Source organism: Microbacterium sp. SORGH_AS_0888 (assembly GCF_030818905.1).
In the GTDB taxonomy this organism is placed as follows: Bacteria; Actinomycetota; Actinomycetes; order Actinomycetales; family Microbacteriaceae; genus Microbacterium.
The window spans coordinates 2,834,298-2,945,034 of record NZ_JAUTAZ010000001.1 but is presented as its reverse complement, the minus strand read 5'-3'; the positions used below and the strand labels follow the sequence as shown (position 1 = coordinate 2,945,034).

Below are 110,737 nucleotides of genomic sequence, written 5' to 3'. Positions count from 1 at the left end.
TCACGATCACGACCACGAGGAACGCGACGAAGCCCCAGCGCAGGACGTTCTGCGAGACGCGAGGCAACAGCCAGGTGCCGATCTGCGCGCCCACGACCGCGCCCGCGGCGAGGATCAGCGCGGGGATCCATGCGACCGATCCGTGGACGGCGTAGGAGATGACGCCGACCGCCGCCGTGGGCACGATCGCGGCCAGCGACGTCCCCGCCGCGAGGCGCTGGTCGAACCCGAGGGTGAGCACGAGCAGCGGCACGATGACGGTTCCGCCGCCGACGCCGAAGAGCCCCGAGAGCAGCCCGGCCAGCAGGCCGATGCCGACGCACGCGAACAGGAATCTGGGACTGCGCGTCGCGCGCGCGGGGGCTGGGGCACTCACCGGCCTGAGCCTACTCCCGGCTCGGATCCACCGGTGCGAAGCCCGCCAGTGCGCCGCGCCGGAAGAGCGCGGAGACCGCGAGCGAGCCGGCGACGGCGAGGAAGATGGGAACGAGCAGCGTGAACCCGGTGTCCGTGAACTCGATGACCAGCGCGATCGCGGTGAACGGGGCCCGCATGTTCGCCGCGAGGAAGGCCGCCGCAGCGACGATCGCGAGCGAGGTGCCGTCCGCGCCGGGCCAGATCAGCGCCCATCCGGCCGCCGCCGCCGCACCCAGGGCTGCGCCGATCGCGACCGAGGGCTGGAGCGTGCCGCCGATGGCCCCCGCCCCCAGGGACACCGTCGTGGCGACGTACTTGAGCACGGCCAGCACGAGCAGCATCCAGAACGGCTCGCTCAGGTCGAAGCCGGCGGTCGCCATCGCACGCCCGTTGCCGAGGATGAGCGGGAAGAACATGCCGACCGCTCCCACCGCGGCGAACACGAGCGGCAGCACGACGAGCAGCTTCCAGCCGGTGGGTCGGCGCGCGCTCAGTCGCTTGGTCGCGGCGACGAAGCTCGTGGCACCCAGCCCCATCACGGGCCCGATGACGAGAGCCGCGACCAGCAGCGACGCGTTGACCTCGACCGTGCCGACCTCGTAGAGCGAGTGGTCGCCGACGAGCGGCCGTGCCACGAGGGTCGCGATCGCGCTCACCGCGAGGGCCGTCACGGCCGCGGCGATGGAGAACTCGCCGAGCAGGATCTCGACCGCGAACACCGCGCCGCCCAGGGGCACGTTGTAGACCGCGGCGAGACCGGCACCGGCGGCGGAGGCGATGAGGATGCGGCGCCAGCGCGGCGTGAGCCCGAACCATCCGACGACCTTCGACGCGCCCATGGCGGAGAGCTCGCGGGGCGCGACCTCCTTGCCGATCGAGGCGCCGAGGCCGACCGAGACGACCTGCAGGACCGTGTCGACCAGCGTCTCGAAGGCCGGCATACGGCGGCCGTCGACGCCCTGCTCGACGCTCGCGATCGGCCGCCCGAACCGGCGCACGAGGTACCAGCCGACAGCCGCGATGACGCCCGCGGCCGTGACCGAGACCAACGGCAGCCACGGGGCCGACGGCGACGGCAGCCCGTCGAGGAACGGGCCTTCGCCCTCGCCCCAGACGAGGTGCTCGACCGAGTGCACGATCCAGACGAGCAGCAGCACGGCCAGTCCCGTGCCGATCCCCGCGACGAGGGTGGCGAGGGCGATCCGCAGCAGGTGCCCGACGGCGGGGTGGAGCCGGGCGCCGGTCACCGGAGCGTGCGACGGGAGCTGATCTGCCCCGTGTCGAAGCCCATCAGATGCAGACCGCCGTGGAAGCGGGCGTGCTCGATCTTGATGCAGCGATCCATCACGACCGTGAGCCCCTGCTCCTCGCCGTGGCGGGCCGCATCCTCGTTCCAGATGCCGAGCTGCACCCACACGGTCGGCGCGCCGATCGCGACCGCCTCGTCGATGACGGCGGGGATGTCGGAGGGCTTGCGGAAGACGTCGACGATGTCGGGCACCTCGGGCAGCGACGCGAGGTCGGGGTAGGCCTTCTGGCCCAGGATCTCGGTGGCGTTCGGGTTCACGAAGTACACGCGGAAGTCGCTCGACTGCTGCAGGTAGGTGCCGACGAAGTAGCTCGAGCGCGCGGGGTTCGCCGAGGCGCCGACGATCGCCACGCTGCGCGCGTTGCGAAGGATGCGCAGGCGCTCCTTGGCGCTCGGTCCCTCCCAGGTGCGCTGCGAGCGCAGCAGCTTCGCGAGCGGCGACGAGGCCGGCAGCGAGCAGGTCAGGCCGTTGACCAGGCGCGTCGTGACGAGATCGTCCGCCGCATCGGTGACATCGGTCATGTCTTCCTCCGTCCTAGGCGTTCTGGGCCGCGTCGAGGGCCTGGTCGAGGTCATACAGGATGTCGTCGACATCCTCGAGTCCGACGCTGATGCGCACGAGCCCCGGCAGCACGCCGCCGTCGATCAGCTGCTGCTCGGTGAGCTGCGCGTGGGTCGTCGAGGCGGGGTGGATGACGAGGGTCTTGGCATCGCCGATGTTCGCCAGGTGGCTGGCGAGATCGACCGACTCGATGAAGGTGCGACCGGCGGCGCGGCCGCCCGTCACGCCAAAGCTGAAGACGGCGCCGGGCCCCTCGGGGAGGTACTTCGCGGCGCGGTCGTGGTGCGGGTGCTGCGGCAGACCCGCCCAGTTGACGAACTCGACGCGCGGGTCGGCGTCGAGCCACTCGGCGACGATCCGCGCGTTCTCGACGTGCGCGCGCATGCGGAACGGCAGCGTCTCGACGCCCTGCGCGAGCAGGAACGCGGAGTGGGGCGCGAGGGCCGGGCCGATGTCTCGCAGCTGCTCGGCGCGCAGACGTGTGAGGTACGCGTACTCGCCGAAGTTGCCCGACCACTCGAGCCCGCCGTAGCTGGGCACCGGCTGGCTGAACAGCGGGAAGCGCTCGGAATGCCAGTCGAACCGGCCCGACTCCACGACAACGCCGCCGAGGGTCGTGCCGTGTCCACCGAGGAACTTGGTCGCGGAGTGCACGACGATGTCGGCGCCCCACTCGATCGGGCGGCAGAGGTAAGGGGTCGCGACGGTGGAGTCGATGATGAGGGGCACACCCGCATCCCGTGCGACCTCCGCAAGGCCCTCGATGTCGGCGATCTCGCCGGAGGGGTTGGCGATCGTCTCGGCGAAGATCGCCTTGGTGCGGTCGGTGACGGCCGCGGCGTAGTCGGCCGGATCCGCCGAGGCGACGAAGGTCGTCTCGACGCCGAAGCGCCGGAGCGTCACATCGAGCTGCGTGATGGAGCCGCCGTAGAGGTTCGCGCTGGCGACGAGGTGGTCGCCGGCCCCGGCGAGCGAGGCGAAGGTGATGAACTGCGCCGAGAGCCCGCTCGAGGTCGCGACCGCTCCCAGCCCCTGCTCGAGCGACGCGATGCGCTCCTCGAACGAGGCGATCGTGGGGTTCGCGAGGCGGCTGTAGATGTTGCCGTACTTCTGCAGCGCGAACCGGGCGGCCGCGTCATCGGTGTCGTCGAACACGAACGACGCCGACTGGTAGATCGGGAGGGCGCGAGCGCCGGTCACGGCGTCGGGGATGTTGCCGGCGTGGATCGCGCGCGTGCGGAAGCCGTATTCACGGTCTGCCATGGTGAGCTGGCCTTCGGGATCGAGAGTGGGGGCCTCCCGAGCCTACCGGGGGCGGCGGACACCGGTGTGCGGGGTGTCACGCGGAGTCACGTGTGCGGGCGCCCGCGCCCGGTGCCGGCCCGGTGCCGGCCAGGTGCCAGCCCGTACCCAACGGCGGGGATCCCGACCAACACCCCGAGAGAACACCCCACACCACGGCGTGTCGACCACGATCCCCGCACAAGCGGACGCCGCGACGACTCACCCCGGCGCCAGACCCGGGGATGTCGTCACGCCGAACTCGTGCACGAGCGCGCTCCGCGCGGCCCACCACCCGGCCAGCCCGTGCACGCCCGGCCCCGGGGCGGTGGACGCCGAGCACAGGTAGGTGCCCGCGAGCGGGGTGCGCCACGGATCCCGGCGCAGGACCGGCCGCCGGAACAGCTGAGCGAGGGTCGGCGCGCCGGCCGAGATGTCGCCGCCGGGGTAGTTGGGGTTGTGCCGTGCCACCTCGACCGCGGTGCGGGAGTGCACGGCCAGCACGGTGTCGCGGAACCCCGGCGCGAACCGCTCGATCTGGCGGGTGACGACATCCCGCGCATCGAGGTCGCTGCCGGCCGGCACGTGCGTGTAGGCCCACAGGACGTGGCGGCCCGCGGGCGCGCGGGTGTCGTCGAAGCGCGACGGCTGAGACACGAGCACGAAGGGGGCGTCGGCGTGGCGCCCCCGCGCGACGGCGTTCTCGGCCGCGGCGATCTCGGCGCGCGTGCCGCCGAGATGCAGGGTCCCTGCGGCGCGCGCCTCGGCGGCCGCCCAGGGAACGGGCTCCGAGAGCGCGAAGTCGACCTTGGCGATGCCGTTGCCGAGGCGGAAGCGGCCGAGTGCAGCGCGGTAGCCGGGCGGGCACATCGTCGCCCGCGATGCGGAGGAACGCCGCGGGCGTCGTGTCGAAGAGCCGCACGCGAGCCGGCGGCAGCTCCTCCATCGCGGTGATCTCGGCGCCGAGGACCACCTCTCCCCCGTGGGCGCGGAGGTCGGCGACCAGCGCATCCGTGATCGCCCGGCTGCCCCCGCGCGGGATCGGCCACCCCCGGGCGTGCGCATAGGCGGCGAGCACGAGACCCGCCCCGGCCGCGCCGAGGCTCGGCTGCGCGAGGATCGCGTGCGCCGCGGCACCGGTCACGAGGGCGGGCGCGGCATCGTCGCGGAACCGGGCGTTCCACAGCGGCGTGCCCTGCTCGAGGGACCGCCAGCCGAGGGATGCGGCCGTTCCCGCGCGCGGCGGCAGGCGCAACAGGGAACCGCCCGTGATCTCGGCCAGCTCCGCGGCCCGCGCGGCGAGCGGACGCATGAGGCGCACGTACGCCGCGCCGTCGCGTCCGAGCGAGTCGGCCGTGCGCGCGAGGTCGCGGTAGGCGACCGCGGCGCGAGCGCCGTCGAGCGGGTGGGCGAAGGATGCCTCGGGCACGACGAACTCGACCCGCTCGGCGAGGGCGAACTCGCGGAAGAATCGCGACTCGAAGGCCAGGGGGTGCACGGCCGAGCAGACGTCGTGGTGGAAACCCGGAAGGGTGAGCTCGGCGGTCGTGGCTCCACCGCCCGCCGTGGCCGCCCGCTCGTAGACCCGCACCGAGAGCCCGGCGCGGGCGAGGGTCACCGCGGCCGCGAGCCCGTTCGGGCCCGAGCCGACGATGACGGCGTCCAGTGCAGCCATGCCGCCACGCTACCCCGGGCCCGCACGCGGAACCCCCGATCACCAGTGATCGGCACGGCCGTTCGGCGTTCCCCCTGCGGGGGCGCTGTCGACGACCGAGGTCGTGACGGCGGTGAAGCCCGTCGGCGTGCCCTCGGGGAGCCCGAACGTGTCGCCGAGCGCCACCTGCCGTTCCCCGATGAGCGCACCCGTCGAGGGATCGATGATGATGTCCTGCCGCGTGTCGTCGACCGTCTCGACCCGGCCGATCGCGACGCCCGTCCGCCCGTCGAGGTTCGCCGTCTGCTCGGTGATCTCGACGCCGGGGATCCCGGCCGCCGCGCGATAGAGCGCCGCGCGCAGGTCGGCGGGAACGGTCCCCGATCGAAGGATGTCGGCGATCCAGACGAGGGCCTCGCCGTCGGGCGAGCGGCCGGCGCCGCGCGTCGTGTCGTAGATGTGGTTCAGCAGCTGCTGCGGATCCCTCGGGAGCGCCGCGTAGTCGGGCCGCGAGGAGTTGCCATAGAACGCACCGCCGGGGGCGCGCAGGATATCCGGGCCCGTTCCGAACTCGGCGATGCTCTGCTCGTAGCGCTTCTGCGCGACCTCGGCGGCCTCCGGGCTGAACGTCTCGTAGGGCTCGGTGTTCCCCCGCACCCATACCCAGTCGAGGGAACGGTCGGCGGGGACGTACAACTGGTTGCGCTCGATCGTCAGGTACGCGATCACCGGCTGCCCATCGACGTCCGTGTCGCTGCGGAAGCCGACGTATCGGTACACGGCGGTCGTGTCGATCTTGAGGTACTGGCCGGGCCGAAGGACGGGATCGGCGGAGGTGATGGCGGCGAGCGCTGCCTTGTCGAGCACGGCCGCCGCCGCGGCATCCGCCCCGCCCCGCCAGCCGGCGACGCCCAGCACGTTCGTCGCGACGAGCGTGACGGTCAACGCCGCCGCCGCGGTGCCCAGTGCGCCCAAACCGAGCCACCGGGCGCGGTGTCGGTGCTTCGGCCGTGGCACCGGTCGCGTCGCGTCCGACTCGGCCTCGGCGCGTTCGAGGAGCGCAGCACGTGCCCGCCGGAGCGCGTCCGCGCTCGGCTCGGGTGCGTCAGTGCGAATCCGTTGCAGCAGGGACAACTCGTCCATGGTCTACCTCCTCGCGGGCCGAGCCCGGATCGATGGCGATGCGCAGCCTGCGGCGTGCGCGGTTGAGACGTGAGCGGACGGTGCCGACCGGGATCTCGAGGGCCGCGGCGACCCCCTGGTAGTCGAGATCTCCCCACGCGTAGAGGAGCAGGACGTCGCGATCGCCCGCGGGGAGCCGGCGCAGCGCCGAGCCGACTTTCGCAGCGAGGCGTTCGGCATCCATCCGGTCCGCGGCCCTGTCGATCTGGTCGTGCTCGACGCGACCGAGATCGGCCGCCCGCAGTCCTCGCCACGCCCGCGCCTCCAGCCGTGCGTGCTTCGCGATCAGGCGGGTGGCGATGCCGAGGAGCCAGGGCAGGGCGCTCGGGGAGTCGTCGAACGCCGCCCGTCGCTCGAAGGCGACGAGGAAGGTCTCGGACATCACGTCGTCGGCCGCTTCCGCTCCCAGCCGACGCGCGACATAGCGATGGATCGTGCGCGCGTGTCGGTCGAAGAGCTCGGCGAACGCCCCCGGTCGGTCCCGGGATCGTCGCATGATCTCGTTGTCGGTGCTCACGAAGGGTATTGCTCGTTTTCGTGGAACGGGTTCACGGTCACCTCACTGCTGGCACAATCGGCGTATGGACCGCGCCGCGAAGCCCGACCGCTTCGGCGGGTGGGCTCCGTGAGCGCGCGCCGGACGCGGCCGCCGATCGACGGCCGCGTGCTGATCGTCGGCAACGCCGACGAGGTGCTCGCAGAGCTCCGCAGAGCCGCGCAGCACGACGGCGTGCGCGTCGTGGACACCGGCGCGGCGGCGCAGGACGACGACCTGGCGACCGTGGGGATCGCGGCGGTACGCACGAAGTCCCGCTCGACCCTGGCGCTCGGCATCCGCACGCTCGACGAGGTCGCCGATCGGCTGCGACCGGATGCGGTGCGCCTCGTGATCGCGGTGCGCGCGAAGATGACGGTCACGCCCGACCGTCTCATGCGGCCGCTCGTCGCCGAGATCCTCTTCCAGCTCGCGGTGGCGACGGGCGGCCTCGAAGGCGCACGGAAGCTCCGTCGCGCCCGCGCCCGATTCGGGTCGGCTGTGCTGGACGCCGCCGGCCTGCACGTCTTCCGCATCGGTCGGATGCTGCCGCTCACCAGCGAGGACTGAGCGCGGCGCTCAGCCCAGCAGGCTCAGCGCCACCGTTCGGCGACGACCCGGGCTGTGGCGGCCGCATCCGGGCGGTGGCCGACCGACTCCGGGACCGAGACGAGCTCGGCGCCGGCGACGGTGCGTGCGAGGCGCTCGGCGGCGGAGCGGAGGAACGGGAACGTCTGCACCCCGCACAGCACGGTGACGGGCGCGCGGGGCGCCTGCATCGCCGCCGTGGGCGTCGAGAGCTCGCGTGTGAGAACCGCGTCGTACACCGTCGACTGCGCAAGCGGCACGAGCGCGTCGAACATCGGCGAGCGACGGATCTGCTCGATGACGTCCTCCGGCAATCCGACGCCCTCGCGCTGGAAGAGGACGACCGCCTCGGCCGGACGGCCCTCGTCGACCAGCCGCTGCAATCGCGCCGGGAGCTCGGGGTCGGGGTCGCCCTCACCGAAATGGAACGGCGGCTCGGAGAGGAAGAGGTGATCGAGCTCGACGCCCTCGCCCGCGGCGAAGAGCGCGAGCACGGCGCCCGAGGAGTGACCGAGCACGGCGGCACCGCCGCCCGCGGCGGCGGCGACGGCGGCGAGGTCTTCGGCCTCGCGGCGCGGATCCACGGGCGGGGTGTCGCCGCTGTCGCCGCGTGCGCGTCGGTCGTAGGTCACCGCGCGCAGACCGTTCGCGGCGAGCGACTGGGCGAGCTCGGCGGCGTCGCGCGCCGTCGAGAACGCACCGTTGACGATCACGACCGCGCGGCCCTCGCCCGTCTCGTGCACCGCGATCGGCGTGCCGTCTGCGGAGTCGATGTGCATCATGCGCTCACGCTACCCACCACCACGGACACGCACGAGACGGCGTGCGGGGCTAGTCGTCGCCCTTCCCCTTGCCGTTGTCCTTTCCGCCCCCGGGATCCTTGTCCGGTCCGGGATCCTTGTCGCCGCCCGGCCCCTTCGGGGTGTCGGGTTGGGCGGGATCCTCGGTCTCGACCGGCGCGGGCGTGGAGACCGACGGCGTCGACACGACCGGGGAGACGGCGGGGGTGGGGACGGAGGCGGAGGGCTCGGGCGTCGGCACGACGGCCGGGGTGCCGATCGTGGAGGCGCCGATCGCGATCGCCCCCGCCAGGACGATCGCGGCGACGGCGCCGCCGACGAGGACCGCGGCACGACGGGATCGGCGCCGAGCCTGCTCCTCCCCCGTGTAGCGCGCCGCGGCGGCCGCTGCGGGAAGCCCCGGCACCGGGGGCATCACGGCGGTCGGCTGGTCCGCCCGCCGTGGCGCGCTCAGGGTCTCGAGGACCGCCAGAGCGGTGGGACGACGCGACGGCTCCCGCTGCACCATCGCCGCCAGCATCTCCCGCCACAGCGGCGGCAGGGTGTCGGGGACCTCGGGGTCCTGCGCCAATCGTGCCAGGACCTGGGCGGCACCCTGCGCCGAGGGGAAGGCGCCACGACCGGTGAGCGCCTCCAGCAGCACGAGGCCGAGCGAGTAGATGTCCGAGGCAGGCTGGGGAGGGCCGCCGAGAGCCACTTCCGGGGCCAGATAGGCCGCGGTTCCGATCATGGTGCCGGGGCGCGTGATCCGCTCCGAGCCGAGCAGGTGGGCGATCCCGAAGTCGGCCAGCTTGGCACGGGAGGCGCGTCCGGGGACGGCACCGGGAGCGAGGAGGATGTTGGACGGCTTGATGTCCCGATGGACGATGCCGCCCGCGTGGACGACCGCCAGCGCCTCCGCGAGGTCGTGCGCGATGCTGGCGACCTCGTCGGACGACATCGGCCCCTCCGCGAGCCGTGCCGACAGCGACGGCCCGTCGACGTACTCCATGACGAGGTAGCGGGGTCCGGGCCCGCTCAGCCGCGCATCGTGCAGGACGACGAGCGACGGATGCGTGAGCGAGGCGAGGGCGACCGTCTCGGTGCGGACCCGTTCGCCGCCCTCCACATCCCCCTCGACCGCGTGGACGACCTTGATCGCGACGCGTCTGCCGAGCGCGAGGTCCTCGGCGACGTACACGCGGGACATGCCGCCCGTGCCGATGAGCGCCCCGATGCGATACCGCCCGTCGAGGACCGCGCCCGGCTCGACCAGAGATCCCGGATCGTCCATCCTCCCGAGGCTATCGGGTCGGACAGGGCGAGGCGAGCGACGGGGCGCCCGGCGCGGTCACGTCACGGCGGAGCCGGGCGCGGGCCCGCGCGCTCAGGATCGTCCCCGCTCGAGCAGCGCACGGAGCTCCAGCTCCTCGCGCGCCACCGCCCTGGCGACCTCGCTCAAGCGCAGCTGATGACGTCGCGCATAGCCGCGAAGGAGGTCGCGTGCCGCGTCCATGTCCACCCCGAGCGCGCGGGCGACGAATCCCTTGGCCTGTTCGATCGGCACCCGGGTGTCGAGCGCCCGCTGGAGCTGTTAGGCGGCGAGCGTGGCGGTCTGCACGGTGCGCTGCTGGAGGACGCTGATGGTCGCGACGTCGGCGAGGGCCTGCGCCGCCCGCGCATCGGGGCCGTTCAGCGCCCCCTCCGTCTCGCGGAAGAGGTTGAGCGACCCGATGACCTCGTCGCGCAGGCGCAACGGGATGGCGTGGACGCCGACGTACCCGCGCTCACGCGACGCGTGCGCGAAGCGGGGCCATCCGCGCACGAGCTCTTCCGCGCTGCCCGAGGTCACCAGCTCACCCGTCGTGACCGCGGTGACGCACGGACCCTCGCCGGCGTCGAGCTGGAGCAGACCGATGAACTCGCTGCGTTCGCTGGTGGATGCCGCCAGCTGGAGCCTGCCCTCCTTGTCGACCAGGTGGATGGCCCCGGCGGCCGCGTCGAACAGCTCCACGGAGCGATCGACCAGGGTCTGGAGCACGTCCAGCACGTCGTAGTCGGCGACGAGGTTGTCGGTCAGCGTCACGAACGTCTCGACGAGTCGCGCCTCGCGGGCATCGGTCATGCGTACTCCCTCACCTCGGGGAGAACCACCGTAACGCTCCGGCCGCCACGCCGGGAACGCAGACCGAGTTGCATCGGCGGCGACCGGCGCCTTACGCTTTCCGCAGCTGCCCCTGACCCCGGTTGCCGGAACGTCTCCTCGTTCCGTCGACAACCGGGAGGGACACATCGTGACCGCCGAGAACGCCATGGTCGGCCGCGTCCGCACAACCGTCCGCGCGACGGACCGCAGCGTCGCGGCGAGGACGTCGACATACTCCGCGCTGCTGGCTCAGGTGAAGGATGCGGGCCTGCTTCGCCGCCGGCGCGGCTTCTACTGGATGCTGTTCGCCGGCCTCGTGCTGGCGACGGCGGCGTGCGGGGTCGTCTTCGCCGTGCTCGGAGACTCCTGGCTCCAGCTGGGCGTCGCCGTCGCCCTCGGCATGCTGTTCACCCAGTTCGCGTTCCTGTCCCACGAGGCCGCGCACCGGCAGATCTTCGCGTCGCGGGCCTGGAACGACCGCGCCGCGCAGTACATCGGCACGTTCGTGGTCGGCCTCAGCTACTCGTGGTGGACGAACAAGCACAACCGGCACCACGCCAACCCGAACACGATCGGCAAGGATCCCGACATCGAGCCGGACACCGTCGTGTTCCTTCCCGAGGACGCGCAACGCGCTCGAGGCCCGGTCCGATGGATCGTCCGGCACCAGGGCTGGCTGTTCTTCCCGCTGCTGACACTGGAGGGCCTCAACCTTCACCGCCATGCCGTGGTCTCCGTCGTGCGCGGCGGTGCCGGCCGCCCGGACCCGGCCGGACGCATCCTGGAGGGCGTGCTCCTGACCGCGCGCTTCGGCATCTATCTCGGGGCCGTCTTCCTCGTCCTGCCGCTGGGGCTCGCCTGCGCGTTCCTCGGGGTGCAGCTCGCCGTGTTCGGCGTCCTGATGGGTGCCGCGTTCGCCCCGAACCACAAGGGGATGCCGACGATCTCCGCAGATGCGCACGTCGACTTCTTCTCCCGCCCAGGTGCTGACCTCGCGCAACATCCGCGGCGGCTGGTGGGTGTCGTTCCTGATGGGCGGCCTGAACCACCAGGTCGAACACCACCTCTTCCCCTCGATGCCCCGGCCGGCGCTCAGGGAGGCCCGGCAGCTCGTGCGCGCGCACTGTCAGGACCTCGACGTGCCGTATGCCGAGACCACCCTGCTCCGCTCCTACGCCATCGTCGTGCAGTACCTCAACCGGGTCGGGCTGTCGGCACGCGACCCGTTCGCGTGCCCGCTGGTCACGGACCTCCGCATCCACTGATACCCCGCCTCGAAAGGCAGTCCCATGAAGACGATCGTCGTCCTCCTCGTCCTCTGGGCGATCCTGTCCATCGTCGGCTTCGCCCTCAACGGTCTCCTCTGGCTCGGGATCATCGGCGTCGTCCTCTTCGTCGGCACCGTGGTCTACGGGGTGATCCGGAACCGAGGTCGGCGCACCCGCCTTCGCGAGTGAGTCATCGTCGCGCTCGCGAGGAGAGGCGCGCGTCAGGCCAGCCAGCGCGGATCGTCGAGGTAGCGCGCCGCCACCTCGACGGTTCCCGGCAGGTTCTCCTCCCAGAGGTCCGTGGGGAGGGCGTCGGCGCGGTGGGTCGTCGCCCAGCCCAGCATCGTGAGCCGGCGCAGCATCGAGAAGGCCACCGCGGCGTCGAGGTCCTGCGAGCTCAGCGGACAGACGCTGTCGTATCCGTCGAGCCAGCGCGCCGCCATCTCGTGCGCGACGGGCCGGTGCTCGTAGAAGGTCAGCGCCGCGGCGAAGTCGTAGAGGTAGTAGCCGTACCCGCAGTCGTCGAAGTCGATGATGACCAGCGGATGCGGTCCCTCATCGACCCGCATCACGTTCGACGGCCGGAGATCGCCGTGGATGAGGCCGAAGTGTCGAGGCGACCGCTCGACGCCGGCGTCGGCGAGCGCCGCGAACGCCCGCGCCTCCGCCCGTTCCAGCGTCGCCCGGTCGGCGGCCACGAGGTCCGCATCGCGCCAGTCGCCCCAGCGCGCCGCCGCCCCGACCAGGTCGGGGAGGTCCCACTCGAAGCGTGCGAAGGACGCGGGCGGCGCCCACTCCCGCGCGTGCGCGTGGAGGAGCCCGGTCAACCGCCCGATCTCGGTGAAGTGCACGGGATCGGCGCCGTCGTCCTCCAGCACGGTCCCCTCAACGAACGCGAACGCGACGGCGGACCAGACGGCGCCGGCGTCCTCTCGGAGGAACTGGACGAAGTCCCCGTCCGCGCCCGGCACCGGGGCGGGCGTGGGGATGGCGACCTCGGTGCGGAGGGCATCGACCCACTGCAGCTCCGCGCGGATGTGGTCCGTGCTCGCCGCGTACCCCGGCCGCCCCAGACGCACCACCATGACCGGCGCCCCCTCGGGAGTCGTGACCTTGAACGTGACGTTCTCCGACAGCACGATGAGCGACACCAGGGTGTCGTCGGGGAGGGACCAGGCCTCGGCGATACCTCGCCGCACCCACAGCGGCGCCGGTGCGCCCCGTCGGAGACTCTCGAACACGTCGAGCTGAGCAGAGATGTGCGCGGTGGACATGTCACGGAATGTATTCGCGACGCCGCCCCCGCACGCGCCGATCCCGCGATCCGTAACGCGCCATTCATCTGCGCGGGGCGACCGTAACGGCCGAGAAACAGGCTCCGCGCGCGGATCGGGCCGCGACCGGCGACGATGGTGGGGTGAGCATCTTCTCCGGCACCACGTCCACCGGCAACGCCAGCATCCTCGAGGGCAACAGTTTCAAGGCGAGCGATGCCGAATCGCTGCCGGAGCGGGCGCGCGGGCTGGTCGCGCGACGCACCTCGCGTCTGGGCGCGGCGTACCGCCTGTTCTACCGCGAGCCGGTCGAGCTGGTGCGCGGGAAAGGGGCGTACGCGTGGGACGCGGACGGCGTCGAGTACCTCGACCTCTACAACAACGTGCCCTCGCTCGGCCACGCACACCCCGCCGTCGTCGAGGCGGTGTCACGACAGCTCGCCCAGCTGAACACGCACACGCGCTATCTGCACACCGCGATCCTCGACTACGCCGACGACCTGGCGTCGACACTCCCCCGCGACGACTACCAGACGATGTTCGTGTGCACGGGCTCCGAGGCCAACGACCTCGCGCTCCGGGTCGGACGCGAGGCCACCGGCGGTCGTGCCTACATCGCCACGCGGGAGGCCTACCACGGCAACACCGCGCTCGTGACCGCGCATTCGCCGTCGCTTGCCGGCAGTGAGCCGATGGATGCCGCGCTCCGGGTGATCGACCCGCCGGACACCTACCGCCACGGCTCGGCAGAGGCGGCGGGGCAGGCGTTCTTCGCGAGCGTCCGCGACGCCGTCACCGAGATCGAGGCCTCGGGCGACGGCCTGGCCGGCATCATCCTCGACACCTCGTTCTCCTCGGACGGGGTGTTCACCGGCACGCCGGGGATGATCGCCGCCGCGATCGAGCTGGTCCAGTCCCACGGCGGCGTGTTCATCGCTGACGAGGTGCAGCCGGGCTTCGCCCGCACCGGCGAGCAGTTCTGGGGCTTCGCGCGGCACGGTCTCGTCCCCGACATCATCACGACGGGCAAGCCGATGGGCAACGGGTTCCCCGTGGCCGGCATGATCGCGCGCGTCGGCACGCTCACACCGTTCAGCTCCTCGCGACCGTACTTCAACACCTTCGGCGGGAACCCGGTGGCCATCGCGGCGGCTCAGGCGGTTCTGGACACCATCCGGCACGAGGAGCTGCAGCAGCACGCCCTCCGCACCGGCGAGCTCTTCCGCTCGGCCCTTCGCGAGCTCGCGGAGGCGCACGAGGTCGTGGGCGACGTCCGCGGCGTCGGCCTGTACACGGGCGTGGAGCTGGTCACGGACCGTTCCGGCCGCGAGCCGGCGACGGGCATCGCCCTGGAGACCATCGAGGGGCTGCGCCGCCGCGGCGTGCTGACCAGCGTCTGCGGTCCGTCCAACAACATCCTCAAGCTCCGCCCTCCGCTGGCGTTCGCGGAGACCGACATCCCGCGCGCCATCGACGCCCTGGACGGCGCACTCGCCGACGCAGCGCGACGAGAGTGAGATGACCGACGTCCCTGCGCTGTATGCGCGGCTGCTGAGCCATCTCGACGCCCTCGACTTCGAGGCGGGCGAACGGATCGGGACGGAGCGCTCGCTCGCGGAGCAGTTCGGCGTCACCCGCTCGGTCCTGCGCGCAGCCCTCGGCGTCCTCGAGTCCGAGGGTCGTGTGCGGCGCACGATCGGGCGGATGGGCGGCGTCTTCAGCTGGGACGGCAAGATCGAGCGTCACCTCAACGCCATCGAGGGCGTGCCGGACATGCTGCGTCAGCAGGGCTTCCGTTCCGCCACCGAGGTCCTCAGCGCGGAGATCGCGATCGCCACGCCGATCGAGTGCCGTGCGCTGCAGCTCGATCCCGGTGCCGCCGTCTTCCGGCTGCGGCGGCGACGGGACGCGAACGACGTTCCCCTGTCGCTGGACTCCATGACGCTGCCCATGCGACTCGTCCCGGGCTTTCCCACCGTCGGTCATGCGCAGAGCGTGTACCGGATCCTCGCCGAGAAGTACGGCATCGAGGCGGCGGAGGCCAACGAGACGATCGACGTGTCGAGCGCGACGGAGGAGCAGGCCCGGATCCTCCAGGTCGAGGCCGGAGCCCCTCTGCTGGAGATCCACCGGGTGACGTACAGCCAGCACGGGGTGCCGTTCGAGTTCGCGCACGACTTCTTCCGCTCCGACCGGACGCGCATCACCCTGCGCCGGCACGGCGCGCGCTGGAAGCGCGTCGACCGCTGAGGTCGCCGGCGTGCGTCACACGCCATTCATCTTCGCCCCGCTGATGTAACGCCGAGGAAACCGAGGCCGCTGTCGACACGACCGCTCTCTCAGGAGACTGAGACCAGCGAGATTCCGACACCGTTCTCGCCGTTCTGCTCTGACCCGACTGCGGAGGACCCATGTCTGACACTCCCCAGGTGCGCACCCACCGGGGCGCCACCTACACGCGAGCCGACTCGTCATACTTCGAGAAGCGCACACTGAAGCGGTCGGCGGGGGTGTGGGGCCTATGGGGCCTCGCGATCGCCGCCGTGATCTCCGGGGACTTCTCGGGCTGGAACCTCGGCGTCGCCTACTCCGGATTCGGCGGGATGCTGATCGCCTTCGCCGTGCTCGTCCTCATGTACTACGGCCTCACCTTCTCGATCGGCGAGATGGCGGCCGCCATGCCGCACACGGGCGGGGCCTACTCGTTCGCACGCTCCGCTCTCGGGCCCTGGGGCGGTCTGGCCACGGGCCTGGCGGAGACGATCGAGTACGTCGCGACGACCGCGGTCGTCGTGTACTTCTCGGCACAGTACGCCAGCTCCGCGGTGACCGACCTGTTCGGGCTGACGCTGCCTCCTTTCGTGTGGTGGCTCATTCTCTACGCGGTCTTCATCGCGCTGAACGCCGCCGGCGCCGCGATCTCGTTCACGTTCGCCATCGTCGTCTCGGTCATCTCGATCGGCATCATCGTCGTCTTCGGCGCGATGGCGGTGTTCTCCGGCCGGTTCGACTGGGGCTCGCTGTGGGACATCGCGCCGCAGGACGGACAGAGCGCCTTCCTCCCCTTCGGGGTCGGCTCGATCCTCATGGCGCTGCCGTTCGCGATGTGGTTCTTCCTGGGAATCGAGGAGCTGCCGCTGGCCGCGGAGGAGTCGCACAACCCGTCGCGCGACATCCCCCGTGCGGGGCTGTGGGCGCGCGGGACGCTCATCGTGACGGGCCTCATCGTGCTGTTCCTCAACACGGGCGTGCTGGGCGCCGAGGCCACGGGCGGATCGCTCGAGCCGCTGCTGGACGGCTTCCGCGCCATCGTGGGCACCCAGGCCGCCGCGCTCCTCTCGCTGCTCGCGCTCGTGGGGCTGCTCGCCTCGCTCATGGGCATCATGTTCGCCTACGGACGGAACATGTACTCGCTGTCGCGCGCCGGATACTACCCGCGGTGGCTCTCGCTCACCGGCAAGAACAAGACCCCCTGGGTGGCACTGGTGTTCGGCGCCGCCATCGGCTTCGTCGCTCTGGTCGTGGTGCAGGCGGCGGGCGGCGACGCGAGCCCCGCCGGAGCCATCGTGCTCAACATCGCGGTCTGGGGCGCGGTGACGGCGTACTTCCTGCAGATGGTGTCCTTCATCGTGCTGCGGAGGCGGTTCCCGAACGCCGCACGACCCTATAGGAGCCCGTGGGGACTGTTCGGCGCATATTCCGCAGCCCTCATCGCGGCGGTGGTCTTCTTCGGTCTGCTGCTGAACCCCGCCTATCTGCCGGCGATCGTCGCGATCATCATCGTCTACGCCGTGATCTTCGCCGCGTTCGCCCTCTACGGGCGCAACCGCCTCGTGCTGTCGCCGGAGGAGGAGTACGCGCTGACCGGCGGGCTGGATGCGAGCGAGAAGGAGGCCACGGAACCGGTCGGCTGAGGTCGGAGTGGCCGGGTCGCCAGAGATCGAGGCCGGCACGGGCTCCGCTCGCGCCGGCCTCGAGCCGTCAGCGGCGCACGTCGGGGCCGAGGCGGCGGACGAGTCGCCAGACGTTGCCGCCGGATCTCTCGACCGAGAGCTCGTCGCACGCCGCGGCGGCGATCGCGAGGCCGCGCCCCGCCTCGGCGAGCGCGTCCACCATGGTCCGCGCGCCGAGGTCGAGCTGCACGGGGGCGGCGGAGTCGCGGAGCGTCGCGCGCAGCTCGTCCCCGGCGGAGAGCTCGACCACGAGGGACACCGTCTCATCGCCACGTGGACTGTGCACGGCGATGTTGGTGGCGATCTCGATGACGGCGAGCGTGAAGAGGGCGAGGTCGTCCTCCGGGATGTCCGGCGCACCCGCCGCGAGCTCCGCCAGCGCCTCGTGCAGCCCCTCGACGAACGCGAGCGTCGCGGGGCCCGCGCGGGAGACGGTGACCTCAGACGCCACCGAACGCGCTTTCGGCGTCGGGGTAGACCTGCAGCACCCGATCGAGGTTCGTGAGGCGCAGCACCTGCCGCACCTGCTCACCTGCCGCGGCGATCCGGAGATCGCCGCCGGCGACCCGGGTCGCCTTCAGCGCACCGACGAGGGCGCCGAGCCCGGACGAGTCGATGAAGCCGACCTTCGCGAGGTCGACCACGACCGTCGTGCGGCCGGCGGCCACGAGATCGGCGATCTCGGCGCGCAGCTGCGGCGCGGCGACGGCGGTGAGCCGGCCGTCGAGCCCGAGCACCACCGCATGGTCGAGGTTGCGTCGTTCGATGTTCATCCCGCTCCTTCCTCGGCGGCGGCGTCGAGGCGCGCCACCACCATCACCGTCACGTCATCGTGCGCCGGGGTCGCGCGCGCGAGGCGCGCTGCCTCATCGAGCGCTCCCTGCACGCCGCGCTCGCGCAGGACCCGCCGCACCTGCCCCAGGGGGTCGACGGGATCGAGCACGTCGAGCAGGCCATCGCTGCACACCATGAAGACGTCCCCCGGCCGCAGCTGCGTCCGGGCGGAGGCGCGGATGCCGGCCAGTCCCATGCCGAGCGGCGTCCCCGCCGAGCGGAGGTGATCCCAGCCGCCGTCGGCGCGGAGGACGTAGCCCAGGCTGTGTCCCGCGTCGACGAATCGCACGACGCCGGTCCCCGCATCCAGCTCGCCGTGGAACGCCGTGACGAACGTGCCGAGATCGGCAGCATCCGCGTCGAGCAGGCGGTCCGCCTCGCGGACGGCCTCGAGCAGATCGCGATCGGGCAGCGTCCGCAGCGACGCGCGGAGCCCCGCGGCCAGGAGCGCCGCCCCGACGCCCTTGCCCATCACGTCGGCGAGCGTGAAACGCAGGCCCGACGCGACGGGGTACCAGTCGTAGAGGTCGCCCGAGACCTGCCCCACGGGGACGGTGACGGCGGCCACCTCGTACCCGGGCAACGCGGGCACCGCGCGCGGGCGCAGCGTGCTCTGCAGCGCGGCGGCGTCGTCCAGCTCGTTCTGACGGAGGATCTCGGACTGCACCCACCAGGCCAGATCGCGAAGCAGGTCCTCCTCTCGGTCGCCGAGCACCCGCGGCTTGGTGTCGAGCAGGCACAGCGTGCCGATGCGCTCGCCCCCTCCGGCGGTGAGGGGATGACCGGCGTAGAAGCGAAGGTGGGGGTCACCGGCGACGAACGGGTTCGTCGCCCACCGGTCGTCTTCGCTCGCGTCGGGGACGATGACCGTGCGCCCCTCCCGAACCGTGTAGTCGCAGAAGGCGTCCTCGCGCGGCGCCTCGCGACCGCCCAGGCCGATCTCGGACTTGCGCCACTGCCGGCCGCGGTCCAGAAGCGTCACGCTCACCATCGGCACATCGAACATCTCCCGCGCGATCCGGGTGACGCGGTCGATGCGCTCGTCCCGCGGGGTGTCGAGGATGCCGAGCTCCTCGATCACGCGCTGGCTGGCCGCCTCGTCGTAGGGCGCTATGGACACCGTCATCTCCCGTCCTTCCGCGTTGCCCGCCGGGCGTGGTCGGCGAGGTGTTCCGCCTCGGTGGCGGGGTCGTACCCCCGGAACGTGGCAGCCTGGAACAGCACGCTCAGAACCACCAGATCGTAGACGGCCCAGGCGATGTTGACGGCGGTGCCGACGGGCTCGGCGCCGTTGACGAGCAGACGGATGCAGCCGACGACGATCGCCACGACGAGCAGCGCCATCACCACCAGCTGCGTCTTGATGAGGTGCCACTGCGGCCCGTTCGTGCTCGGACGGGTCTTCGGGGTCACGGCGAAGCCCAGCGGGATACGCAGGACCACGTTGGTGAACGCGGTCGAGCATGCCTTGAGCCACACCGGGAACAGCGCCAGGCTGTACTGCTGGCCGCGCCAGGTGGGCGCGCCCTTGGCGGCGATGAGGAACAGCACCTGGTTGACGACCATGAACGGGATGAAGCGGGCGAAGAAGTCCCCCGCATACGCGTGGACGGGGAGGATGCCGAGCACCAGGAAGATGATGGGCGCGGCGAAGTAGACCACCGCGGCGTAGCCCGACAGGTAGCTCCACATCGTGGCGAAGTACATGAGTCGCTGCGGCAGCGACATCCCCCACTGCACGAGCGGGTTCTCGCGCAGGAAGACCTGCATCGTGCCCTGCGCCCAGCGCAGGCGCTGGGTGAGCATCGTCCCGAGGTCCTCGGGGGCGAGGCCGTCGGCGAGCAGCTCGTGGTGGTACACGCTCTTCCACCCCATCCCGTGCATCCGCATCGAGGTCGCCATGTCCTCGGTGACGGAGATGGTCGCGAGCGGCATGACCGGCTGTGCCTCGGCGGCGCGGTCCACCCCGATCGTCCGAAGCACGGCCTGCGCCGCCTCCAGCGCGTTCAAGGGGGAGAGATCCTTCGACGTCAGCACCGCGACCGCCTGCTCGACATCGAACGCGTGCTCCTCCGGCGACGTGCCCGCGCCCGAGGAGGCGGCCAGCGCGGCGAGCTCCCGCAGGTCGTCGTCGATGCCGGCGACGTCGGAGGCGACGATCGAGCGGGTGGCGGCATCCACCCGTCGGTGCAGTCGGTACGTCACCTCCCCGAGCGGCTCGTGCGCGCGCAGCCTGGCACGCGCCTCCGCGACGGCGGCGGCGACCTCATCGAGCGCGGCGGCGACGGCGGGATCGGCGGCCGCCGGGCTGGTGCGGGACCTCTCGACGACCCGCGCGGCACTGCGCAGGGCGCGGGAGACCGAGCGGTCGAGCTCGCGCACGTAGCCGACGATGCCGAGCTGCATGAGCGCCTCACGGCGCAGGATCGCGTTGGAGCCGCAGAAGAAGGCCGCGTTCCAGCCGTCCTTGCCCTGCTGGATGGGTCCGTAGAACAGCGGCGCCTGGCTGCCGAGCGGATCGCCCGTGGCGACGTTGCTGAAGACCTGAGGCGTCTGGACGAGAGCGACCGACGGGTCGTCGAAGTACCCGAGAGTGTGGTCGAGGATCTCGGGGCGAGGGATCATGTCGGCGTCGAGGATGAGGATGAACTCGCCGTCGGTGACCTGGAGCGCGTTGTTGATGTTGCCGGCCTTGGCGTGTCTGGGGCGGTCGTCCCACTCGGCGCCGCGCGAGACGTACCCGACCCCGGCGGCCTCCGCGCGCCGGCGCAGCTCCGGGCGTGCCCCGTCGTCGAGGATCCACGTGCGGTGCGGATAGCGGATGCGCCGGGCGGCGAGCGCCGTCGTCATCACGAGGTCGATGGGCTCGTTGTAGGTGGCGATGAAGACGTCGACGGCGAGGCCTTCGACCGGCGGGGGCGGTGCGGGGCGGCCGCGCGCCCGCCACATCATCATTCCGAAGAGGCAGACGTCGATGAGGCTGTAGGTCTCGGCGGCGATGAGGGGGATGGCGATCCACCAGGCGTCCCAGTTGAGCGAGAACAGCCACCGCCAGGCGATGTAGTTGACGCCCAGCAGGACCGTGAGCAGGACGACGACGCGCAGCAGGAGCAGGCGTCCCTCGCTGATGCGGGTGTCGCCGGTCGTCGCGTCGATCCGCGTGCGAGCGCTCATCGTGGCACCACCCGGAAGAGGAACCGCGTGCGCACCATGACCCACAGCAGGGCGAGCGCCCCGATGTTCGCGAGAGTGCCGACCCAGAGGTCTCCTCGGTTCAGGGCCGGGATGCTGGCGACGATCACGGCGAAGAACACGTGCATGACGAACACGTAGAGGCTCGCCTGTCCGAGCGGCACGAGGAAGCCGCCGACGACGGCGGCGATCGGCGCCCAGTACGCCGAGAGCAGCGCGTAGAGCGCGACCACCAGGAGCACGACGTTGACCAGCCGGCCGGGCGCGAGGAAGGTGCGCTCGAAGGAGGTCCCGTAGATGTCGCGGAAGGTGTTGTCGGCGACGAGGCCGAGCCGTGGGTCGCCGGGCGCCGGGGCATAGGGGTTGTTCCAGGAGAACAGCATGAGCGCGACCGTCGCCGCGACGATCGCGACGAGGGCGAGACGGCCCCCGCGCGTGGCGAACCAGGCGAGGATCTCACGTCGATGGAAGCCTCCGACCATCCCGAGGACGAAGAGCAGCTGCCACACGAGCAGGGGGAAGGAGTCCTCGAACTGCGAGGGGAGCAGCCGCACGCGCGTCGTGTATCCGACGACGTAGAGGGCCGCGCTCACCCCGAGCACCCACGGCCACCAGCGGCGTCCGAGCGCCCACAGCACGAGCGGGGAGACGAGGAGGAGGACGACGTAGAGACCCATGACGTTGAACTGCCACGGGCCCATGCGCAGCAGCAGGAAGTCGAGCACGACCTGCGGATCGACCGGGTAGTGCAGGATGCGGTCGGCCCCCGCGTAGAGGTCGTACACCCGGCCCGTGGCGCCCGCTCCCGCCGCCCCGGTCCCCTGATCCGTGAACGTGGTGACCGCCTGGTGCCGCAGGAACGGCACGAGGGAGAGGGCGTAGACCAGCACCACGACGACGAGCGCCGTGCGATACAGCTTCCACGAACGCTGTCCGGTGCGGATCACGACCTCCCCGATGCCCCCGGAGACGAGCTTCGGACGGTAGACGAGGCCGAGCACGGCGCCCGAGAGGAGGACGAAGAGCTCGGCTCCCGAGACGACGCCGAGGAGCTCCTGCGTGCCGATCTGCAGGTAGCTGACCAGCCCGAGATGGTTCACGACGACGAAGACGATCGCGAGGCCGCGCAGCAGGTCGATGCGCGCGTCGCGCGACGGCGCCCCGGTGTAGCGCAACCGCCTGGCGCCGGCCGACCCGCGCCAGGCGTAGACGATGAGCCCGGCGACGAACACGACGACGAGGGCGACGACCAGCCAGCCCGCGACGCCGCCCACACGTGTCGTGTCCGCGGACGCGCCGGACGGCTCTCGCACCGGGCCCAGCACGAGGTCCGACGCGCGCAGATCCGCCGCGAAGGCCGAGCGCACCGCATCCGACGACAGCGTCACCGACCAGTCGATGACGGTCTCGCCGACGACGCCGCGCCTGGTGACGGTGTCCTGCCAGATGACGGCCGACAGGTGTGGGATCCGCGACGAGCCGACGGCTGCCTCGATCTGGCGCCACCAGGCCGACTTGATATCCAGCGCGCTCGGGCCGGCCGCGCTGGCGCTGGAGAACGCCGCGGTCTCGATCAGCAGCGGGCGGTCGGAGGCGGCGTACGTGCCGGAGAAGTCGGGCGCACCGGAGCCGTCCGCGCCGGTGAGGCGCGCGACGAAGTCGTCGGGGCCGGGGACGACGTTGCGCGCCTCGCGCCCCGCCGTCTCGTCGAAGTAGACCGAGAGCCCGACCGCGTCGACGGAGGCGTCACCGGGGTAGTACGGGGCGTAGGGGTCGTCGGCGCCGGTGAGCAGACCGTCGCCGTCGGTGTCGGCGCCTGCCTGAGCGGATGTGGGCGGAGCCGCGGCCGCGAAGGGGTAATCGCCGCCCCAGAACGGCGACCACAGGACCGCGGCCTCCGGCATCCGGCTGTGCACGACGTCGGCGAATGCCGTGAACGCAGCCCGGTAGGCGTCGGGCCGCTGCCCCCAGGGCACCCATGTCGTGTTCATGTCGGGGGCGAAGCTGAGGTAGAGCGGGGCGCCGACCGGCTTCGCGAGATCGGACAGAGCCCTCACGAGCTCCTCCGCCTGAGCCGGTCCGAGCTCGTCGAGCGACACGGTGGGGCGCAGGGCGATGAGAGCGATGGAGCCGGCCGCCGCGGTCTGTTCGAAGAAGCCCGCCAGGTACCCGCGGTCGGCCTCCGTCAACGGGTACGGCACGTCGCGCTGGTAGATCGCGCTGGGGGCCCCGAGCCGCTCCGCATGGTCGGCGACGCTGTCGCTCCCCCACTGGATGATCGATCCGAAGTACGCACCGCCGGAGGGCACGAGATCGTTCGGCTGGCGCCCGTCGGATGCTGCGGCCGGCCGCGCGTCCAGCACGACCGCGAGCAGGGCGAGCACCGCACAGACGGCCGCGACCGCCGCGCGCCGTCCGCCCCGTGGGAGGGCGGTCTCGGCGAGACGCTGGTAGTGCACGTCGAATCTGCCTCCGTCTCCCCGCGAACATCAGGACCCTATCGATGTCCTGTGCCCGGCCTGGACGGCCTTGACAAACGCGAGGTCCGCCCTGCGTCCCGTGCCGAGCCCCACGATGGCGGCGATTCCCGGTGGACGGTCAGGCGCGGGAGGTGAACGCGGCGAGCTCCGCCCGAGTCCTGGCCCCCTGCTTTCGGAGCAGATTGGCCACGTGATACTTGACGGTGTTCGTGCTGATGCCGAGGCCCCCGGCGATCTCCCGGTTGCCGACGCCGGTCACGAGCAGCCGGAGGACGTCGCGTTCGCGCTCGGTGAGGTCGGCATCCGCGGGCGCCTCCGCCGATCGCGGCACGGGGTCGAGCGGGAGCGAGACATCCAGGATGGAACCCCACCCCGGCGTGGAGGCGACCGCCAGGGTCCCGTCGAGGGCCACGACGCGCTCGGCGATCGGGCGGATGGCGTCGTCGTGGACGTCGAGCGTCCCGGCGCCGTCGTCACGGAGCTGCATGAGCAGGTTGCGGCCGTCGCAGTCCCACTGGATGCGGACCCGACGCGCAGCGCCGGCGTCGACCAGGGCGAGCACGGCGGATCGGACGATCGCCCGCGCGCTGTGGGCGACGCCGCCGGGGAGCGCCCGGCCGGTGGCGGGCGGTTCGACGAACTGCACGTCGAGGTCGCCGAATCGCACGAGGGGACGCAGGTCGGCGCGCAGGCGGGAGAACGCGCCGCTCACGGGCTCGAGGATGGTGCTCCACCGACGATCGGTCGCGGTGCGGAGCTCGACGAGCGCGGCCGACGCGATCTCGACCGCCTCGGCGCGGGCGGCGGCGTCGGACAGCCGCGTCGATCGCAGCGCCGCGAGCAGCGACTCGAGCGTCAGCGCATGGCGATCGGCCTGCTCCGCGACGGTCCGGGCGTGCTCGGCGGCCGCCGACCGGCTGGCGGGGGTCCGAGCGTCTTCTGCCACGTCAACCGAACCTACCCGTCCTACCCGAAGGGGTGGACCTACCCGATCGGGCGGGATCGCCGCCTGGATGGGCAGCGGCGGGAGCGACCGATCCGGGGGCACGATCGTCGCTATGGCCTCCACCACCGTCGCCGACGCCCTCGGCGTGATCGGCGTCGAACTGCAGAACGTCGTCACCGCGCTCCGCGGGGTCGACCAGGAGCCGTTCGAGCGCGCGCTCGGGCTGCTGACCGAGGCGCAGCGCGTGTTCGTGCACGGCGCCGGCCGCTCCGGGCTGGCGTTGCGCTCCACGGCGATGCGGCTCATGCATCTCGGCCTCGACGTGCATGTCGTCGGCGAGGTCACCGCACCGGCGATCCGCGGCGGCGACCTGCTCCTCGTCGCGAGCGGCTCCGGCACCACGGGCGGAATCGTCCGGGCGGCTCGTACCGCGGCCGAGGTCGGGGCCCGCGTGCTGGCGGTGTCGACCACGAGCACATCGCCGCTGTCCGAGGTCGCCGACGAGACCCTCGTCGTGCCCGCGGCGACGAAGACCGACCGCTCGGGCGCGGCGTCCGCGCAGTACGCGGGAAGTCTCTTCGAGCAGGCCGTCGGAGTCCTCGGCGATGCACTGTTCCACGCGCTCTGGCAACGCAGCGGTCAGAGCGCCGACGACCTGTGGCCCCGCCACGCCAACCTCGAATGACGCGCGCCGGAAACCCGGCGACGAACCACCACCGGAAGGACACACCCATGCAGCTCCAGTTCGCCATCGACACCCTGACGACCGAGCACGCCCTCGACCTGGCGGGCAAGGCGGCACCCTACGTCGACGTGCTCGAGCTCGGCACCCCGCTCATCAAGAGCGCCGGCCTCTCGGCGATCACGGCGGTCAAGCAGGCGCATCCGGACAAGATCGTCTTCGCCGATCTGAAGACGATGGATGCCGGCGAGCTCGAGGCCGACATCGCGTTCCGGGCCGGCGCCGACCTCGTCACGGTGCTCGGGGTCGCCGGGGACAGCACGATCGCGGGCGCCGTCAAGGCCGCGAAGGCCCACGGCAAGGGCGTCGTCGTCGACCTGATCGGCGTCCCGGACAAGGCCGCCCGCGCGAAGGAGGTCACGGCGCTCGGCGTCGAGTTCGTCGAGATGCATGCCGGTCTCGACGAGCAGGCCGAAGCGGGCTTCACCTTCGAGACGCTGCTGCGCGACGGCGAAGCGTCGGGCGTCGCCTTCTCGGTCGCCGGCGGCATCACGGCTCGCACGATCCGCGCCGTGCAGGAGTCCGGAGCCCGCGTCGCGGTCGCCGGCAGCGCGATCTACAGCGCGGACGACGTGGCGGCCGCCGCTGCCGAGCTCCGCGAGGCGATCACGGAGTCGGCCGCGGTCTGATCGACATCCGGATATTTCCGGCTGCCCCTCGCGGAACGACGGGCAGCCGGAAGGATGTCGGGGCGTGATCGGTGTCAGCGAACGACGGCGAAGCCGGAGGTCCAGGACACCTGCTCGCCGACGGCGAGGGTGAGCTGGAGGAAGCCGATCGCCTCGAGCTCGCGCGCACGACTGAGGGCGCCCGCGTCGACGGCGGACACACCGCCGGCCGTGACGGCCGCGGAGAGCACGCCCTTCGCCGCGGCGTCGTCGCCCGCGATGAGCACGGTGGTCGGGACCTCGCCCACCTTCTTCGCGGCGAGGGTGGCGGCGAAGTTGGTGTTGAACGCCTTCAGGACGGAGCTCTCCGGGAGCTTGGCCTGCAGCTGGGCGGCGGCGGAGCTGTCGGCCGGCACCAGGAGCGAGTCGAAGGTCTCGAAGTTCAACGGGTTGGTGATGTCGACGACGACCTTGCCCGCGAGCTGATCGCCCGCCACGGAGACGATGTCCTCGATCGCCCCGTACGGCACCGCGAGGACGACGACGTCGGTGTCGATGGTCGCGGAGGAGAGCTGCTCGTGCCCGACGTGCACCACGTCGCTTCCGCCGGCGGCGAGGAGACCGCCGATCGCGTTGCCCATGTTTCCGGTTCCGATGATGGTGAATGTCGACATGATGTCCGCTTCCTCTCGAATCGACGAGTCCGACGACCCCTCGGTGAATTTTTGTTGCACCTGAAACCATACTCTTTTTACTTGTATCTACAAGCTCTGTAGGATGATCGTCGTGGAAGCCCTCACGCACGATGAACGCGTCGCCGTCGCGCGACTGCGCGCACTGCTGGAGCTTCTGCCGACCGCCCTGGATCGGCATCTCACCGATGCGGGCCTCACCTCGTTCGAGTTCTCACTGCTGGAGGCGCTCTTCGAGGCCGATCATCACCGGCTCCGGCTGACGGCGCTGGCCGCGCGCACGAACGCCACGCTCCCCCGCCTGTCGCGCGTCGTCACCGGACTCGAGAAGAAGGGCCTGGTCGGCAAGGCCGCGTGCGAGCAGGACGGTCGGGCGACCAACGCCGTTCTCACCGACTCGGGCGAGCGCGCCTATCTGGACAACCGGCCGCACTTCGAGAACGCCGTGCGGGAGATGATCCTCAGCGCACTCGATCCCGGCGGGGTGCAACGGCTGGCCGACATCTCCTACGCCATCCTGAGCAAGCTCGATCCCGACCGTCGGCTGGCGGTCACGACCGACGGCTCCGCCGAGGACTGCGACGCCGACCCGCGGAGATGCGCCGCCGACCCCGCGCCTCGGCGAGGGTCCTAGCTCCCGACGCGGGGGGAGAATCTCGACGTGGACACCGCATCGGCGCTGGAGCACTCGCTCCGGGAGCTGAGCGCACTGCTCGACTCCGTCGGGGAGGCGTCCTGGGCGGAGAGGTCCCCCCGCGCGGCCGACCGCATCGCCGCGGGAGGAGACCCCGAGCACGTGAGACGCGCCTTCGGCGGAATGGGCAGTCTGAACGACCTCGTGATCCACACGGCCAACGGGCACGCGATCGCCACGGACCAGATCCCTCCGGTGAACCGAAGACTCGATCAGCTTCGTGACCGGATCTACTCGTAGTCCCGCTCCGCGTGACGAGCGTCCCCGGGAGCGGGGCGACCACGGCAAGCGGATGCCTGGCCTTCATGGACTCGAAGGCTCCCGGCGGTCGTGATCTCGTCCATCACTGGGCCTCGAACCGCCCTGCCCGGGCTCACCCCCTACGCGGCGTCCGAGGGAGGGCTCGAAGCGCTGGTGCGCGGAGCGGCCTTCGGGCTTGCGTCCTGACCCCGGCCCTGGAGGAGGCGTTCGGCCCGGAAGGCGTTGCGACGGCGATCGACAGAATTCCGACCGGTTCCTCGCGTCGCCGGCAGCCGCGTTCGTCACGGGCCAGGCGCTCGTCGTGAACGCCGGACAGACGCCGGTCGAGCTCGCACAGCCGGACGATCCGAGTGGAGAGTTCGGGATCGCCAGCCTCGCGGAGCAGATGACCGGCCACGAGACGCCGCTCACGTTCATCGGAGCCGTGCGCAACGTCGTCGAGTCCCCGCACCGCGACTATGACTGGCCGACGCCGCACGCGTACTTCGGAGTCTGGGCCTCGGACAACGCCCCGATCGTCGAGGGCACCTGGGTGAGCATCCGCGACGACCCCCAACTTCGCGATCGGCATTGGTTCCCGCTCGCACGGTGACACCGAGCACGAGTCGGGGCCAGCCGACCGCCGCAACCTCGACCTGCCTCGACACCGGCGGCACGACGTGGGTCGTCGGCATCACTCTAGATATTTCGTATAGAACCGAAGTATCATGGTCGAGAGAGGAGATCGCGATGTCGGACAAGCAAGCGGTCATCGGGCACTTCGACGTGACCGGCCCGGAGCTGGACAGGTTGTCCGCGTTCTACGGCACGGTGTTCGGCTGGGATGTCACCTCGCGTGGACCCGGCTATGCACAAGTCTCGACGCCGCAGCTCAACGGCGCTCTCGCGGAGACTCCCGAGGCGTCGTTGACCATCGGCGTCATCGTCGTCGACCTCGATGAGGCGTTGGAGAAGGCCGTGCAGGCTGGCGGCTCGGTGGTGATGCCCGCGACGGACAACGGATGGGTGACCAAGGCGACGGTGCTGGATCCCGCGGGCAACGCCGTGACCCTGATCCAGAAGTAGCACGGTGGACTCCTCAACGCTCGATGAGGTCCTGCGCGCATTGGCACATCCCGATCGACGGTCGTTTCTGGCGGCCTGCCTCGATGCCGAACAGGCCGCCGGGGACCTCGCGAGCCTGTCGGACCTGGCAGTGGCCACCGTGTCCGAACACTTGAAAGTGCTTCGCAAGTCGGGGCTGCTCGTCCTGGAGCGCCGGGGGCGATTCTGGATGTATCGCACGGATGCCGCCCTCCTCGACGAAGTGGCGTCCGAGATCGCACAGGTCGGAGGGCGACATGGGTCGTGAAGCGGTCGTGCAGGCCGAGGTCGCCGGTCGTCTCGTTGATCTGAAAGCTCTGCTCGAAGCCTCAGAACTGATCCTGCGCGCACCGATCAGCCGCCGGATCCCCATCAGGGACATCACCGAGGTCGTCGTCGATGGCGACGCCCTGCGGTTGCGGTGCGGGGAGGAGCCCCTCGTGCTCCACCTGGGCGAGCGAGCAGCGCATTCCTGGGCGAAAGCAATCCTCACGCCACCTCCGACACTGCGCGACAAACTCGGCCTGTCGGATGGCGCGACGGCGATCATGGTCGGCGAGACGGACGATCCCGCCCTCCTGGCCGCGACGCAGGACTCGCTCACGAGCGACCGCCGCACCGCTGGCATGATCATCGCCTGCATCCACCGGCCGGATGACGTGGTCGACGCGCTCGCCATACTGGCTTCGGGTCCACCGGTGCCGATGTGGGCGGTCTATCCGAAGGGTAGAAACGTCGCCTTCGGTGATAGCGCGATCCGAGACGCGCTGCGCAGAGAGGGGATGCGTGACACGAAGACCTGCGCCGTGTCCGCAGTCCTGACCGCCACGCGATATCACCCCGGACGATCGTGACGGCGGACGGAGGAGCCCACCCCTTCAACACGCGCGAGAAGGGTCCGTTCGCGTGCGGGGAGCGGAACTGTCCGAGAAGGCCGGAGTTCCCTCCGAGAAGTAGATCCAGTACACCACTACTCGAATAAATCGGCGCTCCCGCCGCCACCCCCGGTGGAACTGCGGAAATTGGCTGACGCGGAAGGGGAAGTTCGCGTCACATCTCAACGAAGGACCCCGGATATCTCACTCCGGGGGCCTTCGCAGTGGATCGGAGTCGCCCCGACGGTGGCACGCCGCGAAAAACTCTCTAGGGGCGTTGGAGGAGAGAGGCGAGGCTACGACCATCCACCCGCGGTCGTCGTCTCACTGTCGCTCGCGGGGTGATTTGTGCGGACTCCCACCAGGCAGTTCAGGCAACGTGGGCGAGGAACTCCCGCAGGCGGGGGTGCTCGGGGTTGGCAAGGACTTTCCGCGCGTTGTCGTCGACGATGATGTGCCCCTTCTCGGTGAACCGCAGGCGCGTGTCGACGTCGCGGGCGAAGGCCATCTCGTGTGTGACGACGACCATGGTCATGCCGTCAGCGGCGAGCGATCGCACCACCTGGAGCACCTCTTGAAGGCCAGCTCCTTCGACATCTGCAAAACCCCCGGGCCGTAGTCCGAGGCCCTCGAAAGCTCCGTCCGATGGTGCTTGATCTCCGCGAAAACCATGGACTGAATGAGGCCGCTGATGCGAAGGAGCGCGTCGACACGCTTACCTTCGCCCGCAATGCTGTGCCCCTTGACCACCTGTTCCAGTTTCGACGTTGACCATGAAGTCAGCAGCTGCGAACCCAACCCAATCCCAAGAACCCACGGATTCTCCTCGAAGAACTTCTGCCGAACGAATTCGGCACCCTTGTTCGGCTCTACGAGGTCGTCGAAGAACGTGTTGACGTATCCTTTCCCCGCACAATCCTAAGAATGTCCGTCGAGTGCGTCGTAGTGCACCTCGGCCTTCGACGCTCCGGCTTCGAAGACGACCTCCGGCTCGAGCACTGTGTCGGCGGCGTTGCGTGTCCAGATGGCGGCGGCGGTCACTTCGAAACAGGCGTTGGGGCCGTCCAGGGGCTTGCCCTGTTCTCGGGAGAGCAGCTGCGCCAGTTCTTCCGCGTTCGCGTCGATGTCATCTGCGATGGCGTTCAGGAGCCGGGATCGCTCCGTGTGGCCGAGCGCGTTCCAGACCGGCTGGGCTTTACGTGCTGCCGCGATTGTGGCGTCGAGGTCGGCGGCGGTGTGCACCGGCGCATAGCCGATGGTCTCTCGTGTGGCGGCGTCGGGGATGGCGCGGCCTTGTGTCTCCGGGACAGATACGTTGTCCAGGATGGTGGCTGTCGTGCTCATTGTGGCCTCCTTGCTCACGCTCCGGTGCGCGGTGTGAGGTGATCCTCCAGTGGCTACTCGACCGGGGCAGCTGATCACCTCGGATTGACACCTATGTCAGATCCACTCGCGATGGTAGGCGGGCTCTTCAGCCACTTGGTGGGGTGAGGAGAGATGTGCGTGTGCGGCATGGCATCGTGCGCGCCCAGCACACCCCGGGGTTGATGACGAAACGTCAGCGCCCGCCGAAACGGGGCTTCGGCGGGCGCTGACGTCGGCGGAGCCGAGCATGGTGATGGGCGAGTGATCAGACCCGCTCAGTGGAGTAGTCGATGTTCTTCTTTGCGAGCGCTCGGACGACTCCGAGGACGAACAGGACGGGCAATCCGAGCAGCAGCCAGCTCGCCGCCGGCGCTCCTCCGGAAAGGACGTCGTAGTTGATCAGAGTGGTGTAGCCGATGTAGAGGAAGACGAGGAACGAGATCGTGGGCGCGACGAAAGTGACCAGGAGGTTTCCCTCGCTCTTGTTGCGCCGGAAGTAGACCACGATCGCAGCGGAAGTCAGGACCAGGATGGATACGAATCCGGCCGTGCCGAGCGCGCTGAACCAGTAGTACACGACGGTGAACGCGTCGGCCCCGGTGAGCAGGAACGCGGCGAGGATGATGGCAACCACGGCGGCGTTGACCAGGCTTGCGGTGGCGGGTGCCCCGCGGCGCGAGACGCGGCTGATGGAGCGGTGCAGGACGCCCGCGCGGCCGAGTGCGAACAGGTAGCGGGAGAACATGTTGTTCAGGCCGAGCATCATCGCGATGTAGCTGGTGACGACGAGGACCTGCATGGTGTTGCTCAGCCATACCCCAGCGTTGTCCGCAGCGAGGGCGAAGACGATACCGGCGGGGTCAGCGGTGGCTGCTTCCTGGACTGTGTCGACACCGATTGCGCCGGAGATCACCCAGGTGGAGAGCGAATAGAAGAGCCCGACGAACGCGATGACGGCGTACAGGGCGCGCGGGATGGTACGTCGGGGGTTGATGGCTTCTTCGCTGAACACGACGGTCGCCTCGAAGCTGGTGAAGCAGAGGAAGGCGAACAGGAAGGCGATGCCCAGCGCGGGGCTGAATATGTTCTCAGCAGTGAACCCGGCGAAGCTGAACACGCCGAGGCCGTTCTTGATGATGAGGGTTCCCAGGAGGATCGCGATGATCACCGTTTCGGCGACGATGAGGACGCCGAGCACTTTCAGGCTCGCGTCGACGCCGCGGATGGTGAGTGCGGTGACCAGGGCGAGCGTGACGAGGATCCAGAGCAGCGGCGGCAGGTCGACACCGGTGAAGGCGACCACCAGCTGCTGGGTGAATACGCCGTAGGACGCCCAGAGACCCACCTGCAGCGTGACGTAGGTGAATACGGCGATACCGGCGCCTCCGGTTGCCCATTTCTTGCCGAGACCGCGATCGATGTAGGCCACGAACCCGCCAGCGTTGGTGATCTGACGGCTCATCCGGAGGTAGCCCACCGAGAACAGGGCGATCAGTAGCGCGGCGATGACGAATACCAGGGGGGTGGCACCTCCGACCAGGGAGAACAGGATGGGACCGGCGGCGACGACCGCGGCCATGGGCGCGGCGGCGGCGATCACGAAGAACGCGATCGCAATGACGCCGAGACGGCCTCGGCGCAGTTGGTTCGTGCTGCCGCCGTCGTCGGGAGACGGGGCCGCGTCAACGGTGGGGTTGATGTCCTGAGTCATGAGCGAGCTCTCTTGTCGGTGGGTGCGGGTGATGTGGAGCCGGATTTACTGAAGAAGTTGGGCCTGGAACGCGGCTCGACGGTCGGCGGTGATGCCGAGCCCGTCTTCTATGTACGCGGTGCGGGAGCCCCACGAACGTGTGACTGCGTCCCAGGCGTGAGCGAGGTACTCCGGGCGGGCCTCGAGGAGAGGGGCGAGGACTAGGCGCGTCTCATCGTCCGTGGGTACGGGGGCGCCAGATTCATCACGGATGACGTACTGCCGGTCGGGGTGTGAGCTTTCGAGGTAGTCGGCGATGATCCGCTCCTCGGGCACGTCGAGCACAGTGAGAAGAATCGCGACGGCCCAACCGGTTCGGTCTTTCCCGGCTGAGCAATGGATGACAACGGGATGCTCGTCTGCGAGCAGCTCAGCGAAGCAGTCTCGGTAAAGCGGAACGTGGGAGGCGATCGTGCTGCCGTATAGGCGCATCATCACCTCGGCCGCGCGCGTGGCGGTGAAGGTCGGGGCAAGCTTGTCGAGTCGGCCCGAGCGCAGGGCCGACCACACGGCGTCGTCCTCGGCCACGTAGCTCGGCCCACGAAGAGCTTCGGCAGCGTCCGGGAGCTCGGCGTCCTCCAAGGCGATCTCATCGGCCCCGCGAAGGTCGATTCTTCGGACACCGCGGGTGTTCAGGGACGTGCGGTACTCGCGAGTCGTTGCGCCGAAGTGCCCGCTGCGAAAGATCCGGCCAAAGCGCAGGGTGCGCCCCTCACGGTTCTCGATGCCACCCAGATCGCGGAAGTTGCGCACCTCAGGGGGAGGCGTCACGTTGCCGTGGCGCGCGTCGGTGTCCGATTGGGAGGTCATGACGGGAAGTCAACGAGCATGTGGTTTCCAATCACCACGTCATGCGTTACAACTTTGTTAAACGGCGTGTGCAGAAACTGTACGTCGTGTTTAGTGAACTTATCGACTCCCAAATTTGCGGCCCGCGATCTAACGTCGAGCCGCCGAGCACACGCTCAGCACCGGATAAGGACGAAGGGACCACGCGCATGAACGCAGCGAACAATGGCCAGCTTCCGCTGAGGGAGCGCAACCGTCTGCGAACCCGCAACGACATCCTCGATGCGGCAGCGCACCTCCTCAGCGAGAAGGGCTACGCGGAGACCACCCTGGAGGAACTCAGTCAGCGCGCGGGATTGTCCCGCGGCACGCTGTACGCGCACTTCCCGCAAGGACGCGACGAGATCGTCCAGGAGGTCTATCTACGCATCGCAGACGGGGTGTACCTGCACGGTGTCACCCTGCGTGACGACAGCACCAACATCATCGACCGGATCACCGCCCTGGCCCGAGCCCTGGTCGAAGCCACGAGCCGACCCGACGGTCGCTTCTACGGCATCATGGGCGCCGACATCGTCCCCATCCTGTCCAGGGTCATGGGAGGGACGTCCCGCTCGTTCGAGGCCCTGATGAAGCAGGACCTCCACGAGGCCCAGGACGCCGGCCTACTGCCGCCCTCTGCGCCCGTCGACGCCGTCGCCACCGCATTGACCGGAGCCATCCGCGCCAGCGGTGCCGCGGCGGCCCTGGACCCAGCAACCGCCGAGAACCACATCGAGGCCGTGCGATACATCGCCCGCGGCCTCCTTGCCGCCGCGCCCGTCTGAGCGCGCACCCAACCCCGCTAAGGAGAAACATGTCTGAAAAGCACTTTGACGTCATCGTCGTAGGACTCGGCCCCTGGGGCTCCTCGGCATCCTGGCACCTCGCCCGTCGAGGCAAGCGCGTCCTCGGCCTCGACCGCTTCACCCCGCCGCACGGCATGGGATCGCACGGAGGCGCGACCCGCCTCGCGCGACAGTCCAGCAGCGCCGGCGTCGCCTACACGACCCTGACGGAGCAGACCTTCGATCTCTGGAACACCCTCTCCGCGCAGACCGGAACCCCGATCCTCCAGCGAACCGGCAGCATCTTCGTCGGCCAGCCCGGATCGCTGTGGTTCGACAAGACCACCGCGTCGCTGGGTGGCAGCAACTTTGAGTACGAGTTCCTCGACGCCGCCGATGCCCGTCGCCGTTTCCCCTGGATGCGCGTGGGAGAGAACGAGGTGACCGTATGGGAACCCAACGGCACCGTCGGGCTCGTGAACAACGGAATCACTGCCCTGCAGGCCGAAGCACAGCGTCTCGGAGCACTCCTGCGCACGGATGAAGCCGTCCTCGGGTGGGAGGAAACCGCGTTTGGTGTTTCTGTCACCACGACTCTCGACACCTACACCGCTGACCGTCTCATCGTCGCTGTCGGTGCGCGTGCCAATGACCTGCTCCAGCTCGACCTGCCCTACAAGGTGGCACGCCAGGTCCTGGCCAACTTCCGCAACACCGGTGAGCCGCTTCCCGCCGTCTACTTCGCCAAGCCCATCGGCTCCGTCGAAGCACCTGCGTACGGATGCACCGAACCCAATGGCGACTGGAAGTTCTCGGTCCCCGGGTCTCCGCAGTGGATCGACCCGGAGAGCCTGAACCAAGCGCTTTTGCCCGGCGACATCGAGAAGATCCAGGAGGTGCTCGCCGATCGACTGCCGAGCATCGACCTCACTCCTCTGTCCACCACCGTCTGCATGTGGTCGGAGGTGGAGGACGGGCACTGGGTCATCGGGGAGCACCCCGACTCGGACCGGGTGATCATCGGCACCGGCGACATGGGGCGCGGCTTCCGATACGCCGCCGTCGTCGGAGAAATCCTGGCCGACTATGTCGACGGCAAATCCCGTGCCGACGCGGCACTGTTCCGCCCCGGACGGTTCGCGTCCGCGACCGCCTGAAGAACCCCTGTTGGAGCTGGCGGGGTGTGGACGAGGAAGGCACTCCTCAACCACCCCGCCAGCGCCGGCGATCCACTTCCGTGACCCCCGCGACTAGCAAAGGACAGTCAAAGCCATGACTGAGATCTCCAACGTCGACATCGACGACGTCCGTACCATCCTCGCATCCTCCCCGTTCTGGTCTACCGCCGACATCACCGTTCAGCACCTGTCGGGCGGTGCCGCGCACCGGAACTTCCTCGTCACCGCCGGCGACGCGAAATGCGTGGTGAAGATCTGGAACAACTACTGGGAGTCCGTCGGAGTGCTGCCCCCGGCAGACGTCGTCCTTGCAAACACCGCAACCGCCGCCGCTCTTGGCATCGGGGCGCCCCTCATCGCCGTCTGCGCCGAGCCGCCGGGAGTCGCTCTGGAGTTCCTCCTCGGGAAAAGCCCCACACTTGCCGCCGACGATGATGCCGTCACCAAGCTCATTCCCGCCCTCCACCAGCTGCACCGCTCCGGCACCCGATTCGCCAACGACATCAACCCGTTCGAGCACGCACGCACCCTGTTCGCCGCTGCCCGCGCGCAGGGTTTCTCGCTGCCCGCGGGCATCAGCGAAGTCGAATCCGCGATGGCTGAGATCGAAGAAGCCCTCGACCTCCACAGCGAGGATTTCGTGCCGTGCCACAACGATCTGTGGGACGCGAACGTCATCACCGATCCGACGGGCAATTACCGTCTCATCGACTGGGATCTCGCCGGCAACACCGACCCCTCCTATGAAGTCGGCTTCCTCGCCGCCCAAAACTGCTTCGACCTCGAACGCACCAATCAACTGATCGCGGAGTACTTCGGGTCCAGCGACCCGCAAGTTCACGCACGCGTGCGCCTGTTCATGGCTGTCGCACATTGGTCGAACACCGCCCTCTGGGTCACCGCCCAAGGCAACCTCCGACCCGCCGACGACTTCGACTACGAGGCTGCCCTGCAAGACAGCTGGAACGGCCTGCTGCGCGAGCTCCTCGCGCCCAATTTCCGCACCCTCCTGGACACGGCCCGACACGCGCCCCGCAGAACCCACGTAGCGGCATAGTCCGGACCGACCCCTCCGCGGGCCCGCGCCCTCCGGGCTGTGAAGCTCCTCCCTACCTCGGCACCACGCAAAGGACATTGACATGACTACGCCCCCCGTCGACAGCACCCCTGACGTCCAGCCCGATACCGAACTGCTGGCACGACGTAAAGCAGTCCTCGGCCCATACTCGCCCACGTTTTACACCACCCCGCTCGAGCTGGTCTCCGGCGAGGGAGTGTGGCTCACCGACGTCGACGGCAAGACGTATCTCGACGGGTACAACAACGTGCCGCACGTCGGACACGCCAACCCTGTGGTCGCGGACGCCATGAACGAGCAGCTGCGCACCCTCAACTTGCACACGCGGTACCTCAACAACCGCGTCGTGGACTACGCGGAGAAGCTGCTCTCCACTTTCGAAGACCGCCTAGACCGCGTCTTCTTCACCAACAGCGGTTCCGAAGCCAACGAGCTCGCCCTCCGCGTCGCTCGACAGCACACCGGCAACACCGGCATCCTCATCTCGGATTTCAGCTACCACGGCAACACAACGAGCCTCGCCGAACTCACCACCGGTATCCACGTGGCAGAGCCGATCGGCGCGCACGTGCGCCCCATCCGCATCCCCGACGTCCTCGGAGCCGACACCGACGAGGGGAAGCTGCTCGACACCGCGTTGGCGGAGGTGGACGCGGCTATCGCCTCGCTCCGGGCCGCGGGGTACGGCGTTTCGGCCTTCTTGTTCGATTCCCTCTTCTCCACCGAAGGACTCGTCGTCCCCCCCGCCGGCTACGTCGAAGGCGTCGTAAATCGTGTCCACGCCGCTGGCGGGCTGGTCATCGCCGACGAAGTACAGTCCGGCTTCGGTCGTGTCGGCACGTCCATGTGGGGATACCAGATGTTCGACATCGAACCCGACCTGGTCGTCCTGGGAAAGCCGATGGGCAACGGCCAGCCCATCGGCGCCGCCATCACCACACAAGCCCTCTTGGAAGAGTTCGGCAGCCGCAACGTCTACTTCAACACCTTTGCAGGGAGCCCTGTCTCCTCGGCCGCAGGCATGGCCGTTCTGCAGGTGATGGAGGATCAAGACCTCCTCCGCAAGACTGCGGAGCTCGGTGACCACATCGCCGCACAGCTCACCCTCATCACCGCTACAAATCCACGCATCAAGAGCGTGCGCGGCCGAGGGCTCTTCTTCGGACTCGAAATCGTTCACCCAGACGATCGCCGCACGCCCGACCCCGCCTTCACTCGCGCTCTCGTCGAAGAGATGCGCGAACGCGGCATCCTCATCAGCAGGATTGGCCGCCACGACAACGTCCTGAAGATGCGTCCACCTCTCGTGTGCACTCGCGAGCACGCAGACCTTCTCATCAGCACGCTGGATGCCGCCCTTGACGCCGTCAACGAAGCCCACCTCATCGCGGCCGATGACACCAGCCACGCCACCGAACGCATCGACGTGTAGACAGCATCTCCGCATTCACCCACACCCCTTCGCTGGAACCGGATACCCAGCGGTCCTGCGCATGGAACACCCCGGTCCAGAGTGAGCGAAGCGTCGTCGCGATGCGACCTGCAGCGCTCTGGACGGGGGTGTTCCATGCCAGACGATCACCGCATCCGGTGACGCGCGGCGGCGCCCGTTACCGAGGCAAGACGTCTGCCACACCCAGCACCCTCGTCGCTGAGATCGTCGGGAAATATGAGTCCGGGGCGACGACGCCAACTCTTTGCGCTGAGTATTCAATCTCGAAGGGTGGCCTGCTCACGTTGCTCCGCGACGCGGGGGTTCAGCTCCGTCGCCAGCCGCTCAGTGATGAACAGGTCTATGAAGCTGCGGGGCTCTACATGGGCGGGGAGTCGATGACGGCCATCGCCGATCACTTTGACGTCAGCTACAACGGCATCCGCCAAGCATTCGTGCGAGCAGGAATCGAGCGTCGACCGCGCGGAGGAAGCCGACGCTGAGCGGCCCCGGTTCGTCGCCTCTCCTCGGCGCCGAGAGCGGTCAGCTTCGAGCCCACGTGATGATGCCGAGAGCGACAATGGCGACAACGAACCCCACGATGCGGCGGCGGGTGGGTCGCTCACGGTCGATCACGAAGGCCAGGGCGACAGTACTGGCCGGATACAGCGAGCTGATCACGGCGACGATCGACAGCATCCCGTTGCGGACCGCTTCGAGGTAGAGCGCGTTCGCGACGACATCCAGGATGCCGATGAGCGCGGCGAGCCAGAGAAGTCCGCGCCCCGGGCCGGGACGCGTGCGGATCGCCAAGCAGAAGCCCGTAAGGAGGGCCACGGAGACGACCCGCGCGGACAGGAGCGGCCACAATCCGGAGTCGTGGTCGGCCTGGTGCAGCCCGATGAACATCACTCCGCCCGCAAACCCCGCCAAGACTGCGACTCCGAGGATCACGCGCGGCACCGCCAGCCCGGTCGTGGTTGCACCCGAGCTGATGAGACCCACGGCGACCACCGCCAGGATGATCCCGCCGACAGCGAGAGCGCTGGGACGCTCGCCCGTGACGAAGCCGACCACGACCGGCAACGATGCAGCGGCGACGGCGGAGACCGGAGCGACGACGGCGGCGGGACCGTGTGCGAAGGCGTAGTAAAGAGTCGTCAACGCGACCGCCGCCCCAAGACCTCCGACCCCACCCCAGACAAGACTGCCGATCGAGGGCACCGGACTCCCCAGCACGAGAACGGCCGCAGCGACCAGAGCCAGGCTCACCACCTGAGCGACGAGAGTGACCAGCGCACTGGGGAGCACCCGGCTCGCCTTGCCACCACCATAGTCAGCCGCTCCGTAAAGAAGGGCACTGAGAAGGGCGAGAAGCGTAGACACGGGACCTCCTGCATCGGTTACCGGTACCCGCAATTTAGTAGTAACAGGACAGTGACTGTTACCTCATATCGTTTCTAACAGGTAACATCGCACTATGGAGCAACCCGGGAGTCGTCAGCCCGCACCCCCACCACTGGACCTCATTCAGGACCTCGCGAACAGCTTCGACCTCGAAAGCGGACGAGAAAGCCTCGTCTCGCCGAGAGACATGGACGCCTTCGCCCGCGCCCACGGGATGCACGGCACCCGCTTCTCATCCGCCGAGCTGCACGATGTCCGCCAGTTCCGGGATGCACTCCGCGAATGCTGCATCGCTCACGCCGGACACACCCCAGACCCAGCCCAGCTCTCCTTCCTGAATGACGTACTGGCGCGGGTCCCGATGAACGTCCGGGTCGCCCCGGACGCTGAGCCGACCCTCGAAGCAGCTACTCCGGGCACTCATCTCGACGCCCTCGTCGCGCGTGTTCAGGATGCGATCTACCGAGCCCAGGTCCAAGACAGCTGGACGCGCCTCAAGGCATGCGAATCCGAGACGTGCCGGTGGGTCTACTACGACAACAGCCCCAGCGGTCGGAGCCGCTGGTGCACCATGAGCGTGTGCGGCTCCCGCGCCAAGATGCGCGCATACCGAGCCCGCAAAGGCACGAGCCAAAGCGAATCGCCGCCTTAGACGACACGATGCGATCGGCGAGACATCGGGATTGTTCGAGTAAGACAGCTAACCTGTCCCCAAAGTAGCGGGAGCGGGGCTTGAACCCGCGACCTCACGATTATGAGTCGTGCGCTCTCACCAACTGAGCTACCCCGCCGCGCCACATCCACACGGCGAGATGTGGATGCTGCGAGCCCCGAGTCAGGATTGAACTGACGACCCCTTCCTTACCATGGAAGTGCTCTGCCACTGAGCTATCGGGGCGTGCTGCCCGCACGCGGGCAACCAGAAAAGAATACCAGAGCCGCGAGCGGGCGCCGAACTCGGATCGGCTCAGTCGCCGAGGCTCATCCGACCCGCGTTGGCGCGCAGCCAGGCGATCGGGTCGATCGGCGTGGTGCCTCCCTCGAGGACCTCGACGTGGGTGTGCGCACCGAACGAACGGCCCGTGTCCCCCGTGCGGCCGAGGTACTGACCGGCCACGACGGTGTCGCCGACCTTGACCTGCAGCGAGCCGTAGAGCATGTGCGCGTAGCGGGTCGAGACCAGCTTGCCGTCGATGACATGGTCGATCAGCACCGTCACGCCGTAGGCGCCGCCGCTCTCCGTGGCGATGCGCACGGTTCCCGCCGCGATGGCCTGCACATGCGCACCCTCGCCCGGGGTGAAGTCGGCCCCCTCGTGGAAGCCGCCGTCGCGCATGCCGAAGCCGTAGCTGATCGAGACACCCACCGCGAAGGGCCATTGGATCGCCGCGTTCGGGTTGTTGGTGTAGAAGTTCGAGAAGTAGGTGATGCCGTCCTGAGCGGCGATCGACGCGACGGACGCCGTGGAGTAGTCGCTGCGGTCGAGGGCGACGCTCTGCGCGTCGGCCGGGGCGACGTACGCCTGGATGTCGCCGGACGCAGCGCCACGCACATCGGAGGCGAGCCGGATCGAGCCGCCGGAGTTGGCCCCGGATGCCGCCGCCACCGCTTCGGCGGGAGTCGTCATCCCGACGGCCAGCAGACCGATGATCCCCATCGCTCCGATCGTCGCCGACGCGGCGGTCGCACGCCGGAACGACGAGCCGCGACCGAGAAGGCGCCGACGCGGAGCCTCGGGGGCGATCGGCGCCGCGACCGGCTCTTCGGCGGCGGCCGCCGCCGCCGCGACCTGCACCGGCGTCTCACCCGTGAAGGCGAACAGCTTCGCCGCCGCCTCGAACGCATCCGTCACGGCGCTGCCGTCGGCGGTCACCGCGTCGACGAACTCGGACTCGGGCACCGTGACCGGCTCGGGGTCCGCGACGGCCGCAGCGGCGGCTCCGGGAAGCGCGATCGGCGCCGTGGCGACCACCGGCGCGACGAGCGTGTCGGCCGCGATGACCGGATGTGCTTCCGTGCGCTCCGCCTCGCGTGCCGCCATCTCGCGCAGCTGACGACGGGTCAGCGGGACAGCGGGCGGCTGCACGGCAGCGGGCACGACGACATCCGCGGAATCGTGTCGTTCCGAGACCTCACTCAGAGGAGCGATACGGCGGCTACGGCGCGACGGCGCACTCGCGGCCACCATGTTCTCGGAAGTCAAAACGCAGTTCGCCTCAGTTCGTGTCGCATGGCGCGACAGATGTCACGATTCGGGTGATCCGTCGTTATCGGTCGGGCACCGATGGTAACGAATGGATAAACCCTACTCCCCCGAGGCTGAGAACGCCATCCGCGATTCTCACTCGACGATGATCTCGGTGAGTCGTGCGAACAGGTCGGGACCCGCCGCGATCGTCATCGACCGGCCCGCCGCCGCGCCGCCGATCCCGCCGACCCGACCGCCCGCCTCGGTGACCATCAATGCGCCCGCCGCCATGTCCCACGGGTGCAGCCCCCGCTCGAAGTAGCCGTCGAGCCGCCCCGCGGCGACGCCCGCCAGGTCGAGCGATGCCGCGCCGATACGACGGATGTCGCGCGCCAAGGGCATGACCTTCGTCAGCCGCGCGAGGTCGCCCGCGTGGGTCGCGGGGTCGTAGCCGAAGCCTGTCGCGAGAAGCGCGCCGGCGTCCGAGACGGGGTCGTTCACCGCCAGGCGGCGATCTCCGAGCCACGCCCCCTCGCCCTGGGCGGCTCGGAACAGATCGCCCACGGCCGGGTTGAAGACCACCCCGGCCAGCGCCGTCCACGCGGCGGGATCGGGCCGGCCCGACACGATGCCGATGCTCACGGCGTAGGCGGGGATCCCATAGGCGTAGTTGACGGTTCCGTCGATCGGGTCGACGACCCAGGTCAGACCGCTGCGCGACTCGCCGGCACCGGACTCCTCGCCGAGGAACCCGTCGTCGGGACGCTCGGCCGCGATGCGATCGCGGATGAGCGACTCGACCTCGCGGTCGGCCTCGGTCACGATGTCGGCCAGCGCGGACTTCGTGGCCGCGATCGACACCCCCTCGCGGCGCCGCCGGGCGGCGAGCTCCCCGGCCTCCCGAGCGATGTCGACGGCCAACTCCAACAGCGCGGGGGATGCGGTCACCCCACCCACGCTACGGGATCAGCGCGGCGGCAGCGGCGGGGGCGGCGGGTATCCCTGATGACCGGGCGCGCCCGCGGCCGGGTCGATGGGCGGCGGCACGGGCGCCTGCGGCACGACCGTCTCCTCGGGGGTCTGAGGGCGCGGGTGCGCGGTCGGCGCCGTCTGCTCGACGACGGGAGACTCGGCCGGCGGGTTCCACGCCGACGGCTCGGACGGGACGATGCCGGGCTGATGCTGCGGCTGCGCCGCGTAGGCGGCATCAGCCATGGGCGACGCCGTCGGCGCCGCGATCTGCACGGCCGTCGTCGCGTAGGCGGTGGGGTAGCCGGTGTAGTAGGCGTTCCAGTCGGGGTTGCCGTCCGGGAGGATCGGCAGCGGCGTCACGCCGTCCGCATACGTCGGCCAGGCACGCGACGCTTCCGGCCGCGGCTTCTTGGGCGCGAACAGGACGTTGACGAGCGGGACGAGGGCGGTCCCGAGCGCGGCCAGGATCGTCACCGCCACGACGAGACGCCAGTAGATCTCGTGGAAGCGGAGCCACTCGTTGAGCATGAGCGGCAGCACGAGCATGATCGCGAGAAGCCCGACCAGGCCGATCGTGATGTAGCCGACGACGCGGGTGAACGTCGTCGGATAGCGGTCGATCGCCTTCACGTAGAGCCGCACGTGCAGGAGCGCCAGCTGCAGCACGAGCACGATGACGAGGAAGGAGAAGAATCGCAGCGCGCCCGAGTATCCGTACGACCGCGCGGACTCCGGCATCCACGTCATGAAGGCGCCGATGAGCAGCGCGAGCACCCAGCTGGACATGCTGACCAGTGCGAACCACACGGGTCGCCGGGGGGCGAGGTGCGCCTCGAGGATCGCGACCCCGCCGAACGCCGCCAGCAGGAGGATCGTCAGGAACGCACGGCCGATGATCCCGTTCTGCGTGCCGATGATGACCCAGACGACGCTCACGAGCGCGGCGGCGATGAGCGCACCGATGGCCACCCAGATCGCGGCCCGGAAGAGCTTCGACGAGCCCAGCTCTTCGGATGTCGTCGGCGGCTGTGGTGCGGTCGTCACGTCGATCGTCCTCCCCTGCGGGGCATCTGACCCGCTCCGCCCATCCTGTCACGGGGTGCCGCGGGGGCAGAAGATCTGTCCACATCCACGCCCCGGCGTGACCCCCGCCGGGCATGCGGGCGAGCACGCCCGGCGACCACGCGACGCCGGCGAGGGGAAACGGAAAAGCCCCCGGTTAAGGGGGCTTTTCGCGGTGGTGGCAGGTGAGGGATTCGAACCCCCGAAGTCTAAGACGGCTGATTTACAGTCAGATCCCTTTGGCCGCTTGGGTAACCTGCCAAGGCGCACCCGCCCGGCTTATCCAGTCGACCGGAGGCGCGATTTTCAATGTTAGCCGCCGATCCTCGTCCATGGAAATCGGGTCAGCAGACGGCGTCCTCCGCGGCCAGGCCGCTGAGCGCGGAGGGCAGCCGCAGCAGCGCACCCTCGAACCGGCAGGTCGCGGCGGCGACCTGCATGGCGGTCGCGAGCACGGTCGTCCACTCCTCGGACGAACCGGGCATTCCCGACTGCAACGAGGCGACGGCCGACGAGAGGACCGCATCCCCGGCACCCATCGTGTCGATGACGGGCCCCGGCGCCTCCGCGATCGGCATCGACACCTCGACGCCCGGCGCGAACACGCTCGCGCCCTGTGCGCCCCGCGTGGCGAGGACGGCCGTCGCGCCCACATCGAGGAGCGCGCGGGCGAGATCGTCGAGAGGCTCGCCGTAGAGCAGCTCCGCGTCGTCGTCGCCGACCTTCACGAGGTCGCAGGAGGCCGCCGCGCGCTCGAAGCCGCGCACGAAGGCGGCGCGGTCGCGCATCATGCCCGCGCGCGGGTTCGGGTCGAGGGCGACGAGGGCGGGCGCGTGCTCGATGACCGACACGAGCTCGGCCGTCTGCTCCTCGTCGTCGAACGGGAAGCAGCTGATGACGGTGACCGCGGCGCCGGAGACGACCGACCGCTCGGCCTCGCCGAAGTGGATGCGGCGCGCCTGCGCCGCCGCGTTGAACTCGTAGACGGGCTCGCCGTCGACGCGCGTGCTGACCGCGCGGGACGAGCCGAGCGGGGACGGCGTCGCCACGAGGTCGACGCCGTAGTCGTCGAGGTAGGAGCGGATGCGATCCCCCGCCTCGTCCTCGCCGACCATGGCGATGAGCGTCGTGGGCAGCCCCAGACGCGACAGGCCGACGGCGACGTTCAGCGCCGCCCCGCCGACGAACTCGCGCACTCCGCTCTCATCACGCAGCTCGTCGATCAACGCATCGCCGATCACGACAACTCGCCCGGTCTCGGTCACTGGTCTCCCTCTGTGGTCGTCACGCGTGCGACGAAACGCTCGGCACGCGATCGTGTGCCGTCGATGCGACGGTCCACGCTGGCTCGGATCTCGCCCGGCGCCAGCGGCGCCGCAAGTCTCACATTCTCATGACAGGACAGGTCGGCGCACATGTATGTGCCGATGCCCGATCCGGATGCGTCCGGACGCTGCGCCGTGAACAGGGAGACCTGGTTCCCCGGCTGCATCGTATGACACACGTTGCACATCGCCGACCTCGCCCGACCCGACGCGTCCGCGGCCCGCAGCGCGACCCCCACGGCGCGGCCGTCGAGCTCGACGATGAGATACCCGCGCCCCCGCATGCGCGGGTCCCGCCACGCGAGGAAGTCGAGGTGGTCCCAATCGAGCAGGAGGAAGTCGTGCGGCAGGCCGATCTGGCGACGATCGTCGTCGTCGAGCCCCACGAGACAGTCCCGGATCTGCTGCTCGGTGAGGGGACGCATCCGCCAAGTCTATGAAGTCGGCGACGGGCGCGCCGGTAGACTCGGGCCATGGCAGACTCCTCGTTCGACATCGTCTCCAAGATCGACCGCCAGGAGGCCGACAACGCGCTGAACCAGGCGCGGAAAGAGGTCGAGCAGCGCTACGACTTCAAGGGCACCGGTGCCTCCATCGCCTGGAGCGGCGAGTCGATCCTCATCACCGCGAACACCGAGGAGCGCGCAGCAGCGGTCCTCGACGTGTTCCAGTCCAAACTCATCAAGCGCGGCATCTCGCTGAAGAGCCTCGACTCGGGCGAGCCGACGGCATCCGGCAAGGAGTTCCGCATCGTCTCCACCCTCAAAGAGGGCATCTCGCAGGAGAACGCGAAGAAGATCGGCAAGATCATCCGCGACGAGGGCCCTAAGTCGGTCAAGAGCCAGATCCAGGGCGATGAGCTGCGCGTGAGCTCGAAGTCCCGCGACGACCTGCAGGAGGTGCAGCGCCTGCTGAAGGCCGCCGACCTCGACGTCGACCTGCAGTTCACCAACTACCGCTAACGCAAGCCTCTGACCTGGGGTTTTCCCGGCCCAGTCCGCCCAGAGTCCGCAAGAGCCGCCACTGAGGACATGAAGTCCGCGGTGGCGGCTCTTGTCTTGTCTTCAGCGGACGGCCACAGGTGGCTGTACGTGTTGAGCGTGATCGACGGCTGAGAGTGCCCAAGCGCGCGCTGCACCGTCACAACATCGCAGCCGGCGGCGATGAGGTTGGAGGCGTACGTGTGCCGCAGCGTGTGCAACGTGACTTCTTCCGGCAACCCAACGGCCTTACGGATCCGCCGCCACTCATCCCCCGCGTTGTTGCGATGCCAAAGACGACCGAGCGGCGTCAAGAACAGCATCATGCCGGGGTCGGTCAGCCCCTGTTGCGAGACGTGTGCAGATAGGGACGCCGTGAGGTCACCCGGCACGTAGACCGTCCGCTCACTGCCGTACTTCGGGGGCACGAGCTTCGCGCCCTCGTTCGTGGCACCTTGCACCTGCCGTCGCACATCGATGGACCGCCCAAGGAAATTCACGTCGCCAACCTGAAGGCCCGCGGCCTCACCGAGCCGCAGCCCCGCGAACAGGCACACCTCGACGAACGGGCGGAACTCCCCCGCCGCCTCGAGAACCTGCACGATCTGCTCCGGGGTGAGAATCCGCATCGCGACCTCAGCCCGCCGTGCTCGCGGAGGCTTCACATTCGCGGCAGGGTTCGACGCAATGAGCTTGTCCTGCACAGCGGCACGGAAGGCCATCTGCACGTAGTTGAGCCTGGTCCGCACCGTGGTCGGCGCGAGACCACGCTTCACCTCAGCCGTGACCCACTTCTGCACATGCGCGGGCAGGATCTTCGACAACGGCGTCGACCGCCACGGCACGCTTCGCGTAGCCGTCTGCGCAGCCTCGACCGTCCCATCCACCCACGTCTGCCGAGTCGCCCACAGCTCGACCCATTCATCCCAGGTGAGCGAACCTGCACGCGGATCCACGTACTGCCCTGTCACAACGGACGCGGTGACCTCATCCAGCCATCGCTGAGCGTCGCGCTTCAGCTCGAAGTGACGTGCGTGCTCCTTGCCTTCCGCGTCACGGTACCGGGCGCGCCACTGCTTCCCGACCCCGTAACGGCTGCTGCGTTCACGCCGGCCGTCGTCGCTGCGCACATGCCAGCGATCTTCAATGTAGCTACTCGGCATCAGCCTCCCCATTCGCTAACCCGTCGAGCGTGAACCAATACCGCTTGGGCTGGGTCGTGCCCGCCAGCTCAGCGATGCGGTCCAGATCGCTCAGCGTCACCTCAGTGGGGTATGGATCGCGCTGAGGATCGGTCGCGACCTCGGCAGCCCATCTAGCGACAGCCTCCACCGGGTAGCAGTAAACCCGCATGTTCTCCAGCGACTCGGCGACTGCGGGGTCATCGGCAGTAGGCCGGGCTTCGAGTTCACGCGCGACCTCAACGCCTGAACCATAAGTGCTGAGCGAGTGCACCGTGTCGGTCATGGCTTGAGCCAGCCCGTCAGCGACCGAAGTGAGCTGGCGCACCATCTCTTCGATCCCGGAACCGCGCGTCATCTCCTCCAGCCGGCTCCCCAGCACCTCCGCCAAGACACGAGCCTCTCCAAGGCGGATCGGTCGCTGTCCCTTCTCGGTACGACTGACCGTCATCTGCGAGTAGTTGTCGAAGCCGCGCTCGGTCATCCGCCTTGCGAGCTCGCTCTGACTCATACCCCGCCGCTCGCGCAGGACGGCCATGTTTCGGGCGAAGTTGGCCTCGTCGTCGCGCTCACTCATAAGAATCATTCTTCCACATTCTCGTGGACGGTTGCACATTTTGTGGAGATGCATTACTGTGGGACTCATCAATCCTGATTGGGAGGTCACCATGACTGACACGCTCACGACCAGACCGCGCTTCTACTTCGTGGACGAGGCCGCGGCCGAGCTGCGGAGGAGCCCCGCTTCCCTGCGCTGGATGCTCCACACCGGCCAGATCAAGTCCGGCAAGATCGGCGGGCGCACCGTCATCGCCGCCTCAGAGATCGAACGCATCATCAGCGAGGCGTTCGCGGACTAGAGATGCACCGCCCCAACCGTGGCGCTGAAGCATCGCGCGACGAGTACTACCGCCTGACATACCGCGACCCCACCGGAGAGACGGCCGTGCGGAACCTCATGGGACGCACCGTGCAGATCACCTGGGAGAACGGCTTCACCCTCTACGTCAGCACCGACGACATCCAGCCGTACCTCGATCAACTCGAGTTCCGAATGTCCCGCAAGGCACACGTCTGGGGACACAAGAAAAAGACCCCTGCGCCAACAGGGGTCCAGAGCTAGAACACCGAACCGCTAAGTAAGGAGAACCAGCATGTCTATCCAAGCACACACCTCGGACATTCACCCCGAGATCGCCGCGCCGGCCTGGGCTACCGACCGTCACCTCGAAGACGACGGCCACGCCATGGTCGACCAGCACGAATACGAAGACAACAACGTCTCCGTCACCCTGAGCGTCACGCACAGCTTCACGTCCCACGGCGTACGAGCACACAAGGAGCACGCGTTCATCTCATGGGCGAACCTGTGGCCCGGTGAATGCGTTGCCGTCGAAGAGATGACCGTGTTCATCGAAGATCTCCCCGAGGTCGCGGCAGTACTCCTCCGCGCGTACGAGAGAGCGACGACGGCACGAACCGTCACCCGCGCTGCCGGCGTTGACGACCACCTCCGCACGCTGGACGAGGAGTGACCGACATGGGCACCGTCAACCACCGCATCCGGCCGGGCTACGACGTCACCCTCGCGATGATCGAAGGCACCGAAGTGCGATCACTCTGCGCCATATCATTCGTCCCCACCGTGCAGGTAGGCACTTCCGGTCTCGCGACCGATCCCACGGCACCCGACTGCCCGGAATGCCAAGACCTCTACGACATCACCCGTGAGGCCTGGGAAGCCAAGAAACGCAGGAACGCCGCCAACCGCGACCTCTACGCCGCGAAGAAGCGTTACCGCGAGCGGGTCGACGAGATCCTCAAAGCCCGCGAACACCAGGGCGAGCCAGTTCATCATTGACCCCTCCCTGTGAGGTGCCGCGTATATCGCGGCACCTCGTCCCCGCGCGCGTAGCTCAGCGGACAGAGCGCCGGGCCTTCTATCCCGGGCGTCGCCGGTTCGACTCCGGCCGCGCGCTCGCACACACAAACCCAATAAACACGGGCCGGGTTCCTCCACGGAGCCTGGCCCGTCACATACCGAATGGAGGTGACCAGTGAAGAGCACCGACGGATTCGTGATGCTGCCCAACTGGCTCATCGACGACAGCGACCTCACGCTGCACGAACTGGCGATCTACATCGTCCTGCTGCGGTTCCGTAACCCGCAGACAGGGAAGTGGACCGTCGGCATGACGACCATTGCGGATCGCGCACGAGTCTCCCGGGAGACGGTCAAGCGCACGATCCCCAAACTCGAGCAGCGCGGATTCATCAGCGTTCGCCGCGCGAAGCACGAGGGACGCAACGAGGTCAACGAGTACACCGTGGCCGTTCCGTCACGCACAGCGCCCGAAGACATGTGGGCTCGAACGGCCCGCGGACAGCGGATCCCCAAGCGGAAAAGTAGGCACTCCGAGTGCCTACCTGCGGATGCAGAAACAAATAGTAGGCACTCCGAGACACCGGGTAGGCACTCCCAGACCCCAGGGGTAGGCACTCCGAGTGCCACTAAGAAGACCACTCTTCAGAAGATCAATACATCAGATTTAACGTCCGCTTTGAAAAGCGGACCCGAGGATGTCTCTTTCGATCTTCCGGACGATTCAGCAACCGAGAAGCAGGTCACGCTTCTCCGCGACCTCGCTATCTGCATCACCTGGCACATCCCAAACGACGAGATGATCGCCCGCTGGCGAAAGCTCACGAAGAAGCAGGCGTCCGAACAGATCCGCCAGTACCTGAAGAACGTCGGCATGGCAGGCAACTGGGACGGACCCGACGAAGGCACACCACTCTTCGATGAACTCAGCCAGGCCACGAAGGACTGGTACTTCAACGGCGCGGTACCCGCGCATCTCGAATGGGATGCAGCCGCATGAGCATCGGACCCCACCGTGTCTGGCTCGAGACCTGCGGCGGGTGCATCCCGTGGACCCGAGTCGTGGAGCACCCGACCAGTCGAGAACCCATTGTTCAGGCACTCCACGAAGACACATGCGACGTGTTCCCGCGCCTTCAGCGCATCGACACACAACAGGCAGAAAGGCACCCCCGATGATCCGCTCCGTGATGCTCTGCGACCGCTGCGATGCGATCTACGTCCCCGAGGGCGCTCGGCCCGCACTCCGCCAACTCAGCCGTCTTGCACACCGCGATGGATGGAACTCGCCCGTACGACGAATCTGCGGCAACACCTCATGCGTCACCCAACGCTGGAACGGACGAACCTTCGGCGAGCGACTGATGAACATGAGCGCGTACAGCCCTGGTTCGTTGACGACAGCCATCCGTTGACGCCCACCAAGGGTGTCCACCGCCGTGGATGCCCTTTCATCGGCGGCGAGCTGTGCAACCGCGTCACGGTACTTGCTGATTCCCAGCACGTCGCAGGCGTCCTTCGCAACAAACCACGGCTCACCATCGACCATGACGGTGCGGACCCGCTGGCACTACAAATCGAACTTCCTCGGCAACCGCGACCTGCTCGCCGTGGCACACCTGCTCACCACCGACGACTGGCGGATCCGTATCGACGGGTGGCCGCACTCAGTACGTATCTCGATCATCCGAAAGGACACCGAATGAGCATCTACAACACCCTCGGATTCGAGGACCCGGAAACCGGCGCGCAGGTATTCCAGCGGGCCGCCGATGCCGCCGCGGAACGGAAACGGCACGCCGCCGCACTCATCCAAGCCGAACACGACCGCAAAGCCGCTATCCAGCAGGCCGGCGCGGACATCTTCACCCAGCTCCTCAACCAGAACGGAACGAACGAATGAGCATCTACAACACCCTCGGATTCGAGGACCCGGAAACCGGCGCGCAGGTATTCCAGCGGGCCGCCGATGCCGCCGCGGAACGGAAACGGCACGCCGCCGCACTCATCCAAGCCGAACACGACCGCAAAGCCGCTATCCAGCAGGCCGGCGCGGACATCTTCACCCAGCTCCTCAACCAGAACGGAACGAACGAATGAGCATCTACAACACCCTCGGATTCGAGGACCCGGAAACCGGCGCGCAGGTATTCCAGCGGGCCGCCGATGCCGCCGCGGAACGGAAACGGCACGCCGCCGCACTCATCCAAGCCGAACACGACCGCAAAGCCGCTATCCAGCAGGCCGGCGCGGACATCTTCACCCAGCTCCTCAACCAGAACGGAACGAACGAATGAGCATCTACAACCCCGAGACCCTCAACCACCTCAACGCCCGCGACCTGATCGACCGGGCCTACCAGGCGGCAGGACTCACCGCCCCGAACCGGGTATCGGCGTTCTCCGCCCTGCTCCGTGAAGAACCGACCGCGCACGACGTCGCCGTGAAGTACGCCACCCTCGCCGTCGACGGGGAACGCGACGCGAAGAAGCTCCTCGAGGACGCGATCCGTGACACCGCCCGCGCGACCGCTGCTGACAGTCTCCGCGACATCGTCAACCGCACCATCGACGCGATCGCGCTTGAGCGCATCGACACGCTCCGTGAGAAGGCCACGAAGGACCTCACCCGCCCGTTCAATACCGTGACGAAGCGACTCACGGACGCAGCGAAGAAGCTCGACCACAAGGACCCCCTCAACAGGGAGATCGCGTTCGACCAGGACACGACCGAGGCGTTCAAGGAGGCACAGGCCGCGCTTGCAGCCCTGGCCGCGTTCACGTTCGCTGCCCCGAACCACATCGACTACGTGAACGCGCGCGCGTCCCGCATCCTCGCCATCGTCGACGTGCCGGTCGTGGACACCCCCGCATCCGCTGTCAGGGGCGCGCTGAACGGCCCCCGCCCGGTGAAAGACGCCGACACCGGACGCCGCAACACGATCAAGTGGCTGTTGGTCGACGCTGACCGCGACATCGACCGCACCCTCATCCGCATCGCACGAGGCGAATACCAGGGGGTGACCTTCAGCCTCGCCACCCCGGAAGCCCTCGAACGGCGTACACGGTCCGCGCAGATGGCAAACAGGGTCACCATCCTCGCCGAAGAACAAGCCGTCATCCTCTGACCACCCCCGGTGGGGCTGGCCGACGTGCCGGCCCCACCCCGACCCAGCCACACACTCACCGGAGGCCCACGCGATGTCACGCACAGCAACCCGAACATGGCGGCAGATCGCACGCGCCATCCGAGAAGAAGGCCGGAAACACAACCTCCCCTGCCACCTATGCCGGGGAGCCCTCGGACCCATCGACTACCGAACCCAGGCAGAAGCAGACCGAGACGCACGCGCAGACGGGCGGTGGTGGGAAATCGGTCAACCACGACCGCTCGCATTCCACGCAGACCACATCATCGCCCACGCGGCAGGCGGAACCGACAGCCGCGAGAACGCCGTGCAATCCCACGCCGTATGCAACGAACGCGCCGGCGCGAAACAGGCACCGCGGACAACACGACAGCCACGACAGAAAGCAACCGCCGGACTATGGGTGCCCAAGACAAACGAAGGCGAAACACTCGCAGGCTACGCGGTACCAGGCACCGAGACACCCACCCACATCTTCACCACCCCAGGGGGCTGACCCTCCCGCCCCCACCCCAGCGCACACCCGCAGGCCCAGGAGATACCTCCAAGGGCTTCCCACCACCAAGCGGGGCGCTGTGAGCCGTTCTGCGGCCCTTTCAGAAGGAGTAACCACATGGAAGACACGACACAGATTCGGTCGATGCTGCGGGCCATCACGGACCATCCTGACGATGCAACGGCACGGTTGCGGGCGCTGCGGGAGATCGTCGCGGCCCGTCTTGACGCGACGGACTCGGCTCGGGAGACGGGGACTCTTGCCCGTGTGATGCTCGACATCGAGGCGGCGTTGCGTTCGCTCGACGGGGCTGGTGCTGCGGTGTCGTCGGTGGATGAGTTGTTGAAGCGGCGAGCGGCTCGAGGTGCGAAGTGAATGGGCTTCTGGGGGTGCAGACGCCGACGTTTGAGGTGGTCCCGGTGATCGCTGATGCGTCGACTGCGGACGATGCTGTGGAGCTCGCTGCGACGGCGGGTGTGACGTTGTTGCCGTGGCAGGCGGAACAGGTGCGCCGCATTCTTGGGCTTCGGGTTGATGGTGAGTGGGCTGCGACCCGCTACGGCCTGGCTGTGGCGCGTCAGTCGGGTAAGGGTGTGGTGCTTGAGGTGGTGACGCTCGCGAAGGCGCTGCTGTTGCGTGAGCGGGTGCTGTGGACTGCGCATGAGGTGCGGACCATGCAGGAGTCGTTTCAACGGTTCCGGGCGATCCTCGACGCGTCCGCGGAGCTGTCCGCGTTTGTCGACACGGTTCGGACCGCGAACGGCCAGGAGAAGATCGTGTTCACGAACGGTGCTGAGGTGAAGTTCACCGCCCGGTCGAAGTCCGCGACCCGTGGCCTCGGGTTCCGCACGATCATCGCTGATGAGGCGCAGGAACTGGACTACCTGACGATGGGTGCGATGATGCCCACGCTTTCCGGGCAGGGTGACGCCAGGACGCAACTGATCCTCACCGGCACGCCACCGTATTCGGCGAAGGGTGAGTTCTTCGCGGACATGCGAGCTGCCGCGTATGCGGGCGGGGACGACCGGCTCACCTGGTCGGAGTGGGCTGCTGCCCCTGGGGACGATCCCACCGACCGGGCGGTGTGGCGACGCACGAACCCGTCACTGGGCGTTGTGATTCGGGAGGACAAGATCGTGGACGAGTGGCAGGCGATGCAGGCACGCCCTGACGTGTTCCGTCGTGAACGTCTCGGAGAGTGGGGCCGCTCGGGTGACACAGCCCTGGCGTTGGATGAGCACAGATGGGCTGCGGGGCGCGTGCCTCGGGAGTCGTGGCCGGCCCGTGATGAGGCGTACACGTTCACTCATGGTGACGTGCGCGTGATCGGTGTCGACTGCACCTACAACACGGAGATGACGACGCTCACTGAGGTTGTGCCGCTCGAGGGGAACCGTATCGGGTTGCGTGTCCTGGCTGCTGCGCCGGGCCTTGAGTGGGTTGCTGACACGCTCGCTCGGGTGCGTGCCGCGTCACCGCACGTTGTGGTCACGTTCGACCCGATCCGTACGGGTGACCTGACGGGCGATCTCCGCGATGCCGGTATCCGTGACGTGGAGCGCCGGAAACGCGTTGTGGCGGCTTCTGGCCGTGATCTGACGCTCGCGTGCGAGGCGCTGGTGCGACATGTCCGCGAAGGCCGGGTGCTGCATTACGACCCGCGTTTGGATGCTGCTGCTGCCGCCGCGACCCGTTCCACGTTCGACGACGGGAAGGGTTGGAAGCTTGTCGGCGTCAACGGTGCTGACGTTTCCCCGCTCATCGGCGCGGCGCTCGGTGTGCGTGCCCTCCGTGAGCACACGCGACGGAAGGTGCAGCGCCGGCAAGTGCTCCTGTAACCGGCGCTGCACCTGCTGCCGCTACTTCCTGACGTCGATCGATCCGGGCTGCGTCCCACCGGCCGCCAGCCGGTAGGCGTATGCAAGTTCGCGGATCGTCCCGGCGTGGTTGTACAGCGGCACGCCGCTCGTACGTGTTGCGGCGATGGCATCCGTCACGGCGTCGAAGATCGCAGTCTGCGCCTTCGCGCGAGCCTCGCGGGCCGACTCGGAATCAGTGGTCTCGGACATTGGTCCCCCTCCAAAGGTTTCGGTGACCGCTACCCTGCCACGGGGGTCGGACAACCGGGACAGAAACCCTACGGGGATGTCGTGGGAGCGGCGTAGTCTCTGGCGCGTGAGCCCTGAAACGTTGCTTGAGATTCAGCTGTCGGCTGTGTGCTGTCGCGAGCGGTTCACAGTTGATCCTGGTCCGGTGATCGCTGATTTGCGGTCGCGTGCCGGTGGTCGCGCTGAGTTGCTTGACCGGACGGTGGGATCGTGGGTTGGGTACTACGGCGAAGCGGAGACGCGTGTGTTGTGTGAGGCGTTGCTAAATGCATTTCCCGCGGCTGCCCGGTACGTCACGGATGGGGCCGAGATGCGCGGGCGGGGTATCCACGGAACTAGCTAAGTCCGCTTGTCAGTGGTTGCGCGCATCTCGCTGTCGTCGCCGCTCGATTTCAGCATCGATGCTGCCATTCGCTAGACGGATCTCGTGCTCGCGGAGCGCGTCAACAACGGCCATTCTGATGATTAGGTAAGTCACCCAAAGGCCAAGGCCCACAAGCGCTACGTACACAATCAGTGCAACGAAGATCACAGTTCCGGTCACTTCCCCCATGCGGGTGACTGTAGCCGCGCCACAGTCGTTGAAACTAGGGACGAGTCCGCAAAGAGTCCGCAATATCCTCAATCCAGCACCAATACGGCCAATCACCAACCGTCAATAAATCCCAGGTAGAGACGCCAATCACTATCGCCCCCAACTCCGAGCAATCCCCGGGATGCAATACACCAACTACCGCTAACCCCGCTCGGCCGCCTCAGGACAGGGCGGCGGGGACCCAGCGGCGCAGCAGGGCGTAGGCGCGGTCCCGCGGCTCCGGCGCCGACAGGAACACGTCGTGGATCGCCCCGTCGATGCGAGCGATCGTCACGACCGAGCCGATCCGCAGCGCGGCCCTCGCGATGTCGTCGACCACCAGCACCGAGTCCGTCGAGGTCATCGCGGGCGACCAGCGCAGCGGAGGCGTCGACCGCGCCGACAGCAGGACGAGGGCGGGGCAGCCGACATCCACCCCCGCCGCGACCGTCGCGTGCCCGGCGAGGATCGCGGAGAACCAGCCCGGATGCGTGGGGAAGCCCCGCTCGGGTCGCCAGCCCGCCGGTGCGTCGGGGAGCGTCCCGAGCTCGCGCTGGGCACGCGTGTAGAAGCCGAGGTCGACGACCGGCTGAGAGCCCTGCGGCTGCACGCGCGCCCGAGCCGCGATCAGCGGGGCGATCGCCTGGCGGCCCCACGAGCCGAGCTGCAGCTCCAGCCACGGGCTGTTGAGCACGAGCGCGCTCGCAAGACCCGGATGGCGAGCCGCCCACAGCGTGAGCACGAGCCCGCCCGTCGAGTGCCCGACGAGGACGAGCCGGCGGCCTCTGCGCGTGCCCATGGCCTCCAGCGCCGCGTCGATGTCCGCGTCGTACTCGTCGAGCGACACCGCGTAGCCCGGGACGTCCCCCGGACGCAGGCTGCGCCCGTAGCCGTGCAGATCGAGCGCGAAGAACCGCGCCCCCATCCGCGTGAAGGCGGTCGCGAGATCACGCTGGAAGAAGTAGTCGGACCAGCCGTGCACGTAGAGCACGTCGACGCCGCGCAGCGGGCCCGCCCACATGGCGGGCGGCGAGGGGAGGCGGCGCACGAGCGTCGCCACGGTCGGCGCGGGAGCAGCCTCGCCCACGGTCAGCGTGCACTGCGCGAACCCGGCGCCGAGGACGTCGGGTCTCCAATCCGGGCGCATGGCGCCATCATAGGAGCCGAGCCTCACGAACGACTGGTCGCCTCCGCCCGCGAACGGGTCCCGCCGCTACTCGCCGCGGGAGATGCGGATCATCTCGTCCCGCGGGACGACCTTGATCCGCGCCCGCTCGTGCGGGGCACCGAGCGCGATCTCGTGCTCGTCGAGCCGGTGCCAGCCGTCGAGGTCGGTCCAGGCGACGCCGCGGGCGGCGAGAAGCGCCGGGATCGCCTCCTCGGAGGGGTCCTCCGGCTGCCACCACGACGCCTGGTCGTTCACGAGATGCTGGACGGTCTCCATGGCGTCCGACTTCGTGTGGCCGATCAGGCCCACGGGCCCGCGCTTGATCCAGCCGGTCGCATAGAGGCCGGGGACGAGCTCGTTCGAATCGGGGTGCAGCACCTGTCCCTCGTGATTGGGGATCACGCCGTGCCGATCGTCGAAGGGGACCCCGTCGAGCTGCGAGCCGAAGTAGCCGACGGCGCGGTACAGCTGGCCGATCTCGACCTCGCGCAGCTCGCCCGTGCCGACCACGCCCCCCTGGCCGTCGGGGCGCGTGCGCTCGTACACGAGGGCGGCGACGCGGCCCTCGGCGTCCGTACGCACCTCGACGGGGTTGGCCCAGAAGTGCAGGTGCAGGCGCCGCGACGCCTCTCCCCCGGCGCCGTTGGCACCGGGTCGGGTGCGCCACTCCTGCAGCACCCGGTCGATGACCTTGACCTGCTTGTTGCTCGCGATCGCCGCGAGCGACGCCTCGTCGTAGTCGAAGTCCTCGTCGTAGACGACCATGTCGACATCGCGCAGCTCGCCGAGCTCACGCAGCTCGAGGGGGGTGAACTTCACCTGCGCCGGGCCGCGCCGGCCGAACACGTGCACATCCGTGACCTGGGAGGCGCGGAGTCCCTCGTAGACGTTCTCGGGGATCTCGGTGGGCAGCAGGTCGATCGCATGCTTGGCGAGGATGCGGGAGATGTCGAGCGCCACGTTGCCGTTGCCGACCACGGCGACGGAGGCGGCATCCAGAGTCCACTCGCGCGGGACGTCCGGGTGCCCGTCGAACCAGCTGACGAAGTCCGCCGCGCCGAACGAGCCGACCGCGTCGATCCCCGGGATCGCAAGGTCCGCGTCGCGGATCGCGCCCGTGGCGAAGATCACGGCGTTGTAGTGCCGCTTCAGGTCGTCGAGGGTGATGTCGGTGCCGAAGCGCACGTTGCCGAAGATGCGGATGCCGCCGCGGTCGAGCACCTCCCGCAGCGCCGTGACGACGCCCTTGATGCGCGGGTGGTCGGGGGCGACCCCGTACCGCACGAGCCCGTAGGGGGCGGGCAGCTGCTCGAAGAGGTCGATCGAGACGTCGAAGGCGCGTTCGGTCTTGAGCAGGATGTCGGAGGCGTAGATGCCCGCCGGGCCTGCGCCGACGACGGCCAGCCGGAGCTTGGTCATGCGTGTGATCCTTTCGGGGCCTGCGCGCACCCCGGCGAGCGGGGTCGCGGGACGAGCGAGGGTCGGTCAGCTGCTGCGATCGGCGACGGCCTCCGCGAAGCGGGTGAGCGCTTCGCGGACCGCGCCTCGCGGCAGGGGTTCGAGGGCGTCGACGGCCTGGCGGGACCAGTCGTTGGCCAGCTCCAGGGTCTGCGCGGTCGAGGGGTGCGTGCGCAGCTCGGCCAGCGGGCCGTCCAGGAGGGCGGGATCGGCCCCGTCGGCGATCCGGGCGACACCGTCGTCGATCCGGGCACGCAGGTCGACGGATGTCGCGTCCTCCCGCTCCGCGAGCAGCAGGTACGGCATGGTCGGCACGCCCGCGCGCAGATCGGTGCCGGGGACCTTGCCGGTCTCGTCGGCGTCCGCGGACAGGTCGATCACGTCGTCGAGCAGCTGGAAGGCGACACCCGCCTTCTCGCCGAACACGAGGACCGGCTCGCGGTAGGCGACGGGGGCGTTGGAGAAGATGATGCCGGCCTCGGCCGCCGCGGCGATCAGCGAGCCGGTCTTGTCGGCGAGCACCTGCAGGTAGAACGCGACGCGGTCCTCTCCCTCGGCGGGCCCCACCGTCTCGTGCATCTGACCCAGCACGAGCCGTTCGAACGTGTCGGCCTGCAGCCGCATCGCGCCCTCGCCGAGGCTCGACATGATCTGGCTCGCCCGGGAGAACAGCAGATCCCCCGTGAGGATCGCGACGTTGTTGCCCCACACGGAATGGGCGGCGGGGACCCCGCGGCGCACGTCCGCGCCGTCCATGACGTCGTCGTGGTAGAGCGAGCCGAGGTGCGTGAGCTCGAGGGCACCGGCGCCGGCGATGACCTCGTCGGTCGCGCCGTCGCCGAGCTGCGCCGTGAGCAGGCTGAGCATGGGACGCACGCGTTTGCCGCCCGCTTCGAACAGGTACCGGCCGGTGGCGTCGGCGAGCGCATCCGCGACGCGCAGCTGTCCGGCCAGGTACGCCTCGACACGGGCCATTCCCTCCTCGACCGTGCGAGTGAGGCGACGCGAGGCGGGACCGGCGAACACGCGCTCGGTCAGACCGAGCCGGCTCGCCAGGTGCGCGCCAGGCGCGGAGGGGGTCCGAGACACGTCTTCCAGCCTACCCGGGGCGGAGGATCAGGCGACCGGCTTGCGCGCGCGGTGCAGCGCCACGATCCCGAACGTGAGGTCGCGGTAGGCGACATCCGTCCAGCCGGCCTCCCGGATGCGCGCGCACAGGGCGCGCTGATCGGGCCAGTCTCGGATCGACTCGTTGAGATAGTCGTAGGCCTCGGCGTTGGAGCTGACGCTCTTCGCCACGACCGGCAGGATCCGGTCGTTGTAGAACCGGTACAGACCGGCGAAGACGGGCTGCTGCGGGTGCGAGAACTCGCACACGACGAGCCGCCCGCCGGGCTTGGCGACCCGGCGCATCTCGGCGAGCGCGAGCTGCGGGTCGCTGACGTTGCGCAGCCCGAACGAGATCGTCACGGTGTCGAACGCGTCGTCGTCGAAGGGCAGCGCCGTCGCGTCCGCCTGCTGGAAGGTCAGGTTGGGCACGTCGCCGTGGCGACGCGCCCCCTCGGCGATCATTCCGGGCGAGAAGTCGGCGGCGACGACCTCGGCGCCGCTTCGTGCCAGGGAGACGGAGCTGGCCCCCGTGCCCGCCGCCAGGTCGAGGATGCGCTGGCCCGGGCGCGGGGCGACGGCGCGGGTCGTGGCGATGCGCCACAGCCGGTCGTTGCCGAGGCTCAGCACCGTGTTCGTGCGGTCGTAGCCGGCGGCGACCTGGTCGAACATGCCCGAGACGCGGGCGGGATCCTTGCCGAGGTCTGCGCGGTTCACGGCTCCAGCCTAGGCGGCGGATCGGGGGTCCACGGCGCGGTCGGCGAGGCGACCGCGCCCGCGCCTTTCCGGCACGTGGGTCTCTAGAGGGCCGCGAGCCGGTCGAGCCAGGCGTCGGCGGTCGCGTCGTCGAAGGGCGGCTCGGCTGCGCCCACGCGACGCTCGAGATCCTCGGCCAGCGACTCGAGGTGCCGTTGCACCTCGACCGGGTAGCCGTACCGCACGCGGTGCTCCTCCCACTCGTCGCGGTCGTCGATCCACAGGCCGCGGCCGTCGGTCGCCTTGACGACGTCCAGGTCCATGTCGATCCCCGTCGGCTCACCCGCATCCGACCAGCGCACGTCCCATCCGAGGTCGATGTAGATGCGGACGCGGTGACCCGCCTGGTTGACGGTGCACGCGAAGTCGGCGCTCGGCGGGATGAGCGTGACGTTGGGGAGCTCGGCGACGACGTCGCGCCCCGGCCGCACGCTGCGCCAGCCGGCCTTCTGCCCCACCCAGTCGCCGTGCTCGTCGCGACCGAGGTAGACGCACTCGTGGACCCAGTGGGTCGCACCGTCCCACTTGCGCCAGCGGAAGGCCACGGGGCTGCCCGGCTCGGGGCGGGATGCGTCGGACACGGGGCGAGTCTATGCGCCGGCGCCCGGGCGCGGCCGCGGAGGCCGCGACGGATCTAGGCTGGAGGGGTGCCCGGACCCGCCCTGCCTCGACTCGTCGTCGAGACCCGGGAGACCGCGCCCGAGCCCGATCTGCTCGCGTTCGCCGATCCCTCCGACCCGCTCGTCTGGCAGCGGCGCGGAGAGGGTTTCGTCGGGATCGGCGAGACGCTGCGGGTCGAACGCGGCGGATCGCTGCCCGCACCCGCCGTCGACGTCGCGGAGCTCTGGCGCGCACTGTCGGCGGCCGCCGAGATCGACGACCCGGTCGCCCTCCCCGGCACCGGGCTCCTCGCGCTCGGGAGCTTCCCCTTCGATCCCGCCTCCGCCCGCCCCGGTGTGCTCACCGTGCCCCGCACGATCATCGGACGGCGCGGCGGCCGCGGCTGGGTCACCCGCATCCGCCGCGCCGACGAGCCGTGGCCGGAGACACCGCGCGCGACCGGCTACGGGCCGCACTGGTCGGCCGCGCTCGGCCCCGGCGCCCAGACCGCGGACCGATACCAGGACGCCGTGCGCCGGGCGATCGAGGCGATCGCCGCGGGCCGGGCGAGCAAGGTCGTCGTCGCCCGCGACCTCGTCGGCAGCGTCCCCGTCGGCGCCGACCTGCGCCGTTTCGTGCGTGCGCTCGCCTCGGACTACCCCGACACGTGGGCGTTCGCGGTGGACGGTCTGATCGGGGCGAGCCCCGAGACCCTCGTGACCGTGTCCGCCGGCACCGTGACCGCCCGCGTCCTGGCCGGGACCGCGGCGCGCGGCGCAGATCCGGACGCGGACGTCGCGGCATCCGCCGCGTTGGCGACGAGCACGAAGGACCAGGACGAGCACCAGTTCGCCGTTCGGAGCGTGCTGGCGGCGTTGGGTCCGCACGCCCGCGCCCTCGCGGCCGGCGAGCAGCCGTTCACGCTCAAGCTGCCCAACGTCTGGCACCTCGCGACGGACATCGAGGGCGAGCTCGCCGACGACGCCTCCGCGCTGGACCTCGTCGCGGCGCTGCACCCGACCGCTGCGGTCGCCGGTACCCCGACGGCGGCGGCGACCGAGCTGATCCGCGCGCTCGAGCCCTTCGACCGCGGTCGCTACGCGGGCCCCGTCGGGTGGATCGACGGCGCGGGCGACGGCGAGTGGGCGATCGCGCTGCGCTGCGCGCAGTTCGGTGCACCGCCGAGCCGCCGATACGCCGCGTACACGGCGGAGACCCCGCTCACGGCGTACGCGGGGGGCGCGGGGATCGTCGCCGGCAGCGACCCGGAGGCGGAGCTGCTGGAGACCCGCGTGAAGTTCCGTCCGGTCATCGACGCGCTCGCCTGAGCGCCCGCGCGGCGGGTCAGCGCGCGAGCGGGACCTCGATCAGCTGACGGCCCGGCCGCGGGGTCGTCAGCGCCTGGTCGAGCGCGGCGCGGTCGGCGACCCGCACGTACTCCCAGCCGTAGGCGGCGGCCACCTGCTCGAGCCGGACGTCGTGCGGCGTGTAGAGCACGCGCCGCAGGACCTCGGGGTCGGCGCGTCGGGCGACCTCGAGGTCGTCGAAGATCGTGCCCCCGCCGTCGTTGCCGACGATCACCTGGACGCGGGGATCGGCCTCGTCGGGGGGCAGCAGCAGCGCTCCCACGTCGTGGAGGAAGGCGAGGTCTCCGAGCAGCACACGGGTGAGACCGGGCCGGCCGTCGGCCTGGCTCGCGAGCGCGACTCCGACCGCCGTCGCCACGGTCCCGTCGATCCCCGCCAGGCCCCGGTTGGCGTGCACCGGGACCCTCTTCCCGGGCAGCACCCGGTCGGCGACCCGCACGAGCCGCGAGGAGCCGAACACGAGCCGGTCGTGCGGCCAGGTGGCACGCCAGACGGCGTCGACGAGCGTCTCGCGGTCGACGGGCGCGCGGATGACGCCGAGCTCGGCCGAGATCGCCCCCAGCCGGCGCTCCGGCTCGGCGGACGCGAGGCCCGCCGCGTCCGGCGCCGGCGGCGAGAGATCGACCGCGGCCGCCTGCGAGGCGCGCATCCACTCGCCCAGCCACGCTCGGTCGGCAGACCCCTCGGCCACGACGACGCGATCCACCGGCGTCGTCGTGCCGTTGAGGTTGATCGGCTCCCCCGGGCCCCGGACGGCGATCACCTCGAGGTCGGCGCGCGCCAGCAGCGCCGCCGCCTCGCGGCTGAGCGTCGGATGTCCCAGCACCACGACGCGCTCGATGCGTCCGCCGAGCGCCGGATCGCGCAGCAGCTCCCGGTAGCCGTGCACGAGGTGCCGGCCGAAGCGCGCTCCCGACACGATCTCGGCGACGAGCGGCCAGCCCCCCTCGTGTGCGATGCGTTCGGCCTCGGCTCCCGCATCCGCGCCCGCGAGCACGACCGTGCGCGGACCCGGCTCGAGACGCACGGGCTCGCCGCACTCGGCCGGCTGATCGGCCTCGCCGATGCCCCCGCCGCCCTGGTAGAGCGCGCCCGAGGGGGTCTCGTCGACGGACGCCGCCGTCGACATCGGCGTGCTCGCGACGATCGCGGGCGTGGGGGTGCGCTCGGCGAACCACCGGGGGAAGGCTCCCGCGAGGGGCTCCCGGAGCGGCATGTTGATGTGCACGGGACCGGCGGACCGTGCGCCCGCGCCCAGCGCGGCCGCCACGGCCTCCGTGGCGAGCCGCCGCAGCATGATCGTCTGCTCGCCCGTTCCGTCCTCGTCGAGCGCCTCCGGAACCGGGAGGTCGGTCTCGAGGCGAGCCCCGACGGCGAACAGGCCCGGCTGTCGGGTGGTCTGGTTGGCGCCGACCCCGCGCAGCTCGGGCGGGCGGTCCGCCGTGAGCAGGATCAGCGGGACCCCGGCGTGGTGCGCCTCCAGCACGGCCGGCAGGAGGTTCGCGACCGCGGTGCCCGAGGTGCAGATCACGACCGCCGGCATCCCGCTCTCGCGCCCGATGCCGAGCGCCGTGAAGCCCGCGACGCGCTCGTCGATCCGCACGTGCAGCCCCACGCGGCCGCCCTCGAGGGCCGCCGCGACCAGCGCCAGCGCCTGGGAACGGGAGCCGGGGCTCACCACGATGTGCGAGACGCCCTCGTCGACCAGTGCGCACAGGAGCGCCGCCGCCGCATCCGTCGCGGGCGAGCGGACCTCGCTCTCGCGCGTCATGCGCGGTCGTCGTCGCCGTCGCGACGACGAGCCCGCGGATCGGCCGCGGGGTCGGTCGGCGGCGCGGAATCGTCGTCCTCGGCGTCGAGCTCGGCGAGCTCGGCCTCGAGGCGACGGATGCGCTCGTCCTGGTCGTCGGTCAGGCGCAGCGTGCGCAGGAACTCGGGATCGTCGTCGGGCGCCCGACGCGCAGCGATCGCCCGGCCGCTGACGCGGCCCACGGCGAACCACAGCACGCCGCCGAGCACCGGGATCAGCAGCACGATGAGCATCCACCAGACCTTGCCGACACCGCGGTGACGGGTCGGCGGCTGCAGTGCGCAGTCGACGACGCTGTAGACCCAGAACACGAGAGCCGCCAGCACGAGGATGAACCAGAGCCGTGCCACGAGGCCATCCTAAGCCGCCACGCTGGGCGTCGGCCGGGGGCGTGCCCGGGGTCCGCGACGTAGGATGGGCGAGTGAAAGCCCGCCCCGCGATCGTCTACTCGGTGCTGCGGCTGCTCGCCTTCCTCGTCCCGTTCGGGCTGATGATGCTGCTGCCGATCTTCCACCAGTTCATCTGGCTCGCCGCCATCTTCGCGGCGCTCATCGGACTGAGCCTGTCCGTCATCTTCCTGCGTCGGCCGCTCGCCGAGGCGACCGCGGGCCTGCCCGCCTCGGGTCCTCGCGGCGCCGCCCACGGAGCCGAGGACGCGGCATCCGAGGACGCCATCGTCGACGCGTCGGCCGACGACCGGCCCGCCGCGCCCCGCGAGCAGGCGTAGCCCGCGCTCGGATCAGGCCATTCGGCCTCGGCAGGCAGGTTGCCAGGCCAGGCCGCCTGATCCGGCGAGATGTCCTGATCCGGCCGCGGCTCAGCCGACGAAGGCCCAGGCCAGCAGCGCGCCGTACGCGAGCGAGGTCAGCGACGTCACGCTCAGCGCGACGACCAGCTCCCGCGGCTCCCGGTAGGTCCACACGATGAGGATGGCCGGCCCCGCCCCCAGCAGCGCCAGCATCGTGAGCCACGCGATCGGGTAGAAGAGCGCGAGGAAGGCCGCGATGACGAACGGCACCAGCACGAAGACCGTGAACAGCGCCTGGGTGCCCCGCTTGCCGATGCGGACGCTGAGCGTGCGCTTGCCCGCCGCCTTGTCGGGGACGATGTCGCGCAGGTTGTTCGCGAGCAGCACGGCGCAGGCCAGCAGGCCCGCCGCGATCGCACCGAACCAGGCCTCCTGCGGCAGCGCCGAGAAGGGGACCCCCGACTGGATCCAGGTCGTCCCGACCGTGGCGACGAGCCCGAAGAACACGAAGACGAACAGCTCGCCCAGACCCGAGTAGCCGTAGGGACGTCTGCCGCCGGTGTAGAACCAGGCGGCGGCGACCGCCGCGGCCCCGACCAGCACCATCCACCACAGCTGCGTGCGGATGACGAGCGCCAGGCCGACGAGCGCCGAGAGCCCGAAGAAGACGAGCGCCGTGATGAGAACGGTGCGCGGACGCGCGCGTCCCGAGCCCACCAGGCGCGCGGGACCCACGCGGTAGGCGTCGGTGCCCCGCACGCCGTCGCTGTAGTCGTTCGCGAAGTTGACGCCGATCTGCAGCAGCACCGCGACCGCGAGGCAGCCGAGAGCGAGCACCCAGTGGAACCGCACGTCCGCGAGATGGGCCGCACCGGTGCCGATCAGCACGGGGGTCACGGCGAGCGGGAGCGTGCGCAGCCGGGCCGCCCCGATCCAGTCGCCGACGCCCAGACGACGCTGCGTCCGGGGGTCGGGAGCCGCGTGCCGCTTCTGCGGGTTGCCGGAGCGGTGACGGGTCGAGGAGTGCTTGCGCGTGCGGGAGGCCACGAGGGGACATTTTAGATGGTCCGCCGCGCCGGCCGCGGTCAGCCCAGCAGCCGCCGCAGCGCGACACGGTCGGGTTTGCCGCTGGCGAGCACCGGCAGCGCGGGCACCCGCACGAGCCGCGCAGGACGCGCCGGCGCCCCGAGAGCCGCGCGCACCGCGACCCGGATGTCGGCGAGCTCGGCGGCGGTGTCCTCCGTGACGACCACGGCGGGAGCCTCGCCCCAGCGGGGGTCCTCGACCCCGACGACAACGGCGCCGGCGAGTCCCGGCAGGCCGCGGACGACCTGCTCGACCCGGTCGAGCGAGACGTTGACCCCGCCGGAGATGATGACGTTGTCCAGGCGTCCGGTCACGCGCACCCGGCCGTCCTCGTGCTCGCCGGCATCGCCCGTGCGGTACCAGCGCACGCCCCCGGCGTCGCGCACGAAAGCCGCGGCCGTGCGCTCCGGCTCGCCGAGATAGCCGTCGGCGAGGGTCGGCCCGCTCACCTGAACCTCGCCGTCCTCGATCCGCACGTCCACACCGCGCAGCGGCACGCCGTCGTACACGCAGCCACCGCTGGTCTCGCTCGACCCGTAGGTGCGCACGATGCGTGCGCCGAGCGCGGTGGCCTGTTCCTCGAGCGGCGCAGGCAGCGCCTGGCCCCCCACCAGGATCGCGTCGAACGCCCGGAGGGAGGAGGCGACATCCGTGTCATCGGCCGCCGCGACCAGACGCGCGAGCTGCGCCGGCACGAGCGAGGTGAACGCCGGGACGCGTTCGCCGCCGACGCTGGACGCCATCCCCCGCGCCGCCGCGGCGAAGGCCCGCGCGCTGAAGCGCCCCTCGAGCACGGCCGGCTCACGGCCGGCCATGAGCGAGCGCACGAGCACCTGGAGGCCCGCCACGTACGTCGGCGGAAGGGCGAGGAGCCACGACCCCGCGCCGAGCCGGTCCGCGGTGGCATCAGCGCTCGAGATCAGCGCGCTGCGGCTGAGGACGACGCTCTTGGGGTATCCCGTGGACCCGGACGTCGTCACGACGGCGGCCGTGCCGGCGGGCACCTCGGCGGCGGACCCGTCGCCGCCGAGCAGGACGGCGGGCCCCGGTCCCTCGAGCGCGCGGCGCAGCGCCCGCAGCACCGCCCGCGCCTCCGGACCCTCGGGCGGCTGCGCCTTCACCGCCTCCCCCGCCGGCCGCGCATCAGAAGTGCCACGGATGCGGCGACCAGTCCGGGTCGCGCTTCTCCAGGAACGCGTCACGACCCTCGACCGCCTCGTCGGTGCCGTACGCGAGGCGCGTCGCCTCGCCCGCGAACACCTGCTGGCCGACGAGTCCGTCGTCGACCGCGTTGAAGGCGTACTTCAGCATGCGGATCGCGGTCGGGCTCTTGGTGAGGATCGTGCGGGCCATCGCCAGCGCCTCGCGCTCGAGGTCGATGTGAGGCACGACGCGGTTGACGGCGCCCATCTCATACGCCCGGTCGGCCGAGTACTCCTCGGCGAGGAAGAACACCTCACGGGCGAATTTCTGCCCGACCTGACGGGCCATGTAGGCCGAGCCGTAGCCGGCGTCGAAAGAGCCGACATCCGCATCCGTCTGCTTGAACCGGCCGTGCTCGCGCGACGCGATCGAGAGGTCGCAGACCACGTGCAGCGAGTGGCCGCCGCCCGCCGCCCAGCCGGGGATGACCGCGATGACGACCTTCGGCATGAACCGGATGAGACGCTGCACCTCGAGGATGTGGAGCCGCCCGGCGCGCGCCGGGTCGTGCACCGTCGTCTCGTCCTCGGAGTACTTGTAGCCGTCGCGGCCACGGATGCGCTGGTCGCCGCCGGAGCAGAACGCCCAGCCGCCGTCCTTCGGGCTCGGGCCGTTCCCGGTCAGCAGGACCGCCCCGATCCGCGGATCCTGGCGCGCGATGTCGAGCGCGCGGTAGAGCTCGTCGACCGTGTGCGGCCGGAAGGCGTTGCGCACCTCGGGCCGGTCGAAGGCGATGCGCGCGACGCGACCGTCGTGCGTGACGTGGGCGGTGATGTCGGTGTAGCCCTCCGCCCCGGGGGCGAGGATCCACTGGTCGGCGTCGAAGATCTCCGAAACGGTCACCCTGTCAGCCTAGGCCTGGGCGCGCGCGTAGCGGACGGGTGTCGTGCCGAAGCGGTCGCGGAAGGCCGCGATGAACGCGCTCGCGCTCCCGTAGCCGACGCGCTCGGCCGCCAGGGAGACGGACGCGCCCCGCAGGATGTCCTCCGCGGCGGCGTTCATCCGCACCAGCTGCCGCCAGGCGCCGGAAGCTCGAGCCGGTCTCGGCGAGGAAGGCGCGAGAGAGCGTGCGCGCGCTGACGCCGAGCTCGGTCGCCCACTGAGCGAGCTCCCGCGGATCGCCCGGGTCGGCCACCAGTCGCTCCGCGACCGCGCGGGCGCGGGGATCGGAGGGCAGCGCGAGCGCGTCGTGCTGCTGCTCCGCCGTGCGCAGCAGATCGCGCAGCAGCAGGAGGCACAGCCGATTGCGCGCGAGACCGCGCGACTCGCCGACCAGGTGCCAGAGGATCGCGGCGGAGAGGGCGTCCACCCCCAGGGTGCCGGGGCGGTCCCAGCGCCCGCCCTCGGGACGCAGCCCCACGTCCGTGTAGACGTTGATGACCTCGCCCGGCTCGGTGAACACCATCTCGTGCAGCATGCCCGCCGGGATCCAGACGAAGTGCTCCCGACGCAGGTGCCAGCGCGCCGCGCCCACCGAGACCGTCATGGCGCCGCCGGCCATCCACGAGAGCTGGTCCTTCGAGTGGAAGTGCGTGCCGTAGCCCTGCCCGGCGGGCACGATGAGGCTCTCGATCTCGAAATTCTCGGATGTCGGTTGCACGACATCCTCCGCCGCGAGAACCCTGCTCTCGGACCTCGAATCCAGGGAATCGGTCAACACGGTGTTCGCCGGCATGGATTGCTGTCCTTTCGGAACGATCGCGGTGAGCGGTTAGGCGAGGCTAACCTGTCACCGCCCCGGCGCGCCATCACCGACCTCCGACGAAAGACCGCCATGACCCGCATCTCCCGAGTTCCTCGCGCGCGCTCGCGCATCGCCGCCGCCCTCACCGCGCTCGCGATCGCGACGACCGGCCTCGCCGCGTGCAGCGGCGGCGGCACGCCGGCAGCCGCCGCCCGGAACGCGACCTATAGCACCACTCCCAGCGACTCGTTCCCCGTGACCGTGACGCACCAGTTCGGCAGCACCACGATCCCCGCCGAGCCGCAGCGCATCGTCGTCGTGGGCCTCACCGAGCAGGACGTCCTGCTCGAGCTCGGCACCCCGCCGATCGCGACGACGGAATGGTACGGCGAGCAGCCCCACGCCGTGTGGCCGTGGGCGACGGACCTGCTGAACGGCGCGGACCCCGTCGTGCTCCACACGACGGACGGCTTCGAATACGAGAAGATCGCCTCGCTCGATCCCGATCTCATCGTCGGCACCAACGCGGGACTGACCGAGGAGGACTACACGAAGCTCTCGGCCCTGGCTCCCACCGTCGCGAGCGTGGCCGGCGCGGAGAGGTTCTTCTCGAGCTGGCAGGACCAGACCCGCCAGATCGCGAAGGCCGTCGGCCGGACAGCCGAGGGCGAGAGGCTCATCCAGGACGTCGCGGACGCCTATCGCGACGCAGCGACGGCGCACCCCGAGTTCGCCGGTCTCACCGCGACCTTCTCCCAGGGCGCGCCCTACGACGGCCAGCTCTACGTCTACCCCGACGGTCTGAACACCGACTTCCTGACCGATCTCGGGTTCCGGATGACGCCCGGCCTGGAGAAGTACGCCGCCGAAGCGGGCCAGCAGGCTCAGCTCTCGGCCGAGAACACGAACCTCATGGATGCCGACGTCATCGTCTTCGCGACGGAGGAGGAGTCGGGCGTGAAGCAGGTGCTCGACTTCGGCACCGTCTCGAGCCTGCGCGCCGTGACCGGGCGCCACGCGGTGTTCACGGACGGGACCCTCGCGGGCGCCATCTACTTCCTGACTCCGCTGAGCCAGAAGTACGTCGTCGAGAAGCTCGTGCCCCGGCTGGCCGACGCCGTCGCCGGCACCGCACCGCAGAGCATCGAGGGCTGACGCCCCGTGGCGACACCTCTCGTGTCCCCTGCACGCCGCCCGGCGGCGGGCAGGGGACCGCGGCGCCGCGCCCTCGGCATGACCGGCGCGGCGGCGCTGCTGGTCGCGATGTGCGCCCTCAGCCTGGCGGTGGGCTCACGCTGGATCCCGCCCACGGATGTCGCGCACGCCCTCGTCTCCCCCGTCACCGACGACATCGGCCGCATCGTGGTCGGGATGCGTGTGCCTCGCACGGTCGCCGCCCTCGTCGTCGGCGTCGGGCTCGGCGTCGCCGGCGCCGTCATCCAGGCCCTCACCCGCAACCCGCTGGGCGACCCCGGCCTGCTCGGGGTGAACGCCGGAGCGAGCGTCGCCGTCGCGGTGGGCGTCGTGCTGTTCGGCACGACCACGACGCTGCAGGACACCGGGTTCGCCGCGGTCGGTGCGCTCCTGGTCACGGTCGCGGTGTTCGCGATCGGCGCCTCGGGACGGGTCGATCCGGTCCGCCTCACCCTCGCCGGAGCCGCGACCGCCGCGGTGCTCACCGGCGTCATGACGGGCCTCACACTGTGGAGCCCCCGCGGCTTCGACCGGCTGCGGAGCTGGAACGCGGGCACGCTCGTCGAACGGGGGTGGGAGGTGATCGCCCCGACGGCGCCGGTCGTCGTCGCCGGCGCCGTGCTCGCCTGGTCGATCGGCCGGTCCCTCAACGCCCTCGGGATGGGCGACGATCTGGCCGTCGCCCTCGGCGCACGGGTGGGACGCACCCGAGCCCTGTCGGTCCTGGCCGTCACGCTCCTCGCCGGCGGAGCGACGGCGCTCGCCGGCCCACTCGGCTTCATCGGGCTCATGGTGCCCCACGCCGCACGCCGGCTCGTCGGCCCCGATCAGCGCGGGATCCTGGCGGTCAGTGCCCTGCTCGGGCCGCTCGTGGTCCTCGGCTCCGACATCGTGGGCCGCGTCGCGCTCTTCCCGTCCGAGGTCCCCGTGGGGGTCATGTGCGCCTTCATCGGCGGGCCCGCGCTCATCGCGGTGGCCCGGCGGATGCGGACGGGGACATCATGAGCACGCCGAGCAGGATCGACTTCGGCGTCGGCATCCTCACCGTCCGGGTGGGCGTGCTCTCGGCGATCGCCCGCAGCCGGCCCCTCGCGGCCGGCTGCACGTTCCTCGTGCTCGCCGCCGCGGTGTCCCTGCTCGGCCTGTGCCTGGGCGATCTGATGCTCGGGCCCGATCGCGTGCTGTCGGCCCTGCTCGGCACGGAGACGGGGACGGCGACCACCGTCGTGCGCGACTGGCGGCTGCCGCGCGTGCTCGCCGCCCTGCTGTTCGGTGCGGCTCTGGGCGCCGCCGGCGCCGTGTTCCAGTCGCTCACCCGGAACGCGCTCGCAAGCCCCGACGTGATCGGTCTCACCAGCGGCGCGTACGCCGGGGGGATCGGGGCGATCATCCTCTTCGGCGGCGGCTTCGTCGCGACGGCCTCGGGGTCGCTCCTGGGCGGCCTCGCCACGACGGCGGCCGTGTACCTTCTCGCGTGGCGCAACGGGGTCCACGGCCTCCGCCTCATCGTCGTCGGCATCGGCATGAGCGCGATGCTCACCGCGCTCAGCACCTACCTGCTGCTGCGGGCGCGGCGGGAGGTCGCCATGAACGCCGCCGTATGGGGAGCCGGGTCGCTCAGCGACGTCACGTGGGCGACCCTCGTGCCGGCGGCGGTCGTCATCGGCGTCGTCGCCGCGCTGCTGTGCGCCCTCGCGACGCCGCTGCGGATGCTGGAGCTCGGCGACGACGCGGCGCGGAGCCTCGGCGTCCGGCCGCAGGCGGCGAGCGCGGGGCTCATCGTCTGCGCGGTCGCGCTGACCGCGTCGGTCGTCGCGGTCGCCGGCCCCATCGCGTTCATCGCGCTCGCGGCCCCGCAACTCGCCCGCCGGATCGCGGACACGGCCGGCGTCGGCCTCGCGAGCGCAGCCGCCATGGGCGCGCTCCTGCTCTCGGTCTCGGACGTGGTCGCGCAGCACGCGCTGCCCGTTCCGCTCCCCGTCGGCGTGGTGACGGTGGTCGTCGGCGGCGCCTACCTCTGCGGCATCCTGATCCGACAGACCCGGAGGAGAGCATGACCGAACGACTGCGCACCGAGGCCATCACGGTCGGATATGGCGCGCGCCCGATCATCGATCACCTGACCGTCGCGATCCCGGATGGCGCGTTCACCGTCATCGTCGGGCCGAACGCGTGCGGAAAGTCGACACTGCTGCGCACGCTCTCGCGTCTGCTGCGCCCCGCCCGCGGCAGGGTGCTGCTCGACGGCGCCGCCATCGACGGCCTGCCCACCCGCGAGGTGGCACGGCGCATCGGCCTCCTCCCCCAGACCTCCCTCGCGCCCGACGGCATCACGGTCGCCGAGCTGGTCGCCCGGGGCCGTCACCCGCACCAGGGCCCGCTCCGGCGCTGGTCGGCGCTCGACGAGCACGCCGTCGCGGAGGCCATGGCGGCCACGGGGGTGACCGACGTGTCGGGCCGACGCGTCGACGAGCTGTCCGGCGGTCAGCGTCAGCGCGTCTGGGTGGCCATGGCGCTCGCGCAGCAGACCGGCATCCTGCTCCTGGACGAGCCGACCACGTTCCTCGACATCGCCCACCAGATCGAGCTCATGGAGCTGTTCTCGGAGCTGCACGAGAGGGGGACGACGATCGTCGCGGTCCTGCACGACCTCGGCCACGCCGCCCGCTACGGCACCCACCTGATCGCGATGAAGGACGGCGCCGTGGCCGCCGCGGGCGACCCCCGCGAGATCGTGACGGCCGAGCTCGTCGAGCAGGTCTTCGGTCTCTCGTGCGTCGTCGCGGCCGACCCGGTCAGCGGCACGCCCGCCGTGTTCCCCCTGGGGCGGCGGGCTCGGAGCGCGCCGTGATCCGCGCGGCGCCCGCCCCGGCAGGCCCGGCGGCTCCCGTTGCCGTGCGCGACCTGGCACGGGCGCGCGGGCCACGGGCGCTCGTCGCCCGCGCCATGACCGCCGCGCCGAGATGGAGCGTCCCCGCGGCGGCGCTGAGCGTCCTGCACCAGATCGGCGAGGCTCTCGTGCCGGTGCTCATGGGTCTGGCGATCGACCGCGCCGTCACGACCGGCGACGTGCGCCAGCTCGTGTTCTGGCTTGCCGCCCTGGCCGCCGACTTCGCGATGCTGTCGTTCTCGTACCGCTTCGGATCGCGGCTGGCCACGATCGCAGCGCAGAGCGTCGAGCATCACCTGCGGATGCGGGTGTCTGAACGGGCGATGGACCCGGCGCGGGCGGACGAGACGACGCGCCGTCCGGGCGCCGCGCTCGCGCTCGCGACCTCGGACGCGTCCCGGCTGGCGGCCGCGGTCGAGCTCGCGGTCTACCCCGTGGGCCAAGCCGCCGGCATCCTGTTCGCGGCCGCCGTGCTGGTGACGATCTCCTGGCCCATCGGCGTCGCCGTCATCGCGGGGTCGGTGCTCGTCCTCTGGTCGACGGACGTCCTCGGGCGCCCGCTTCGACGGCGCAGCGCGCTCGAGCAGGAGGCCGCCGCGGAAGCGGCATCGGGAGCCGCCGACCTCATGGCCGGCTACCGCGTCATCCGCGGACTCGGCGCCGAGGCGGAGGCCGCCGCGCGCTACACCGCCGCCAGCCGCCGGGCGCTCACCCGCACCGTCCGCGCCCGGCGCGCAGAAGGCGCCCTGGTCACGCTCGCGCAGTCGGCGAGCGGCGTCCTCGTGGTCGCGGTCGCCCTCGCCACGGCGCTGGCAGCGGTCGCCGGCGCGGTTCCCGCGGGCGCGTTCGTCGCCGTCGTGGGCCTGACCCAGTTCCTCGCCTCTCCCCTGCGCTCGCTCACGCAGGACGTCGCGACGACGTGGGCGACCGCTGCCTCCTCGGCCGCGCGTCTGTTGCCCGTGCTGCGCCCCGCGCCCGCGACGCCCGAGGAGGGTCCCGCAGTCGTGCCGGTGCACGTCGAGGGCGACGACCTCGTGGTGGACGGCATCCGGGTCGGTTCCGGCGAGGTGGTCGCCGTCGACGCGGACGAGACGTATGCGAGAAGACTCGCCCTCGGGCTCTCCCGGCACGGCGGCGACGTGCTCGTCGCACCCCACGAGGCCGACCTGTTCCGCGGCACGGCGGCCGAGAACATCTCCCTCGCGTGCGTCGACACGGCGGCGCTCGAGGCCGCGGCGCGTGCCGCCGACGTCTCATCGGGTCTGCCCGCCGGGCTCGCGACCGAGGTGGGCGAGCGCGGCCGGCGCCTGTCGGGCGGGCAGCGGCAACGCGTCGCCCTCGCGCGGGCCCTGGCACGCCGGCCGGGCACCCTCCTGCTGCACGAGCCGACGACCGCGGTCGACGCCGCGACCGAGGCGCGCATCGCGGCGCGGCTGCGAGAGGCGCGCGGAACGGGCCGCACGCTCATCGTCACGCGGTCCAGCCTGCTGCAGGCCGCCGCGGATCGGATCGTGAGGCCGACGCCTCCCGGAGCCGACGGATGAGTGCCGCACCGGATCCGCTGCCGCTCGCCGACGCGCGCACCGTGTGGCGCACGTTCCTCGCCGCCGCCGGCCGTCGTCGCCTCCTCGTGCTCCCGCTCGCCGTGCTGCTGCTGGTCGCGGCCGCGCTCGGCCTCGTCCCGCCGTTCGCCTTCGGCGCGATGGTGGATGCGGTCGGCGCGGGCGAGACGGGGAGCATCTGGATGGCGGCGCTCACGGCGGCATCCGCCATGATCGGCACGGCGGCGCTCACGGGACTGGGGATCGCGGTCGGTGCCGCACTGTTCGAACCGGCGCTCGCCCGGATGCGCGAGGACATGGTGGCGGCGGCGCTGCGCCTTCCGCAGTCCCGCGTCGAAAGGGCCGGGGAGGGGGATGTCGTGTCCCGGGCCGGCGACGACGTCGCCCGGGTCGCGGAGGCCGCGCCGGCCGTGGTGCCCGCCGTGACCGGCTCGGTGTTCACGATCGTGCTGGCCCTGGCCGGAATGGCCGCGATCGACCCCTGGTACGCCGTGGTCCTCCTCGCGATCACCCCCGTGCACGTCTTCGCGGCACGCCGGTTCTCGCGGGCCGCACCGGCGGTCTACGCCCGCGAACGGGCCGCGATGGCCGAGCGAGCCGGTCACGTGCTCGAGACGCTGCACGGCATCGGCACGGTCCACGCCTACGGGCTCGAGGCCTCGCGGACCGAGCTGGTCGGCCGATCCTCCTGGGCGGTCGTGCGCTGGGTCGTCCGCGCCGTGGTCGTGCAGAACCGATTCTTCGCCCGCCTCAACCTCGCGGAGTTCCTCGGGATGGCGGGGCTCCTCGTCGTGGGATCCCTCCTCGTCGAGCACGGAGGAGGAAGCGCCGGCGCGACCACGGCGGCCATGCTGCTGTTCCTTCGCCTCTTCGACCCGATCAACATGCTCCTGTTCGTCGTCGACGACCTGCTGTCGGCGACCGCTTCGCTCTCGCGGATCGCGGGGGTGGGCCTCGCCGCCCCGGGGCCCCTCGCGGCACCGGGTCCGACATCCGCACCCGAGGTGCTGCGACTGGATCGGGTGCGTTTCGGCTACTCCCCCGGCACGTCCGTGCTCCACGGGGTGGACCTCGTCGTGTCGGCGGGCGAGACCGTCGCCGTCGTCGGCGCGTCGGGCGCCGGCAAGAGCACGGTGGCGGGCATCGCCGCAGGCGTCCATGATCCGCTCGACGGTGCCGTGCGGCGGACCACGGGACGGCTGGTGCTGGTCACGCAGGAGACGCACGTCTTCGACGGCACGCTGCGCGAGAACCTCCGGCTCGCGGCGGCCGATGCGGACGATGCACGGATGCGCGCGGCGCTGGACCGCATCGGCGGGTCCACGCTGCTGGACGAGCTGCCGGAAGGGCTGGACACCGTGGTGGGCGCTGAGGGGATGCCCCTGTCGCCCGTGCAGGCGCAGCTGCTGGCGCTGGCTCGCGCCGAGCTCGCCGACCCCGCCGTGGTGATCCTCGACGAGCCGACCGCGGAGGCCGGCTCCGCGGTCGCGGGGCGGCTCGACACGGCGGCGGATGCCGTGACAGCGGGTCGCGGGGCGCTCGTGGTCACGCACCGCCTCGAGCAGGCGGCATCCGCCGACCGGATCGTCGTGCTCGTCGACGGTGCCGTCGTGGAGGAGGGCACGCACGCCCAGCTGTTGGAGCGCGACGGCGAGTACGCGCGGCTGTGGCGGTCGCGGGGCTGATCGTCAGTTCTTGCGGTCGCGCCAGTCGAGCCAGCGCTGCACGAGGCCGAAGTCCCACTCGGGGCCGCCGAAGCCGAGCGTGAACAGCCGCGCCCCCGCGTCGTGGAGCGCGTCGGCGGTGTCCGTGTCACGGCCCTTGAGCTCGCTCGACACGATCAGGCGCGACACGTCGTGCCCGTCGACATCCGCCCAGCCGGCGATCACGTCGAGCTTGTGCGCGAGCGCGTCGGGCGCGACGAAGCTGTGCCAGATGTCGGCGTGACCGGCGACGATCCGAAGCGTCTTCTTCTCCCCCGCGCCTCCGATGAGGATCGGGATGCGGCGCGTCGGCGGCGGGTTGAGGCGCTCCCACCGGGACTCGATGCGGCCGAGGCCCACGGCGAGCTCGTCGAGCCGCGAGCCGGCCGTGCCGAACTCGTAGCCGTACTCCTGGTAGTCGCGCTCGAACCATCCGGAGCCGGTGCCGAAGATGAAGCGCCCCTCGCCGCCCTTCGCGCTGATGTGGTCGATCGTGCGGGCCATGTCGGCCTGCAGATCGGCGTTGCGGTAGCCGTTGCAGTTGACGAGGGCGCCGAACTCGACGCGCTCGGTCTGCTCGGCCCAGGCCGCGAGCATCGTCCAGGACTCGAAGTGGGGACCGTCGGGGCCGCCGTGGAGCGGGAAGAAGTGATCCCAGTTGAAGAGGATGTCGACGCCCATCTCCTCCAGCCGGACGACGGCCTCGCGGATGTCGGCGTAGGCGACCTGCTGCGGTTCGATCTGCACGCCGAGGCGCACCGGTGTGTCCAGAAGAGGCATGGCTTCAGCCTATTGCCCTCCCGCCCCGCCGTCCTCTGCCCCCGCCCCGCCATCCCCTGCCCCTGCCCCTGCGGCAGGATGGCTCCATGACCATGTCCCACTTTCGAACGGTCGGTGTCCCAGTTGTGACCGCTCAGGGCCGCCCCAAGCGGTGCAAACTAGGACATGCAGGAGGGGGGACGGGCGCATGAGGGCGCTGATCCCGTCGCTCGAGGAGCTGCGCGAGACGGCGCGCGTGGTCGCACTCCCGCTGCACACCCGGTTCCGCGGCATCGACGTGCGCGAGGCGCTCCTGCTGGACGGCCCCGAGGGGTGGACCGAGTTCTCCCCCTTCGTCGAGTACGACGACGCCGAGGCCGCCGCCTGGCTGGCCGCCGCGATCGATTTCGGCTGGATGCCGCAGCCCGCCGCCGCGCGCACGCACGTGCGGGTGAACGCCACGGTCCCCGCGGTGTCGGCGGCATCCGTGCCCGGGGTCATCGCACGCTTCCACGGCTGCCGAACCGCCAAGGTGAAGGTCGCGCAGTCCGGCCAGGAGCTCGCCGACGACGTGGCGCGGGTGCGCGCGGTGCGCCGTGAGCTGGGGCCGGCCGGACGCATCCGGATCGACGCGAACGCCGGCTGGAACCTCGACGAGGCCGACCGCGCGGTGCACGCGCTCGCCGAGTTCGACCTGGAGTACGTGGAGCAGCCGTGCGCGAGCGTCGCCGAGCTCGCCGAGCTGCGCGAGCGGATCGCGCACCTCGGCATCCCGATCGCGGCCGACGAGAGCGTGCGCAAGGCCGAGGACCCGCTGCACGTCGCCCGCTCGGGAGCCGCCGACATCCTCGTCGTGAAGGCGGCACCGCTCGGCGGTGTGCGGCGTGCGCTCGACATCGTGGCCCGCGCGGGACTGCCCGCCGTGGTCTCGAGCGCCCTCGACACCTCGGTCGGCCTCGGGATGGGGCTCGCACTGGCGGCGGCGCTGCCCGAGCTCGACTACGACTGCGGCCTGGGCACCTCGTCGCTGCTCGCACAGGATGTCGCGCACGACCCGCTGCGGGCCGTCGACGGTGCGATCGCGGTGCGCCGCAGCACGCCCGACACCGATCTGCTCGATGCGTTCGCCGCCCCCGCCGACCGCACGGCGTGGTGGCTCGAGCGGCTCGGACGCTGCCACGCGGCGCTGGCGGCGTCCGGACGCTGATCCGGCGTCGTCAGCCGTCCGCGTCGCCCTCCGCCAGCGCCGCGGCGAGCGTCGCGGTGCGCTCGGTCAGAAGCCGCTGCGCGTCCGCGTCGTCGAGCCTCGCGATGGCCGCCAGCGCCGCGGTCGCGTTCCAGTTCATCTGGAGCAGTCGTGCCGCTTCGAGCGCGGGCAGCCGCAGCCGCAGCCCGTGGATGCGGACGATGTCGGTGATGATCTCCGCGATCCGCTCGTTCATCGCGTCCTCGAGCGCCAGGTAGGCCCGCGCCAGCTCCGCATCGCGCATCGCCTGGACGCGGAGCTCGTTCATCAGCACCACCGTGGCGCGGTTCTCCGCCGCGATCTCCCGGACCTGGGCGACGACCTCCGCCGGGCCGAGGCGCCCCGGACCGTCGACATCCATCTCCCGCACCCGGACACCGATGCGGGCGACCTTCTCCTCGGCCAGCTGCTGGACGAGTGCGAACAGGAGCTCGGCCTTCGAGCCGAAGTTGGAGTAGAACGCACCCCGCGTGAAGCCCGCGCGCTCGCAGATCGCCTCGACCGACGCGCCTTCGACACCCGACTCGGCGAAGACGAGGGATGCCGCCTCTACCAGCCGTGCGCGCGTGTTCTCGCGGCTTCGCGTCGCCGTCTCCGTCATCGGCTCCTCCTGGTCCGCCTCCCACCCGATACCCAGGAAGGGCGGGCGACGTGTCCATACGATACACGCTCGTATCCGATACGGTTGTGTATCGAGTCGTGCGGCCTCGCCGCGCCATCCCTCCCTCGGAGCCGCCGGTGTCCACTCTCCTGTACTCGCTCGGCCAGTGGTCGTTCCGTCACCCGTGGCGCGTGCTCGCCTCCTGGCTCATCGTCCTCGTCCTGGCGGGCGCCGGCGCGGCGGTCTTCGGCCAGGGGACGAACAACACCTTCACGATCCCCGGCACCGAGTCGCAGGCCGGCCTCCAGCAGCTGGACCGCACGTTCCCGCAGGTGTCGGGCACGAGCGCGCAGTTCGTCGTCGTCGCCGCACCGGGCGGCGCGGTCACCGACAGCGCCTACGAGACCCCGATCGCCGACACGATCAGCCGCATCGAGGCGCTCGACGGAGTGCTCGCCGTCACGAGCCCCTACAGCGCGCAGGTCACGGGCGGGATCTCCGACGACGGCGACGCGGCGATCGTGCGCCTGCAGTTCGACGGACAGTCCACCAGCGTCCCGCAGGCCACCGTGGACGCGCTGAGCGGGATCGTGGACGGCCTGCGGGCCGAGCTTCCCGCCGGCTCCCAGGTGGCGCTGGGCGGCGACCTGTTCGCGATCTCGGTCCCGGGGGTCTCGATCACCGAGGCGATCGGGCTCGTCATCGCGCTCGTCGTGCTGATCGTCACGTTCCGCTCCTTCGTCGTCGCGGGCCTCCCGCTCGCCACGGCCGTGCTCGGAGTCGGCCTCTCGATGGCGCTCATCTTCTGCGCCACCGCGTTCACCGACGTCTCCTCGACGACGCCGCTGCTCGCGCTCATGCTCGGGCTCGCCGTCGGCATCGACTACGCGCTGTTCATCATCGCGAGACACCAGGACCAGGTCAGATCCGGCGTCGACCCGCAGGAATCGGTCGCCCGCGCGACCGGGACCGCCGGCTCGGCCGTCGTCTTCGCCGGCATCACGGTGCTCATCGCCCTCATCGGGCTCTCGTTCGCGGGCATCCCGTTCCTCACCACGATGGGCGTCGCCGCGGCCGTCGCGGTGGCCCTCGCGGTCGCGGTGGCCGTCACCCTCACACCCGCCCTCCTCGGGTTCGTGAAGGGCAGGGTCGTCGGCTGGCGCCGGCGCGCGAAGAAGGATGCCGCATCCTCCCCTCGGCGCGGCTTCGCGCACCGATGGGTCATGCTCGTGACCCGTCATCCGGTCGTGACGACCGTGTCGATCGTGGCGCTGCTCGGGATCGTCGCGATCCCCGCCGGAAGCCTGGCCCTGGCGCTCCCGAACGCGGGGCAGCTGCCGAAGGACGATCAGGCCCGCATCACCTACGACCTCACGGCCGAGCACTTCGGGCCCGGAGCCAACGGGCCGCTCATCATGACCGGCACGATCGTGACCTCCACCGACCCGGTCGCCCTCATGGACGAGATCGGCACGGACGTCGCAAACCTGCCCGGCGTGAAGGAGGTCGCCCTCGCGACCCCCAACGAGACCGCCGACACCGGAATCGTGCAGATCGTGCCGACGACGGCGCCCGACGACCCCGCGACCGCCGCCCTCGTGCGCGAGCTGCGCGCCCAGCACGACCGGCTGCTGGCCCAGTACGGCGTCGACCTCACGGTCACGGGGTTCACCGCCGTCGCCATCGACATCTCCGACCGACTGTCCCAGGCGCTCCTGCCGTTCGGCGTCTTCGTCGTGGGACTCTCGCTGCTGCTGCTCATGATCGTGTTCCGCTCGATCTGGGTGCCCGTCAAAGCGGCCCTCGGCTATCTGCTCTCGGTCCTGGCGTCGTTCGGGGTCGTCGCCGCCGTGTTCGAGTGGGGCTGGTTCGCCGATGCGCTCCACGTCACCCGGGTGGGCCCGGTCATCAGCTTCATGCCCATCGTGCTCATGGGCGTGCTCTTCGGGCTGGCGATGGACTACGAGGTGTTCCTCGTCTCGCGGATGCGCGAGGACTTCGTGCACACGCGCCGCGCGCGCGGCGGCCGCGGTGAACGCGAGACGGCGGTCGCCGCCGTCCGCAGCGGCTTCTCGGCGTCCGCGCGCGTCGTGACCGCGGCCGGCGTCATCATGTTCGCCGTGTTCGCGGCGTTCGTCCCGGAGGGCGACTCGAGCCTCAAACCCATCGCCCTCGGGTTGGCGAGCGGCATCCTCATCGACGCGTTCCTCGTGCGCATGACCCTCGTGCCGGCCGTCATGACCCTGCTCGGCGACAAGGCCTGGTGGATGCCTGCCTGGCTGGAACGGACGCTGCCCCACTTCGACATCGAGGGCGAGGCGGTCGAGCGCGAGCTGGCGCTGAGGGCGTGGCCGGAGCGTCCGGCGGCCCTCGTGGGCGAGGAGGTCACGGTACGCGCCACGGGGCTGCGACCGGATGCCGACCGCCTCGCGTTCGACCCGGTCACCTTCCGCGTGGATCCGGGCGCGAGCCTCGTGGTGACGGGCGAGCGGCGGCCGGCGCGGGTGTTCGCGCTCATGGCGGCCGGGCGCATCGACCCGGCCGGCGGCCGCCTGCGGGTCGCGGGGCATCTGCTCCCCGGCCGCGCCGCGTGGGTCCGCTCGCACGTCGGCGTCGCGCTGCTGGACGGCACCCCCGACTCGATCGGACGACTGCGCCGCGCCCTGCGCGGCCGCGTTCGCACGGTCGTCGTCGACGGTCTCGACCTGCTCGACGACGATCTGCGCGAGCAGGCCGTCGTCGCCCTCCGCGACGCCGCGCTGCTGCGAAGCCGTACGGACGGCGACGCGTCGCTCACGATCGTCGCGACGGGCCGCCGCGCCCAGCCGATCGTGTCCCTGCTGGCCGATGCCCGCTTCGCCGAGATCGGCACGCTGGAGCTGCCGTCTCCCCTTCCCGCCCACACCCCGAGCGAGGTGCTCGCATGACCCTTCCCGTGGAACGCTCCCGCACACGCCGGCCGGTCACGTGGCTGACGATCGTCGGGGTGCTGCTGCTTCCCGTCGTGATCGGGGCGCTGCTGGTCACGGCTCTCTACAATCCGGCCGACCGGCTCGAGAACATGACGGCCGCCATCGTCAACGACGACGCACCGGTCACCGTGAACGGGCAGCTCGCCCCGCTCGGCCGCCAGCTGACCGCCGGGCTCGTGAAGGGCTCGGACACGCAGCCGAGCAATCTCACCTGGGTCATCTCGAACAGCTCGGATGCGGCGTCGGGACTGGCCGACGGCACGTACAGCGCGGTCGTCACGATCCCGGAGGACTTCTCCGCCGCCGCGACCTCGACCGCGGGGAGCTCCCCGCAGCAGGCGACGATCCAGGTGCAGACGGCCACCGACGCGAAGGTCGTCGACGACGCCATCACCGCCCAGATCACGCAGGCCGCGGCATCCCTCATGGGGCAGCAGCTGTCACAGGTGTACCTGGAGAACGTGCTGCTCGGCTTCACGACGCTCGGCGACAAGCTCGGGCAGGCGGCCTCGGGGGCGCACGAGCTGGCCGCGGGCACGTCGCAGCTCGGCACCGGGGCCGATGCGCTCGCGAGCGGCGTCGGGGACCTCTCGACGGGCGCCTCGCAGCTGGCCGGCGGGGCGTCGCAGCTCTCCGACGGCGCATCCCGGCTGGCGACCGGGGCGACCCAGGCCGCGGGCGGCCTGTCCGCGTGGGCGGGCGGCGCGCAGACGCTCGCGAGCGGGTCGAGCGACATCGCGGACGCCCTGCAGCAGGTCGCCGACCAGGTGCCGCAGGACATGCCGCAGGTTCCGCAGCAGGTCATCGACACGGCGAAGGACGTCGCAGCCGACAGTGCGCAGATCAACCGGCAGCTGACGGATGCCGCGAACTCGCTCTCGGCGCTCGCGGCGGACTGCGAGCCGGCGACGACGCCCGAGCTGTGCGCCGCACTGACGCGCGCGGCACAGGACGCGCAGGCCTCGCTGTCCACCGCGACCGGGATCGTCGATCAGGCGGGGACCATCGCGACGGGGCTCGAAGGCCTCAACCAGCTCCCCCGGCTGGGGGCGGGGCTGTCCGAGCTCGCCGCGCAGCAGCGCCAGATCGCCGCCGGCATGCAGGGGCTCGCGGGCGGCGCGACGCAGGCCGCGGCCGGCGTGGGTCAGCTCGCGGACGGTGCCGCGGGCCTGTCCACGGGGGCGGCGCAGCTGTCCGCCGGCGCCTCCCAGCTCGCGGACGGCGCCTCGCAGGCCACCTCCGGCGCCGCGCAGCTGGCGACGGGGGCGCGGCAGGCGGCATCCGGCACGAGCTCCCTCGCCGACGGCCTCGACCAGGCCGTCGCCCAGATCCCCCGTTACAGCGATGCGCAGGCGAAGAGTCTCGCGACGGTCGTCTCGGACCCGGTGGCCGCACAGGGCGAGACGACGAACCTCTTCGGGGCGTCGGCGATCCCGCTGCTCGCGATGCTCGTGCTGTGGTTCGGCGGCCTCGCCTCCTACGTCGTGTTCCGCGCGGTGAGCGGGGCGGCGCTCACGAGCCGGGCGCCCTCGGCGCTGCTCGCCCTGCGCGGCTTCGCCCCCGGCGCGATCGCGGGCGCCGTCCAGGGCGTCCTGGTGGCGGCCGTCGTGCAGGTCGCCGCATCCTACGACTGGGCCGACTGGTCGCTGTTCGCCGCCGTGTGCGTCGTGGCGGGCATCGCGTTCGCGGCCGTGAACCAGGCGCTCGTGGCGCTGCTGGGCGGAGCCGGCCGCTGGATCGCTGCGGTCATCGGCGCGCTCGCGGTCGCGACGGGCGTGGTCTCGACCGTGCCGGGGGCGCTGGCGGGCGTGGCGACGCTCGCGCCGACCTGGCCCGCCTACACGGCGATGCTCGGCGCGCTCACCCCCGCGGGCGGGACCGGTGCCGCGCTCGTGGGCCTGGCCGTGTGGACCGTGCTGGCGCTCGTGACCACCGTGATCGTGGTGGCGCGGCGGCGGCGCACCTCCGCCCGCGCCGTGCTCGCCGCATCCTGAGCCCTGCCCTGTCCTCCGCGCGGCCCCGCATCCGCAACTGCGGGGATTCTGCACGACACACCGGGCAGGGATGTCTCGGGCCGGCGTGTCGCCCACGATCCCCGCACGACGGCACGGCACGATGCACGGCTCCGACCGGGCGACCGATCGGGATCAGGACAGGCCGCTGTAGACGTGCAGGCCCTTGAAGAACATGTTCACGATCGTGAAGTTGAACATGACCGCCGTGAAGCCGATGATCGACAGCCACGCCGAGCGCGTGCCGCGCCAGCCGCGCGTCGCACGCGCGTGGATGTACCCCGCATACAGCACCCAGATGACGAACGTCCACACCTCTTTGGTGTCGAAGCCCCAGTACCGCCCCCAGGCGTCGTTGGCCCAGATCGAGCCGGCGATGAGCGTGAAGGTCCAGAAGATGAAGCCGATGATCGCGAACCGGTAGGCGAGCGACTCGAGGGTCTCGGCGGAGGGCAGGATGCGGAGGAATCGCGGCCCCGTCCCCCGCGCCGCCACGTCGGTCGCCGCCGCGGCCTGCACCTTGCGCTCGCGACGCGACTGCAGCAGCTGCACGACCGAGAGCCCGAACGCGAGCGCGAACAACGCGGTCGCCAGCGACGCGACGAACACGTGGATGACGAGCCACACGCTCTTGAGCGGGTCGGCCAGCGGGGTGACCTCGACGTGGAAGTACAGCGTCGAGGCGCCGAGCAGCAGCACGATCATCCCCGTGATGAACGCCCCGAGGAATCGCAGGTCGTACCAGAACAGCACCACGAGGTACACCGCGACGATCAGCATCGTCCCCGTCATCGCGAACTCGTACATGTTGGACCACGGCACGCGTCCCGCCGCGATGCCGCGGGTGACATCTGCGCCGACGTGGAAGAGGAAGCCGAGCCAGGTCAGCGAGGTGCCGATCCGCGCCCAGAGCGGCCTCGGCCGCGCCCCGCCCCGCGCGGTGAGGGACGCCGCGGCCACCTGCTCCTCGGCTCGCACCTGTGCGACCGGATCGGCGGCGCCCGCACCCACGAGCTCGCGCTCGCGGACACGCGCATCCTGCGCCTCGACGGCCTGCGCGCCGCGGCGCGAGAGGTCGATCGTGTAGGCGATGAAGGCGAGCGCGTAGATCGCGACCGCGGTCCACAGCAGCAGCACCGACACGGAGTCGAGCGAGGAGAAGTCGAGCATGGGCCTCAGTCTAGGTCGGGAGTGTTCGGGCGTGTCGTTCGGCGAGCTGCGCGACCGCGGCCGCGAGGGTCGGATCCTCGCCGCGGGCGAGTCCCGCGTACTCGACGCGCAGGCGGTCGTCGCGCCACGCGACCTTGACCCACATGCGACGACGGGGCACGAAGAGCGCGAGGAGCAGGCCCGCGACCGCGATCACCGCGAACGTCAGCACCCAGGGCGCCGCGACGTCGTGATGGATCGAGAGCGAGACGTAGCGCTTGACCGACTGCGAGTAGTCGGATGTGGCGACGGCGCCCGCGGTCGGCGACTCGTCGTCGAACGTGACGGTGCCGAGGCCGTTCGGGAGGTCGGCGGTCTGACCCGGCACGAGCTGGATCGCGGCGGTGTCGGTCCCGGGCCCGGCGAGCTGCGTCATCCCCGTCGGGTCGAGCGTGTACACCGACCGGGCGGTGCCGTCGTTGATCCCGAGATCGCCCGCGTAGACGTTCAGCGACAGCAGGGGGTAGATCAGGTCGGGATAGACGGAGGTGTAGGCGCCGGTCGTCAGCGGCTGGGCCGTGGGGTAGAAGAAGCCGACGAGGCCGAGCTGCTCGGGGAGCCCGTCGGTGACCTTGACGACGCCGAGGGAGGTCATCTTCGCGTCCTGCGGCAGGAAGGCGACGGAGTCGTGGAAGACGACGGTGCCCTGTGCGTTGCGGACCGTGATGGTGGGAGCGTAGCCGTTGCCCATGAGGTACACGCTGTCGCCGCCCACGCGCATCGGGTGGTTGACGCGCACCACGCCCTGCGACGTCTCGCCGCCGGGCAGGGTCGTCGTCACGTGCGCGGCGAAGTCGCCCGCCTGGCCGCCGCCGGCCTCGCCGGAGGGCACGTAGGAGATGTCGAACTTGTCGAGCGTGAGCGAGTAGGGCGAGAGCGAGTCGCCCGAGACGAAGCGGCCGGGGTTGAACGAGGAGTAGTACGTGAGGGCGTTCGTGAACGAGGTGCCCTCGATGATCGCGCGCTGCCCGGTGTAGGTGAAGGCGCCGCCGACGCCGACGGCGATGAGCACGCCGACGAGCGCGATGTGGAACACGAGGTTGCCGGTCTCGCGCAGGTAGCCGCGCTCGGCGGAGACGGACAGCGCGTCGCGGCGGTCGTACCGCTCGACGCGGTACCCCGACTTGCGCAGCAGCGTGGCGGCGGCGGCGACCGCCTGCTCGGCGGCGGCCGCGGCATCCGTCCCCGCCTGCAGCATGACGACGCGCGAGGCGTGGTCGGCCAGACGCGAGAGGCGCGCGGGAGTGCGCGGCGGCCGCGAACGCAGCGCCTTCCAGTGGTGCCGGGTGCGGGGGATGACGCAGCCGATCAGCGAGATGAACAGCAGGATGTAGATCGCCGAGAACCACGCCGAGCTGTAGACGTCGAACAGCTGCAGGTGGTCCAGGACCGGCGCGAGGCTCGGGTTCTCGCTGAAGTACTGCGTGACCCCGTTGGGGTCGGCCGAGCGCTGCGGGAAGATCGAGCCGGGGACCGCGGCGATGGCGAGCAGGAGCAGCAGGACCAGGGCGGTGCGCATGCTCGTGAGCTGACGCCAGCCCCAGCGCAGCCAGCCGATGACACCCAGACGCGGCGATGTGATGCCGTCGTCGGGCGCGTCGCCGTCGACGTGGTCGGTCGGGCGCAGCGGGTCCGACTCGCGCGTCTCGACGTCCTCAGAGGGCGGGCGTGACACCGGCGATCACCCCCTGGAGCTGCGACATCAGCATCCCCCACAGTCCCGTGACCATCGCCAGGCCCAGGGCGATCAGCAGGGCACCGCCGACGATGTTGACGGCGCGGATGTGGCGGCGCACGAAGGCGACCGACCGGGTCGCCCAGCCGAAGCCGAGCGTGATGAGCACGAACGGGATGCCGAGGCCGAGCGAGTAGGCCAGGCCCAGCACCGCGCCGCGGCCGGCGGAGGCCTGGTCGAACGACAGCCCGAGGATGACGGCGAGGGTCGGGCCGATGCAGGGCGCCCAGCCCAGCCCCATCGCGAGTCCGAGCAGCGGCGCCCCCACGAGACCGAGGTTTCCCTTGACGGTGGGCTTGAGGGTGCGCTGGGCGAACCCGAAGAGCCCGATGAACACGAGCCCGAGGAGGATGATCACGACGCCCATGACGCGGGTGATCACGTCGCGGTACGTGAAGAAGAACGCGCCGAAGGTGCCGCCCAGGATGTTCATGGCCATGAACACGACCGTGAACCCGGCGATGAACAGCAGCACCCCGCCGAGGAGGCGTCCGCGGCCGGCCTGCCCGCCGCTGCGGGGAGCGACGGCGCCGCCCACGAATCCGAGGTATCCCGGCACGAGCGGGAGCACGCACGGCGAGAGGAAGGACACGAGCCCGGCCGCGATCGCGATCGGCACCGCGAGCCACAGCGCGCCGTCGGCGACGACTCCGGTCACGACGCGCCGGCGATCGCGTCGTTCACGAGCGTCGTGAGGATGGACGCATCCGTGAGCTGTCCGATGATGCGGGCCGCGACGCGCCCCTGCGTGTCGAGCACGAGCGTGACCGGGACGGCCGTGAGGGGCACGGCGCTCGCGAAGGCGAGGTTCACGGCCCCGTCGTTGACGGCGATGATGCTGGGGTAGGTGATGTCGTACGTCGACATGAAGGATGCCGCCGTCTCGGGCTGGTCGTAGATGTTGACGCCGAGGAACGAGGCGTTCTTCCCGGCGAGGTCGGAGACGGCCTTCTCGAGCGTGGGAGCCTCGGCGCGGCAGGGGCCGCAGGCGGCGTACCAGAAGTTCACGACCAGCACCTGCCCGGCGTAGTCGGAGCCCGACACGGGCTTGCCGTCCTGGGTCGTGCCCTGGAACGAGATCGGCGCTCCCCTGTCGGCCGCGGCGGTCTCCTGCACCTGGAACGAGCCCTCGATGAACCCCTTGTTGGAGCCCGCACGGTACTGGTCGGCGAGCGGGTCGCTCGAGCATGCGGCGAGGCCCACCGTCAGGGCGGCGACGGCGAGCGCGGCGGTGATCCGGCGGGTCAGGGCGCTCATACGGCTCCCACGTCGATCGAGCCGTCGACGGTCGCGGGCTCGGCGTAGCCGACCTCGCGCCAGGAGCCCGGCCCGCCCTCGAAGCTAGTCACGCTCGAGAGAGCGCAGCGGCGCTTGCGCGGGTCGTGGCGGAAGGGCTGTCCCGCGATGGAGAGGTGCGTGACCCAGATCGGCAGCTGGTGGCTGACGATCACGACGTCGCCGGCGTCGACGGCGCCCCAGGTCGCGGCCATGGCCTGCAGCATCCGTTCCTCGACCTGCCGGTACGGCTCCCCCCAGCTGGGGGTCTCCGGGTCGCGCAGGTGGCGCCAGTTGAGCGGATTGAGCAGGGCCCGCTTCATGCGGGTGCCCTCGAAGACGTTGGTGGGCTCGATGACGCGCTCGTCGACGACGGGGTCGACGCCGAAGAGCGTCGTGAACGGCTCGGCCGACTCACGCGTGCGCTGGAGCGGAGAGCACACGAGAGCGGCGATCGGACGCGCGAGCCCGTGCACGTAGTCGGCGGCCTGGCGTGCCATGCGGCGGCCGTCGGCGCTGAGCCGGAACTCCGGCAGCCGTCCATAGAGCACGCGCGAGGGGTTGTGGACCTCCCCGTGGCGCACGAGATGGAGGCGATCGGCGGGCACCCCACGAGTTTACGTGGACACCCGATATGAGGAGGCTGAGCGTCCGCTGGACGCCCCCTCGCACCTCATCCTCTCCACCCGTCTCGCCGAGTCGAGATCCCCTCGCCCCATCCACACCCCGACGACGCGGAGGTCAGGCGGATTCGTGAGAGGAGTGTTGGCTCGACGGGCACGACGAGACCGCGGAGCGCCGTCAGTCGCGGGAATCGGCGGTGCGGCGCGCGGCAGCCAGGCGCCGCAGCCGCGCGGCGACGAACCAGACGAACGCGCCGACGACCGCGAGGATCACGACGATCTGCAGGATGCCGGCATACTCCTCGACGATGTGCCACTGCTCGCCCAGGAAGTACCCCGAGAACACGAACACGGCGTTCCACAGGAGGCTCCCCGCCGCGGTCAGCAGCCCGAAGCGCCACAACGGCATCCGCGCGACGCCCGCGGGGATCGAGATCAGGCTCCGGAAGATGGGCAGCATCCGGCCGAAGAACACCGCCTTGCCGCCGTGCCGCTCGAACCAGGCGATCGTGCGGTCGACGTCCTCGGCCTGCATGAGCGGCATCCGTTCCGCGATGCGGCGCAGCCGCGCGGCTCCGAGCCACGCGCCGAGACCGTAGAGCAGGAGGGCTCCGACGATCGAGCCGGCGGTCGTCCACGCGAGCGCCTCGACGAGCGTGAAGCTCCCGCGGCTGGCGGCGAGGCCCGCCATGGGCAGGATCGCCTCGCTCGGCAAGGGCGGGAAGACGCTCTCGAGGGCGATCGCCGCGCCTGCGCCCGCCGGCCCGATGACCTCCATGAGCGATACGGTCCAGTCGGCGAGCGCGCTGAGCCACGAGCCGGTCTCGGTCATCGGGTGTCCCCCTCGGGTCCTCGGTGATCGGTCGCCCGGTTCGGACGCCCTCTCCCACGGTACGGGCGAAGAGGGCTCCCAAACTGTGAGGGGCGTGTCAACCCACGCCCGACGCGGCCACCCAGGCGCCGAGGAACCAGACCCCGACGATCGCGGCCACCCCGACGATCGGCATCCAGAACGCGAGCCGGCGTCGCACCAGCAGCGCGATCGAGACGACGACCGCCACCGCCCAGACGGCCCACGGCCCCGACAGCGCGATCCACAGTCCGAGGTTCAGCTGCCCGTAGTCGCAGTTGACCGTGCTGCAGCCGTCCGACAGCAGGACGATGTACAGCGCCAGGACGGAGCTCAGTCCGGCTGCGCCCGTCGCCACGAGCAGGAGCAGGAGGGTGAGCACGAGGTCCCAGACGCGACGGCGGCGGGGCGGATCGGATGTCGGGGGCACCGCCTCCGCGTCGGAGACCGGTCGCCCCGGTTCCTCGGGCGCGGCGTGCGCCGCCGTGCGCCCCTCTTCTGCGACAGAGCGCCCCACGGGTGCCGCCGCTCCCTCGCTCATCCGGAAGGACCCCTCGGGGAGGGTGTAGACACCGGGTTCGCCATCGGGGCGCGGTTCGCTCACGCGGCTCATCGTAAGGCCCGGCGAGCACCCCCGTAGACTGATCTCTCGTGAGCGAACGCGTCCTGGTCAAGCAGCTTCAGTCCCTTCCCGATGGGCCGGTGTCGGTCTCCGGCTGGGTCGAGACGGTGCGCGATCAGAAGAAGGTGCAGTTCGTCATCCTCCGCGATGAGACCGGCGCCGTGCAGCTGGTGAACCCCGCGACCCGCCCCGCCGACGACGGCAGTGAGCAGGATGCCGGAGCCCTCGCGCTGACCGAGACGATCTCGGGCCTGTCGACCGGCACCTTCCTGACGGTGACCGGCGACCTCAAGCACGACGAGCGGGTCAAGCTCGGCGGCGTCGAGATCAAGATCGCCGCGCTCGAGATCGCCGCGGCCGCCGACCCGGAGACGCCGATCGCTGCCGACAGCGGGCTCGACAAGCGCATGGACTGGCGCTTCATCGACCTGCGCCAGCGTCGCAACAACCTCATCTTCCGCATCCAGACGACCCTCGAGCACGCGATGCGCACGTACTGGGTCGAGCGGGACTACGTCGAGATCCACTCGCCGAAGCTCATGTCGGCGCCCGCCGAGGGCAACGCCGAGCTGTTCGCGCTCGAGTACTTCGGCGACCAGACCGCCTACCTCGCGCAGAGCCCGCAGCACTTCAAGCAGATGGCGCAGGCAGCCGGCTTCGGCAAGGTGTTCGAGATCGGCGACGTGTTCCGCGCGGACCCGAGCTTCACGAGCCGTCACGCGACGGAGTTCACCTCCATCGACACCGAGATCTCGTGGATCGACTCCTACGAGGATGTCGCCGCGATGCAGGAGGAGCTCCTGGCCACGGCCTTCGCGGCCGTCAAGGAGAAGCACGGCGACGAGATCAAGGAGCTGTTCGACGTCGACGTCGTGGTGCCGACGCTCCCCTTCCCCCGCATCCCGCTGGCCGAGGCCCGGGAGATCGTCAAGGCCCGCGGCTACGACATCCCCCGCACCGACGGCGACCTCGACCCCGAGGGCGAGCGCCAGATCTCGGCGCACGTCGCGGAGACCTACGGGCACCAGTTCGTCTTCATCACGGACTACCACGCCGAGATCCGGCCCTTCTACCACATGCGCGACGAGCAGACCGGGCTCACCAAGAGCTACGACCTGCTGTTCCGCGGCACCGAGATCACGACGGGCGCGCAGCGCGAGCACCGCATCGACGTGCTCGAGGCGCAGGCGCTCGAGAAGGGCCTGTCCCTCGAGGGCCTCGCGCACTACCTCGACTTCTTCCGCTACGGCGTGCCGCCCCACGGCGGCTTCGGCATGGGGCTCGCGCGCGTTCTGATGCTCATGCTCGAGCAGGACTCCATCCGCGAGGTGACGTTCCTCTTCCGTGGACCGACCCGGCTCGCCCCCTGAGGCGGACGCCGGCGTGATCGAGGGACTGCACAACTTCCGCGACACCGGTGGGATGCCGCTGGTCGGCGGCGGGGCGACGCGACCCGGCGTGCTCTACCGCTCGGACGCGCTGTCGGACCTCACCCCGCGCGGGCTCGAACAGCTGGCGTCGACCGACATCGGCGTGATCGTCGACCTGCGCACCCCTTCCGAACGCCAGATGGCCCCGGACCGGCTGCCCACGAGCCGCGCCTTCCGCCGCGTCGAGCTCTCCGTGCTCGAAGGGGCGGTCGGCGGCCTCGCCCAGCAGGCCATGCAGGCGGGGCTCCAGGAGGGCGACCCCGAGACCGCGCGCCAGGCGATCGCCGAGGCCATGAGGCGGTTGCCGACGCTGAGCGAGCTGTACCTCGGGATGCTGGGCCACGGCGCCGCGCTGTTCGCCGAGGTGGCGCGGCTCGTCGCCGCCGCCACGCCCGCGACGCCCACCGCCGTGCTCGTGCACTGCACGGCGGGGAAGGATCGCACCGGCGTGGCGACCGCTCTCGTCCTCGATGCCGTCGGCGCCGATCGCGGGGCGATCGTGGCCGACTACGCGTCCTCGCAGGACAACCTCGCCGGCGCCTGGGCCGACGGCATGTTCGCGACGATCGCCCGGATGGGCGCACCGCGCACGCCCGGGCTCGAGGCGCTCGTGGCGCTCACGCCGCCGGCGGCGATCGAGAGGGCACTCAGCTGGGTCGACGAGCGGGGCGGAAGTGCCGCCTATCTCGCGTCGGGCGGGCTCACCGACGCCGAGCTCGACACCCTGCGCGACCGGTTGCGGGCCTGACGGCTCAGATCTCGAAGTCGACCGCGACGCGCTCGGCGACGACCGAGCGGACGTAGCCGACCACCGCCTGGTGGGCCGGGTGACGCTGATAGGCATCGAGCGCCTCGGCGTCGGCGACATCGGCGACGAGCGCGACATCCCAGTTGCCGGCGCCGACGACGTCCGGGCCGACCGTGATGTCGATGAGCGCGGGCACGACGCCCTTCAGCGCGTTGAGCTCACGCGCGATGCGCGCGGCCTGCTCGGCGCGCTCGTCCGGGTCCTCGGTCGCGAGCCGCCACGCGACGACGTGCCGGATGGTCATTCCGCCTCCTGCGCGCTGAGCGCTTCGCGCAGGCGCTCCGGCGCGACCCGCCAGTGCGAGTGCAGCTTGCCGTCGATGAGGATCACGGGGATCTTCTCCCACCACAGCTCGTAGAGCGCGGGATCCGTCTCGATGGATGCCTCGACCACCTCGATGCGGTCGGCGTCCTTTTCCGGCAGCTCGGCGAGCACCTGATCGATGACACCGCGCGCGACATCGCAGAGGTGGCAGTCCGCCTTGCCGATGAGGGTGAGTGTCGTCACCCTCTCATCGTATCCGCCACGGGGAATATGTCCGCATCGACGCACCCGCGCAGGAGCCGGAGCCGGCTGGCGAGCCGGAAGGCGTCCGGGCGCGCGGAGTCCTCGGCGTCCGCGATGACGGCGTCACGGTCGTGCTCGGAGACGAGGGTGAGGGTGACGTCCGCGTCGCAGAGCACGTCGACGAGCGTGATGAACCGCTGCTGCGCGGCCGGGAGCACGCCCGCGAGCCGCGGCACGTCCGTCACGATCCACTGCGGATAGCGTCGCGCCCAGGCGAGGTACTCGATCGCCGACAGCGGTGCCTCGCACAGCTGGGCGAAGCTCGCGCGCAGCACACCGGGAGCGGTCGCGGTGAGCGTGAACTCCCGGTCACGCACCGTGACGACGGCGCCGTCGCCGGCGGGCGCACCCGGCGGGAGCGACGACCGCCATGCGCCGCCGGCGAACCCCGACGCCCTGCCGTGCGGCAGCGCGCGGTAGTCGGTGGCACCCTCGAGGCGCAGCGGCTCGAGGTTCTCGCGGATCAGGCGGATCCCGGGCTCGAACAGGTGGTGCCAGACGGGGCTCGGAAGCAGCTCCGCCGGGGCGTAGTTGGAGGTCGCGACGACGGTCGTGCGGCGCGCGAAGAGCCGTTCGAGCAGCCGGGTCAGCAGGCCCGCGTCACCCGGATCGTGCACGTGGAGCTCGTCGAACAGGAGCGCGTCGACGTCGCCGATGACATCGTCGAGCGCCCGGTCGACCGCGTCGGGCGCGGGGCGATGGGAGTGGATGCCGCGGTGCAGCCGATCGAACATGCCGTGCGCGTGCACCCGTGTCTTGCGGCGCGCGGGCACGGCGTCGAGCCATGCATCGGCGAGCCAGGACTTGCCCCGGCCCGCGGGACCGAAGAGGTAGACACCGCGAGGACCGACGGCATCCGGCGGCACCGCCAGCGCCTCGAGACGCGCAGCGACGCGGCGCTGGTGGGGGTCCAGCGCGAACCCCTCGCGGGCGGCGGCGGCCTCGATCGGCCCGACGCCCGCCATCCGCTACTTCTCGACCGGGTAGCCCGCGGCGATCCACTCGCCCGTGCCGCCCTCGACGTTCGTCGGGTCGTAACCGCGGGACTCGAGCGCCTGCGCGACGCGAGCAGAACGGCCGCCGGCCTGGCAGATCACGTCGAACGCACCGTCGGGAAGCTCGTCGAGGTGGTCGCCGATGGTCGACATCGGCAGGTTGACGGCTCCCGGCACGTGGCCCGCGGCGAACTCGTCGGCCTCGCGCACGTCGATGAGCGGCACATCGGTGCGCTCACGCAGCTGCTGCACGGTGATGGACTTCATGTCGAGCCTTTCGTCGGGCGCGGCGCGAACACGAAGCGCCCCATCGACGGGGCACGTCGGGGGCGCTCGGTGTCGTTTGCCGCTTACTTCTTGTTGCGGCGCTGGTGGCGAGTCTTGCGAAGCAGCTTGCGGTGCTTCTTCTTCGCCATGCGCTTGCGGCGCTTCTTGATGACAGAACCCACGGAAAACCTCGCTATATCAGGGGTCTGGGAGCAGACCTGCTGCACCCGGGAACGGGCACTACGAAAAAATGCCTCGGATCAGTCTAGCCGACGTCGGCGGCCGGACGTTGCACGAGCTCGGAGACGGCCGACTCGGGAACGCGGTAGCTGCGTCCGAAGCGCACGGCGGGGAGCTCCCCCGCGTGCACCAGGCGGTACACCGTCATCTTCGACACGCGCATGATGGCGGCGACCTCCGCGACCGTGAGGAACTGCACGTCCGGCATTTCCGGCATCCGTCTCTCCCCCTTGCCGCTCGCGCACGATGCGCTTCTCGATACCGTAGCGGCTCCGCGACCCGAGTGACTACCCGCGAGACCAGTCCCCGCCGCCGAGACCAGCGATAAACCCGCCGGTCTCGGCGCGCCGGACTGGTCTCGCGGTCAGGGACGGGGGGCGGGTGCGGGGGTCAGCGGGAGGGGCGGCGGCGGAAGGCGGAGGCGACGGCGTGGTTGACGGATGCGGCGGCCCGGCCGACGGCCTCCGCCGCCCGGCTCGCGGGCTCCGGCAGCGCGTGGTCGATGCCCGCGGCGGCGTCCTGCGCGTCCTGGAACGGCATGAGCCAGTCCTCGATCTCCTCCAGCGGCGTGGGCGAGAGCCGGTAGAAGCGGTGCTGGCCGTCTTCGCGCACGGACACGAGCTCCGCCTCCCGCAGCACCTTGAGATGCTTCGAGACGGTGGGCTGGCTCACGCCCAGATCCTGCACGATGTGCGAGACGCTGGTGCCCCCGTCACCCGCGCCGGAACGCTCGAGCAGCAGCCGGAGGATGTCGCGCCGGGTGGCGTCCGCGATCACGCCCGAAGATGTCCGCCATGTGCTTAGGTTAGCCGTGCGATGACGTCGCCACCCAGAACGGCGGCGCGGCGTGGGGAGGAGAATCCGGCATGACGGCCGAGCCCGCGGCATCCACCTGGCGGCGACGGGCGTCGCAGGCCTGGGACCGGACCCGCGACGGCGCCCGCACGTTCACCACCTCCTCTCCCGCGCGGTTCGCGATCCTCGTCTTCTCGGCGCTCATCATCCTGTTCACGGCACTGCTGTCGCTTCCCGCCGCGGCCGCGGACGGACGCTCCACGCCCTTCGCCGACGCGCTGTTCACCGCGATCTCGACGATCTGCGTCACGGGGCTGTCGACCGTGAACATGGGGTCGCACTGGTCCCCGTTCGGACAGGTGATCATCTACGTGGGCGTCAACGTCGGCGCTCTCGGCGTCCTGACGCTCGCCTCGATCCTCGGCATGGTGATCTCCAAACGCCTGGGACTGCGCGCCAAGCTCATCGCGGCGGGCGACACGAACCCGCTGCGGGTGCACGGCGGGCCCGTGAACGAGGGGCAGACGGTGCGCCTGGGCGAGGTCGGCCAGCTCCTGCGCACGGTCGCGCTGTCGACGATCGTGATCGAGGCGGGGCTCGCGGTCCTGCTGTACCCCTCGCTGCTGGTCGCGGGGATCCACCCGCTGACCGCGCTGTGGGAGGCGCCGTACTTCGCGGCGATGGCGTTCACGAACACGGGCTTCACCCCCAACGCGAACGGGCTGGCCCCCTTCGCGCAGGACTACATGTTCATGACGGTGCTCATGATCGGCGTGTTCCTCGGCTCGATCGGGTTCCCCGTGATCTTCACGCTGTGGCGCCACCGCTGGCACGTGCGGCGCTGGTCGCTGCACACCAAGCTCACCCTCATCACGACCGTGATCCTCTTCTTCGCAGGGGCGATCGTGTTCGTGACGCTCGAGTACGACAACCCCGCGACCTTCGGCGGCATGGATGCGTGGGACACGACCTTCCAGTCCCTGTTCCTGTCCGCGATGACCCGCTCGGGCGGCTTCTCCGTCATCGACATCGCCGACCTCCACGGCTCGTCGCTGCTGGTCGGGTCCATGCTCATGTTCGTCGGCGGCGGGTCGGCCTCGACCGCGGGCGGCATCAAGGTCACGACGCTCGCCGTGCTCGCCCTGGCCGTCTGGTCGGAGGCCAAGGGACGCCCCTCGGTGCAGGCGCTCGGACGTCGCATCCCGAGCGACGTGCAGCGCGTGGCGCTGTCGGTGGTCGCGTGGGGCGCGACGATCGTGGCGGTGTCGACCATCACGGTCGCGCAGATCACGAAGGCGCCCGTGGACGAGGTGCTCTTCGAGGTCGTGTCGGGGTTCGCGACCGTCGGCCTGTCGAGCGGGCTCACCCAGAACCTCCCCGATCCCGCCATCTACGTGCTGGCCGCGACCATGTTCATGGGGCGCGTTGGTACAGTGACACTCGCTGCGGCCGTCGCCGCGTCGAACCGTTCGCAGCTCTACTCGCTGCCGGTGGAAAGGCCGATCGTTGGTTGAGCAGATCCGCACAGATGCGCCGGTGCTGGTGATCGGCCTCGGCCGCTTCGGAGCCGCCTGTGCGGGCGAGCTGGACCGCCTCGACCGCGAGGTGCTCGCGATCGACGAGAACCTCGATCTCGTGCAGAAGTGGTCCGAGCGCGTGACGCACACCGTGCAGGCCGACGCGAAGAACCTCGAGGCGCTCAAGCAGATCGGCGCGCAGGACTTCCAGGTCGCGGTCGTCGCGGTGGGCTCCTCGATCGAGGCGTCCGTGCTCATCACCGCCAACCTGGTGGATCTGAAGGTGCCGCAGATCTGGGCCAAGGCCGTGTCGCAGTCGCACGGCAAGATCCTCGCGCGGGTGGGGGCGAACCACGTGATCTACCCCGAGCGCGAGGCCGGCGAGCGCGTCGCGCACCTCGTCTCCGGGCGCATGCTCGACTTCATCCGGTTCGACGACGACTTCGTGCTCGCCAAGATGTACCCCCCGCGCTTCATCCGCGGCGTCGGCCTGAACGAGTCCGGGGTGCGCACCAAGTTCAACATCACGGTGGTCGGGGTGAAGAGCCCGGGCAAGCCCTTCCGGTACGCCGAGGCCGACACCGTCGTCACGAACCACGACCTCATCATCGTGTCCGGCACGAACAGCGACATCGAACGGTTCGCCTCGCTCGACCGCTGACGGATGCCGGAGCCCGGCTCATCCGATTTGAACGCGACCGCGCCGATGCGGGATCATGGCCGGAGCGGAGCGGCCGAGGGGGGACGACGGTGACGGGCAGGGACGCGAGCACGGCGGACTCGGCCGATCGCACGAGGGTGCCGGCCGCCCTGCAGGCTCTGCGGCTCGACTCCGGCGCCCCGTCCTACGCCGAGATCGCGGCACGCGTCTCACGGCTGCGTTCCGCGCGGGGCACGAGCGAGCGCGCCGCGGCGGTCGCCCGGTCGACCGTGTACGACGCGTTCCGTCCGGACCGCAAGCGATGGGATGCCGAGCTCGTCGCCGACATCGTCCTCGCCCTCGGCGGCAGCGACGAAGAGGCGGCACGGTGGCGACGCCGCTGCGCCGACGCGAACCTCGCGAACCAGGCGCGGAGCGTGGCGGCCCACGTCGTGGCGTCGCCCGCCTCCCGGCGCTCCGCGCCCGCACCGCTGCGCGCGGCGACGAGCGGCCTGTGGACGCGGCAGTCGGCGGCAGGAGTCCTGCTCGCGCTCGCCCTCCTCGTCGCCCTCAACGTCGCAGGCGGTCATGTCGTGCTGTGGCTCGGCCTTCCGGTGTACCTCGACATGATCGGCACGGCCGTGGCGGCCTTCCTCGTGGGTCCCTGGTGCGCGTTGCTCGTCGCGATCGTCTCGCAGGCCGCGGGCGCCCTGCTCCACCAGAGCATGCTCGGCGTGCCCTTCACCGCCGTCGCCGTCGCCGGAGCCCTGCTGTGGGGCTACGGCGTGCACGCCTGGGGGCTGGGGCGCTCGATCCCCCGGTTCTTCACCCTCAACGTGCTCGTCGCTGTCGCGTGCACGCTCGTCGCCGCGCCCATCACGGTGCTCGGGATGGGCGGGTTCAGCGCGCACACGGCGGGCAACGCCCTGACGGAGCACATCCTGGCGCTCGGCGACTCGCTCGGCGCGGCCGTCTTCGGCGCGAACCTCGTGACCTCGCTGCTGGACAAGCTCATCGCCGGGTTCACGGCCCTCACCATAGGGATGTCGCTCGCGCGCCGTTTCCGCGCGCGGGTGCCCGCGCTCGAGGGGCTTCCCCTGCTGACCGACGTCGAGCGGCGCGCCCTGCGGCTCGGGGCCGCCGTCCGCTGACCAGGCGGCCGCCGGCGGGTCAGCCGCCCGCGGCGAGCTCCTTCGCGCGGGCGAGCGCCGCATCCGTGGCCCGGGCGAACAGCCCCGACAGGTCCGCATCCTGCAGCACGGCGATCGCGCGCTCGGTCGTGCCCTTCGGGCTCGTGACCCGGCGGCGGAGCTCGGCCGGGTCCTCGCCCGACGCGCCGAGCAGGGCGCTGGCCCCGGCGAAGGTCTGCTCCACCATCGCCCGCGCCTGCTCGGTCGTGAACCCCTTGGCCACCGCCGCACGGGTGAGCTCCTCGATGAGGAGGAACACGTACGCGGGGCCGGACCCCGAGATCGTGGAGAGCTCGTCGATCTGCGACTCGGGCACCTCGATGACCGTGCCGACCGTCTCGAAGAGCGCCCGGACGAGCGCCACCTGCTCCGCGTCGGCACGAGTGCCCGCGGCGAGCCCCGTGAGCCCCTTGCCCACGAGCGCGGGGGTGTTCGGCATGGAGCGCAGCACCGCCGCATCCGGCCCGAGGATCCGCTCGAACGTCTCGATCGTGACGCCGGCGGCGAGGCTCACGACCACCGCGCCGGGGCGCAGATGGGGCGCGATCTCGGCCAGCAGGTCCGGGACCATCGCGGGCTTGACCCCCACCAGAACGATGTCGGACGTCGCGACCGCGCTCGTGTTGCCCGACGGCTCCTCCTCGAGCGCGACGCTCGTCACTCCCGGCACGTCCGCCAGCGACGCCGCGCTGGCGGCGGAGCGATTGGTCGCCACGATCGGACCGGCGCTGCCGGACGCGACGACGCCCCGCAGGATCGCCCCGCCCATCGAACCCGCACCGAGAACCGCCAGAGGAGGGAATGTGAGCATTCCCCCAACCTAGTCAAGAGCCCGCCCGCTCTCGACGGCCCGGTCTATCATCGGCCTCGGAGGTGCCCGATGACCGACCACCTGTCCGACGCGTTCCGCGTGCGCCAGCTCGACACGGCGCGGCTGGCGACGGCGCTGCACGAGCGCGACGGCGACGACCCGGAGACGCCACCGGAGCGGACCCTGGTGTTCCTGCACGACGTGCTCGCGTCCTCGGTGTCCTGGCACCCGCTGCTGCGCTCGCTGCCCTCCGACCTCCGCGTGCTCGCGATCGACCTGCGCGGCTTCGGCGACAGCGAGAACCTCCCCGTCGACGCGACCCGCGGAGTCCGCGACTTCGCCGACGATCTCGCGGCCGTGCTCGACGCGCTCGGCCTGCCGACCGCGCACCTGGTGGGATGGGGGCTGGGCGGGACCGTCGCGCTGCAGTACGCGCAGGAGCGTCCCGTGCTCTCGCTGACGCTCATCGCCCCCTTCTCGCCGTACGGCCTCGGCGGCACCCGGCGCGACGGCACGCGACTGACCGACGACGATGCCGGTTCCGGCGCCGTCACCGCCAACCCCGAGCTCGTCCGGCGGCTGATCGCACGAGACACCGGGGACGAGGCCGAGAGCTCGGCCCGCAGCATCCTGCGCCACGCCTTCTTCGCCCCCGGGTTCGTGCTCGGCGACGAGGACGCCTGGGTCGACGCGATGCTGCAGACCTCGACAGCGACCGGGAACTACCCCGGGGACACCGTCGCCAGCGCGCACTGGCCGGGCAGCGCCGCAGGCAGCACCGGGGTGCTCAACGCGCTCGCTCCGCAGCATCTGGACCTCTCCGACATCGTCCGGCTCGACCCGAAGCCGCCGGTGCTGTGGGTGCGCGGACTCGCCGACGCGATCGTGTCGGACACCTCGTTCGCCGACCCGCGCCATCTCGGCTCGCTCGGCGTCATCCCGGACTGGCCGGGCGAGGAGACCGCGCCCGCGCAGCCCATGGTGTCGCAGACCCGCGACGTGCTCGACGCCTACGCGGCCGCCGGCGGCGCGGTGCGCGAGCTGACCCTCGCGGGCGTCGGCCACACGCCGCACGTCGAGCGCACCGCGATCGTGCGGCAGGCGATCCTCGAGCACCTGGGGCTCGGCTTCCGCGAACCGTCGCCGGCGACCGAGGCGATCGTGCTCCGTTCGGAGAACTGAGGTGTCCGCCTCGTCCGTAGACTCGACCGCATGAGTGCATCCGGCGGCAGCAAAGCCATCCTCGCGGCGTTCCTGGCCAACCTCGGCATCGCGCTGGCGAAGTTCGTCGCCTGGTTCGTCTCGGGCTCGGCATCGATGCTCGCCGAGGGCATCCACTCCGTCGCCGACTCGGGCAACCAGCTTCTGCTCATGCTCGGCGGCCGCAAGTCTCGGCGGGCCGCCGACGTCGAGCATCCCTTCGGCTACGGGCGCGAGCGCTACGTCTACGCCTTCGTCGTCGCCATCATCCTCTTCTCGGTGGGAGGCCTGTTCTCGATCTACGAGGGCGTCGAGAAGCTCACTCACCCGCACGAGCTCGAGAACGCGTGGATCCCGATCCTCGTGCTCCTGATCGCGATCGGGCTCGAGTCGTTCTCGTTGCGCACGGCCGTGCGGGAGTCGAACCACGTGCGCCCGAAGAGCCAGTCGTGGATCACCTTCATCCGGCGCGCGAAGGCCCCGGAGCTCCCCGTGGTCCTGCTCGAGGATGTCGCCGCCCTCACGGGTCTCGTGTTCGCCCTGCTCGGTGTGGGCCTCACGGTCATCACCGGCAACTCCGTGTTCGACGCGATCGGCACGCTCATGATCGGCACCCTGCTCGTGCTCGTCGCGATCGTGCTGGGGGTCGAGACCAAGAGCCTGCTGGTCGGTGAAGGCGCGAACCCCGCCGACCACGATGCGATCGTCCACGCCGTCACCGACGGTCCCGAGGTCGAGCGACTCATCCACCTGAAGACCCTCTACCTCGGACCCGACGAGCTGCTGGTGGCAGGGAAGATCGCGATGCCCGCGGACGAGCGCCTCGGCGAGGTGGCCGCCGCGATCGACACCGTCGAAGCCCGCATCCGTGCCGCCGTGCCGATCGCGCGCGTCATCTACCTCGAGCCCGACCTCTACCGGTCGCCGCAGCCGCCGACACCGACCGAGTCCATCATCCTGAAATCGGAGGACTGACCCATGGAGTACTGCGTCTTCACCGAACCGCAGCAGGGCTTCTGGTACGGCGAGCAGCTCGACTTCGCCCAGACCGCGGAGCGGCTCGGCTTCGACGGCTTCTTCCGCTCCGACCACTACCTTCGCATGGGCCCGGGCGACCCGCAGCCCGGGCCGACGGACGCATGGACCACGCTGGCGGGCCTGGCTCGGGAGACGACCCGCATCCGGCTCGGGACGCTCGTCTCCTCCGTCACCTATCGTGTTCCCGGCATCCTCGCGATCCAGGTCGCACAGGTCGACGAGATGAGCGGCGGACGGATCGAGCTGGGGCTCGGCACCGGGTGGTTCGAGGACGAGCACCGGGCCTACGGCATCCCCTTCCCGCCGCGGCGGTTCGGGCTGCTCGAGGAGCAGCTCGAGATCGTGACCGGGCTGTGGGAGGCGGCGGGGCCGTACTCCTTCCACGGGAAGCACTACGACCTCACCGATGCCCCGGCGCTGCCCAAGCCCATGCAGCGGAAGGTCCCCGTGATCGTCGGCGGCGGCGGTCCCACGCGGACGCCCGCGATCGCGGCCCGCTTCGCGACGGAGTTCAACATCGGGTTCCAGCCGGAGGCCGTGATCGCCGAGAAGTTCGCGGGCGTCCGCGAGGCGTGCGAGCGGATCGGGCGCGACCCCGAGACGCTCAAGCTCTCGGTCGCGCTGCCGACGCTCGCCGGACGCACCGAAGCCGACCTCGCGCGGCGTGCGGCGGCCATCGGGCAGGACCTCGACGCCTTCCGCGGCGAGGTCAACATCACGGGCGGGATCGACGAGATCGTCGCGAAGGTCCGGCGCCTGCAGGACCTCGGCGCCGAGCGCGTGTACTTCCAGCTCATGGACATGCGCGACCTCGACCAGCTCGAGTACCTCGGCAGCGCCGTCCTCCCCCTCCTCCCCCGCTGACCCCCCCGCCCCCCTCGCCCCCCCTCGCCCCCCTCGCCCGGGTCCTTTGACCGCGAGACCAGTCCGCGGCGCCGAGACCGGCGAGAAACCCGCCGGTCTCGGCGCGCGAGACTGGTCTCGCGGTCAGCGGAGGGGGTGGAAGAACGCGCGGAGGAGCGAGGCGGCGGCCTCCTCGGCCACGCCGCCCACGACCTCGACCCGGTACGGCAGCCGGCGGTCTCGGACGACGTCGTAGGCCGAGCCGCACGCGCCCGCCTTCTCGTCCCAGGCGCCGAACACGACGCGGCCCACGCGTGCCTGCAGCAGCGCCCCGGCGCACATCAGACACGGCTCCAACGTCACGACGAGCGTGCAGTCCTGCAGGTTCCACGAGCCGAGGGATGCCGCAGCCGCCCGCAACGCGAGGACCTCGGCGTGGGCGGTGGGATCGGCATCCTGCTCCCGGCGGTTCGCCCCCTCCCCGACAACGCTCCCGGCGGCATCGAGCACGACGGCCCCGACGGGCACGTCGCCGGCCGCTGCGGCCTCCGATGCGAGGCGCAGCGCGTGCGTCATCGCGGCGCGATCGGCGTCGGACACGGGAAGGGGCATGCACCCAGGGTAGGCGCCGGCGCCGGTCGCGACGCGGGATCGGGGGCTGAGAACCGCGCCCACGGAGTGCGGGCTCGCCGCGTAGGCTGAGCGCATGCGCCTGCACGTCGCCGACCACCCGCTGATCACCCACAAGCTCTCGGTGCTGCGCGATGCGCGGACCCCCTCGCCGGTGTTCCGGCAGCTCGCGGAAGAGCTCGTGACCCTCCTCGCCTACGAGGCCACCCGCAACGTCCGGGTCGAGCCGGTCGAGGTCGAGACCCCGGTGACGACGACCATGGGCGTCAAGATCAGCGAGCCCCGCCCCCTCGTCGTGCCGATCCTGCGCGCCGGGCTCGGGATGCTGGAGGGCATGGTCAAGCTCCTCCCCACCGCCGAGGTGGGCTTCCTCGGCATGGTCCGCAACGAGGAGACGCTGGAGCCGGCGACCTACGCGGAGCGCCTCCCCGACGACCTCAGCGACCGGCAGTGCTTCGTCCTCGACCCCATGCTCGCGACCGGCGGGTCGCTGGGCGCGGCGATCGACTTCCTGTTCCGTCGCGGCGCCCAGGACGTCACCGCGATCTGCCTGCTGGGCGCCCCCGAAGGCGTCGCCGCGATCGAGCGGCAGGTCGACGGCCGCGATGTGACCCTCGTGCTGGGCGCGCTCGACGAGCGGCTCAACGAGAAGGGCTACATCGTGCCCGGTCTCGGCGATGCCGGCGACCGCCTCTACGGCACGGTGTGAGCGGCATCCCTCACAGCCACTTCCGCTTCTTGAAAGCGACGTAGAGGCCGCCCGCGAACCCGAGCATCGCCAGGATCGCGAGCGGGTAGCCGTACTCCCAGTGCAGTTCGGGCATGTTCTCGAAGTTCATGCCGTAGATGCCCGCGATGAGCCCCGGCGCGAAGATGATCGCCGCCCATGACGAGATCTTCTTCACCTGCTCGTTCTGGGCGAGGTTCACCTCGGTCTGGCGGCGCGCGACGAGCGCCGAGTGCACCGTCAGGGCCTTGTCGAGGAGATTCCGGAAGCCGTCGACCAGTGCGTCGATCTTCACGATGTGGTCCAGGACGTCGCGGAGGTTGCGCTGCAGCTCGAGGTCGACCTCGTACTTCTCGTAGCCGGCTTGCAGCCGCTCGATCATGGTGAGCAGCGGCCGCACGGCTCGCCCGAAGCTCAGCACCTCGCCGTAGAGCTCGTAGATGCGGCGGGAGAGCGCATCATCGTCGCTCTGGCCGAAAAGCTGGTCCTCGATCTCGTCGATGTCGTTCTCGATGCCCGACACGACCGGCTCGTACTCGTCGACGACGCGATCGAGGATCGCGTAGAGCACGGCCTCGGGCCCGAGGGCGAGGAGCTCCGGCGCCGCCTCCAGCCGCGACCGCACGGCCGCCAGATTGGGCGACTCGGCGTGGCGGATGCTGACGACGAAGGCGGGACCGACGAACACGTGCACCTCGCCGAACTCCACCTCCTCGCGTGCGTCGTCGTAGCGCGCCGGGCGCAGCACGACGAACAGCGTGTCGCCGTAGCGCTCGATCTTGGCCCTCTGGTGCCCCTGCGCGGCGTCCTCGACGGCGAGCGGATGCAGCCCGAACTCGTCCGCCACAGAGCGCAGCTCGTCCGGCTCGGGCCGGTAGAGACCGATCCACGCGAAGCCGCCGTGGGCTTCGAGCTGCTCGTAGGTGTCGTCGAGGTTCTTCGGCGTCGCCACGCGGCGACCGTCGACGTAGATGGCGTTGTCGATCAGGGGCATGGTCGGCGATGATACTCGCCGGAGGAGTCCGAACCCTGTCCGCGGGCGAGCCGCCCCTCAGGCGCCCACGAGGGTGGCGAACGCGGAGAGCCGTGCGACGCCCTCCGGTGTGCGTGGCAGGTCATCGAGCAGACCCGGCGAGTACACGAGGTACGCCGTGTGCCGGGCGCGCGAGATCGCGACGTTGAGCCGGTTCTGCAGCAGCAGGAACTCGAGCCCGCGCGGCGCGTCACGACCCGAGGATGCGGCGAGCGAGACGATCGCGACGACGGCCTCCTGGCCCTGGAACCTGTCGACGGTGCCGACCCTGACCCCGTGCACGCCGGCCGCGGCGAGCGCCTCCTCGACGCACACCTGCTGCGCGTTGTAGGGCGTGACGACGATGACGTCGGCGGCGACGAGCGGCCTGGTGCCGTTCTCGTCGGTCCACGCGTGTCCGAGCACCTCGCCGACGAGACGCACGACCTCCGCCGCCTCCTCGGGAGAGGACACCGCGTTGCCCTGGTGACGGACGGGCACCGGTCGCAGCCCGGGGGTCACGCCCTCGAGCGTGCGCTCCGCCGTGACGGGTGCGGCAGCCAGTTCGCCGGCGTAGGAGAGCACGGACACCGGCCGGGCGACCTCGGGACGCATCCGCCACGTGCGGTCGAGGAAGTAGCCGTAGGCGGGGTCGATGACGGGGCTCTCGCCCATGACCCAGCCGAGCGCCGAGGCGTCGACGGGCTCCGGATGCGTCCCCTGACTGACCTGCGGCAGCTGTTGCGGGTCGCCGAGGAGCATCAGCCGAGAGGCCGAGATCGCGACGGCGATCGTGGACGCGAGCGAGAACTGACCCGCCTCGTCGATCACGAGCAGATCGAGGCCGCCGCGCGCCACGCGCTGCGGATGGGCGAAATCCCAGGCCGTGCCGCCCACGACGACGCCGGCCGGCCGGTCGGCGAGGAACTCGGCGAGCCCGTTCTTGGGCACCGCCGTGAACGAGACCGGGGCCGCGGCATCCTTCGGCGCCTTCCCCACCAGCCCCGCGGGCACGCCCGCCGCGACGATGCGATCGAGCATGTTCTCGACGACGGCATGCGACTGCGCGACGACGCCGATCCGGAATCCGTGGTCCTGCACGAGCCGGGCGATCACGTGCGAGCCGACATGGGTCTTGCCGGTCCCGGGCGGACCCTGCACGGCGAGGTAGCTGCGATCGAGGGCGAGGATGCTGCCGACGATGTCGTCGACACGGTCGCCGCCGGTGCGGAGTCCGCCACGGGTGCGCGGCGGGCGGCGGCGGAGGATGTCGGTCGCGGCGTCCTCGGGGAATCCGGGGGCGGCATCGATCAGCGTGTCGGCCCATGCGTCGATCGCGGACTGCTGCTGTCCGGCGCCGGGCGGAGCCGACGGCGTCAGCGCGAACGGCAGCGCGTCCCAGGTCTCGCCGTCGACCGCGTTCTCCTGGACGAGCGCACCGTCCTCGAGCACCTCGACGACCGTGACCGAGTGGGCACCGTGGATCCATCGCGGCGAGGGCGCATACGGGAACGGGGCGGGCAGCTCGTACAGAGCGGGCAGCTGCGCGCCCTCGCTCAGGCGCGTGCCGGGGGCGAGGTCCCCGCGCAGCTCCAGAACGCGCCGAGCGACCCGTTGTCCCTGGTCGCGGTGCCACGGCTCCATGACCCGGGAGCGCGCCGGGTCGGCGACCACGACGTCTCGGCTCTCCGCCCACAACGACACCGGTTCGCGCAGCCGGAGGAAGTGCCCCGCCCAGTAGGTCTTCGCCTCACGCGGGTAGTAGTCGATCGCCGCGGCCGCGAGGCGCAGCGCCAGGCCGTCGGCGTCGTCGGGGACTCCCTCGCGCTCCGCCGCCCGCGCATCGGCGATGCGCTGCAGCGCGAGGGAGCGAGGCGAGGGCTCATAGACGTGCTCGCCGGCCTCGGGATCGAGCGAGGGCATGAGCCCCGTCTCCTGCGCCCGCTCGACGAGCCAGTCGCGCAGTCGGAGGGTGGACACGCAGTCGTCGCGGTTGTAGACCGCGAGGTCGTCGAGGATCGCCTGCGCGCCCGCGTCGTCGCCGGCGTCCCGCAGCTGCCGCGCCTCGACGTAGCGCACGATCGAGTCGTCACCGCGCTGCACCTCGCTCGTGCGCACGTCGCCGCCCATGTAGAGGGGCTCGAGCTTCTTGATCGAGTACGAGCGCGAGCCGACCCGCAGCGCCCGCCGCACGATCGGGTAGAGGTCGACGAACACGCCGTCGCGCAGCAACCGGTCGACCTCGGCCTCGCGGGTGCCGTGACGGGCCGCCATGGAAAGCAGATGAGAGGGCTCGTACGGCGCGTAATGGTAGATGTGGAGCCCCGGATGGGACTGTCGGCGCAGCGCCACCAGGTCGACGAAGCGTTCGAGGGCGCGGCCTTCTCCGCCGCGAAGTCGTGCGCCCACAGCGCGCCGTACTGCGAGGCGGCGTCGACCCAGCCGAACAGGTAGTCGAGGCCGAAGTCGGTGCGCTCGAGGCCACCGCGCCGCGAGGTCTCGGCGTAGAGGGGGTCGCCCTCGAAGTCGAAGAAGAGATCGCCCGGGTCGCGGCGCGGGAGGGCGGCGAGCGCCGCGGGCAGCGCGACCTCGTAGCGCGGCGAGCCCTCCGGGCTCGCGAGCTGCAGGCGGGCCTGGGCACGGAGACCGTCGAACGTCTCGGCACGCATGCCCTCGGGTGGTTCGGATGCCGCGGCCAGCGCGTCGATCGTCTCGATGCCCGCATCGCGCAGTCGCTGCCGTGCCGTCGGGCGCATGCCCGCCACGAGAAGCAGGTCGCGGTGGGACGTGACCTCCTGCTCGCACGTGGGGCACCGGCCGCAGGCGACGACCTGCAGCGCGCCGCGCGGATCCCCCCACGCGATCGGTGCACCCTCAGCCCCGCGGGCGAGGTCGCGGTCGGCGACGAGCTCGCGCAGGCGCGAGCGGCGCAGCCGGAACACGGGCAGCACGTCGTCGACCGCGTGCGTGCTCGTCGCGCCGTCGCCGAGCAGCAGCTCGACGCGATCGGCGCGGGGAACGCCCAGGAGATCGAGCTGATCCACGTATGCCGCCAGCTGCATGAGCGCGGTCACGCGGGCGTGACGGGCGAGCTTCGTGTCCTGCACGACCCACGGGCGGGCAGGCGGGGTGGCGGTGTGGGCGGGAGCGCCCTCGGCGCTCGGGTCGGCATCGATGTTCGCGTCGGCAGCGGCGCGGGTGGGAGCGGCGTCGGCGCTCGGGTCGGCGTCGGCACCAGTGGGAGCGGGGTCGGCGAGCACAGCGTCCGAGGTGCCGGCCGGGGCCGCGTCGGCGCGCACGAGGAAGTCGGCGAAGCCGACGAACTCGCCGGTGGAGAACGCCGCCTGATACACGACCTCGACCGACGGGTCGGCGAGCGCGCGGCTCGTCCGGGCGACGGCATCCGCCATGGCTCGATCATCCGTGGATCGCGTCTCGGGGATCTCGACCACGGCGTCGCCGAAGCGCGCGCGGTAGCGCTCGAGCGTGCGCCGTTCGTGCATCGTGCCGAGTCGCCCGGCGCGCTCGCGCGTCGCGTCGACGGGGTCGTCGACCGCGGCCACCCGCCCGAGCTTCGCGTCGATCGCGCGAAGCCACGCGAACTCGCACTCGGCCGCGGCCTTGACGTCGCTCGCGCTCCACACGATGCGCGCCGGAGCCGCCTCACTCGCTGGGATGTACCGCATCGCTCCCCTTTCCTCTCGACCCTAACCGCGGGCACCGACACCGCAGCGCCTGCCCCGAGGCCGCCCCGGCGCTCCTGCGGGGATCGTTCACGACACGCCGACGATCACCCCCACACCCGGCGCGTCGCCCACGATCCCCGCACGACGGACAGAATCCCCGCACGACCGACACGAAACCGCACGACCGACACGAACCCGCACGACCGACACGAACCCGCACGACCGACACGAAACCGCACGACCGGAACCCGACGGCGGCCACCCGCGCGAGCGGGCGAGATGACACACTGGACGGGTGAGCGCACTCCCCTTCGACAGCGCCTACCGACACGGCTTCGCCCGGGTCGCGGCGTGCACCGTGCCGCAGCGGCTGGCCGACCCCGCGGCCAACGCCGAGGCGCTGCTGGCAGAGGCCCGCCGCTGCGACGCCGAGGCGGTCGCGGTCGCGGTCTTCCCCGAGCTGTGCCTCTCGGGCTACGCGATCGAGGACCTGGTGCTGCAGGATCCCGTGCTGGATGCCGTCGTCACGGCCGTCGAGGGACTCGTCGCCGCCTCTGCGGACCTCATGCCGGTCCTCGTCGTCGGGGCGCCGCTGCGCCACCGCAACCGGGTCTACAACTGCGCCCTGATCATCCACCGGGGCTCGCTGCTCGGCGTCGCGCCGAAGTCGTATCTGCCCACCTACCGCGAGTTCTACGAACGACGTTGGTACGCGGCCGGAGACGAGGTGCGCGGAGAGCACATCACGGTCGGCTCGACGACCGTGATGTTCGGCACCGATCTGCTGTTCGAGGCGACCGACGTGCCGGGCCTCGTCGTGCACGCCGAGGTGTGCGAGGACATGTGGGTGCCGATCCCGCCGTCCTCCGAGGCGGCCCTGGCCGGCGCGACGGTGCTCCTGAACCTCAGCGGCAGCCCGATCACGATCGCCCGCGCCGACGACCGCCACACGCTCGCCGCGTCGCAGTCGCTGCGGTGCCTGGCCGCCTACGCCTACGCCGCGGCCGGCGCGGGCGAGTCGACCAACGACGTCTCGTGGGACGGCCAGACCATGATCTACGAGGCGGGCACGCTGCTCGCCGAGACCGAGCGATTCCCCGAGGGCCCGCGTCGCAGCATCGCGGATGTCGACCTCGACCGGCTGCGCCAGGACCGCCTGCGGCAGGGCACCTTCGACGACAACCGTCGCACGCAGGCCGCACGCACGGACGGCTTCCGCACCGTGCCGTTCCGCCTCGCCCCTCCTGCCCGCGACGTCGGTCTCGCCCGCACGCTCGATCGCTTCCCCTTCGTCCCGGACGACGCCGCACGGCTCGCGCAGGACTGCTACGAGGCGTTCAACATCCAGGTGTCGGGCCTCGAGCAGCGTCTCCGCGCGATCGGTCAGCCCCGGCCCGTGATCGGGGTCTCGGGCGGGCTCGACTCCACGCACGCGCTGCTCGTCGTCGCCCGCGCGATGGATCGCATGGGCCGCCCGCGCAGCGACATCCTCGCGTACACGCTGCCCGGCTTCGCCACGAGCGAGCACACGCGCAACAACGCGGTGGCCCTCGCCGAGGCGATCGGCGCCACGGTCGAGACGATCGACATCCGCCCCGCCGCGGGCGAGGTGCTCGCCGCGATCGGCCATCCCGCGGCCTCCGGCGCCCCCGAGTACGACGTCACGTACGAGAACGTGCAGGCGGGGATGCGCACCGACATCCTGTTCCGGCTCGCGAACCGCCACGGCGGCATCGTGATCGGCACCTCCGACCTGTCCGAGCTCGCGCTCGGCTGGGCCACGTACGGCGTCGGCGATCACATGAGCCACTACGCCGTGAACAGCGGGGTGCCCAAGACGCTCATGCAGCATCTGATCCGCTGGGTGATCGCCGCGGGCGAGGGCGTGGACGCCGCCACCGCCGCCGTGCTGCAGTCGGTGCTGGACACCGAGATCAGCCCCGAGCTGGTGCCCCCGGGCGAGGACGGCAAGTCGCAGTCCACGCAGGACACGATCGGCCCCTACGCCCTGCACGACTTCACCCTCTTCCACGTGCTGCGGTACGGGATGCGACCGTCCAAGATCGCGTTCCTCGCGTCGCACGCCTGGCGGGATCCGGATGCGGGCGCCTGGCCTCCGGGATTCCCGGAGGAGGAGCGCTTCGGCTACGACCAGGACACCGTCGTACGGTGGCTCCGGGTGTTCCTGCGCCGCTACTTCGCGTTCGCGCAGTTCAAGCGCAGCGCGCTGCCGAACGGCCCGAAGGTCTCGCCGGCGGGCTCGCTCTCGCCCCGCGGCGACTGGCGGGCGCCGAGCGACGGCAACGCCGAGGTGTGGATCGCCGAGCTCGACGCCGCCGTCGGCACCCGCTGAGCGCCGGCTCAGTCCTCGTGCGGCTCGGTCGGCAACGCGGCGTAGGCGAGCGTGATCGTGAACGCGTTCCGTGACAGGTCGACGATGCGGTAGCGCACGGGACGATCCGGCACCCATCCCGTCGTGCCGTCCAGCCGAACGGTCTCCGGGCGCACGCGCATGCCCCGTCCGTCGGCCGCGAGCACGGCCTGCACACGGGTCCAGTGCTGCTGGAAGTCGAGCTCGCTCGACCCTTCCCACAGGTGCGAGTGAGCATGCATGGCGGCCTTGGTCGCCTCGTCGGGAAGCACGTCACGGATGTCGATGCCCACCGGCATCGCGAGATCTGCCACCACGACGACCGTGGCGGCTCGGTGGCTCGCCGTGTTGATCGCGAAGGGCGCGACCTCGTCGTTCACCGAGGCGACGAGGTGGGTGTGGTGTCCGAAGACCGTGGGGGCCTCGCGTTCGACGTGCACATCGTCCGGGTCGACGCCGAGCCGGGCGCCCACGAGCTCACGCGCGAGCACCCGCTTGCGGTCGTGCTCGGGAAGCGACGGGTCCCACCCCAGGCGCGCGTCGATTCCGGCCGGTGTGTCGAGGACGACGGACTCCATGCTGGCTCCTTCCCGCCGATGCACCACGGGTGCGGTGCGACGCCGGCGATG

116 protein-coding genes, 4 tRNA genes and 6 pseudogenes (1 of these 126 running past the window's edge) are annotated in these 110,737 nt (G+C 70.7%); 56 read left to right on the top strand and 70 right to left on the bottom strand.

The genetic code is table 11. The features are described 5' to 3' along the window. From QE381_RS14365 to QE381_RS14335, 7 genes and pseudogenes are all read right to left on the bottom strand, one after another. Positions 1-376 carry the start of a sulfite exporter TauE/SafE family protein gene (locus QE381_RS14365; RefSeq protein WP_307219226.1) on the bottom strand. The gene continues 428 nt to the left of window position 1, outside the view, so only the first 376 of its 804 coding nucleotides appear in the window; the start codon lies at positions 374-376; the stop codon falls past the left edge of the window. A 10-nt stretch (positions 377-386) separates the two neighbouring features. Continuing rightward, positions 387-1,664 carry a chloride channel protein gene (locus tag QE381_RS14360; RefSeq protein WP_307219224.1) on the bottom strand — a complete coding sequence of 426 codons (1,278 nt, stop codon included), beginning with the start codon at positions 1,662-1,664 and terminating at the stop codon, positions 387-389. Next, positions 1,661-2,248 carry a CoA-binding protein gene (locus QE381_RS14355; RefSeq protein ID WP_307219223.1) on the bottom strand — a complete coding sequence of 196 codons (588 nt, stop codon included), beginning with the start codon at positions 2,246-2,248 and terminating at the stop codon, positions 1,661-1,663. The genes QE381_RS14360 and QE381_RS14355 overlap by 4 nt, the downstream gene beginning before the upstream one ends. 13 nt (positions 2,249-2,261) lie before the next feature. Beyond that, positions 2,262-3,551 carry an O-acetylhomoserine aminocarboxypropyltransferase/cysteine synthase family protein gene (locus tag QE381_RS14350; protein ID WP_307219221.1) on the bottom strand — a complete coding sequence of 430 codons (1,290 nt, stop codon included), beginning with the start codon at positions 3,549-3,551 and terminating at the stop codon, positions 2,262-2,264. 240 nt (positions 3,552-3,791) lie between these two features. After that, a pseudogene (locus QE381_RS14345) lies at positions 3,792-5,244 on the bottom strand (phytoene desaturase family protein). A gap of 39 nt (positions 5,245-5,283) precedes the next feature. Continuing rightward, the gene (locus tag QE381_RS14340) at positions 5,284-6,366 is read right to left on the bottom strand and encodes a CU044_5270 family protein (protein ID WP_307219220.1); all 1,083 of its coding nucleotides are present in this window, start codon (positions 6,364-6,366) and stop codon (positions 5,284-5,286) included. Then, positions 6,329-6,922 carry an RNA polymerase sigma factor gene (locus QE381_RS14335; RefSeq protein ID WP_307219217.1) on the bottom strand — a complete coding sequence of 198 codons (594 nt, stop codon included), beginning with the start codon at positions 6,920-6,922 and terminating at the stop codon, positions 6,329-6,331. The genes QE381_RS14340 and QE381_RS14335 overlap by 38 nt, the downstream gene beginning before the upstream one ends. 108 nt (positions 6,923-7,030) lie before the next feature. On the opposite strand from QE381_RS14335, the gene QE381_RS14330 reads away from it, so the two are divergent. Further along, complete coding sequence (locus tag QE381_RS14330) at positions 7,031-7,510, top strand: hypothetical protein (protein WP_307219215.1); 480 nt, start codon at positions 7,031-7,033, stop codon at positions 7,508-7,510. Positions 7,511-7,533: 23 nt separating this feature from the next. Here the strand turns inward: QE381_RS14330 and QE381_RS14325 are convergent, their stop codons facing one another. The 4 genes and pseudogenes from QE381_RS14325 to QE381_RS14310 form a co-directional block, all read right to left on the bottom strand. Further along, positions 7,534-8,310: an alpha/beta fold hydrolase gene (locus tag QE381_RS14325; protein ID WP_307219214.1), complete on the bottom strand. Its 777-nt coding sequence runs from the start codon at positions 8,308-8,310 to the stop codon at positions 7,534-7,536. Between the two features lie 49 nt (positions 8,311-8,359). Continuing rightward, positions 8,360-9,601, bottom strand: coding sequence for a serine/threonine-protein kinase (locus QE381_RS14320; RefSeq protein ID WP_307219213.1), 1,242 nt, complete (start codon positions 9,599-9,601; stop codon positions 8,360-8,362). Between the two features lie 93 nt (positions 9,602-9,694). After that, positions 9,695-9,889 (bottom strand): annotated as a pseudogene (locus tag QE381_RS14315) (ANTAR domain-containing protein); the annotation flags it as partial. Between the two features lie 12 nt (positions 9,890-9,901). Next, a complete protein-coding gene (locus tag QE381_RS14310) occupies positions 9,902-10,432 on the bottom strand; it encodes a GAF domain-containing protein (RefSeq protein WP_307219212.1) in 531 nt (176 codons plus the stop codon). Between the two features lie 187 nt (positions 10,433-10,619). Here QE381_RS14310 and QE381_RS14305 point away from each other — a divergent pair. Further along, a pseudogene (locus QE381_RS14305) lies at positions 10,620-11,718 on the top strand (fatty acid desaturase). Between the two features lie 24 nt (positions 11,719-11,742). Next, entirely contained in the window at positions 11,743-11,910 is a 168-nt protein-coding gene (locus tag QE381_RS14300) for a hypothetical protein (RefSeq protein ID WP_307219210.1), read from the top strand. A gap of 32 nt (positions 11,911-11,942) precedes the next feature. Here QE381_RS14300 and QE381_RS14295 read toward each other — a convergent pair whose 3' ends face one another. Further along, the gene (locus QE381_RS14295) at positions 11,943-12,995 is read right to left on the bottom strand and encodes a phosphotransferase enzyme family protein (protein WP_307219208.1); all 1,053 of its coding nucleotides are present in this window, start codon (positions 12,993-12,995) and stop codon (positions 11,943-11,945) included. Positions 12,996-13,138: 143 nt separating this feature from the next. Here QE381_RS14295 and QE381_RS14290 point away from each other — a divergent pair, with 143 nt between their 5' ends. The 3 genes from QE381_RS14290 to QE381_RS14280 all read left to right on the top strand — a co-directional run bounded on the left by QE381_RS14290 (position 13,139) and on the right by QE381_RS14280 (position 16,909). Next, the gene (locus tag QE381_RS14290) at positions 13,139-14,512 is read left to right on the top strand and encodes an aspartate aminotransferase family protein (RefSeq protein ID WP_307219206.1); all 1,374 of its coding nucleotides are present in this window, start codon (positions 13,139-13,141) and stop codon (positions 14,510-14,512) included. A gap of 1 nt (position 14,513) precedes the next feature. Further along, positions 14,514-15,245, top strand: a complete 732-nt coding sequence (locus QE381_RS14285) for a GntR family transcriptional regulator (RefSeq protein ID WP_307219204.1) — start codon at positions 14,514-14,516, stop codon at positions 15,243-15,245. Between the two features lie 161 nt (positions 15,246-15,406). Beyond that, positions 15,407-16,909 (top strand): amino acid permease, encoded by a 1,503-nt coding sequence (locus QE381_RS14280; RefSeq protein ID WP_307219202.1) that lies wholly within the window; start codon positions 15,407-15,409, stop codon positions 16,907-16,909. Between the two features lie 67 nt (positions 16,910-16,976). On the opposite strand, the gene QE381_RS14275 is transcribed toward QE381_RS14280, so the two are convergent. The 6 genes from QE381_RS14275 to QE381_RS14250 form a co-directional block, all read right to left on the bottom strand. Continuing rightward, on the bottom strand, positions 16,977-17,399 hold the full coding sequence (locus QE381_RS14275; protein WP_307219200.1) for an ATP-binding protein: 423 nt from the start codon (positions 17,397-17,399) through the stop codon (positions 16,977-16,979). Continuing rightward, complete coding sequence (locus tag QE381_RS14270; RefSeq protein ID WP_307219199.1) at positions 17,389-17,721, bottom strand: STAS domain-containing protein; 333 nt, start codon at positions 17,719-17,721, stop codon at positions 17,389-17,391. The genes QE381_RS14275 and QE381_RS14270 overlap by 11 nt, the downstream gene beginning before the upstream one ends. Next, positions 17,718-18,908, bottom strand: coding sequence for a PP2C family protein-serine/threonine phosphatase (locus tag QE381_RS14265; RefSeq protein WP_307219197.1), 1,191 nt, complete (start codon positions 18,906-18,908; stop codon positions 17,718-17,720). Before QE381_RS14265 ends, QE381_RS14270 begins: the two co-directional genes overlap by 4 nt. Next, positions 18,905-20,956: a glycosyltransferase gene (locus tag QE381_RS14260; RefSeq protein WP_307219196.1), complete on the bottom strand. Its 2,052-nt coding sequence runs from the start codon at positions 20,954-20,956 to the stop codon at positions 18,905-18,907. The genes QE381_RS14265 and QE381_RS14260 overlap by 4 nt, the downstream gene beginning before the upstream one ends. After that, complete coding sequence (gene opgC, locus QE381_RS14255; RefSeq protein WP_307219194.1) at positions 20,953-23,433, bottom strand: OpgC domain-containing protein; 2,481 nt, start codon at positions 23,431-23,433, stop codon at positions 20,953-20,955. Before opgC ends, QE381_RS14260 begins: the two co-directional genes overlap by 4 nt. 139 nt (positions 23,434-23,572) lie before the next feature. Continuing rightward, the gene (locus tag QE381_RS14250; protein ID WP_307219193.1) at positions 23,573-24,400 is read right to left on the bottom strand and encodes a LuxR C-terminal-related transcriptional regulator; all 828 of its coding nucleotides are present in this window, start codon (positions 24,398-24,400) and stop codon (positions 23,573-23,575) included. A gap of 112 nt (positions 24,401-24,512) precedes the next feature. Between QE381_RS14250 and hxlB the strand changes: the two genes are divergently transcribed. Then, positions 24,513-25,085, top strand: coding sequence for a 6-phospho-3-hexuloisomerase (gene hxlB / locus QE381_RS14245; protein WP_307219191.1), 573 nt, complete (start codon positions 24,513-24,515; stop codon positions 25,083-25,085). A gap of 47 nt (positions 25,086-25,132) precedes the next feature. Then, positions 25,133-25,771: a 3-hexulose-6-phosphate synthase gene (gene hxlA / locus QE381_RS14240; RefSeq protein WP_307219189.1), complete on the top strand. Its 639-nt coding sequence runs from the start codon at positions 25,133-25,135 to the stop codon at positions 25,769-25,771. A gap of 74 nt (positions 25,772-25,845) precedes the next feature. On the opposite strand, the gene QE381_RS14235 is transcribed toward hxlA, so the two are convergent. Then, a complete protein-coding gene (locus QE381_RS14235; protein ID WP_307219187.1) occupies positions 25,846-26,424 on the bottom strand; it encodes an NADPH-dependent F420 reductase in 579 nt (192 codons plus the stop codon). 103 nt (positions 26,425-26,527) lie between these two features. On the opposite strand from QE381_RS14235, the gene QE381_RS14230 reads away from it, so the two are divergent. The 6 genes from QE381_RS14230 to QE381_RS14205 all read left to right on the top strand — a co-directional run bounded on the left by QE381_RS14230 (position 26,528) and on the right by QE381_RS14205 (position 29,334). Then, positions 26,528-27,076 carry a MarR family winged helix-turn-helix transcriptional regulator gene (locus tag QE381_RS14230; protein WP_373426953.1) on the top strand — a complete coding sequence of 183 codons (549 nt, stop codon included), beginning with the start codon at positions 26,528-26,530 and terminating at the stop codon, positions 27,074-27,076. A gap of 27 nt (positions 27,077-27,103) precedes the next feature. Beyond that, positions 27,104-27,376, top strand: coding sequence for a hypothetical protein (locus QE381_RS14225; protein WP_307219183.1), 273 nt, complete (start codon positions 27,104-27,106; stop codon positions 27,374-27,376). 322 nt (positions 27,377-27,698) lie between these two features. Continuing rightward, positions 27,699-27,989 carry a hypothetical protein gene (locus QE381_RS14220; protein ID WP_307219181.1) on the top strand — a complete coding sequence of 97 codons (291 nt, stop codon included), beginning with the start codon at positions 27,699-27,701 and terminating at the stop codon, positions 27,987-27,989. A gap of 137 nt (positions 27,990-28,126) precedes the next feature. Then, complete coding sequence (locus QE381_RS14215; RefSeq protein WP_307219179.1) at positions 28,127-28,462, top strand: VOC family protein; 336 nt, start codon at positions 28,127-28,129, stop codon at positions 28,460-28,462. Positions 28,463-28,466: 4 nt separating this feature from the next. Continuing rightward, the gene (locus QE381_RS14210; protein ID WP_307219177.1) at positions 28,467-28,748 is read left to right on the top strand and encodes a helix-turn-helix transcriptional regulator; all 282 of its coding nucleotides are present in this window, start codon (positions 28,467-28,469) and stop codon (positions 28,746-28,748) included. Further along, on the top strand, positions 28,738-29,334 hold the full coding sequence (locus QE381_RS14205) for a hypothetical protein (protein WP_307219175.1): 597 nt from the start codon (positions 28,738-28,740) through the stop codon (positions 29,332-29,334). Before QE381_RS14210 ends, QE381_RS14205 begins: the two co-directional genes overlap by 11 nt. 391 nt (positions 29,335-29,725) lie before the next feature. Here QE381_RS14205 and QE381_RS14200 read toward each other — a convergent pair whose 3' ends face one another. The 5 genes and pseudogenes from QE381_RS14200 to QE381_RS14180 all read right to left on the bottom strand — a co-directional run bounded on the left by QE381_RS14200 (position 29,726) and on the right by QE381_RS14180 (position 33,280). Next, positions 29,726-29,917: a hypothetical protein gene (locus QE381_RS14200; protein ID WP_307219173.1), complete on the bottom strand. Its 192-nt coding sequence runs from the start codon at positions 29,915-29,917 to the stop codon at positions 29,726-29,728. Then, positions 29,887-30,189: pseudogene (locus QE381_RS14195) on the bottom strand (hypothetical protein); the annotation flags it as partial. The gene QE381_RS14200 and the pseudogene QE381_RS14195, both read right to left, overlap by 31 nt. An 84-nt stretch (positions 30,190-30,273) precedes the next feature. Beyond that, positions 30,274-30,699, bottom strand: a complete 426-nt coding sequence (locus tag QE381_RS14190) for an aldehyde dehydrogenase family protein (protein WP_307219171.1) — start codon at positions 30,697-30,699, stop codon at positions 30,274-30,276. A gap of 286 nt (positions 30,700-30,985) precedes the next feature. Next, complete coding sequence (locus QE381_RS14185; protein ID WP_373426952.1) at positions 30,986-32,431, bottom strand: APC family permease; 1,446 nt, start codon at positions 32,429-32,431, stop codon at positions 30,986-30,988. Between the two features lie 45 nt (positions 32,432-32,476). Then, entirely contained in the window at positions 32,477-33,280 is an 804-nt protein-coding gene (locus tag QE381_RS14180) for a tyrosine-protein phosphatase (protein WP_307219169.1), read from the bottom strand. Between the two features lie 188 nt (positions 33,281-33,468). Between QE381_RS14180 and QE381_RS14175 the strand changes: the two genes are divergently transcribed. From QE381_RS14175 to QE381_RS14155, 5 genes are all read left to right on the top strand, one after another. Continuing rightward, positions 33,469-34,086, top strand: coding sequence for a TetR/AcrR family transcriptional regulator (locus QE381_RS14175; protein WP_307219166.1), 618 nt, complete (start codon positions 33,469-33,471; stop codon positions 34,084-34,086). Between the two features lie 29 nt (positions 34,087-34,115). Continuing rightward, a complete protein-coding gene (gene solA / locus QE381_RS14170; RefSeq protein WP_307219165.1) occupies positions 34,116-35,243 on the top strand; it encodes an N-methyl-L-tryptophan oxidase in 1,128 nt (375 codons plus the stop codon). 115 nt (positions 35,244-35,358) lie between these two features. Then, entirely contained in the window at positions 35,359-36,321 is a 963-nt protein-coding gene (locus QE381_RS14165) for a phosphotransferase (protein ID WP_307219163.1), read from the top strand. 82 nt (positions 36,322-36,403) lie between these two features. After that, the gene (locus tag QE381_RS14160; RefSeq protein ID WP_307219161.1) at positions 36,404-37,774 is read left to right on the top strand and encodes an aspartate aminotransferase family protein; all 1,371 of its coding nucleotides are present in this window, start codon (positions 36,404-36,406) and stop codon (positions 37,772-37,774) included. Between the two features lie 101 nt (positions 37,775-37,875). Continuing rightward, complete coding sequence (locus tag QE381_RS14155) at positions 37,876-38,277, top strand: hypothetical protein (RefSeq protein WP_307219159.1); 402 nt, start codon at positions 37,876-37,878, stop codon at positions 38,275-38,277. A 40-nt stretch (positions 38,278-38,317) separates the two neighbouring features. On the opposite strand, the gene QE381_RS14150 is transcribed toward QE381_RS14155, so the two are convergent. Beyond that, positions 38,318-39,085, bottom strand: a complete 768-nt coding sequence (locus tag QE381_RS14150; RefSeq protein ID WP_307219157.1) for an EamA family transporter — start codon at positions 39,083-39,085, stop codon at positions 38,318-38,320. Between the two features lie 169 nt (positions 39,086-39,254). On the opposite strand from QE381_RS14150, the gene QE381_RS14145 reads away from it, so the two are divergent. After that, a complete protein-coding gene (locus QE381_RS14145; protein ID WP_307219155.1) occupies positions 39,255-39,833 on the top strand; it encodes a CGNR zinc finger domain-containing protein in 579 nt (192 codons plus the stop codon). Between the two features lie 65 nt (positions 39,834-39,898). On the opposite strand, the gene QE381_RS14140 is transcribed toward QE381_RS14145, so the two are convergent. The 8 genes from QE381_RS14140 to QE381_RS14105 form a co-directional block, all read right to left on the bottom strand. After that, positions 39,899-39,972 (bottom strand) — tRNA-Met (locus tag QE381_RS14140). Between the two features lie 35 nt (positions 39,973-40,007). Next, positions 40,008-40,079, bottom strand: a tRNA-Thr gene (locus QE381_RS14135). 69 nt (positions 40,080-40,148) lie between these two features. Continuing rightward, positions 40,149-41,279, bottom strand: coding sequence for a M23 family metallopeptidase (locus QE381_RS14130; protein WP_307219153.1), 1,131 nt, complete (start codon positions 41,277-41,279; stop codon positions 40,149-40,151). Positions 41,280-41,522: 243 nt separating this feature from the next. Further along, positions 41,523-42,317 carry an inositol monophosphatase family protein gene (locus tag QE381_RS14125; protein ID WP_307219151.1) on the bottom strand — a complete coding sequence of 265 codons (795 nt, stop codon included), beginning with the start codon at positions 42,315-42,317 and terminating at the stop codon, positions 41,523-41,525. 18 nt (positions 42,318-42,335) lie between these two features. After that, positions 42,336-43,385, bottom strand: coding sequence for a hypothetical protein (locus tag QE381_RS14120; protein WP_307219149.1), 1,050 nt, complete (start codon positions 43,383-43,385; stop codon positions 42,336-42,338). Positions 43,386-43,579: 194 nt separating this feature from the next. After that, positions 43,580-43,664: transfer RNA gene (locus QE381_RS14115), tRNA-Tyr, on the bottom strand. An 83-nt stretch (positions 43,665-43,747) separates the two neighbouring features. Beyond that, positions 43,748-44,668 carry a PfkB family carbohydrate kinase gene (locus QE381_RS14110; protein WP_307219147.1) on the bottom strand — a complete coding sequence of 307 codons (921 nt, stop codon included), beginning with the start codon at positions 44,666-44,668 and terminating at the stop codon, positions 43,748-43,750. Next, the gene (locus QE381_RS14105; protein WP_307219145.1) at positions 44,665-45,153 is read right to left on the bottom strand and encodes an FBP domain-containing protein; all 489 of its coding nucleotides are present in this window, start codon (positions 45,151-45,153) and stop codon (positions 44,665-44,667) included. The genes QE381_RS14110 and QE381_RS14105 overlap by 4 nt, the downstream gene beginning before the upstream one ends. A gap of 48 nt (positions 45,154-45,201) precedes the next feature. Between QE381_RS14105 and QE381_RS14100 the strand changes: the two genes are divergently transcribed. Further along, entirely contained in the window at positions 45,202-45,690 is a 489-nt protein-coding gene (locus QE381_RS14100) for a YajQ family cyclic di-GMP-binding protein (RefSeq protein WP_307219143.1), read from the top strand. Here the strand turns inward: QE381_RS14100 and QE381_RS14095 are convergent. Further along, positions 45,687-46,871, bottom strand: coding sequence for a site-specific integrase (locus QE381_RS14095; RefSeq protein ID WP_307219141.1), 1,185 nt, complete (start codon positions 46,869-46,871; stop codon positions 45,687-45,689). The genes QE381_RS14100 and QE381_RS14095 overlap by 4 nt on opposite strands. Beyond that, positions 46,861-47,466, bottom strand: coding sequence for a helix-turn-helix transcriptional regulator (locus QE381_RS14090; RefSeq protein WP_307219140.1), 606 nt, complete (start codon positions 47,464-47,466; stop codon positions 46,861-46,863). Before QE381_RS14090 ends, QE381_RS14095 begins: the two co-directional genes overlap by 11 nt. Before the next feature lie 91 nt (positions 47,467-47,557). On the opposite strand from QE381_RS14090, the gene QE381_RS14085 reads away from it, so the two are divergent. From QE381_RS14085 to QE381_RS14060, 6 genes are all read left to right on the top strand, one after another. Beyond that, on the top strand, positions 47,558-47,749 hold the full coding sequence (locus QE381_RS14085; protein ID WP_307219138.1) for a helix-turn-helix domain-containing protein: 192 nt from the start codon (positions 47,558-47,560) through the stop codon (positions 47,747-47,749). Positions 47,750-47,751: 2 nt separating this feature from the next. Further along, the gene (locus QE381_RS14080; protein WP_307219136.1) at positions 47,752-48,012 is read left to right on the top strand and encodes a hypothetical protein; all 261 of its coding nucleotides are present in this window, start codon (positions 47,752-47,754) and stop codon (positions 48,010-48,012) included. Positions 48,013-48,043: 31 nt separating this feature from the next. After that, a complete protein-coding gene (locus QE381_RS14075) occupies positions 48,044-48,424 on the top strand; it encodes a hypothetical protein (RefSeq protein WP_307219134.1) in 381 nt (126 codons plus the stop codon). Positions 48,425-48,429: 5 nt separating this feature from the next. Next, positions 48,430-48,750, top strand: a complete 321-nt coding sequence (locus QE381_RS14070) for a hypothetical protein (RefSeq protein WP_307219132.1) — start codon at positions 48,430-48,432, stop codon at positions 48,748-48,750. 44 nt (positions 48,751-48,794) lie between these two features. Beyond that, positions 48,795-48,868, top strand: a tRNA-Arg gene (locus QE381_RS14065). A gap of 78 nt (positions 48,869-48,946) precedes the next feature. Beyond that, positions 48,947-49,771, top strand: a complete 825-nt coding sequence (locus QE381_RS14060; RefSeq protein WP_307219130.1) for a helix-turn-helix domain-containing protein — start codon at positions 48,947-48,949, stop codon at positions 49,769-49,771. A gap of 216 nt (positions 49,772-49,987) precedes the next feature. On the opposite strand, the gene QE381_RS17955 is transcribed toward QE381_RS14060, so the two are convergent. Then, a complete protein-coding gene (locus QE381_RS17955) occupies positions 49,988-50,320 on the bottom strand; it encodes a Bro-N domain-containing protein (RefSeq protein ID WP_373426951.1) in 333 nt (110 codons plus the stop codon). Between QE381_RS17955 and QE381_RS14055 the strand changes: the two genes are divergently transcribed. From QE381_RS14055 to QE381_RS14025, 8 genes are all read left to right on the top strand, one after another. Further along, positions 50,319-50,477, top strand: a complete 159-nt coding sequence (locus tag QE381_RS14055; protein ID WP_307219128.1) for a hypothetical protein — start codon at positions 50,319-50,321, stop codon at positions 50,475-50,477. The genes QE381_RS17955 and QE381_RS14055 overlap by 2 nt on opposite strands. After that, complete coding sequence (locus QE381_RS14050; RefSeq protein ID WP_307219127.1) at positions 50,474-50,674, top strand: hypothetical protein; 201 nt, start codon at positions 50,474-50,476, stop codon at positions 50,672-50,674. Before QE381_RS14055 ends, QE381_RS14050 begins: the two co-directional genes overlap by 4 nt. Continuing rightward, positions 50,671-50,871, top strand: a complete 201-nt coding sequence (locus QE381_RS14045; RefSeq protein WP_307219127.1) for a hypothetical protein — start codon at positions 50,671-50,673, stop codon at positions 50,869-50,871. The genes QE381_RS14050 and QE381_RS14045 overlap by 4 nt, the downstream gene beginning before the upstream one ends. Then, positions 50,868-51,068: a hypothetical protein gene (locus tag QE381_RS14040; RefSeq protein WP_307219127.1), complete on the top strand. Its 201-nt coding sequence runs from the start codon at positions 50,868-50,870 to the stop codon at positions 51,066-51,068. The genes QE381_RS14045 and QE381_RS14040 overlap by 4 nt, the downstream gene beginning before the upstream one ends. After that, the gene (locus QE381_RS14035) at positions 51,065-51,898 is read left to right on the top strand and encodes a hypothetical protein (RefSeq protein ID WP_307219126.1); all 834 of its coding nucleotides are present in this window, start codon (positions 51,065-51,067) and stop codon (positions 51,896-51,898) included. The genes QE381_RS14040 and QE381_RS14035 overlap by 4 nt, the downstream gene beginning before the upstream one ends. A gap of 73 nt (positions 51,899-51,971) precedes the next feature. Beyond that, the gene (locus QE381_RS17950) at positions 51,972-52,415 is read left to right on the top strand and encodes an HNH endonuclease (protein ID WP_373426950.1); all 444 of its coding nucleotides are present in this window, start codon (positions 51,972-51,974) and stop codon (positions 52,413-52,415) included. Between the two features lie 117 nt (positions 52,416-52,532). Beyond that, complete coding sequence (locus QE381_RS14030; protein ID WP_307219124.1) at positions 52,533-52,790, top strand: hypothetical protein; 258 nt, start codon at positions 52,533-52,535, stop codon at positions 52,788-52,790. Between the two features lie 14 nt (positions 52,791-52,804). Next, a complete protein-coding gene (locus QE381_RS14025; protein WP_307219122.1) occupies positions 52,805-54,256 on the top strand; it encodes a hypothetical protein in 1,452 nt (483 codons plus the stop codon). Between the two features lie 21 nt (positions 54,257-54,277). On the opposite strand, the gene QE381_RS14020 is transcribed toward QE381_RS14025, so the two are convergent. The 7 genes from QE381_RS14020 to QE381_RS13990 all read right to left on the bottom strand — a co-directional run bounded on the left by QE381_RS14020 (position 54,278) and on the right by QE381_RS13990 (position 60,170). Continuing rightward, a complete protein-coding gene (locus tag QE381_RS14020; protein WP_307219120.1) occupies positions 54,278-54,487 on the bottom strand; it encodes a hypothetical protein in 210 nt (69 codons plus the stop codon). A gap of 391 nt (positions 54,488-54,878) precedes the next feature. Beyond that, positions 54,879-55,079: a hypothetical protein gene (locus QE381_RS14015; RefSeq protein WP_307219118.1), complete on the bottom strand. Its 201-nt coding sequence runs from the start codon at positions 55,077-55,079 to the stop codon at positions 54,879-54,881. Between the two features lie 202 nt (positions 55,080-55,281). Continuing rightward, positions 55,282-56,247, bottom strand: coding sequence for an alpha/beta hydrolase (locus QE381_RS14010; protein ID WP_307219117.1), 966 nt, complete (start codon positions 56,245-56,247; stop codon positions 55,282-55,284). A gap of 66 nt (positions 56,248-56,313) precedes the next feature. Further along, positions 56,314-57,687: an FAD-dependent oxidoreductase gene (locus QE381_RS14005; protein ID WP_307219114.1), complete on the bottom strand. Its 1,374-nt coding sequence runs from the start codon at positions 57,685-57,687 to the stop codon at positions 56,314-56,316. Positions 57,688-57,753: 66 nt separating this feature from the next. Then, positions 57,754-58,815, bottom strand: a complete 1,062-nt coding sequence (locus QE381_RS14000; protein ID WP_307219112.1) for a polyprenyl synthetase family protein — start codon at positions 58,813-58,815, stop codon at positions 57,754-57,756. A gap of 27 nt (positions 58,816-58,842) precedes the next feature. Further along, positions 58,843-59,505, bottom strand: coding sequence for a bifunctional demethylmenaquinone methyltransferase/2-methoxy-6-polyprenyl-1,4-benzoquinol methylase UbiE (ubiE, locus tag QE381_RS13995; protein ID WP_373426994.1), 663 nt, complete (start codon positions 59,503-59,505; stop codon positions 58,843-58,845). A 128-nt stretch (positions 59,506-59,633) separates the two neighbouring features. Then, a complete protein-coding gene (locus QE381_RS13990; protein ID WP_307219108.1) occupies positions 59,634-60,170 on the bottom strand; it encodes a DUF402 domain-containing protein in 537 nt (178 codons plus the stop codon). A gap of 66 nt (positions 60,171-60,236) precedes the next feature. Between QE381_RS13990 and QE381_RS13985 the strand changes: the two genes are divergently transcribed. After that, positions 60,237-61,517 carry an isochorismate synthase MenF gene (locus QE381_RS13985; RefSeq protein ID WP_307219107.1) on the top strand — a complete coding sequence of 427 codons (1,281 nt, stop codon included), beginning with the start codon at positions 60,237-60,239 and terminating at the stop codon, positions 61,515-61,517. A gap of 16 nt (positions 61,518-61,533) precedes the next feature. On the opposite strand, the gene menD is transcribed toward QE381_RS13985, so the two are convergent. Both menD and QE381_RS13975 read right to left on the bottom strand, forming a co-directional pair. Then, a complete protein-coding gene (gene menD / locus QE381_RS13980; RefSeq protein ID WP_307219105.1) occupies positions 61,534-63,327 on the bottom strand; it encodes a 2-succinyl-5-enolpyruvyl-6-hydroxy-3-cyclohexene-1-carboxylic-acid synthase in 1,794 nt (597 codons plus the stop codon). Further along, positions 63,324-63,716: a PLD nuclease N-terminal domain-containing protein gene (locus QE381_RS13975; protein ID WP_307219103.1), complete on the bottom strand. Its 393-nt coding sequence runs from the start codon at positions 63,714-63,716 to the stop codon at positions 63,324-63,326. The genes menD and QE381_RS13975 overlap by 4 nt, the downstream gene beginning before the upstream one ends. Before the next feature lie 72 nt (positions 63,717-63,788). Between QE381_RS13975 and QE381_RS13970 the strand changes: the two genes are divergently transcribed. Continuing rightward, positions 63,789-64,094 carry a DUF4229 domain-containing protein gene (locus QE381_RS13970; RefSeq protein WP_307219101.1) on the top strand — a complete coding sequence of 102 codons (306 nt, stop codon included), beginning with the start codon at positions 63,789-63,791 and terminating at the stop codon, positions 64,092-64,094. A 90-nt stretch (positions 64,095-64,184) separates the two neighbouring features. Here the strand turns inward: QE381_RS13970 and QE381_RS13965 are convergent, their stop codons facing one another. From QE381_RS13965 to QE381_RS17945, 4 genes are read right to left on the bottom strand one after another with little or no spacing between them, the layout of a single operon-like run. Next, on the bottom strand, positions 64,185-65,162 hold the full coding sequence (locus tag QE381_RS13965) for a 1,4-dihydroxy-2-naphthoate polyprenyltransferase (RefSeq protein ID WP_373426949.1): 978 nt from the start codon (positions 65,160-65,162) through the stop codon (positions 64,185-64,187). Between the two features lie 38 nt (positions 65,163-65,200). Next, positions 65,201-66,322: an AMP-binding protein gene (locus tag QE381_RS13960; protein WP_307219099.1), complete on the bottom strand. Its 1,122-nt coding sequence runs from the start codon at positions 66,320-66,322 to the stop codon at positions 65,201-65,203. Between the two features lie 22 nt (positions 66,323-66,344). Next, on the bottom strand, positions 66,345-67,247 hold the full coding sequence (locus QE381_RS13955) for a 1,4-dihydroxy-2-naphthoyl-CoA synthase (protein ID WP_307219097.1): 903 nt from the start codon (positions 67,245-67,247) through the stop codon (positions 66,345-66,347). A 9-nt stretch (positions 67,248-67,256) separates the two neighbouring features. Next, positions 67,257-67,406: a helix-turn-helix domain-containing protein gene (locus QE381_RS17945; protein ID WP_373426948.1), complete on the bottom strand. Its 150-nt coding sequence runs from the start codon at positions 67,404-67,406 to the stop codon at positions 67,257-67,259. Positions 67,407-68,178: 772 nt separating this feature from the next. On the opposite strand from QE381_RS17945, the gene QE381_RS13945 reads away from it, so the two are divergent. From QE381_RS13945 to QE381_RS13920, 6 genes are read left to right on the top strand one after another with little or no spacing between them, the layout of a single operon-like run. Next, positions 68,179-69,243 (top strand): ABC transporter substrate-binding protein, encoded by a 1,065-nt coding sequence (locus QE381_RS13945; protein ID WP_307219093.1) that lies wholly within the window; start codon positions 68,179-68,181, stop codon positions 69,241-69,243. 21 nt (positions 69,244-69,264) lie between these two features. After that, positions 69,265-70,287, top strand: coding sequence for an iron chelate uptake ABC transporter family permease subunit (locus tag QE381_RS13940; protein WP_307219091.1), 1,023 nt, complete (start codon positions 69,265-69,267; stop codon positions 70,285-70,287). Further along, positions 70,284-71,339: an iron chelate uptake ABC transporter family permease subunit gene (locus QE381_RS13935; RefSeq protein ID WP_307219089.1), complete on the top strand. Its 1,056-nt coding sequence runs from the start codon at positions 70,284-70,286 to the stop codon at positions 71,337-71,339. The genes QE381_RS13940 and QE381_RS13935 overlap by 4 nt, the downstream gene beginning before the upstream one ends. Beyond that, positions 71,336-72,133, top strand: coding sequence for an ABC transporter ATP-binding protein (locus QE381_RS13930; protein WP_307219087.1), 798 nt, complete (start codon positions 71,336-71,338; stop codon positions 72,131-72,133). The genes QE381_RS13935 and QE381_RS13930 overlap by 4 nt, the downstream gene beginning before the upstream one ends. Then, a complete protein-coding gene (locus QE381_RS13925; protein WP_307219085.1) occupies positions 72,130-73,716 on the top strand; it encodes an ABC transporter ATP-binding protein in 1,587 nt (528 codons plus the stop codon). Before QE381_RS13930 ends, QE381_RS13925 begins: the two co-directional genes overlap by 4 nt. Beyond that, positions 73,713-75,419 (top strand): ABC transporter ATP-binding protein, encoded by a 1,707-nt coding sequence (locus QE381_RS13920; RefSeq protein WP_307219083.1) that lies wholly within the window; start codon positions 73,713-73,715, stop codon positions 75,417-75,419. Before QE381_RS13925 ends, QE381_RS13920 begins: the two co-directional genes overlap by 4 nt. 3 nt (positions 75,420-75,422) lie before the next feature. Here the strand turns inward: QE381_RS13920 and QE381_RS13915 are convergent, their stop codons facing one another. Then, positions 75,423-76,217: an LLM class F420-dependent oxidoreductase gene (locus QE381_RS13915; protein ID WP_307219081.1), complete on the bottom strand. Its 795-nt coding sequence runs from the start codon at positions 76,215-76,217 to the stop codon at positions 75,423-75,425. Positions 76,218-76,404: 187 nt separating this feature from the next. Between QE381_RS13915 and QE381_RS13910 the strand changes: the two genes are divergently transcribed. Continuing rightward, a complete protein-coding gene (locus QE381_RS13910) occupies positions 76,405-77,403 on the top strand; it encodes an o-succinylbenzoate synthase (RefSeq protein WP_307219079.1) in 999 nt (332 codons plus the stop codon). A gap of 10 nt (positions 77,404-77,413) precedes the next feature. Here the strand turns inward: QE381_RS13910 and QE381_RS13905 are convergent, their stop codons facing one another. After that, entirely contained in the window at positions 77,414-78,043 is a 630-nt protein-coding gene (locus tag QE381_RS13905; protein ID WP_307219077.1) for a TetR/AcrR family transcriptional regulator, read from the bottom strand. A gap of 137 nt (positions 78,044-78,180) precedes the next feature. Between QE381_RS13905 and QE381_RS13900 the strand changes: the two genes are divergently transcribed. Continuing rightward, entirely contained in the window at positions 78,181-80,970 is a 2,790-nt protein-coding gene (locus QE381_RS13900; protein WP_307219076.1) for an efflux RND transporter permease subunit, read from the top strand. Continuing rightward, complete coding sequence (locus QE381_RS13895; protein ID WP_307219075.1) at positions 80,967-83,009, top strand: YhgE/Pip family protein; 2,043 nt, start codon at positions 80,967-80,969, stop codon at positions 83,007-83,009. Before QE381_RS13900 ends, QE381_RS13895 begins: the two co-directional genes overlap by 4 nt. Before the next feature lie 153 nt (positions 83,010-83,162). On the opposite strand, the gene ccsB is transcribed toward QE381_RS13895, so the two are convergent. From ccsB to QE381_RS13860, 7 genes are all read right to left on the bottom strand, one after another. Further along, positions 83,163-84,197, bottom strand: a complete 1,035-nt coding sequence (gene ccsB, locus QE381_RS13890; RefSeq protein ID WP_307219073.1) for a c-type cytochrome biogenesis protein CcsB — start codon at positions 84,195-84,197, stop codon at positions 83,163-83,165. A 10-nt stretch (positions 84,198-84,207) separates the two neighbouring features. Further along, complete coding sequence (locus QE381_RS13885) at positions 84,208-85,911, bottom strand: cytochrome c biogenesis protein ResB (RefSeq protein WP_307219071.1); 1,704 nt, start codon at positions 85,909-85,911, stop codon at positions 84,208-84,210. Beyond that, on the bottom strand, positions 85,892-86,629 hold the full coding sequence (locus tag QE381_RS13880; protein ID WP_307219069.1) for a cytochrome c biogenesis CcdA family protein: 738 nt from the start codon (positions 86,627-86,629) through the stop codon (positions 85,892-85,894). The genes QE381_RS13885 and QE381_RS13880 overlap by 20 nt, the downstream gene beginning before the upstream one ends. Continuing rightward, the gene (locus QE381_RS13875; RefSeq protein WP_307219067.1) at positions 86,626-87,228 is read right to left on the bottom strand and encodes a TlpA disulfide reductase family protein; all 603 of its coding nucleotides are present in this window, start codon (positions 87,226-87,228) and stop codon (positions 86,626-86,628) included. Before QE381_RS13875 ends, QE381_RS13880 begins: the two co-directional genes overlap by 4 nt. After that, entirely contained in the window at positions 87,225-87,854 is a 630-nt protein-coding gene (locus tag QE381_RS13870; RefSeq protein WP_307219066.1) for a histidine phosphatase family protein, read from the bottom strand. The genes QE381_RS13875 and QE381_RS13870 overlap by 4 nt, the downstream gene beginning before the upstream one ends. A 193-nt stretch (positions 87,855-88,047) precedes the next feature. Then, complete coding sequence (locus QE381_RS13865; protein ID WP_307219064.1) at positions 88,048-88,701, bottom strand: DedA family protein; 654 nt, start codon at positions 88,699-88,701, stop codon at positions 88,048-88,050. A gap of 97 nt (positions 88,702-88,798) precedes the next feature. Beyond that, positions 88,799-89,323, bottom strand: coding sequence for a DUF6264 family protein (locus QE381_RS13860; protein ID WP_307219062.1), 525 nt, complete (start codon positions 89,321-89,323; stop codon positions 88,799-88,801). 47 nt (positions 89,324-89,370) lie between these two features. Between QE381_RS13860 and aspS the strand changes: the two genes are divergently transcribed. Both aspS and QE381_RS13850 read left to right on the top strand, forming a co-directional pair. Then, positions 89,371-90,711, top strand: a complete 1,341-nt coding sequence (aspS, locus tag QE381_RS13855; RefSeq protein ID WP_307219060.1) for an aspartate--tRNA(Asn) ligase — start codon at positions 89,371-89,373, stop codon at positions 90,709-90,711. Continuing rightward, positions 90,686-91,519, top strand: a complete 834-nt coding sequence (locus QE381_RS13850; protein WP_307219058.1) for a tyrosine-protein phosphatase — start codon at positions 90,686-90,688, stop codon at positions 91,517-91,519. Before aspS ends, QE381_RS13850 begins: the two co-directional genes overlap by 26 nt. Positions 91,520-91,523: 4 nt before the next feature. On the opposite strand, the gene QE381_RS13845 is transcribed toward QE381_RS13850, so the two are convergent. From QE381_RS13845 to QE381_RS13815, 7 genes and pseudogenes are all read right to left on the bottom strand, one after another. Next, entirely contained in the window at positions 91,524-91,823 is a 300-nt protein-coding gene (locus QE381_RS13845) for a Dabb family protein (RefSeq protein ID WP_307219056.1), read from the bottom strand. After that, on the bottom strand, positions 91,820-92,086 hold the full coding sequence (locus QE381_RS13840; protein ID WP_307219054.1) for a glutaredoxin family protein: 267 nt from the start codon (positions 92,084-92,086) through the stop codon (positions 91,820-91,822). The genes QE381_RS13845 and QE381_RS13840 overlap by 4 nt, the downstream gene beginning before the upstream one ends. Further along, entirely contained in the window at positions 92,083-93,111 is a 1,029-nt protein-coding gene (zapE, locus tag QE381_RS13835; RefSeq protein ID WP_307219052.1) for a cell division protein ZapE, read from the bottom strand. Before zapE ends, QE381_RS13840 begins: the two co-directional genes overlap by 4 nt. Positions 93,112-93,114: 3 nt before the next feature. Further along, positions 93,115-93,408 (bottom strand): rhodanese-like domain-containing protein, encoded by a 294-nt coding sequence (locus QE381_RS13830; protein ID WP_307219050.1) that lies wholly within the window; start codon positions 93,406-93,408, stop codon positions 93,115-93,117. An 83-nt stretch (positions 93,409-93,491) separates the two neighbouring features. Then, positions 93,492-93,590 (bottom strand): 30S ribosomal protein bS22, encoded by a 99-nt coding sequence (locus QE381_RS13825; RefSeq protein ID WP_003792170.1) that lies wholly within the window; start codon positions 93,588-93,590, stop codon positions 93,492-93,494. An 83-nt stretch (positions 93,591-93,673) separates the two neighbouring features. Further along, entirely contained in the window at positions 93,674-93,865 is a 192-nt protein-coding gene (locus QE381_RS13820) for a helix-turn-helix domain-containing protein (protein ID WP_307219048.1), read from the bottom strand. 173 nt (positions 93,866-94,038) lie between these two features. After that, positions 94,039-94,444 (bottom strand): annotated as a pseudogene (locus QE381_RS13815) (ArsR/SmtB family transcription factor). Between the two features lie 70 nt (positions 94,445-94,514). Here QE381_RS13815 and QE381_RS13810 point away from each other — a divergent pair. From QE381_RS13810 to QE381_RS13800, 3 genes are all read left to right on the top strand, one after another. Continuing rightward, complete coding sequence (locus QE381_RS13810) at positions 94,515-95,957, top strand: TrkH family potassium uptake protein (protein ID WP_307219046.1); 1,443 nt, start codon at positions 94,515-94,517, stop codon at positions 95,955-95,957. After that, positions 95,950-96,621 (top strand): TrkA family potassium uptake protein, encoded by a 672-nt coding sequence (locus QE381_RS13805; protein ID WP_307219044.1) that lies wholly within the window; start codon positions 95,950-95,952, stop codon positions 96,619-96,621. The genes QE381_RS13810 and QE381_RS13805 overlap by 8 nt, the downstream gene beginning before the upstream one ends. 89 nt (positions 96,622-96,710) lie before the next feature. Further along, a complete protein-coding gene (locus QE381_RS13800) occupies positions 96,711-97,751 on the top strand; it encodes a hypothetical protein (protein ID WP_307219043.1) in 1,041 nt (346 codons plus the stop codon). Between the two features lie 19 nt (positions 97,752-97,770). Here QE381_RS13800 and proC read toward each other — a convergent pair whose 3' ends face one another. Beyond that, entirely contained in the window at positions 97,771-98,601 is an 831-nt protein-coding gene (proC, locus tag QE381_RS13795) for a pyrroline-5-carboxylate reductase (RefSeq protein ID WP_307219041.1), read from the bottom strand. 69 nt (positions 98,602-98,670) lie between these two features. Here proC and QE381_RS13790 point away from each other — a divergent pair, with 69 nt between their 5' ends. From QE381_RS13790 to QE381_RS13780, 3 genes are read left to right on the top strand one after another with little or no spacing between them, the layout of a single operon-like run. After that, positions 98,671-99,783, top strand: coding sequence for an alpha/beta hydrolase (locus QE381_RS13790; RefSeq protein ID WP_307219039.1), 1,113 nt, complete (start codon positions 98,671-98,673; stop codon positions 99,781-99,783). Positions 99,784-99,813: 30 nt separating this feature from the next. Next, positions 99,814-100,776 carry a cation diffusion facilitator family transporter gene (locus tag QE381_RS13785; RefSeq protein WP_307219037.1) on the top strand — a complete coding sequence of 321 codons (963 nt, stop codon included), beginning with the start codon at positions 99,814-99,816 and terminating at the stop codon, positions 100,774-100,776. A 3-nt stretch (positions 100,777-100,779) separates the two neighbouring features. Continuing rightward, complete coding sequence (locus QE381_RS13780) at positions 100,780-101,703, top strand: LLM class F420-dependent oxidoreductase (RefSeq protein WP_307219035.1); 924 nt, start codon at positions 100,780-100,782, stop codon at positions 101,701-101,703. A 123-nt stretch (positions 101,704-101,826) separates the two neighbouring features. Here QE381_RS13780 and QE381_RS13775 read toward each other — a convergent pair whose 3' ends face one another. Continuing rightward, positions 101,827-102,294: a nucleoside deaminase gene (locus QE381_RS13775; RefSeq protein WP_373426947.1), complete on the bottom strand. Its 468-nt coding sequence runs from the start codon at positions 102,292-102,294 to the stop codon at positions 101,827-101,829. A 94-nt stretch (positions 102,295-102,388) separates the two neighbouring features. Between QE381_RS13775 and upp the strand changes: the two genes are divergently transcribed. After that, entirely contained in the window at positions 102,389-103,021 is a 633-nt protein-coding gene (upp, locus tag QE381_RS13770) for a uracil phosphoribosyltransferase (RefSeq protein ID WP_307219033.1), read from the top strand. A gap of 10 nt (positions 103,022-103,031) precedes the next feature. Here upp and QE381_RS13765 read toward each other — a convergent pair whose 3' ends face one another. Then, positions 103,032-104,033, bottom strand: a complete 1,002-nt coding sequence (locus QE381_RS13765) for a magnesium and cobalt transport protein CorA (RefSeq protein ID WP_307219032.1) — start codon at positions 104,031-104,033, stop codon at positions 103,032-103,034. A gap of 57 nt (positions 104,034-104,090) precedes the next feature. After that, a pseudogene (locus QE381_RS13760) lies at positions 104,091-107,737 on the bottom strand (TM0106 family RecB-like putative nuclease). A gap of 295 nt (positions 107,738-108,032) precedes the next feature. Here QE381_RS13760 and QE381_RS13755 point away from each other — a divergent pair. Next, positions 108,033-110,090: an NAD(+) synthase gene (locus tag QE381_RS13755; RefSeq protein WP_307219031.1), complete on the top strand. Its 2,058-nt coding sequence runs from the start codon at positions 108,033-108,035 to the stop codon at positions 110,088-110,090. A gap of 8 nt (positions 110,091-110,098) precedes the next feature. On the opposite strand, the gene QE381_RS13750 is transcribed toward QE381_RS13755, so the two are convergent. After that, on the bottom strand, positions 110,099-110,686 hold the full coding sequence (locus QE381_RS13750) for a hypothetical protein (protein WP_307219029.1): 588 nt from the start codon (positions 110,684-110,686) through the stop codon (positions 110,099-110,101). Positions 110,687-110,737: the final 51 nt, after the last annotated feature.

What these genes read in the sequence shown, in the direction of transcription:
- QE381_RS14355 (WP_307219223.1), bottom strand. Translation starts at nt 2,248, where the DNA reads ATGACCGATGTCACCGATGCGGCGGACGATCTCGTCACGACGCGCCTG.
- QE381_RS14350 (WP_307219221.1), bottom strand. Translation starts at nt 3,551, where the DNA reads ATGGCAGACCGTGAATACGGCTTCCGCACGCGCGCGATCCACGCCGGC.
- QE381_RS14340 (WP_307219220.1), bottom strand. Translation starts at nt 6,366, where the DNA reads ATGGACGAGTTGTCCCTGCTGCAACGGATTCGCACTGACGCACCCGAG.
- QE381_RS14325 (WP_307219214.1), bottom strand. Translation starts at nt 8,310, where the DNA reads ATGATGCACATCGACTCCGCAGACGGCACGCCGATCGCGGTGCACGAG.
- QE381_RS14320 (WP_307219213.1), bottom strand. Translation starts at nt 9,601, where the DNA reads ATGGACGATCCGGGATCTCTGGTCGAGCCGGGCGCGGTCCTCGACGGG.
- QE381_RS14310 (WP_307219212.1), bottom strand. Translation starts at nt 10,432, where the DNA reads ATGACCGATGCCCGCGAGGCGCGACTCGTCGAGACGTTCGTGACGCTG.
- QE381_RS14300 (WP_307219210.1), top strand. Translation starts at nt 11,743, where the DNA reads ATGAAGACGATCGTCGTCCTCCTCGTCCTCTGGGCGATCCTGTCCATC.
- QE381_RS14295 (WP_307219208.1), bottom strand. Translation starts at nt 12,995, where the DNA reads ATGTCCACCGCGCACATCTCTGCTCAGCTCGACGTGTTCGAGAGTCTC.
- QE381_RS14285 (WP_307219204.1), top strand. Translation starts at nt 14,514, where the DNA reads ATGACCGACGTCCCTGCGCTGTATGCGCGGCTGCTGAGCCATCTCGAC.
- QE381_RS14280 (WP_307219202.1), top strand. Translation starts at nt 15,407, where the DNA reads ATGTCTGACACTCCCCAGGTGCGCACCCACCGGGGCGCCACCTACACG.
- QE381_RS14270 (WP_307219199.1), bottom strand. Translation starts at nt 17,721, where the DNA reads ATGAACATCGAACGACGCAACCTCGACCATGCGGTGGTGCTCGGGCTC.
- QE381_RS14265 (WP_307219197.1), bottom strand. Translation starts at nt 18,908, where the DNA reads ATGACGGTGTCCATAGCGCCCTACGACGAGGCGGCCAGCCAGCGCGTG.
- QE381_RS14260 (WP_307219196.1), bottom strand. Translation starts at nt 20,956, where the DNA reads ATGAGCGCTCGCACGCGGATCGACGCGACGACCGGCGACACCCGCATC.
- hxlB (WP_307219191.1), top strand. Translation starts at nt 24,513, where the DNA reads ATGGCCTCCACCACCGTCGCCGACGCCCTCGGCGTGATCGGCGTCGAA.
- hxlA (WP_307219189.1), top strand. Translation starts at nt 25,133, where the DNA reads ATGCAGCTCCAGTTCGCCATCGACACCCTGACGACCGAGCACGCCCTC.
- QE381_RS14235 (WP_307219187.1), bottom strand. Translation starts at nt 26,424, where the DNA reads ATGTCGACATTCACCATCATCGGAACCGGAAACATGGGCAACGCGATC.
- QE381_RS14230 (WP_373426953.1), top strand. Translation starts at nt 26,528, where the DNA reads ATGATCGTCGTGGAAGCCCTCACGCACGATGAACGCGTCGCCGTCGCG.
- QE381_RS14215 (WP_307219179.1), top strand. Translation starts at nt 28,127, where the DNA reads ATGTCGGACAAGCAAGCGGTCATCGGGCACTTCGACGTGACCGGCCCG.
- QE381_RS14205 (WP_307219175.1), top strand. Translation starts at nt 28,738, where the DNA reads ATGGGTCGTGAAGCGGTCGTGCAGGCCGAGGTCGCCGGTCGTCTCGTT.
- QE381_RS14190 (WP_307219171.1), bottom strand. Translation starts at nt 30,699, where the DNA reads ATGAGCACGACAGCCACCATCCTGGACAACGTATCTGTCCCGGAGACA.
- QE381_RS14185 (WP_373426952.1), bottom strand. Translation starts at nt 32,431, where the DNA reads ATGACTCAGGACATCAACCCCACCGTTGACGCGGCCCCGTCTCCCGAC.
- QE381_RS14180 (WP_307219169.1), bottom strand. Translation starts at nt 33,280, where the DNA reads ATGACCTCCCAATCGGACACCGACGCGCGCCACGGCAACGTGACGCCT.
- QE381_RS14175 (WP_307219166.1), top strand. Translation starts at nt 33,469, where the DNA reads ATGAACGCAGCGAACAATGGCCAGCTTCCGCTGAGGGAGCGCAACCGT.
- solA (WP_307219165.1), top strand. Translation starts at nt 34,116, where the DNA reads ATGTCTGAAAAGCACTTTGACGTCATCGTCGTAGGACTCGGCCCCTGG.
- QE381_RS14165 (WP_307219163.1), top strand. Translation starts at nt 35,359, where the DNA reads ATGACTGAGATCTCCAACGTCGACATCGACGACGTCCGTACCATCCTC.
- QE381_RS14160 (WP_307219161.1), top strand. Translation starts at nt 36,404, where the DNA reads ATGACTACGCCCCCCGTCGACAGCACCCCTGACGTCCAGCCCGATACC.
- QE381_RS14155 (WP_307219159.1), top strand. Translation starts at nt 37,876, where the DNA reads ATGCGACCTGCAGCGCTCTGGACGGGGGTGTTCCATGCCAGACGATCA.
- QE381_RS14145 (WP_307219155.1), top strand. Translation starts at nt 39,255, where the DNA reads ATGGAGCAACCCGGGAGTCGTCAGCCCGCACCCCCACCACTGGACCTC.
- QE381_RS14105 (WP_307219145.1), bottom strand. Translation starts at nt 45,153, where the DNA reads ATGCGTCCCCTCACCGAGCAGCAGATCCGGGACTGTCTCGTGGGGCTC.
- QE381_RS14100 (WP_307219143.1), top strand. Translation starts at nt 45,202, where the DNA reads ATGGCAGACTCCTCGTTCGACATCGTCTCCAAGATCGACCGCCAGGAG.
- QE381_RS14095 (WP_307219141.1), bottom strand. Translation starts at nt 46,871, where the DNA reads ATGCCGAGTAGCTACATTGAAGATCGCTGGCATGTGCGCAGCGACGAC.
- QE381_RS14090 (WP_307219140.1), bottom strand. Translation starts at nt 47,466, where the DNA reads ATGAGTGAGCGCGACGACGAGGCCAACTTCGCCCGAAACATGGCCGTC.
- QE381_RS14085 (WP_307219138.1), top strand. Translation starts at nt 47,558, where the DNA reads ATGACTGACACGCTCACGACCAGACCGCGCTTCTACTTCGTGGACGAG.
- QE381_RS14080 (WP_307219136.1), top strand. Translation starts at nt 47,752, where the DNA reads ATGCACCGCCCCAACCGTGGCGCTGAAGCATCGCGCGACGAGTACTAC.
- QE381_RS14075 (WP_307219134.1), top strand. Translation starts at nt 48,044, where the DNA reads ATGTCTATCCAAGCACACACCTCGGACATTCACCCCGAGATCGCCGCG.
- QE381_RS14070 (WP_307219132.1), top strand. Translation starts at nt 48,430, where the DNA reads ATGGGCACCGTCAACCACCGCATCCGGCCGGGCTACGACGTCACCCTC.
- QE381_RS14055 (WP_307219128.1), top strand. Translation starts at nt 50,319, where the DNA reads ATGACGGTGCGGACCCGCTGGCACTACAAATCGAACTTCCTCGGCAAC.
- QE381_RS17955 (WP_373426951.1), bottom strand. Translation starts at nt 50,320, where the DNA reads ATGGTCGATGGTGAGCCGTGGTTTGTTGCGAAGGACGCCTGCGACGTG.
- QE381_RS14050 (WP_307219127.1), top strand. Translation starts at nt 50,474, where the DNA reads ATGAGCATCTACAACACCCTCGGATTCGAGGACCCGGAAACCGGCGCG.
- QE381_RS14045 (WP_307219127.1), top strand. Translation starts at nt 50,671, where the DNA reads ATGAGCATCTACAACACCCTCGGATTCGAGGACCCGGAAACCGGCGCG.
- QE381_RS14040 (WP_307219127.1), top strand. Translation starts at nt 50,868, where the DNA reads ATGAGCATCTACAACACCCTCGGATTCGAGGACCCGGAAACCGGCGCG.
- QE381_RS14035 (WP_307219126.1), top strand. Translation starts at nt 51,065, where the DNA reads ATGAGCATCTACAACCCCGAGACCCTCAACCACCTCAACGCCCGCGAC.
- QE381_RS17950 (WP_373426950.1), top strand. Translation starts at nt 51,972, where the DNA reads ATGTCACGCACAGCAACCCGAACATGGCGGCAGATCGCACGCGCCATC.
- QE381_RS14030 (WP_307219124.1), top strand. Translation starts at nt 52,533, where the DNA reads ATGGAAGACACGACACAGATTCGGTCGATGCTGCGGGCCATCACGGAC.
- QE381_RS14020 (WP_307219120.1), bottom strand. Translation starts at nt 54,487, where the DNA reads ATGTCCGAGACCACTGATTCCGAGTCGGCCCGCGAGGCTCGCGCGAAG.
- QE381_RS14015 (WP_307219118.1), bottom strand. Translation starts at nt 55,079, where the DNA reads ATGGGGGAAGTGACCGGAACTGTGATCTTCGTTGCACTGATTGTGTAC.
- QE381_RS14010 (WP_307219117.1), bottom strand. Translation starts at nt 56,247, where the DNA reads ATGCGCCCGGATTGGAGACCCGACGTCCTCGGCGCCGGGTTCGCGCAG.
- QE381_RS14005 (WP_307219114.1), bottom strand. Translation starts at nt 57,687, where the DNA reads ATGACCAAGCTCCGGCTGGCCGTCGTCGGCGCAGGCCCGGCGGGCATC.
- ubiE (WP_373426994.1), bottom strand. Translation starts at nt 59,505, where the DNA reads ATGTTCGACCAGGTCGCCGCCGGCTACGACCGCACGAACACGGTGCTG.
- menD (WP_307219105.1), bottom strand. Translation starts at nt 63,327, where the DNA reads ATGACGCGCGAGAGCGAGGTCCGCTCGCCCGCGACGGATGCGGCGGCG.
- QE381_RS17945 (WP_373426948.1), bottom strand. Translation starts at nt 67,406, where the DNA reads ATGAACGCCGCCGCGGAGGACATCCTGCGGGGCGCGTCCGTCTCCCTG.
- QE381_RS13945 (WP_307219093.1), top strand. Translation starts at nt 68,179, where the DNA reads ATGACCCGCATCTCCCGAGTTCCTCGCGCGCGCTCGCGCATCGCCGCC.
- QE381_RS13935 (WP_307219089.1), top strand. Translation starts at nt 70,284, where the DNA reads ATGAGCACGCCGAGCAGGATCGACTTCGGCGTCGGCATCCTCACCGTC.
- QE381_RS13930 (WP_307219087.1), top strand. Translation starts at nt 71,336, where the DNA reads ATGACCGAACGACTGCGCACCGAGGCCATCACGGTCGGATATGGCGCG.
- QE381_RS13920 (WP_307219083.1), top strand. Translation starts at nt 73,713, where the DNA reads ATGAGTGCCGCACCGGATCCGCTGCCGCTCGCCGACGCGCGCACCGTG.
- QE381_RS13915 (WP_307219081.1), bottom strand. Translation starts at nt 76,217, where the DNA reads ATGCCTCTTCTGGACACACCGGTGCGCCTCGGCGTGCAGATCGAACCG.
- QE381_RS13910 (WP_307219079.1), top strand. Translation starts at nt 76,405, where the DNA reads ATGAGGGCGCTGATCCCGTCGCTCGAGGAGCTGCGCGAGACGGCGCGC.
- QE381_RS13905 (WP_307219077.1), bottom strand. Translation starts at nt 78,043, where the DNA reads ATGACGGAGACGGCGACGCGAAGCCGCGAGAACACGCGCGCACGGCTG.
- QE381_RS13895 (WP_307219075.1), top strand. Translation starts at nt 80,967, where the DNA reads ATGACCCTTCCCGTGGAACGCTCCCGCACACGCCGGCCGGTCACGTGG.
- ccsB (WP_307219073.1), bottom strand. Translation starts at nt 84,197, where the DNA reads ATGCTCGACTTCTCCTCGCTCGACTCCGTGTCGGTGCTGCTGCTGTGG.
- QE381_RS13875 (WP_307219067.1), bottom strand. Translation starts at nt 87,228, where the DNA reads ATGAGCGCCCTGACCCGCCGGATCACCGCCGCGCTCGCCGTCGCCGCC.
- QE381_RS13865 (WP_307219064.1), bottom strand. Translation starts at nt 88,701, where the DNA reads ATGACCGAGACCGGCTCGTGGCTCAGCGCGCTCGCCGACTGGACCGTA.
- QE381_RS13845 (WP_307219056.1), bottom strand. Translation starts at nt 91,823, where the DNA reads ATGACCATCCGGCACGTCGTCGCGTGGCGGCTCGCGACCGAGGACCCG.
- zapE (WP_307219052.1), bottom strand. Translation starts at nt 93,111, where the DNA reads ATGGCGGGCGTCGGGCCGATCGAGGCCGCCGCCGCCCGCGAGGGGTTC.
- QE381_RS13830 (WP_307219050.1), bottom strand. Translation starts at nt 93,408, where the DNA reads ATGAAGTCCATCACCGTGCAGCAGCTGCGTGAGCGCACCGATGTGCCG.
- QE381_RS13820 (WP_307219048.1), bottom strand. Translation starts at nt 93,865, where the DNA reads ATGCCGGAAATGCCGGACGTGCAGTTCCTCACGGTCGCGGAGGTCGCC.
- QE381_RS13810 (WP_307219046.1), top strand. Translation starts at nt 94,515, where the DNA reads ATGACGGCCGAGCCCGCGGCATCCACCTGGCGGCGACGGGCGTCGCAG.
- proC (WP_307219041.1), bottom strand. Translation starts at nt 98,601, where the DNA reads ATGCTCACATTCCCTCCTCTGGCGGTTCTCGGTGCGGGTTCGATGGGC.
- QE381_RS13790 (WP_307219039.1), top strand. Translation starts at nt 98,671, where the DNA reads ATGACCGACCACCTGTCCGACGCGTTCCGCGTGCGCCAGCTCGACACG.
- QE381_RS13785 (WP_307219037.1), top strand. Translation starts at nt 99,814, where the DNA reads ATGAGTGCATCCGGCGGCAGCAAAGCCATCCTCGCGGCGTTCCTGGCC.
- QE381_RS13780 (WP_307219035.1), top strand. Translation starts at nt 100,780, where the DNA reads ATGGAGTACTGCGTCTTCACCGAACCGCAGCAGGGCTTCTGGTACGGC.
- QE381_RS13775 (WP_373426947.1), bottom strand. Translation starts at nt 102,294, where the DNA reads ATGCCCCTTCCCGTGTCCGACGCCGATCGCGCCGCGATGACGCACGCG.
- upp (WP_307219033.1), top strand. Translation starts at nt 102,389, where the DNA reads ATGCGCCTGCACGTCGCCGACCACCCGCTGATCACCCACAAGCTCTCG.
- QE381_RS13765 (WP_307219032.1), bottom strand. Translation starts at nt 104,033, where the DNA reads ATGCCCCTGATCGACAACGCCATCTACGTCGACGGTCGCCGCGTGGCG.
- QE381_RS13750 (WP_307219029.1), bottom strand. Translation starts at nt 110,686, where the DNA reads ATGGAGTCCGTCGTCCTCGACACACCGGCCGGAATCGACGCGCGCCTG.